69 protein-coding genes, 4 tRNA genes, 1 other RNA gene and 3 pseudogenes (1 of these 77 running past the window's edge) are annotated in these 81,357 nt (G+C 71.6%); 50 read left to right on the top strand and 27 right to left on the bottom strand.

All coding sequences use genetic code 11. The annotated features are described in order from the left end of the window. The coding region (locus ACIQ7D_RS29735; RefSeq protein ID WP_403942751.1) for an IS701 family transposase at window positions 1–873 on the bottom strand (873 nt) is incomplete at its 3' end. A 351-nt stretch (window positions 874–1,224) separates the two neighbouring features. Next, window positions 1,225–1,641 carry a hypothetical protein gene (locus tag ACIQ7D_RS29730; protein ID WP_403942749.1) on the bottom strand — a complete coding sequence of 139 codons (417 nt, stop codon included), beginning with the start codon at window positions 1,639–1,641 and terminating at the stop codon, window positions 1,225–1,227. Between the two features lie 202 nt (window positions 1,642–1,843). Between ACIQ7D_RS29730 and ACIQ7D_RS29725 the strand changes: the two are divergent. From ACIQ7D_RS29725 to ACIQ7D_RS29715, 3 genes and pseudogenes are all read left to right on the top strand, one after another. Then, a pseudogene (locus tag ACIQ7D_RS29725) lies at window positions 1,844–2,035 on the top strand (hypothetical protein); the annotation flags it as partial. A gap of 2 nt (window positions 2,036–2,037) precedes the next feature. Then, window positions 2,038–2,235, top strand: coding sequence for a hypothetical protein (locus ACIQ7D_RS29720; protein ID WP_403942775.1), 198 nt, complete (start codon window positions 2,038–2,040; stop codon window positions 2,233–2,235). 50 nt (window positions 2,236–2,285) lie between these two features. Beyond that, a complete protein-coding gene (locus tag ACIQ7D_RS29715) occupies window positions 2,286–4,094 on the top strand; it encodes an NHL domain-containing thioredoxin family protein (protein WP_403942746.1) in 1,809 nt (602 codons plus the stop codon). Between the two features lie 87 nt (window positions 4,095–4,181). Here ACIQ7D_RS29715 and ACIQ7D_RS29710 read toward each other — a convergent pair whose 3' ends face one another. From ACIQ7D_RS29710 to ACIQ7D_RS29700, 3 genes are all read right to left on the bottom strand, one after another. After that, window positions 4,182–4,400 (bottom strand): DUF6458 family protein, encoded by a 219-nt coding sequence (locus ACIQ7D_RS29710; RefSeq protein WP_384999141.1) that lies wholly within the window; start codon window positions 4,398–4,400, stop codon window positions 4,182–4,184. Window positions 4,401–4,539: 139 nt separating this feature from the next. After that, entirely contained in the window at window positions 4,540–5,838 is a 1,299-nt protein-coding gene (locus tag ACIQ7D_RS29705) for a M18 family aminopeptidase (RefSeq protein ID WP_403942743.1), read from the bottom strand. 400 nt (window positions 5,839–6,238) lie between these two features. Next, window positions 6,239–8,065, bottom strand: a complete 1,827-nt coding sequence (locus ACIQ7D_RS29700) for an acyl-CoA dehydrogenase (RefSeq protein ID WP_403942741.1) — start codon at window positions 8,063–8,065, stop codon at window positions 6,239–6,241. Between the two features lie 204 nt (window positions 8,066–8,269). Here ACIQ7D_RS29700 and ACIQ7D_RS29695 point away from each other — a divergent pair, with 204 nt between their 5' ends. From ACIQ7D_RS29695 to ACIQ7D_RS29685, 3 genes are all read left to right on the top strand, one after another. After that, complete coding sequence (locus ACIQ7D_RS29695) at window positions 8,270–8,746, top strand: SseB family protein (protein WP_365807350.1); 477 nt, start codon at window positions 8,270–8,272, stop codon at window positions 8,744–8,746. A gap of 207 nt (window positions 8,747–8,953) precedes the next feature. Continuing rightward, window positions 8,954–9,913: a pirin family protein gene (locus ACIQ7D_RS29690; protein ID WP_403942737.1), complete on the top strand. Its 960-nt coding sequence runs from the start codon at window positions 8,954–8,956 to the stop codon at window positions 9,911–9,913. A gap of 138 nt (window positions 9,914–10,051) precedes the next feature. Continuing rightward, window positions 10,052–11,158, top strand: coding sequence for an AI-2E family transporter (locus ACIQ7D_RS29685; protein WP_403942734.1), 1,107 nt, complete (start codon window positions 10,052–10,054; stop codon window positions 11,156–11,158). On the opposite strand, the gene ACIQ7D_RS29680 is transcribed toward ACIQ7D_RS29685, so the two are convergent. Next, entirely contained in the window at window positions 11,086–13,551 is a 2,466-nt protein-coding gene (locus ACIQ7D_RS29680; protein WP_403942732.1) for a SpoIIE family protein phosphatase, read from the bottom strand. The two genes, ACIQ7D_RS29685 and ACIQ7D_RS29680, sit on opposite strands and share 73 nt — an antisense overlap. A 230-nt stretch (window positions 13,552–13,781) precedes the next feature. On the opposite strand from ACIQ7D_RS29680, the gene aspS reads away from it, so the two are divergent. The 6 genes and pseudogenes from aspS to ACIQ7D_RS29650 all read left to right on the top strand — a co-directional run bounded on the left by aspS (window position 13,782) and on the right by ACIQ7D_RS29650 (window position 18,632). Next, window positions 13,782–15,563: an aspartate--tRNA ligase gene (gene aspS / locus ACIQ7D_RS29675; RefSeq protein ID WP_403942730.1), complete on the top strand. Its 1,782-nt coding sequence runs from the start codon at window positions 13,782–13,784 to the stop codon at window positions 15,561–15,563. Window positions 15,564–15,683: 120 nt separating this feature from the next. After that, window positions 15,684–15,812: a hypothetical protein gene (locus ACIQ7D_RS29670; protein ID WP_403942728.1), complete on the top strand. Its 129-nt coding sequence runs from the start codon at window positions 15,684–15,686 to the stop codon at window positions 15,810–15,812. Further along, window positions 15,796–16,224: pseudogene (locus ACIQ7D_RS29665) on the top strand (SDR family NAD(P)-dependent oxidoreductase); the annotation flags it as partial. The gene ACIQ7D_RS29670 and the pseudogene ACIQ7D_RS29665, both read left to right, overlap by 17 nt. 23 nt (window positions 16,225–16,247) lie before the next feature. Next, entirely contained in the window at window positions 16,248–16,325 is a 78-nt protein-coding gene (locus tag ACIQ7D_RS29660) for a hypothetical protein (protein WP_403942771.1), read from the top strand. A 194-nt stretch (window positions 16,326–16,519) separates the two neighbouring features. After that, window positions 16,520–17,377 carry a PP2C family protein-serine/threonine phosphatase gene (locus ACIQ7D_RS29655; RefSeq protein ID WP_403942725.1) on the top strand — a complete coding sequence of 286 codons (858 nt, stop codon included), beginning with the start codon at window positions 16,520–16,522 and terminating at the stop codon, window positions 17,375–17,377. A gap of 67 nt (window positions 17,378–17,444) precedes the next feature. Then, complete coding sequence (locus ACIQ7D_RS29650) at window positions 17,445–18,632, top strand: MASE1 domain-containing protein (protein ID WP_403942769.1); 1,188 nt, start codon at window positions 17,445–17,447, stop codon at window positions 18,630–18,632. 28 nt (window positions 18,633–18,660) lie between these two features. Here the strand turns inward: ACIQ7D_RS29650 and ACIQ7D_RS29645 are convergent, their stop codons facing one another. Continuing rightward, the gene (locus ACIQ7D_RS29645; protein ID WP_403942723.1) at window positions 18,661–19,410 is read right to left on the bottom strand and encodes a triphosphoribosyl-dephospho-CoA synthase; all 750 of its coding nucleotides are present in this window, start codon (window positions 19,408–19,410) and stop codon (window positions 18,661–18,663) included. 446 nt (window positions 19,411–19,856) lie between these two features. On the opposite strand from ACIQ7D_RS29645, the gene ACIQ7D_RS29640 reads away from it, so the two are divergent. From ACIQ7D_RS29640 to ACIQ7D_RS29610, 7 genes are all read left to right on the top strand, one after another. Beyond that, window positions 19,857–20,678, top strand: coding sequence for an endo alpha-1,4 polygalactosaminidase (locus ACIQ7D_RS29640; protein WP_403942720.1), 822 nt, complete (start codon window positions 19,857–19,859; stop codon window positions 20,676–20,678). Window positions 20,679–20,913: 235 nt separating this feature from the next. Then, window positions 20,914–22,242, top strand: a complete 1,329-nt coding sequence (locus tag ACIQ7D_RS29635; RefSeq protein ID WP_403942718.1) for an ABC transporter substrate-binding protein — start codon at window positions 20,914–20,916, stop codon at window positions 22,240–22,242. Between the two features lie 229 nt (window positions 22,243–22,471). Further along, complete coding sequence (locus tag ACIQ7D_RS29630; RefSeq protein ID WP_403942715.1) at window positions 22,472–23,503, top strand: carbohydrate ABC transporter permease; 1,032 nt, start codon at window positions 22,472–22,474, stop codon at window positions 23,501–23,503. Next, window positions 23,500–24,405, top strand: coding sequence for a carbohydrate ABC transporter permease (locus ACIQ7D_RS29625; RefSeq protein WP_403942713.1), 906 nt, complete (start codon window positions 23,500–23,502; stop codon window positions 24,403–24,405). Before ACIQ7D_RS29630 ends, ACIQ7D_RS29625 begins: the two co-directional genes overlap by 4 nt. Window positions 24,406–24,499: 94 nt before the next feature. After that, on the top strand, window positions 24,500–25,480 hold the full coding sequence (locus tag ACIQ7D_RS29620) for a carbohydrate kinase family protein (protein ID WP_403942710.1): 981 nt from the start codon (window positions 24,500–24,502) through the stop codon (window positions 25,478–25,480). A 32-nt stretch (window positions 25,481–25,512) separates the two neighbouring features. Beyond that, the gene (locus ACIQ7D_RS29615) at window positions 25,513–26,829 is read left to right on the top strand and encodes an alpha-glucosidase/alpha-galactosidase (protein ID WP_403942707.1); all 1,317 of its coding nucleotides are present in this window, start codon (window positions 25,513–25,515) and stop codon (window positions 26,827–26,829) included. Window positions 26,830–26,934: 105 nt separating this feature from the next. Then, window positions 26,935–27,861, top strand: a complete 927-nt coding sequence (locus tag ACIQ7D_RS29610; RefSeq protein WP_403942705.1) for a ketose-bisphosphate aldolase — start codon at window positions 26,935–26,937, stop codon at window positions 27,859–27,861. Window positions 27,862–27,899: 38 nt separating this feature from the next. On the opposite strand, the gene ACIQ7D_RS29605 is transcribed toward ACIQ7D_RS29610, so the two are convergent. The 5 genes from ACIQ7D_RS29605 to ACIQ7D_RS29585 form a co-directional block, all read right to left on the bottom strand. Beyond that, a complete protein-coding gene (locus tag ACIQ7D_RS29605) occupies window positions 27,900–29,378 on the bottom strand; it encodes a DUF2079 domain-containing protein (protein WP_403942703.1) in 1,479 nt (492 codons plus the stop codon). 274 nt (window positions 29,379–29,652) lie between these two features. Next, window positions 29,653–31,014, bottom strand: coding sequence for a condensation domain-containing protein (locus ACIQ7D_RS29600; protein WP_403942701.1), 1,362 nt, complete (start codon window positions 31,012–31,014; stop codon window positions 29,653–29,655). 4 nt (window positions 31,015–31,018) lie between these two features. Then, window positions 31,019–32,437, bottom strand: coding sequence for a condensation domain-containing protein (locus ACIQ7D_RS29595; RefSeq protein WP_403942766.1), 1,419 nt, complete (start codon window positions 32,435–32,437; stop codon window positions 31,019–31,021). After that, a complete protein-coding gene (locus ACIQ7D_RS29590; RefSeq protein ID WP_403942699.1) occupies window positions 32,437–33,927 on the bottom strand; it encodes a condensation domain-containing protein in 1,491 nt (496 codons plus the stop codon). The genes ACIQ7D_RS29595 and ACIQ7D_RS29590 overlap by 1 nt, the downstream gene beginning before the upstream one ends. A gap of 368 nt (window positions 33,928–34,295) precedes the next feature. After that, a complete protein-coding gene (locus tag ACIQ7D_RS29585; protein ID WP_403942697.1) occupies window positions 34,296–35,252 on the bottom strand; it encodes a MerR family transcriptional regulator in 957 nt (318 codons plus the stop codon). 101 nt (window positions 35,253–35,353) lie between these two features. Between ACIQ7D_RS29585 and ACIQ7D_RS29580 the strand changes: the two genes are divergently transcribed. The 11 genes from ACIQ7D_RS29580 to ACIQ7D_RS29530 all read left to right on the top strand — a co-directional run bounded on the left by ACIQ7D_RS29580 (window position 35,354) and on the right by ACIQ7D_RS29530 (window position 46,485). Further along, entirely contained in the window at window positions 35,354–36,949 is a 1,596-nt protein-coding gene (locus ACIQ7D_RS29580) for an alpha/beta fold hydrolase (protein ID WP_403942694.1), read from the top strand. A gap of 170 nt (window positions 36,950–37,119) precedes the next feature. Further along, window positions 37,120–37,977 (top strand): polyprenyl diphosphate synthase, encoded by an 858-nt coding sequence (uppS, locus tag ACIQ7D_RS29575; protein WP_403942691.1) that lies wholly within the window; start codon window positions 37,120–37,122, stop codon window positions 37,975–37,977. Continuing rightward, complete coding sequence (locus ACIQ7D_RS29570) at window positions 37,974–39,497, top strand: oxygenase MpaB family protein (protein WP_403942689.1); 1,524 nt, start codon at window positions 37,974–37,976, stop codon at window positions 39,495–39,497. Before uppS ends, ACIQ7D_RS29570 begins: the two co-directional genes overlap by 4 nt. 340 nt (window positions 39,498–39,837) lie before the next feature. After that, entirely contained in the window at window positions 39,838–40,293 is a 456-nt protein-coding gene (locus tag ACIQ7D_RS29565) for a helix-turn-helix domain-containing protein (protein ID WP_403942764.1), read from the top strand. Between the two features lie 209 nt (window positions 40,294–40,502). Then, window positions 40,503–41,030 (top strand): regulator component, encoded by a 528-nt coding sequence (locus ACIQ7D_RS29560; RefSeq protein ID WP_403942687.1) that lies wholly within the window; start codon window positions 40,503–40,505, stop codon window positions 41,028–41,030. Next, window positions 41,027–42,250 carry an MAB_1171c family putative transporter gene (locus ACIQ7D_RS29555; protein ID WP_403942685.1) on the top strand — a complete coding sequence of 408 codons (1,224 nt, stop codon included), beginning with the start codon at window positions 41,027–41,029 and terminating at the stop codon, window positions 42,248–42,250. The genes ACIQ7D_RS29560 and ACIQ7D_RS29555 overlap by 4 nt, the downstream gene beginning before the upstream one ends. Beyond that, on the top strand, window positions 42,247–43,425 hold the full coding sequence (locus tag ACIQ7D_RS29550) for a cytochrome P450 (RefSeq protein ID WP_403942682.1): 1,179 nt from the start codon (window positions 42,247–42,249) through the stop codon (window positions 43,423–43,425). Before ACIQ7D_RS29555 ends, ACIQ7D_RS29550 begins: the two co-directional genes overlap by 4 nt. 335 nt (window positions 43,426–43,760) lie before the next feature. Further along, window positions 43,761–44,306, top strand: a complete 546-nt coding sequence (locus ACIQ7D_RS29545) for a nuclear transport factor 2 family protein (RefSeq protein ID WP_403942679.1) — start codon at window positions 43,761–43,763, stop codon at window positions 44,304–44,306. 33 nt (window positions 44,307–44,339) lie between these two features. After that, window positions 44,340–45,089: an SDR family NAD(P)-dependent oxidoreductase gene (locus ACIQ7D_RS29540; protein WP_403942677.1), complete on the top strand. Its 750-nt coding sequence runs from the start codon at window positions 44,340–44,342 to the stop codon at window positions 45,087–45,089. Window positions 45,090–45,208: 119 nt separating this feature from the next. Then, complete coding sequence (locus tag ACIQ7D_RS29535) at window positions 45,209–45,895, top strand: SAM-dependent methyltransferase (protein WP_403942675.1); 687 nt, start codon at window positions 45,209–45,211, stop codon at window positions 45,893–45,895. Then, window positions 45,892–46,485 (top strand): class IV adenylate cyclase, encoded by a 594-nt coding sequence (locus ACIQ7D_RS29530; protein WP_403942673.1) that lies wholly within the window; start codon window positions 45,892–45,894, stop codon window positions 46,483–46,485. The genes ACIQ7D_RS29535 and ACIQ7D_RS29530 overlap by 4 nt, the downstream gene beginning before the upstream one ends. Window positions 46,486–46,929: 444 nt before the next feature. Here ACIQ7D_RS29530 and ACIQ7D_RS29525 read toward each other — a convergent pair whose 3' ends face one another. The 3 genes from ACIQ7D_RS29525 to ACIQ7D_RS29515 form a co-directional block, all read right to left on the bottom strand. Continuing rightward, entirely contained in the window at window positions 46,930–47,127 is a 198-nt protein-coding gene (locus ACIQ7D_RS29525) for a hypothetical protein (protein ID WP_403942670.1), read from the bottom strand. A 43-nt stretch (window positions 47,128–47,170) separates the two neighbouring features. Beyond that, complete coding sequence (locus tag ACIQ7D_RS29520; RefSeq protein ID WP_403942668.1) at window positions 47,171–47,707, bottom strand: hypothetical protein; 537 nt, start codon at window positions 47,705–47,707, stop codon at window positions 47,171–47,173. Between the two features lie 323 nt (window positions 47,708–48,030). Beyond that, window positions 48,031–49,503 (bottom strand): ATP-binding protein, encoded by a 1,473-nt coding sequence (locus ACIQ7D_RS29515; RefSeq protein WP_403942666.1) that lies wholly within the window; start codon window positions 49,501–49,503, stop codon window positions 48,031–48,033. 154 nt (window positions 49,504–49,657) lie between these two features. On the opposite strand from ACIQ7D_RS29515, the gene ACIQ7D_RS29510 reads away from it, so the two are divergent. The 3 genes and pseudogenes from ACIQ7D_RS29510 to ACIQ7D_RS29500 all read left to right on the top strand — a co-directional run. Further along, window positions 49,658–50,245, top strand: a complete 588-nt coding sequence (locus ACIQ7D_RS29510) for a transposase (RefSeq protein ID WP_403942664.1) — start codon at window positions 49,658–49,660, stop codon at window positions 50,243–50,245. Beyond that, window positions 50,242–50,646, top strand: a complete 405-nt coding sequence (locus ACIQ7D_RS29505; RefSeq protein ID WP_403942662.1) for a type IV toxin-antitoxin system AbiEi family antitoxin domain-containing protein — start codon at window positions 50,242–50,244, stop codon at window positions 50,644–50,646. Before ACIQ7D_RS29510 ends, ACIQ7D_RS29505 begins: the two co-directional genes overlap by 4 nt. An 8-nt stretch (window positions 50,647–50,654) precedes the next feature. After that, window positions 50,655–51,131 (top strand): annotated as a pseudogene (locus ACIQ7D_RS29500) (tyrosine-type recombinase/integrase); the annotation flags it as partial. A 126-nt stretch (window positions 51,132–51,257) separates the two neighbouring features. Here the strand turns inward: ACIQ7D_RS29500 and ACIQ7D_RS29495 are convergent. Further along, complete coding sequence (locus ACIQ7D_RS29495) at window positions 51,258–52,196, bottom strand: restriction endonuclease (RefSeq protein WP_403942660.1); 939 nt, start codon at window positions 52,194–52,196, stop codon at window positions 51,258–51,260. A 326-nt stretch (window positions 52,197–52,522) separates the two neighbouring features. After that, window positions 52,523–52,610, bottom strand: a tRNA-Ser gene (locus ACIQ7D_RS29490). 72 nt (window positions 52,611–52,682) lie between these two features. Between ACIQ7D_RS29490 and ffs the strand changes: the two genes are divergently transcribed. The 6 genes from ffs (at window position 52,683) to ACIQ7D_RS29460 (ending at window position 61,701) form a co-directional block, all read left to right on the top strand. Then, window positions 52,683–52,781, top strand: an RNA gene (gene ffs, locus ACIQ7D_RS29485) — signal recognition particle sRNA small type. Window positions 52,782–52,833: 52 nt separating this feature from the next. Then, entirely contained in the window at window positions 52,834–55,089 is a 2,256-nt protein-coding gene (locus ACIQ7D_RS29480; protein WP_403942658.1) for a DNA polymerase III subunit gamma and tau, read from the top strand. A 73-nt stretch (window positions 55,090–55,162) separates the two neighbouring features. Then, complete coding sequence (gene purD, locus ACIQ7D_RS29475) at window positions 55,163–56,434, top strand: phosphoribosylamine--glycine ligase (RefSeq protein WP_403942656.1); 1,272 nt, start codon at window positions 55,163–55,165, stop codon at window positions 56,432–56,434. A gap of 345 nt (window positions 56,435–56,779) precedes the next feature. Beyond that, the gene (locus ACIQ7D_RS29470) at window positions 56,780–58,687 is read left to right on the top strand and encodes a hypothetical protein (RefSeq protein ID WP_403942654.1); all 1,908 of its coding nucleotides are present in this window, start codon (window positions 56,780–56,782) and stop codon (window positions 58,685–58,687) included. A gap of 474 nt (window positions 58,688–59,161) precedes the next feature. Further along, window positions 59,162–60,622 (top strand): N,N-dimethylformamidase beta subunit family domain-containing protein, encoded by a 1,461-nt coding sequence (locus tag ACIQ7D_RS29465; RefSeq protein ID WP_403942652.1) that lies wholly within the window; start codon window positions 59,162–59,164, stop codon window positions 60,620–60,622. A gap of 182 nt (window positions 60,623–60,804) precedes the next feature. After that, complete coding sequence (locus ACIQ7D_RS29460) at window positions 60,805–61,701, top strand: phosphoribosylaminoimidazolesuccinocarboxamide synthase (protein WP_403942650.1); 897 nt, start codon at window positions 60,805–60,807, stop codon at window positions 61,699–61,701. 76 nt (window positions 61,702–61,777) lie between these two features. Here ACIQ7D_RS29460 and ACIQ7D_RS29455 read toward each other — a convergent pair. The 8 genes from ACIQ7D_RS29455 to ACIQ7D_RS29420 form a co-directional block, all read right to left on the bottom strand. After that, window positions 61,778–61,850 (bottom strand) — tRNA-Gly (locus tag ACIQ7D_RS29455). A gap of 48 nt (window positions 61,851–61,898) precedes the next feature. Next, window positions 61,899–62,561, bottom strand: a complete 663-nt coding sequence (locus ACIQ7D_RS29450; protein WP_403942647.1) for a response regulator — start codon at window positions 62,559–62,561, stop codon at window positions 61,899–61,901. After that, a complete protein-coding gene (locus tag ACIQ7D_RS29445; RefSeq protein WP_403942644.1) occupies window positions 62,561–63,994 on the bottom strand; it encodes a sensor histidine kinase in 1,434 nt (477 codons plus the stop codon). Before ACIQ7D_RS29445 ends, ACIQ7D_RS29450 begins: the two co-directional genes overlap by 1 nt. 95 nt (window positions 63,995–64,089) lie before the next feature. Further along, a complete protein-coding gene (locus ACIQ7D_RS29440; protein ID WP_403942761.1) occupies window positions 64,090–64,920 on the bottom strand; it encodes an ABC transporter permease in 831 nt (276 codons plus the stop codon). A gap of 38 nt (window positions 64,921–64,958) precedes the next feature. Beyond that, window positions 64,959–65,936, bottom strand: a complete 978-nt coding sequence (locus tag ACIQ7D_RS29435) for an ABC transporter ATP-binding protein (RefSeq protein ID WP_403942642.1) — start codon at window positions 65,934–65,936, stop codon at window positions 64,959–64,961. 126 nt (window positions 65,937–66,062) lie between these two features. Continuing rightward, window positions 66,063–66,135: transfer RNA gene (locus ACIQ7D_RS29430), tRNA-Gly, on the bottom strand. A 68-nt stretch (window positions 66,136–66,203) separates the two neighbouring features. Beyond that, window positions 66,204–66,275: transfer RNA gene (locus tag ACIQ7D_RS29425), tRNA-Gly, on the bottom strand. Between the two features lie 355 nt (window positions 66,276–66,630). After that, on the bottom strand, window positions 66,631–66,966 hold the full coding sequence (locus ACIQ7D_RS29420; protein ID WP_403942640.1) for an Lsr2 family protein: 336 nt from the start codon (window positions 66,964–66,966) through the stop codon (window positions 66,631–66,633). A gap of 401 nt (window positions 66,967–67,367) precedes the next feature. Here ACIQ7D_RS29420 and purS point away from each other — a divergent pair, with 401 nt between their 5' ends. The 6 genes from purS (at window position 67,368) to ACIQ7D_RS29390 (ending at window position 72,529) form a co-directional block, all read left to right on the top strand. Beyond that, window positions 67,368–67,667, top strand: a complete 300-nt coding sequence (gene purS, locus ACIQ7D_RS29415; protein WP_403942638.1) for a phosphoribosylformylglycinamidine synthase subunit PurS — start codon at window positions 67,368–67,370, stop codon at window positions 67,665–67,667. After that, window positions 67,664–68,344, top strand: a complete 681-nt coding sequence (purQ, locus tag ACIQ7D_RS29410) for a phosphoribosylformylglycinamidine synthase subunit PurQ (RefSeq protein WP_403942636.1) — start codon at window positions 67,664–67,666, stop codon at window positions 68,342–68,344. The genes purS and purQ overlap by 4 nt, the downstream gene beginning before the upstream one ends. Beyond that, window positions 68,344–70,602 (top strand): phosphoribosylformylglycinamidine synthase subunit PurL, encoded by a 2,259-nt coding sequence (gene purL, locus ACIQ7D_RS29405; RefSeq protein WP_403942634.1) that lies wholly within the window; start codon window positions 68,344–68,346, stop codon window positions 70,600–70,602. Before purQ ends, purL begins: the two co-directional genes overlap by 1 nt. A gap of 53 nt (window positions 70,603–70,655) precedes the next feature. Further along, window positions 70,656–70,862, top strand: a complete 207-nt coding sequence (locus ACIQ7D_RS29400; protein ID WP_403942632.1) for a DUF4177 domain-containing protein — start codon at window positions 70,656–70,658, stop codon at window positions 70,860–70,862. Between the two features lie 151 nt (window positions 70,863–71,013). Continuing rightward, window positions 71,014–71,541 (top strand): ArsR/SmtB family transcription factor, encoded by a 528-nt coding sequence (locus ACIQ7D_RS29395; protein ID WP_403942629.1) that lies wholly within the window; start codon window positions 71,014–71,016, stop codon window positions 71,539–71,541. Window positions 71,542–71,587: 46 nt separating this feature from the next. Further along, the gene (locus ACIQ7D_RS29390) at window positions 71,588–72,529 is read left to right on the top strand and encodes a M23 family metallopeptidase (protein WP_403942627.1); all 942 of its coding nucleotides are present in this window, start codon (window positions 71,588–71,590) and stop codon (window positions 72,527–72,529) included. Window positions 72,530–72,597: 68 nt separating this feature from the next. Here the strand turns inward: ACIQ7D_RS29390 and ACIQ7D_RS29385 are convergent, their stop codons facing one another. Together ACIQ7D_RS29385 and ACIQ7D_RS29380 are read right to left on the bottom strand one after the other, a co-directional pair. Further along, a complete protein-coding gene (locus tag ACIQ7D_RS29385) occupies window positions 72,598–73,815 on the bottom strand; it encodes a M20 family metallopeptidase (protein ID WP_403942624.1) in 1,218 nt (405 codons plus the stop codon). Between the two features lie 50 nt (window positions 73,816–73,865). Continuing rightward, window positions 73,866–75,551, bottom strand: coding sequence for an AbgT family transporter (locus ACIQ7D_RS29380; protein ID WP_403942622.1), 1,686 nt, complete (start codon window positions 75,549–75,551; stop codon window positions 73,866–73,868). A gap of 173 nt (window positions 75,552–75,724) precedes the next feature. Between ACIQ7D_RS29380 and ACIQ7D_RS29375 the strand changes: the two genes are divergently transcribed. The 5 genes from ACIQ7D_RS29375 to purM all read left to right on the top strand — a co-directional run. After that, the gene (locus ACIQ7D_RS29375) at window positions 75,725–76,879 is read left to right on the top strand and encodes an Lrp/AsnC family transcriptional regulator (RefSeq protein WP_403942620.1); all 1,155 of its coding nucleotides are present in this window, start codon (window positions 75,725–75,727) and stop codon (window positions 76,877–76,879) included. Window positions 76,880–76,926: 47 nt separating this feature from the next. Continuing rightward, window positions 76,927–77,745, top strand: coding sequence for a sterol carrier family protein (locus tag ACIQ7D_RS29370; RefSeq protein WP_403942618.1), 819 nt, complete (start codon window positions 76,927–76,929; stop codon window positions 77,743–77,745). Between the two features lie 61 nt (window positions 77,746–77,806). Then, entirely contained in the window at window positions 77,807–78,730 is a 924-nt protein-coding gene (locus ACIQ7D_RS29365) for an META domain-containing protein (RefSeq protein WP_403942615.1), read from the top strand. 86 nt (window positions 78,731–78,816) lie between these two features. After that, window positions 78,817–80,343: an amidophosphoribosyltransferase gene (purF, locus tag ACIQ7D_RS29360; protein ID WP_403942612.1), complete on the top strand. Its 1,527-nt coding sequence runs from the start codon at window positions 78,817–78,819 to the stop codon at window positions 80,341–80,343. Between the two features lie 68 nt (window positions 80,344–80,411). Beyond that, window positions 80,412–81,357, top strand: partial view of a phosphoribosylformylglycinamidine cyclo-ligase gene (purM, locus tag ACIQ7D_RS29355; protein ID WP_403942610.1) — the 5' portion only. The gene runs 125 nt beyond the window's last position; the window shows 946 of its 1,071 coding nt (coding positions 1–946); its start codon is at window positions 80,412–80,414; the stop codon falls past the right edge of the window.

Below are 81,357 nucleotides of genomic sequence, written 5' to 3'. Positions count from 1 at the left end.
TGACCAGCACAGGTAGAAGGCGAGTTCGCCGGTGGTGCGGTTGCGGCGGATCAGGAGGTGGCGGTGTTCGTCGGTGCCGGTGTGGATCCAGGCCCAGTCGTAGTGGCGTGGGCCCTTCGCGCCGTTGCCCGCGCTGTGCCGCTGCCAGGTGGTGGCGGGCAGGCGTTCGGCGACGGTGTCCGCGCGGACGAGGGTGTGGCCGTGGTTGATCCGCACCCGCGTCGAGCAGGCGACGGCCATCACGTAGCCGGTGCCGCGGGCTTCCAGGGCGGCACGGAGCCGCGGGTCCTGTCCGTAGGCTTCGTCGCCGGTCACCCACGGTGCCTGCACCCCGGCGTCCAGCGCGTCGGCGATCATCTCCCAGGCCAGGCGGGGTTTGGTCTGGAACTGCACTGTTTCGGGTATCCCGGCAGCGTGGCGGCGCTCGGGATCGCCGCACCAGGAGTGCTCGGGCAGGTAGAGCCTGCGGTCGATCAGTGCCCGGCCCCGGCTGGTGGCGTAGGCGAGGAAGACCCCGACCTGGGAGTTCTCGATGCGCCCGGCGGTGCCGGTGTACTGCCGTTGCACGCCCGCCGAGGCTTGGCCCTTCTTCACGAAGCCGGTCTCGTCCACGATCAGAACGCCACCATCGGCACCGAGGTGTTCGACGGCGTAGGCGCGCAGGTCGTCACGGACGGCATCGGCGTCCCAGCGGGCGTAGCGCAGCAGCCGTTGCATCGGCCCCGGCCGGGCCAGGCCGGCCTGTTCGGCCAGTTGCCAGCAGTTCTTCCGCTCCGCCTTCGACAGCAGCCCGAGGAGATAGGAGCGGGCACTCGCCCGGGGTTCAACTCGGCCGAAGCGGCTCGCGATCCGGGCCATGACCTGGTCGAACATCGCCCGCCAACGGGCAGGGTCTACGCTATGGCCCGCGGCCACCGCACGATCTTCAGGAGTCCACACAACCCCCGATGATCACGCGGTGGCCGTACCCGTTCCCAGCCGGGTCCGCGACAAGATCGCGAAGTCAGACTGGAGTACTAGGTATGAGCAGCGCCGTTCATGTACGGGTTGCTGGGTCCCGAGCCTTCGCTCGTCCCCACAGTTCCTCGCTGTGCTCCGCGAAGCGGTCGAACATCCCTCCGTTGCCCTGCCTGCGAAGATGGAGTAGCGGGGAGTCATGCCCAACGAGCCGGGCAAGGTGAGGCGTTACGAGTGCGTCATGGTCGAACCGGAACACGGAGAGGCTTACGTGGTTGATCGCGTCTTCCGGTGCGCTGAAGCGGGTTTCAAGGCCATCCAGCGGTCCAAGACGGTCAAGTGCTCCAACGTGATTTTGATGCGCGTGGAGACCGTCAGGGCCACGTCTTCGATGATCTCCCGCTGTCGGGTCACTTCGCCTTCGGGGTCGCCCAACAGGAAGCGCACGCGGCACCCTGCCTCTGTCTTCCGGCGCACTGTTTCCAGGAAGGTGGGCACTTGGGTCCACAGGAAGTAGTTCGTGTACCCGGCGAAGAATAGATCTGCACTGGAGTCGCTGATCAACTCGCTCCATACCGTTGACGGGCACGCGGAACGGTACGGATAGCTGTGAACTAGTTCGCGGTCGTGGCCGCTTTTGATGCGTTCCTTCACTGCCTGGGGCCAGATCATTTCCTCGTCCACTCCCAACGCCCGGCAGGCGTCATCGCGGTTCCGTGCATGGGGCGTCAGGTGGTGACACCGGCATTCTCCATAGCTGATCGTAGGGAAGAGTTCAAGGGGTCTCCTGCGGACGTTTGGGCCTTTCTGTGACCGTAGCGGTGTACGGCCCAACTGTCCTCCGTTCGGAGTGGATACGCCCATGAGGGCGCATCACGATCGCGGAATGACCGAACCCACGAGGTACCAGACCGCCCCGGTTGAGTTGCCCTTGCGTACCGAGGTGGAGCCGAACCCGGTTGAGGGGTGTCCGGGCTGCACCGAACTCGCGAACGTGCGGGACCGTGCGCGTACCGGAGGAGACATGACCACCGTGTCCGACTGCAACGTCTACATGAAGCGTCACCCGGAGGGGCACGGATGGTCGCGCGCGAGGATATCGGCGCTCGGGTGGAGGATGCGGCGGGGCGCGTCGGCATCCTGCGCGACGTGATCCCGGACTATGAGGACCCTGCCGAGTCCCCGGGGCTGCGCCGTAAGCGTTCTGCGGCGTTCCTGTGGCCGGTGGGAGGGGGCGCGGAGTGGCTGGTGTCTCCGGAAGACGTGAGGCGGGCGTAGCGGAGCGGGGGCGTCGTGGCCATCGTGGCGGTAGTGGCACCCTTGACGTCATGAGTAAGCGTGCCCGCGTCCGCGCCCCCGAGCTGCAAGGACGTTCCTGGATCAATACCGGCGGTAAGGAACTGTCCCTCGCGGACTTCCGAGGACGCACATTGGTGCTAGATTTCTGGACGTTCTGCTGCATCAACTGCCTGCACGTCCTGGACGAGCTGCGGGAGCTGGAGGAGAAGCACCGGGACACCGTGGTGATCATCGGCGTCCACTCGCCGAAGTTCGTGCACGAGGCCGAGCACCAGGCCGTGGTCGACGCCGTCGAGCGGTACGAGGTGCACCACCCGGTGCTGGACGATCCCGAGCTGGCCACCTGGAAGCAGTACGCCGTACGGGCCTGGCCCACGCTCGTCGTGATCGACCCCGAGGGGTATGTCGTCGCGCAGCACGCCGGTGAGGGACACGCGCACGCGCTGGCGAAGCTCGTGGAGGAGCTGGAGGCCGAACACGCGGCCAAGGGGACGCTGCGGCGCGGGGACGGGCCGTACGTTCCGCCGGAGCCCGTCGCGAGCGATCTGCGCTTCCCGGGCAAGGCGCTGGAGCTGCCCGGCGGCCATCTCCTCGTCTCGGACTCGACCCGGCACCAGCTCGTGGAGCTGGAGGCGGACGCGGAGACCGTCGTCCGGCGGATCGGGAGCGGGCAGCGCGGCTTCGGGCCCGACGCGTTCAGCGAGCCGCAGGGGCTGGCGCTGCTGCCCGACGGGCGGGTGATCGTCGCGGACACCGTGAACCACGCGCTGCGTACGTACGACCCGGTCAGCGGCGCGATCGAGACCGTCGCCGGGACCGGCAGCCAGTGGTGGCAGGGCGCGCCGACCTCGGGCCCCGCACTGGAGGTGGCCCTCTCCTCGCCGTGGGATGTCGCCTGGTGGGCGGACCGGGTGTGGATCGCGATGGCCGGGGTGCACCAGCTCTGGACGTACGACCCGGCCACCGGGACCGTCGAGGCCGCCGCCGGCACGACCAACGAGGGGCTGGTGGACGGGGCCGCCGCCGAGGCGTGGTTCGCGCAGCCGTCCGGGCTCGCGGCGGCCGGGGACCGGCTGTGGATCGCGGACTCCGAGACCAGCGCGCTGCGGTACGTCGAGCGCGGGCCGGACGCCGACAGCGACGGGTTCGTGATCCGGACGGCAGTCGGCACCGGGCTCTTCGACTTCGGGCACCGTGACGGCCCGGCCGCGCAGGCCCTGCTCCAGCACCCGCTGGGGGTCACCGCGCTGCCCGACGGCTCCGTCGCGGTCTGCGACACGTACAACCACGCGCTGCGCCGCTACGACCCGGCGACCGGCGAGGTGACGACGCTCGCCACCGATCTGCGCGAGCCGAGCGACGCGGTCCTGGTGGGGGAGGACATCGTCGTCGTCGAGTCGGCGCGCCACCGGCTGACGCGGCTGCGGCTGCCCGAGGAGGCGGTGCGCGTCGAGTCCGTCGCCCACCGCACGCGACGGGCGGCCACCGAGGTCGCGCCGGGCGCGCTGCGGCTGGACATCGTCTTCACGGCGCCGACCGGGCAGAAGCTCGACACGCGGTACGGCCCGTCCACCCGGCTGCTGGTCTCGGCGACCCCGCCCGAACTGCTGCTGGAGGGCGGCGGCGCCGGTACGGATCTCGGCCGCGACCTGGTGCTGGCCCCGGATGTCACCGAGGGGGTGCTGCACGTGTCGGCGATGGCCGCCTCGTGCGACGACGATCCGCTCAACGAGTACCCGGCCTGCCATGTCCACCAGCAGGACTGGGGTGTTCCGGTCGTGGTGGGTGACGCGGGGACGTCGCGGCTCGGGCTCGTGCTGGCCGGGCTCGACGCGTAGCGACGGCGGAGCCGTCACGCCGGAGGCCGGCGGCGCGGTAAAGGCCGCGCACGTCACGCCGGTGACCGTCACTCCGCAGACGGCGTGTCAGAAGCGCTCGTCCCGGTCCACCACCGTCGGTGCGACCGGGGTGACGACCGCCCTGCGGCGGCGCGCGATGCTGGTCATGACGGCCGTGCCGATGATGCCGACGGCCATCATGATGACGCCGACCAGGTCGAGGTTGACGCTGTCGAGTTCCCAGTCGGTCGCGAACGTCAGGATCGCGCCGACCGCGATGAGGGTGATGCATCCGCCTATGCCCATGGGGCCCGCCTCTTCACAGGAGTCGTGTCGTGCCGGGTGTCGCTCCTGCTTCGGGTACCCCTGACCGGAACAGCCATGCGGGCGGCTGCTGTTCGGCATGCCGGCCCGTATGGCCGCCCCGGTGCGTACGGCCGCCGGCTCAGCCCGCCAGGAAGGCCACCAGCGCGTTCGCCAGCAGATACGGGTCGTCGGCGCCGCACAGTTCGCGCGCGCTGTGCATCGACAGGATGGCCACGCCGATGTCGACGGTCTGGATACCGTGCCGGGCGGCGGTGATCGGGCCGATCGTCGTACCGCACGGCATCGCGTTGTTGGAGACGAACGTCTGCCACGGCACGCCCGCCCTCTCGCAGGCCTCGGCGAACACGGCCCGGCCGCTGCCGTCCGTCGCGTACCGCATGTTCACGTTGACCTTGAGGATCGGGCCGCCGTTGGCGCGCGGGTGGTGCGTCGGGTCGTGGCGCTCGCCGTAGTTGGGGTGGACGGCGTGCCCGGTGTCCGACGACAGGCAGACCGTGCCGGCGAAGGCCCGCGCGCGGTCCTCGTACGTGCCGCCGCGGGCGAGCACCGAGCGTTCCAGCACCGTGCCGAGCAGCGGGCCCTCGGCGCCGGTGTCGGACTGTGAGCCGTTCTCCTCGTGGTCGAAGGCGGCGAGCACCGGGATGTACGGCAGCGGCGTGCCGGAGTCCGTCGCGACGGCGGCGAGCGCCGCCGTACCCGCGTGCACCGACAGCAGGTTGTCCATCCGCGGACCGGCCACCAGCTCGCGGTCCCGGCCGAGGTAGGCGGGCGCCTCGATGGCGTGCGGCATCAGGTCCCAGCCGGTGATCTCCTCGGCCTCGACGCCCAGTTCCTGGGCGACGAAGCGGATCAGATCGCCCTCCTCGGGCTCGCCGAGGCCCCAGATCGGCTGCATATGCCGCTGCCGGTCCAGCTTCAGGCCGTCCGTGTTGACCGAGCGGTCGAGGTGGACGGCGAGCTGCGGGACGCGCAGCAGCGCGCGGTCGACGTTGACCAGCCGGTGCGAACCGTCGCGCAGGGTGACCCGGCCCGCCAGCCCCAGATCGCGGTCGAGCCAGGTGTTGAGCAGCGTCCCGCCGTACACCTCGACGGCGATCTGGCGCCAGCCGTACGAGCCGGTGTCGGGCAGTGGCTTCACCCGCAGGTTCGGCGAGTCCGTGTGCGCGCCGACGATCCGGAACGGGGTGTGCGGCTCGGCGTCCTCCGGCACGAACCAGGCGATGAGCGCGCCGCCGCGTACGACGTACCGGCCGCCTTTCGACCCGTCCCAGGCGTCCGTCTCCCGCACCTGCCGGAAGCCGGCCTTCTCCAGGCGCTCGGCGGCGTTCGCCACGGCGTGGTACGGCGACGGGCTGGCCGCGAGGTAGGACATGAGGTCGTCGGTGTGGCCGCGGTCGAAGCGGGGGGAGGTGCTCATGGGCTCAACCCTAACGACGGGGTCCGGGAACGGCCCTGCCAGTGGTCGTGAACGCCGTGCGCGGGCCGTCTCCCGCACGGCGTGCGGCAGGGCACCTCCCGCGTCCGGTGCGCGGAGAGGTGCCCTGCGGTGGGGCGCGCGGTGGGGTCTGGTGCCCCTGCCGGTACTGGACGAGTCATTCCGAAGTAGCGTCGTCCGCCCCTTGGGGCGGGCGGGGAGGTGTCAGGTGCACTGCACTCGCTGCGCTCGCTCCGTCTCGGCGCATTGAACGGTCCTTCGGATGCCGAGCGCAGCCGCAAGGCGGAGGAGGGAAGCGACGCGGAGCGTCGTTGAGTGACGACAACGCCGCGGATGTGCGTGCATGGCACCTCCCCGCAGACGGGACTTCGGAATGACTCGTCTAGAACGCCGCCTCGTCCAGCTCCATCAGCGTGCTGTCGACGGACTCGGCGAGCGCCCGCTCCGTCGCGACGCCCGGCAGCACGTTCGCGGCGAAGAACTTCGCCGCCGCGATCTTGCCCTGGTAGAACGCCACGTCCTTGGAGGAGGCCGTCTCCAGCTTCTCCGCGGCCACGGCGGCGCCGCGCAGCAGCAGGTAGCCGACGACCACGTCGCCCGAAGCCATCAGCAGGCGGGTGGTGTTGAGGCCGACCTTGTAGATGTTCTTGACGTCCTCGCCGGTGGCCGTGAGGTCGGCCAGCATCACGGCGACGATCGCCTCCAGGTCGGTCGCGGCCCGGGCGAGCGCCTCGCGGGCCGGGGCCAGCTCCGTACCGCCCGTGCCGACCGCGAGGAACGTCTTGATCTCCTCGGAGAGGGTGTTCAGCGCCTGGCCCTGGTCGCGGACGATCTTCCGGAAGAAGTAGTCCTGGCCCTGGATCGCCGTCGTCCCCTCGTAGAGGGTGTCGATCTTGGCGTCCCGGATGTACTGCTCGACCGGGTACTCCTGGAGGTATCCGGAGCCGCCGAAGATCTGGAGGGACTGCGCGAGCTGTTCGTACGACCGCTCGGAGCCGTACCCCTTGACGATCGGCAGCAGCAGGTCGTTGAGGCCGTGCAGCGCCTTCGTGGGCTCGCCCTCGGCTTCCTTGAACGCGATCTCGTCCTGCACCGAAGCCGTGTACATCACGAGGGCGCGCATGCCCTCCGCGTACGCCTTCTGTGTCATCAGGGAGCGGCGTACGTCGGGGTGGTGGGTGATGGTGACCTTGGGGGCGCGCTTGTCCATGAACTGCGCCAGGTCGGGGCCCTGGACGCGCTCCTTGGCGTACTCCAGCGCGTTCAGGTAACCGGTGGAGAGGGTGGCGATCGCCTTCGTGCCGACCATCATCCGCGCGAACTCGATGATGCGGAACATCTGGCGGATGCCCTCGTGCTTGTCGCCGATCAGCCAGCCCTTGGCGGGGTGGCGGTCGCCGAAGGTCAGCTCGCAGGTGTTGGACGCCTTGAGCCCCATCTTGTGTTCGACGTTCGTCGCGTAGACGCCGTTGCGCTCGCCCAGCTCGCCGGTCTCCCAGTCGAACTCGTACTTCGGTACGAGGAAGAGCGACAGGCCCTTGGTGCCCGGTCCCGCGCCCTCGGGGCGGGCGAGGACGTAGTGGAGGATGTTCTCCGACATGTCGTGCTCACCGGAGGTGATGAAGCGCTTCACGCCCTCGATGTGCCAGGTGCCGTCCTCCTGCTCGACGGCCTTCGTGCGGCCCGCGCCGACGTCCGAGCCCGCGTCAGGCTCGGTGAGGACCATCGTGGAGCCCCACTGGCGCTCGACGGCGATCGCGGCGGCCTTCTTCTGCGCCTCGTTGCCCTCGTCGTGCAGGACGCCGGCGAAGGCCGGGCCCGAGGCGTACATCCACACGGCGGGGTTGGCGCCGAGCAGCAGCTCCGCGTAGGCCCAGATCAGGGAGCGCGGGGAGGTGGTGCCGCCGATCTCCTCCGGCAGGCCGAGACGCCAGTACTCGGAGTCCATGTAGGCCTGGTAGCTCTTCTTGAAGGCGGCCGGGACCGGTGCCGTGTTCGTCTCCGGGTCGAACACCGGCGGGGTGCGGTCGGCCTCGGCGAACGACGTGGCGAGCTCGTTCTCCGCGAGGCGGGTGACCTCTTCGAGGATGCTCCTGGCGGTCTCGGCGTCCATCTCGGCGAACGGGCCCGTTCCGTACAGCTTGTCGCGCCCGAGGACCTCGAAGAGGTTGAACTCGATGTCGCGGAGATTCGACTTGTAGTGCCCCATGGCGACGACTCCGTAAGGATCGGGAAGGCGGGATTGCGGAAAGCGGATCAGCGGATCCCGCATGCGTGTGCCAGTACCAGTTGGTAGCTACCGATGATGCTACCCATCGGTAATAAGATGCAACCCCGCACCGGGGCCCATCGGCGAGGTGTGACGTGGTAGACGGGGCTCCCGGCGGCGCCATTCCTCAGTACTCTTGCGTCCATGTACGGCTACGACCAGAACATGGGCGCTCAGCAGCAGTACGCGCACCCGCAGCAGCAGCCGATGGGTGGTGCCGGAGCGGGCGGGTACGGCGAGCAGCCGCTGTATCCGGAACCGTCGCCTCCGTCGCTCGGTGACGCCGTGCGGGCGTTCACGACGGGGTCCCTCCAGGCAGAGGACTTCCAGCAGATCTTCGCGACGTCGAAGGTCTACTGCCCGCGGGGCGACAACCCCGGGTTCCTGGCGCTGCACAACACGCAGCAGCCGGTGATCCCCATGTTCAGCACGCTCAAGGAGCTGCGGCGGTACGCGGGCAAGGAGTCGAAGTACTTCGTGATCACCGGCGCCGAGGTGATCGACCTGCTGCCGACGGGGTACGGCTTCGTGCTCGACATGGAGGGTGAGCACCGGATGGTCTTCGACGCGAAGGCGGTCGAGCAGATGGTGGACTTCGCGATGCGGCGCATGTACGGCTGAGCGCGCCCGTCCCCCCGATCCTGACGAGGACCCGTACCGAACCGGTACGGGTCCTTCTTCGTGGCGTCCTCCGGTGCTTCCGGGTGTCCGGAAAGCATCTGCTTCCGGTGGTTCCGGGGTGTCCGGAAAGCGTCCGGGAATGCGGTACGCCTTGCAGGATGTTCACCGTTCAACTAAATTGGGGCTCAAGAGCCTGAGGAGGCCGTCATGCCCGCAGTGACCGTCGAAAACCCGCTGACCCTGCCCCGTGTGGCAGCTCCGGCCGATGCCGTGGCCCGTCCGGTGCTCGCCGTCACGACCGCGCCCGGCGGCTTCGAGGGCGAGGGATTCCCGGTGCGCCGCGCGTTCGCCGGGATCGACTACAAGCACCTCGACCCGTTCATCATGATGGATCAGATGGGTGAGGTGGAGTACGCGCCGGGAGAGCCGAAAGGGACCCCGTGGCACCCGCACCGCGGCTTCGAGACGGTCACGTACCTGATCGACGGCACGTTCATACACCAGGACAGCAACGGCGGCGGCGGGACCATTCGCAACGGCGACACCCAGTGGATGACGGCGGGCTCCGGCCTGCTGCACATCGAGGCGCCGCCGGAGTCGCTGGTCACCTCCGGCGGACTCTTCCACGGGCTCCAGCTCTGGGTGAACCTGCCGGCCTCCGACAAGATGATGGACCCGCGCTACCAGGACATCCGCGGCGGCCAGGTCCAGCTTCTGACCTCGTCCGACGGCGGCGCGCTGCTGCGGGTCATCGCGGGCGCCCTGGACGGCCACGAGGGCCCCGGCATCACCCACACCCCGATCACGATGATCCACGCCACGCTGCGGCCGGGCGCCGAGGTGACCCTGCCGTGGCGCGAGGACTTCAACGGCCTCGCGTACGTCCTGGCGGGGCGCGGCGCGGTCGGTACGGAGCGCCGTCCGGTCCGCACCGGACAGACCGCGGTCTTCGGCGCGGGCGGCTCGCTCACCGTACGGGCCGACGCGACGCAGGACGCGCACACGCCGGACCTGGAGGTCGTGCTCCTCGGCGGACAGCCGATCCGGGAGCCGATGGCGCACTACGGCCCGTTCGTGATGAACAGTCACGCCGAGCTGAAGCAGGCCTTCGAGGACTTCCAGGCGGGCCGCCTGGGCACCGTTCCCGCGGAACACGGCGCCCGCTGAGGATCCGCTCCTCCGGGAGCCGAGGATCCGCTCCTCAGGCGTCCGCCGGCCCGAGGTGCGGGGGCGGGGAGTGACGGTGCGTCACCCGGGCGGCGGGCAGCGCAGGACAAGGCAGGCCGGGCGTGGTCGGCTGGGGGCGTGCAGACGCCGCCGACCTCCCCCCTCCCCGAGAGCGCCCGGCGCCTCGCCGCGTGGTGCGGGGTCGCGCTGCTGGTCTCCGGGGTCGGGGCTGTCGCGATCTGGCTGTGCGTCACCTTCAAGACGGCCGTCACCCCCGTCCTGCTCGCCCTCCTCGGCACGGCGCTGCTCGGCCCCCTCTACCGCCGGCTGATCGCGCTGCGGCTCAACGCGTCGCTCGCCTCCGCACTGACCTGCGTCGCCATCGTGGGCGTGGTCGGCGGCGCCGCGTACATCGTCGTCAGCGCGCTCGTCGACACCGGGGACCAGATCGTCGCCTCGCTGCGCCAGGCCGGCCGGGAGGTGAGCAAGCACTTCGGCGGGGCCGCCGGGACCTCGCTGGAGGATCTGGCGAAGAACGCCAAGGACCTCGTCGGGAAGTTCGGCGCCACCGCCGCCTCCGGGGTGCTCACCGGCATCAGCGTGGTCGGGGAGCTGATCGCCACCGCCGTCCTCGCCCTGCTGCTCGTCTTCTTCTTCCTGCGGGACTCGTCCCGGGCGGCCCGCGCGCTCCGGGCGTTCGCCCCGGGGCAGGCCGGGCGGGCCGTCGAGGCGATGGCGCGCCGCGCGTTCGGGGCCGTCGAGGGCTTCATGCGCGGGACGACCCTGATCGCGCTCATCGACGCGATCTGCATCACCGTCGGCCTGCTGATCCTGCGGGTGCCCGGCGCGGTCGGGCTGGGGGCGCTGGTCTTCGTCGGCGCGTACATCCCGTACCTCGGCGCCCTGATCTCCGGCGCGGTGGCCGTGCTGGTCGCCCTGGTCGACCGGGGGTGGGTGATCGGGCTCTGGGCGCTCGGGGTGGTGCTCGCCACCCAGGTGCTGGAGGGGCATCTGCTCCAGCCGATGATCCAGAGCCGTACGGTGCAGATGCATCCCGCCGTGGTGATGCTGGCGATCACGGCGGGGGCGAGCGTCGCCGGGATTCTGGGGATGCTGCTCGCCGTACCGGTGACGGCCGCCGCGTTCGGGGTGCTCTCCGAGGTGCGGAAACGTTACGCCGCGGACTCCTCCGCCGGGTCGGACGGTCCGGCCGGTACCGGCGCGCCGCCTCCGCCGTCCTCGTAGAGCTCGAACCAGGTGCACTTCCCCTCGCCCCGCGGATCCACCCCCCACGCGTCCGCCAACAGCTCCAGCAGCACCAGCCCCCGCCCGCTGGACGCCAGCTCACCGGGGCGGCGCCGGTGTGGCAGGTCGTCGCTGGTGTCCGCGACCTCGATCCGCAGCCTGCGCGCTCCGTGCTCGCCCCGCGCCTCCGCGATCAGCAGCGCGTCACCGTCCGTGTGGACGAGCACGTTGGTCAGTATCTCGGAGACCATCAGCTCCGCCGAGTCGACCTGTTCGGGGTCCGCCCAGTCGCGCAGCAGATCGCGGAGCTGGCGCCGGGCGCCCGCGATCCGCTCCGGTTCGGCCTGCGCGATGGTCAGCGCGGTCCTGCGGGCGGGCGTCCTGGCGGTACGGGAGGCCGCGCCGTCCCGGTCCCGGGCGAGCAGCAGGAGCGCGATGTCGTCCTCGCGGCGGTCGGCGAGCGGCCCGGTCGTGTAGTAGGAGGTGGGGCCGTGCACCGCCTGGACCAGGGCGTCGGCGAGCCGTTCCAGCTCCGCGGCGCCGTCCGGCTCCGCGGGGGGCACGGAGTTCAGGGCGTCGACGGCGTTCGCGGCGTTCCCGGACTCCACGGCGTTCTTGCCGTTCCCGGAGTCCACGGCGTTCCTGCCGTTCCCCGTGTCCGGTTCCGTACGGCCGTCCCCGGGCGCGCCGTCGTTCCCCCGTACGCCGTCCCTCAGCGGCGCCTCCAGTACGGGGCGCAGCCGCTCCCAGCCCGTCGCGAGATCGTGGCCGCCCGTCTCGATCAGACCGTCCGTGCAGAGCATCAGCAGCTCGCCGGGGCCGAGCTGGAGCCGGGTCGTCGGGTAGTCGGAGTCCGCCTCGACCCCGAGGGGCAGCCCGCCCGCGGTCTGCCGGATGACCGCCGTGCCGTCGGCCGTGCGGATCACCGGGTCCGGATGGCCGGCGCGGGCGATGTCCAGGGTGCCCGTCTCCGGGTCGACCTCCAGATAGAGGCAGGTCGCGAAGCGTGGCCCGGCCAGGGCGTCGGGACCGCTGCCGGAGCCCGCGATCCCCGGCGGCAGCCCGGCCGGGGCACCGGGCTCGCCGGCCGGGCTGCCGCCGGGGCCGCCGTCCTGCCCCGGGTGGTGGTGGAGCCCCGCGAGGAATCGGGACGCCCGCGAGAGCACCGCGTCCGGGCTGTGCCCCTCGGCGGCGTACGCCCGCAGCGCGATCCTGAGCTGTCCCATCAGCCCCGCGGCATGCACGTCGTGCCCCTGCACATCCCCGATGACCAGCGCGAACCGTCCGCCCGCCCGGTCGCCGCGCCGGCCGTCCGGCAGTGGGATCATGTCGTACCAGTCGCCGCCCACCTGGAGGCCGCCCCCGGTCGGCACATACCGCGCCGCCACCGCCATGCCGGGGATCTCGGGCCCCAGCCGGGGCATCATCGAGCGCTGGAGGCCGATCGACAGCTCCCGCTCGGACTCGGCGACCCCCGCGCGGGCCAGGGCCTGGGCGAGCATCCGCGCGACCGTGGTCAGTACGGACCGCTCGTCGGGCGAGAAGGCGACACGGTGTTTGAAGGCCGCCATCCAGGTGCCGAGCGTGCGGCCCGCCACGACCAGCGGGACGAACGCCCATGAGCCGCGGTCGAAGCGCTGGACGTACTGCCAGGTGGCCGGGTACCGGTTCTCGTACGCCTCCGGCGAGGGCAGATAGACGGCGCGGCCGGTCCTGACGACCTCGGCGGCCGGATAGTCCGTGTCGAGCGACATCTCCTCGAAGGGGGCCACGTCCCCCGCGTCGTGCCCGTGGTGCCCGATGATCCGCAGCCGCTGTCCCGACGGGCCGCCCGTGAGGCCCCCCGAGACGCCGAAGACCGCCAGCCCGTCCGGCGAGAAGCCGGGCATGGAGAGGGACGCGGCGACCCGCAGGACCTCGGTGGTGGAGCGCGCCTCGGCCAGCGCGCGCCCCGCGTCCAGCAGGAACGCCTCACGGGAGCGGCGCCAGTCGCCGGTGATGGAGCTGCCCTCGACGGCGGTGCCGGGGCGCGGCTCGCTGACCTCCTGGACCGTGCCGAACAGTTCGATTTCCTCGTCGCCGTCCGGCCCGTGGGTGACGACGGGCTTGGCCCGGCTCCGTACCGTACGGACGACCCGGCTGTCGCCGTCCATGACGCGCAGCCGGACCTCGGCGAGGGTGGACTCGGCGACGGCGAGGCGTACGACGCCCTCGATCTCGTTCCAGTCGACGGGGTGGAGCCGGGCGCGTACGGCGGCCTTCGTGGTCTCCAGGGGTTCGGCGGGCCAGCCGAAGAGCCGGGCGGCCTCGGCGTCGAGGGTGACCGCCCCGGACAGCAGGTCCCAGCGCCACAGGCCGGTACCGATCGCCGACAGGACATCCTCGGTTCGCATTGTCCCACTTTATGAATATGTGTGGAGCGAACGCCACTGAGGGCGGTGTCGGACCCGGGCGGTAGCCTGTTATGGCCAAACGGGTTTTCCCGAACCGGTTGGGCAACTGGTGGCGCCCGGCGCATCATGCTTCCTCACGCATGCGCCGTACGTGTCACATGTGTCGCGTACGCCCGGGTGTCCCGCCCGCTTCCTGACCACTCCGACTGCCAAGACTGGATGAAACGACGATGCACCGGTACAGGTCCCACACCTGCGGCCAGCTCCGCGCCTCTGACGTCGGCGCCGACGTCCGGCTGAGCGGCTGGCTGCACAATCGCCGAGACCTGGGCGGCATCCTCTTCATCGATCTCCGCGACCACTACGGTCTGGTGCAGCTCGTCGCCCGCCCCGGCACGCCCGCCAACGAGGAGCTGTCCAAGCTCACCAAGGAGACCGTCGTCCGTATCGACGGCAAGGTCTCCGCGCGCGGTGCGGAGAACGTGAACCCGGAGCTGCCGACCGGCGAGATCGAGATCGAGGTCTCCGAGGTCGAGATCCTCGGCGCGGCCGGACCGCTGCCGTTCACGGTCAACGCGGAGGACGGCGTCAACGAGGAGCGGCGTCTGGAGTACCGCTTCCTCGACCTGCGCCGTGAGCGCATGCACCGCAACATCCTGCTGCGTACGGCCGTGGTCTCCGCGATCCGGCACAAGATGACCGCCCTCGGTTTCAACGAGATGGCGACCCCGATCCTCACCGCGACCTCCCCCGAGGGCGCGCGCGACTTCGTCGTCCCCTCGCGGCTGAACCCCGGCAAGTTCTACGCGCTGCCCCAGGCGCCGCAGCAGTTCAAGCAGCTCCTGATGATCTCGGGCTTCGACCGCTACTTCCAGATCGCGCCCTGCTTCCGCGACGAGGACGCGCGCGCGGACCGCTCGCCGGGCGAGTTCTACCAGCTCGACGTCGAGATGAGCTTCGTCGAGCAGGAGGACGTCTTCCGGCCGATCGAGAAGCTGATGACGGAGCTGTTCGAGGAGTTCGGCGGCGGTCGGCACGTCACGTCGCCGTTCCCGCGGATCCCGTTCCGTGAGTCGATGCTGAAGTACGGCAACGACAAGCCCGACCTGCGCGCCCGGCTCGAACTGGTCGACATCTCGGACATCTTCGTGGGCTCCGAGTTCAAGGCGTTCGCGGGCAAGCACGTCCGGGCCCTCCCGGTGCCGGACACGGCCGGACAGTCCCGGAAGTTCTTCGACGGCCTCGGCGCGTACGCGGTCGAGCACGGCGCCAAGGGCCTGGCCTGGGTCCGGGTCGGCGAGGACGGGACGCTGGCGGGACCGATCGCCAAGTTCCTGACGGAGACGGACGTCAAGGTCCTCACGGAGCGGCTGGCGCTGGTCCCGGGGCACGCGGTCTTCTTCGGCGCGGGCGGCTTCGACGAGGTCTCCAAGATCATGAGCGCGGTGCGGGTCGAGGCGGCCAAGCGCGCCGGCCACTTCGACGAGGGCGTCTTCCGGTTCTGCTGGATCGTCGACTTCCCGATGTACGAGAAGGACGAGGAGACGGGCAAGATCGACTTCTCGCACAACCCGTTCTCGATGCCCCAGGGCGGCCTGGAGGACCTGGAGACGAAGGACCCGCTGGACATCCTGGCGTGGCAGTACGACATCGTCTGCAACGGCATCGAGCTGTCGTCCGGCGCGATCCGTAACCACGAACCGGAGCTGATGATCAAGGCGTTCGAGATCGCGGGCTACGACCGGGAGACGGTGGAGCACGAGTTCGCGGGCATGCTCAAGGCGTTCCGCCTCGGCGCCCCGCCGCACGGCGGCATCGCCCCGGGCGTGGACCGGATCGTCATGCTGCTGGCGGACGAGCCGAACATCCGCGAGACGATCGCCTTCCCGCTCAACGGCAACGCGCAGGACCTGATGATGGGCGCGCCGACGGAGCTGGACGAGACGCGGCTGCGCGAGCTGAACATCGCGCTGCGCAAGCCGGTCGCGAAGTCGGCGAAGCCGGCGGAGTAACGCCTCTCGGGGCCGCCCCCGCCCGGTGGTTCCCCGTCCCTGTCCCGCCCTTCGCTATGGCCGAGGGGCGGGACAGGGGTCGGGTAGGTCAGGTAGCCCGCGTCACCGCACTGGTAGTACGTGGCCTCGTCGACCGGGGGCGAGCGCGAGCGGCTCACCACGCATATCGCCGACCTCGTCCGTACCAGGGACACCCTGGACGAACTGACGGCCACGGCCCGCGCCTACCGGGATGACTGCGGTGCTTGACGGCGAAGTGGCCTTCGTGACCGGCGGCAGCCGGGGGATCGGCGAGGCGGTGGCGCTCCGGCTGGCCGAGGACGGTGCCGATGTCGCGCTGACCTATCAGCACAGCGAGGTGCGTGCGGCGGAGGTGGTCGACCGGATCAAGGCGCTGGGCCGCCGGGGCTGGGCGGTGCGGGCCGACAGCGCGGATCCGGTGGCGGTGCGGGCGGCCGTGGACCGGGCCGCCGGGGAGTTCGGGCGGCTCGACATCGTGGTCAACAACGCCGGGATCGGGGTGCTCGGCCCGGTCGAGGACCTGGCGCCGGAGGATGTCGACCGGGTGCTGCACATCAATGTGCGGGCGCCGTTCGTGGTCTGCCAGGCGGCGCTGCGGCACATGGGCGCGGGCGGGCGGATCATCAACATCGGCAGTTGTAGCCCTCGGACGTCGCCGCGACCGTGGCCCATCTCGCGGGGGACGCCGGCCGGTATGTCACCGGGGCGGCCCTCGCCGTGGACGGCGGGTTCGCGGCCTGAGGCGGGCGCGCCCCTCGGGCCGGGCGGCCGGCCCGTGGGGCGGAATCGGTGCGTCGGAAATATGATGAATGAGGTGCTTCGCGCGGGCCGGGTTTCAGGCTGCCCGCGCGGGTCACCGTAGGTACACCGCCGCGTGGAAACCCCGGGGCGGTCCATGACAGACGGTCCATGACGGACGTACCTCGGAGCGGTGGATGAGCCGGCGTCGTCCCACACGGTCCACCCCGGCCACGAGCGCCGACGACCTGCTGACCACCCTCGGCCGGCTCACCGCCCAGGCCCGCCGGGGCGCGGAGCTCCAGCATGCCCGGGTGGAGCTGGCCGAGGCGTTGCAGCGCGAGATGCTGCCCGCCGTGCTGCCCGCACTCCCCGGGCTGCGGACGGCCGCCCGGTACGCACCAGCGCGCGACGGGCTCGACATCGGCGGGGACTGGTACGACGGTTTCACGCTGCCCGACGGGGCGCTCGCCCTCTGCGTCGGGGATGTGCAGGGCCACGATGTCGAGGCCGCCGCGATCATGGGGCAGGTACGGATCGGGCTGCGGGCGGTGGCCGCGACGGCGACGGACCCGGGCCAGGTGCTGAGCCGGGCCAACGACCTGCTGCTCTCGGTGGGCTCCAGCCTCTTCGCGACCTGCTCCTTCCTCCGCTTCGACCCGGGCACCTGGGAGCTCCAGAGCGCACGGGCGGGCCATGTCGCCTCGGTGTGGGCCACCGCCGACGGCCGGTCGGGGGTCGCCGAGGACGCGGGCGGGCTGCCGCTGGGCATCCAGCCGGGCGAGGTGTACCCGGTGACCCGGCGCAGGCTGACCGAGGCGGGCGCCTTCGTCCTGCTGACGGACGGGGTGGTGGAGGGCCCCTCGTTCCCGATCGACGAGGGGCTGGCGACGGTGGCGGGGGTGCTCGCGGAGGGCGTGCGCGCGGGTACGGCCCCGGGGGAACTCGCGGCCGAGGTGATGAGGGTGGCCGAGCTGACCGGCCACTCCGACGACGCCGCCGTCCTCGTCCTGCGCCATGACGCGGCGCCGGAGGGGCGCCGTCCGCCCGTGTGACCGCTTCGGCAGCGTGTCACGGCCGACCTGGGCGGAGCACGGCGGCGGGCACTGTCTGATGGCCGGTGTGGTGCGTACCGATCAACTCCGCCGTCTCACCGTCCGCGCTCTGCCGGCCCTCGGCGTCGCCGTCGCCTATTACGCGTTCGGGCAGCTCGGGCTGGTGAGACAGGTGCGGGTCGAGGGGGCGATCGTCACACCGCTGTGGCCGCCGACAGGTGTCGCCCTGGGCTGTCTGCTCCATCTGGGCCTCGGCGTCTGGCCGGGGATCTCGCTCGGCGCCCTGCTGAGCATCGTCACCATCAGCACCTTCCACCCGGCGGATGTCGTGATCATCGCGGGGAACACCCTCGCCCCGGTCTGCGCGTATCTGATGCTCCGCCGGGCCGGTTTCCGGCTCGAAGTGGACCGGCTGCGCGACGGGGTGGCGCTGGTGTTCCTGGGCGCGCTGGGCGGGATGCTGATCAGCGCGACCGTCGGTACGGGCGTACTGGTGCTCAGCGACCGGCTGCCGCACCACGGGTTCTGGCCGACATGGACCGCGTGGTGGACGGGGGACGCGATGGGCGTCCTGGTGGTCACCCCGCTGCTGCTCCTGCTGCGCCGGGTCCGGCTGCCGGGGACGGGCGACCGGGCGGGCGGCGCCGACCGGGACGGGACCGATCGCAGTGGCGCCGACGGCGACGGCGCCGACCGGGCCCGGCGTCACGGCGGGCGCTGGGCGGAGGCGGCGGCTCTGCTGGTCACGGCCGTCATCGTCACCCTGGTGGCCGCCAGAAGCCCGCTGTGTCTGCTCTTCCTGGTCTTTCCGCTGCTGATCTGGGCCGCCCTGCGCTTCCAACTGGCGGGCAGCGCGCCGTGCGCCCTGCTGGTCTCCGTCGTGGTGATCTGGGCCGCGACCGACCATGTCGGGCCGTTCACCCACCACGACCTCACGGAGACGATGATCAGCATCCAGGCGCTGAACGGGTCGGTCGCGCTGACCGGGCTGCTGCTCGCGGCGATCGTCACCGAGCAGCGGAACATCCGGCGGAAGGTGGAGCAGGCCTGCATGGAGCTGGCCGAGGTGGTCGGCCACCTCGCCCCGGATCCGCCGGGGCGGCGCACCGGCTCCGGCCTCTCCGGCAACGGCGCGGAGGGCAGCACCGCCGAGGGCAGCCCGTCCGAGGGCAGCCCGTCCGAAGGCCGCGCGTCTGAAGGGCGCACGTCCGAGGGCCGTACGGCCGAGGGGCGCGACGACGGGCCCAGGGGTTAGCGCTCGCGGTCATGCCGGTACGGGTGCCTCACCGCGCCGGGCCGCGCGGGTCGTCGTCCGTGGCTGGGGCCGCGCCTGCGTCCGTGCCTGCGTTTCCAGCGTGCCGCCGCGCCACCACAGCCCGTCCACGAAGAGCGCCGCCGCCAGCAGCTGCGCGCTGCCCCTCGGCCGCAGCCCCCGCCGCGCGCAGCCGGGTGTCGAAGGCGGCCGGTTCCGACCGGCCGGCCGCCGTGGCCGTACCGCCCGCGTCGAGGACGTCACGCGCGCTCCGCAGGGCCGCCAACGCCCGTCGTACGTGCGGGAATCCGGCCCGCGCCTCGCCCCGCGCGCCGGCCGCGCCGTAGCGGGAGGCCACCGCGGAGCCGGGGGCGGGGCGGCGCGGGGCCGCCCCGTCGGTGAAGGTGACGATCCGCCGGGCGGCGGCGGGCAGTTCGTCGGGGGCCCGCGCCGGTTCCAGCGCGGCGGCCACCAGCAGGCCCAGCGGCCGGAGCGCGCCGTGGTGCAGTGGCGACCCGGCGTTGGCGCGTGCCATGGAGAGCTCGGTGGCGCGGCCGATCCAGCCCAGCTCCGCCCGGAGCCGGCGGCTCGGCCCCTCCGGCGCCCGGCGGGCCGCCGCGGCCATCGCCGCGAGGCCGGGCACCAGTGACCCGGCCGACCAGCGCGGGGCGCCGAAGTCCGCCTCGCGGGTGTCGGGGAGACCGGGTTCGGGGGTGAGTTCCGCCTCGGCCGGCAGGGCGTCGGCCGAGGCCCGCGCCGGCGCCTCGTCCTCGCGGCGCACGGCTGCGAGTCCGCCTGTTCCACTGTCATGGACGGGACCCCAGGGAGCGATTCCGGGAGTGGGTGGCCTCACGCTGTCAGTCTCCTGTGCGCCCCGCGCGGGCCCGGTCCGCCCGCGCCGGCGACCCGTACCGGAGCTACCAGGGCTTTTGGCCAACGCCGCGAGCGTGCGTGCTGGGCGGCGCGACGGGGCAAAGCCTTCCGGGAGGGGCACTCGTTGCCTCTGGGGCAGAGTTGTACCCCTGTGATCTGTTGACACGGGGTGGGCCCGCTCGCTTTACTCCTCGAAACGCCGGAGCTGAGCGTCTGAGCTGAGTCTGCGGCACCAGAGGTACGCCTAGCCGGTAAGCGCAGGGCCCCCACGGCCCCGCAAGTCCGGACAGAGTCGCCAGGATCACTCCAGGGTCCGAGGCGGGGACGTACCCCCCATTCTTCTGGAGCTCGACAGTGAGCATCAATCGTTCCCGCACCCGCCGGATCTCCGCCGCGGTCGCGGCCCTCACGGCAGCGCTGGTCGCCCCTCTCCTCTCCGCTTCCCCCGCCGGCGCGGCGGCGGCAGCCGTCACCCTTCCCCCGGCCCACGCCGGGTTCGACTACCAGATCGGCGGCGCGTACACCCCGCCGGCCGGCGTGACCGTGGTCAGCCGTGACCGCGAGGCGTCGCCCGCCCCCGGTGCGTACAACATCTGTTACGTCAACGCCTTCCAGGTGCAGCCCTCCGAGCTGGACGAGTGGGACGCGGACCTTCTCCTGCGGGACTCCTCGGGCAACGTCATCATCGACGAGGAGTGGGACGAAGCCATCCTCGACGTGAGCACGGCCGCCAAGCGCGACCGGATCGCGGCCAAGGTGAACGGCTGGATCGACGGCTGCGCGGCCAAGGGCTTCCAGGCGATCGAGCCCGACAACTACGACAGTTACGACCGCAGCCGGGGCAAGTTCGGTACCGCCGCGGCCATGGCGTACATCACCAAGCTGTCCGCCCACGCGCACACGAAGGGCCTGGCGATCGCGCAGAAGAACACCGCCGACCTCGCCGAGTACCGCTCCACCACCGGGCTCGACTTCGCCATCGCGGAAGAGTGCGGCGAGTGGAACGAGTGCGACTCCTTCACCGACCACTTCGGTGACAACGTCATCGTCATCGAGTACACCTCCAAGGGGCTCTCGACCGCCTGCAAGGGCTGGAAGGACAAGCTGTCCATCGTCCGCAGGGACCTGGACGTCTCCCCGATCGGCAGCAGCGGCTACCTCCGCCAGACCTGCTGACGCGCCACCTCCCGTCCGGGGCTCCGGCCGTCCGCAGCTCCGGCAGTCCGGGGCCCCCGACCGTCCGGAACTCCGGTCCCGCCGGCCTTCGGTGACGAAGGCCGGCGGCCCATGGTGATGAGGCCCGCCGATCCTCGGTGATGAGGCCCCGCCGGCCCTCGACGCGCAGGGCCCTTCGGTGAACAGGCTTCGGCGATACGGCACCGTGTGCCGCACGCCTTCCAGGGAGGTAGACATGGCCGCGGACTCCCGCATGCCCCATCTGTCCCGCCGCGGGATGCTCCGCGGGGGCTCCGGACTGGCGCTCGGCGCCGCCGCGTCGGCCGTGCTCTCCGGGTGCGGCACGGACGCGGCGGACGGTGTCGGCGCCGACGGCCGGGTCACGGTGGAACTGTGGCACGGCCAGACCGACTCCGGGCGCGCCACGATCGAGGCGCTGGTCCGGGAGTTCAACCGGAGCCACCCCGGGATCCGCGTCCGCCCCGGCGGCGGTGTCCTCGCCGACGCGATGCTCCAGAAGATCACCGCGGCGCTCGCGTCCGGTTCCTTCCCCGACATCGCGTACGTCTTCGGCTCGGACCTCGCCAGCGTCGCCCGCAGCCCCTCGGTGGTCGATCTGACCGGTACCGTCCGCTCGGGATCCGTCCCGTGGGACGACTACTGGACGCCCGCGCGGGACGCCGTCACCGTCAACGGGCGGGTACGGGCGGCCCCCGCCCTGATCGACTCGCTCGCCGTCGTCTGCAACAAGAAGCTCTTCCGCGACGCCGGAGTGCCGCTGCCCGAGGCCGGCTGGACCTGGCAGGAGTTCACCGACACGGCGGCGCGCCTCACCGACCGGCGGCGCTCCGTCTTCGGCACCGGCTGGCCGGGGGTGGGGGACGAGGACACGGTGTGGCGGCTGTGGCCCATGGTGTGGGACCTCGGTGGTGAGGTCATCGCGCCGGACGGGAAGTCGATCGGCTTCGCGAAGGCCGGCGTTCGGGCGCTGGAGACGGTGGACACGCTCGTCCGGTCGAGGAGCGTGTACGTCGACCCCAAGCCCGGCAGTGAGCAGATGTACCAAGTCTTCCTCTCCGGGCGGATGGGCATGGTCGTCACCGGGCCGTGGCAGCTTCCCGACATCCGGGAGGCGGAGGTGGAGTACCACGTGGTCCCGCTGCCCAGCTACAGCCGTCGTCCGATGACCATCTCAGGGCCCGACACCTGGACGGTCTTCGACAACGGCTCCGCCCGGGTACGGGCCGCCCGTACCTTCCTGAGCTGGCTGATGCAGCCCGCCCAGGACGTGCGCTGGGACATCGAGGCGGGCAGTCTGCCGCTGAGCCGGCCGACCGCGGCGCTGCCCGCCTGGCGGAAGCAGGACGCGGAGACCGAGGGGCTCTCGGTGTTCACCCGGGCGCTGGACTCCGCCCGGGTGCGCCCGGCGCACCCCGCGTATCCGCAGATCTCGCAGGCGCTCGGGCAGGCGATCGCCGCCGTACTCCTCGGCAGGAGCAGTCCGGCCGAGGCGCTGCGCCGGTGCGCGCGGGAGGCCGACGCGGCGCTGCTCATACCGCGTTGACCGCCACCGCCACCGCCACCGCCACGACCCTCGCACCCACCGCCTCCACCGCGACCCGCGCGTCCGCCACGGCCCGCCGCGCCCACCGGCTCGGTCGCGGGCACGGCGCCGGCCGTGACCGGAGGCGACCGGAGTCGACCGGAACCCCGGGCGCCCGCCACGTGAACGGCGCTGCCCGTACCCAGCGTTGACCGCGCAGCCCGCGTCCACCGCGCTCAGGAGAACCGTCATGCCGCGACTGCCCGCCCCGCTCACGCTCCCCGACCCCGACTCCGCCGCCGCCCGGGACCGCCGGACCCGAGGGAAGGATCCCGGCCGGCCCCCGGCCGGTCCCGCCGGTGCCCGCCCGCTCCGTACCGGCGGCTCGCCGCTGCGCCGCGGCGAGTCCGCCACCGCCTGGGCGTTCATCGCGCCCGCCGTCCTGATCATCCTCGGGCTGAGCATCGTCCCCGTAGCCTGGTCGTTCCTGCTCTCCTTCCAGGCGGACGACCTGGTCACCCCCAGCCGCTGGGTGGGCCTCGACAACTACCGTGCGCTGCGCATGGATCCGCACTTCGGCCAGGCCGTGCGGAACACCCTGCTCTACACGGCGCTGTACGTGCCGCTCTCCATCGGGCTCGGGCTGGCGCTCGCCCTCGTACTGAACCGGCGCATCCGGTTCGTGGGCCTCTACCGGACCCTGATCTTCGTGCCGTTCGTCATCTCGGCGACCGCACAGGGCGTGCTGTTCTCCTTCATCCTCGACCCGGAGTTCGGCGTCGCCAACTCCGTACTGCACACGCTCGGCGTCTCCCCCCAGGGCTTTCTCTCCGACCCGGGACAGGCCCTGCTGGTGCTGGTGGCGATCTCGCTCTGGAGCGGTACGGGCTTCTGCGTCGTCGTCTACCTCGCCGCACTCCAGGACGTGGAGCCGTCCCTGATCGAGGCGGCGCGGCTGGACGGCGCCGGGCGGTGGCACCTCCTGCGGCACGTCAAACTCCCCGCGCTGACACCGGTGAGCGCGTTCCTGCTGGTGTGGCAGACCATCAACGCCCTTCAGGTATTCGACCTGGTGTACGTGACGACCAAGGGCGGGCCGCTCGGCTCCACCACCGTGATCGTCTACTTCATCTGGGAGCAGGCGTTCAAGAACTTCACGGCCGGTTACGGCGCGGCGGCGGCCTATGTGCTCGCCGTGGCGCTGGGCGTGGTCACCGTGGGGCTGCGGCTGGTACGGCGCGGTTCCGTACGCCCCGTACCCGTCGAAGGAGCTGCCAAGTGACGGTCACCAGCGCGTCCGCGTCCCCATCCCCTTCCGTCCCCGCCCCCACCCCCGCCGAGCCCGCCGCGCCGCGCCCCCGGGGCCGGTCGTGGCTGCCCTTCAGCGCCTGGCACCTGCTGCTCGCCCCGCTCGCGCTGGTCTTCGCGATCCCGCTGGTCTGGCTGGTGCTCAGCTCGGTGATGAGCAACGCCGAGATCAACCGCTTCCCGCCGGCCCTGTGGCCCTCGGGGATCGATCTCGGCGGCTACCGCTACGTCCTCGGGAACGCGATGTTCCCCCGCTGGTTCGCCAACTCGCTGATCGTCTCGGTCGTGGCCGTCACGTCCAACCTGGTCTTCGGCGCGCTCGGCGGGTACGCGTTCGCCCGGATGCGGTTCGCCGGATCCCGGCTGCTGATGGGGCTGATGCTGGCGACGATGGCGATCCCGTTCCAGCTCACGATGATCCCCACCTTCCTGGTCATGAAGCGCCTCGGGCTGATCGACACCCTCGGCGCGCTGATCGTGCCCTCGCTGGTCACGCCGTTCGCGGTGTTCCTGCTGCGGCAGTTCTTCCTCTCCCTGCCCAGGGAGCTGGAGGAGGCCGCCTGGATGGACGGCTGTTCGCGGCTGCGCGTGCTGTTCCTCATCGTGCTGCCGATGTCGCGGCCCGCGCTGAGCACCGTGGCGGTACTGACCTTCCTGACCACCTGGAACGACCTGACCTGGCCGCTGATCGCCATCAACCACGACACGCGGTACACGCTGCAACTCGGGCTGACGACCTTCCAGGGCCTGCACCACACCCAGTGGGCGGCGGTCATGGCGGGCAATGTGATCACCGTGCTGCCGGTGCTGCTCGCCTTCCTCTTCGCGCAGAAGTCGTTCGTCCAGTCCATCACCTCCTCGGGGCTCAAGGGATGAGCCGGCGATGAGGCCGCACCACCCCGCCGCCCCTCTCTCCGCACTCCAGGGAAGCCGGATGCCGCACACCTCTCCCGTGTCACACACCTCTTCTGTGCCACAGACCTCCCTCTCGCACACCTTCGATCTGCTGGTCGTCGGGGACGCCAACCCCGACATCGTCCTCGGACCGCTCGACGCGCCCCTCGCCTTCGGCCAGCGCGAACAGCTCGTCGACACCGGCCTGCTGACCCTCGGCGGCTCCGCCGCGATCATGGCGTGCGGCGCCGCCCGCCTCGGGCTCAAGGTCGCCTTCGCCGGGCGTGTCGGGGACGACGAGGCGGGCCGGTTCGTCGTGGCGGCGCTCGCCGCGCGGGGCGTCGACACCGGCGCCGTACGGCTCGACCCCACCCTGTCGACCCCGCTGACGGTCGTGGTCACGCGCGGCGACGGCGACCGTACGATCCTCACCGCGCCCGGCACCCTCACCGCCACCAGCGCCGACGACGTACCCGAGGCGCTGCTCGGCGACAGCCGCCACGTGCACGCCGCCTCGTACTTCCTGCTGCCGAAGCTGGCCGGGGCGCTGCCCGCGCTCTTCCGTACGGCGCGCGCCCACGGGGCCACCACCTCACTGGACACCAACGACGATCCGGCCGGCACCTGGGACTCCGACGGTTCCGGAGGGCTCGGGGCGGTGCTCGCCGTCACCGACTTCCTGCTGCCGAACGCCCGCGAGGCCCGGGCGCTGGCCGGGCTGCCCGAGGACGCGCCCGTGGCGGAGGCGGCTCGCCGGCTCGCCTCCCGTGGACCGCTGGTGGCCGTCAAGGACGGGGCCGACGGTGCCCTCGCGCACGACGGCCGCACCGTCTTCCGTACCCCCGGCATCCCCGCCGAGCCGCTGGACACGGTCGGCGCGGGCGACAGCTTCGACGCGGGCTTCGTCGCCGCGATGCTGGCCGCCCGGTCCCTGCCCGACGCCCTCGAACTCGCCGCCGTCTGCGGGGCCCTGTCCACCCGGGCATACGGGGGCACCCCCGCGCAGCCCACCTGGGACGAGGCGTGCGCCGCACTCCCCGCACGCCCCGCCGACTGATCTGTCTCCACCCGCGACCGAAAGAACGTGTCATGACCACCACGAAGATCGCCTTCATCGGCGCCGGAAGCGTCGTCTTCACCCAGGGGCTCCTGACGGACCTCTTCGCCTTCCCCGACCTCCGCGACCTCCACATCGCCCTGCACGACATCGACCCGGAGCGGCTGACCACCGCCGAGGGCGCGGCCCGCCATATCGCCGACCGGGCCGGGGCCGCCCCGTACGTCACCGTCAGCGCGCACGCCGACCGCCGCGAGGCGCTGGCCGGCGCCGACTTCGTCATCAACATCGTCCAGGTCGGCATGGGCGCGTCGACCCGTACCGACTTCGACGTACCCGCCGGCTTCGGTGTGCGGCAGACCATCGGCGACACCCTCGGCGTCGGCGGCATCTTCCGCGCGCTGCGCACCTTCCCCCTGCTGAAGGCGCTCGGCGCGGACATCGCGGAGCTGTGCCCCGACGCCTGGCTGCTCAACTACACCAACCCCATGGCGATGAACGTCCAGTACCTCACCGCCGCCACCGGACTGAACCGTGTCGTGGGCCTGTGCCACTCCGTCTACTGGACGCTGCGCGATCTCTCCGCGCTGCTCGACGTTCCGTACCAGGAGGTCACGTACCGGGCCGCCGGGGTCAACCACCAGGCGTGGATGCTGCGGTTCGAGCACAACGGCACGGACCTCTACCCCCGGCTCGACGAACTCATCGCGTCCGACCCGCAGTTGCGCCGCCGGGTGCGCGTCGACATGTACCGGCGGCTCGGCTACTACCCGACCGAGACGAGCGAGCACTCCTCCGAGTACGTGCCCTGGTACCTCCACCACGACAGCGAGATCGAGCGGCTGCGGCTGCCCGTCGGCGCGTACCTCGGGATCGTCGAGGAGAACGTCGCCCTGTACGAGAAGACCCGCGACGCGCTGGCGGCCGGGACCCCGCTCGACGTCGAGGCCACGATGGAGTACGCGCCCCAGATCATCCACAGCATCACCACCGGCACCCCCCGCACCGTCTACGGCAATGTCCCCAACCACGGGCTGATCGAGAACCTGCCCGCGACCGGCACCGTCGAAGTGCCCTGCCTGGTCGACGCGTCGGGCGTGCAGCCCACCAGGATCGGCGCGCTGCCCGCGCAGTGCGCGGCGCTCAACCGCACCTATCTGAGCATGAACGACCTGGTGGTCAGGGCCGCGCTGGAGGACGACCCGCGCGCGGTGCGGCAGGCCGCCATGGCGGACCCGGCGACCGCCGCCGCGCTGCCCGTGGAGCGCATCTGGGAGCTGTGCGACGCCATGGTGCGGGCCCACGGCGATCTCCTCCAGCCGTCGCTGAGGGCCACGGACCTCCTCTGACCCGGCCGGTCCGATTCCGGTGCGCCTCCCTGCCCGACCCAGCCGCGCCTCCTTGCCTCCCCGCCTCCCCGTATCTCTCTCCCGTATCTCTCAGGAACTGGAACCATGCCTCTGACCCCCACCGGCAAGCTGGTCGCCCGCACCGCGCACGGCGTCGGTGCGTTCAACGTCGCCCTGCTCGAACAGCTCGAAGCCATCCTCGCGGGCGCGGACCGGGCGGCCCTCCCCGTCATCGTCCAGATCAGCGAGAACGCCGTCGCCTACCGGGGCGCCCTCGGCCCGCTCGCCGCCGCCGCGCACGAGGCGATCGCGGACGCCGGTGTGCCCGTGGCACTCCATCTCGACCACGCCACCAGCACCGACCTGGTCAAGGAGGCGGTACGGCGCGGCTTCACCTCCGTCATGTACGACGGCTCCCTGCTGCCCTGGGAGGAGAACGTCTTCCGTACCCGGGAGATCACCCGCTGGTGCCACGACCACGGGGTGTGGGTGGAGGCCGAACTCGGCGCCGTCGGCGGCAAGGACGGATCCGGGGACGGCGCGGGGGAGAGCGCCCACACGCCGGGGGTACGGACCGACCCGGACGAGGCGGCCCGGTTCGTGGCCGACACGGGCGTGGACGCGCTGGCCGTCGCGGTCGGCACCGCGCACCAGATGACCCGGCGCACGGCGGCGCTCGACCTCGCGCTCATCGCGGAGCTGCACGCGGCGGTGGACGTACCGCTGGTGCTGCACGGTTCGTCGGGGGTGGACGACCGCACGCTGGTGGCCGCGGTGGACGCCGGGATGCGCAAGATCAATATCTCGACGCATCTCAACGGCGTCTTCACGGCCGAGGTACGGGACCGGCTCACCGCCCGCCCGGAGACCGTGGACCCGCGCCGCTATCTGGGCCCGGGGCGGGAGGCGATGGCCGGGGAGGTGGCGCGGCTGCTGCGGCTGCTGGCGGAGGGAGCGCGGCAGGAGCCGGGGCAGGGTCAGGACCCGGTTCCGGGGTCGACGGCGTCGGTCCCCGCCGGGGAAGGCGCCTGACGCCGCCGGGCGACGCGGTCAGGTGACGGCCCCCAGCGTCACGACCGTAGCTCCAGCAGGACGAAGCCGCCCGCCTCCCCGGCGATCCGGAACGCCGCCTTCGGATGGAGCTGTCTCGCGTACGCCAGCGAGTCACGGTCCGGGGCGTGCCGGTTGTCGAGCGCGATGAAGTCCGGTGTGAGACCCCGTGTGCTGCCCAGCCAGAAGACCCGGCAGCGGGAGGTGAGACGGCTGATCGGGGCGGTGTTGGCCTCGACGTTCGCCCCGTCGGGGATCCGCTCCAGCAGCGTCTCCACCGCCCTGACCTGGTCGGTCACCCGGTACGCCGCGGGCTCGGTCAGCGCCGAGAGCGGCAGCGACGGTGTGAGGGCCAGCGCGGCGGCGGCGACCGCGGGGGGCAGGTGGTACGCGTACGAACGCACCCAGGGGCGGGCGCGCGAGGCACGGCGCACGCCCGCGCACGCGTCCGCGAGGGCCAGGGTGGCCACGGGCATCAGGACGGCGCTGTAGTGCCAGGCGGTGCCCCAGTAGTGCTCCTCCGAGGAGAGGAACCGCCAGCCGAGGGTGGGCAGGGCGGCGAGCAGCAGCGGGGAGCGCAGCGCCAGGAGCCCGGTGGTGGGCAGCAGCAGCCACAGGAACGTACGGAACTTGATGTCGGCGCCGTCCAGCGGACCGTTCCCGCCGTCCATCTTGGCCCAGTAGTCGTACGTGTCGGCCGTGTTGAAGGCCGGGATGACGACGGTGAAGGTGAGGACCGCGGCGAGCGTCGTCAGCGCCGCGACCCCGAGGGCGTGCCGGACGACGCGGGAGGCCGAGGGCGTGCGCCGGGCGCGTACGGCCACGAGCACCGCGAGGGCGGCGGCGGTAAGCCCCAGATCCTCCTTCACCAGAACCAGTGGGACGGCCCACCACAGGGCGGCCCGCCAGCGGTGCGCGAGCAGCGCTTCGAGGGAGAAGGCGATCAGCGGGACGGCGAAGGCGATCTCGTGGAAGTCGACGGCGATCGCCCGCTGGAGCCCCCACGACATGCCGTACGCGACGCCGAGCGCGAGCCCCGGGCGCCGGCCGAGGAGACGGCTCGCGGCGCGGGTGACGGGGACGGCGGAGAGGGCGAAGAGCGCGGCCTGGGCGATCAGCAGGGTGACGGGGGTCGGGAAGACCCGGTACACGGGCGCGAGGAGCGCGGTCACGGGGCTGAAGTGATCGCCGAGTATGTGCGTGCCGCGGCCCTTGATGTCGGCGATCGGCGCGCGCAGCTCCGAGTAGGCCCGTACGGCCTGTTCGAAGATGCCCAGGTCCCAGGAGGCCGACGCCATCAGGCGGTAGCGGCAGACGGTGAGGGTGGCGTACGCGCAGAACAGGGCGAGGGCGAGGGCGTACGGGGCCGCCGCGCCCGGATCGCGCGCCAGAGCGCGGACGCGCTCGCGCAGGGGCCGGCGCGGGGCCGGCCCGGGTATGGGGTCCGGCGCCCGGCCGGCCCCGCCTGGGTCGGCCGGGGCGAGGCTGGTTCCGTGCATGGGGGTCGGTCCCGTTCTCGCGGTCTCGGTGGGCTGGGGCGGGGCGCGCGCCGTGGCGAGGCGTCACCCTTCCCGTTCAAGAAGACAGCGGCACGCCCTGATCCGTGGCCTGTCCGCCACCGGTTCCTGGGCCCGGCCCCTCCGCCGTGGAGGGGGCACGCCCGCGTACCACGGTCTCCTCCGAACCGTCCGGCAGCCGCCGGACCCCAAGGACTCTACGCTCCGTGACCACGACGGCGACGGCCGCCGCGACGGGCGCCGCGGGCCGCCGTGTTCAGGGCCGGGCCAGCGTCTCCCCGAGGGCGTCGGCGAACTCCGTGACCACCGCCCCGGCGGCCGGGGTCGCCGGGAAGCGGGAGCGCAGGAACAGGCCCTCGTGTGTGCGGGAGAACCAGAACTGCGCGTCGTCGGCCGTGGTCACGCTGCTGATGTGGTGGGCGTTGGCCGCCCGGTGGTGCTCAGATCCTGGCAGCCGCCGGTAGTCGACGTACGACACCATGAACACGTCGTCGCGGGTGCGCCGGAAGACCCCGCCCAACTCCGGCAGGACCTGCGCGAAGGACACCTCGGCCAGCGCCCGCGCGGCCCGGAACGCCTCCCGCGCGCCGCGTACGCCGTCCTCGATCCCGCGTACGCCGGTGATGTCCAGGGTGAGCGGCGCGATCGTCGTGAACCAGCCGACCGCGTGCGTCCACCGCTCCTCGTACCGGGTGTGGAGCGGTGTGCACAGCCGCAGGACGTCCCCGCCGCCGAGCCCGCGCGCGGCCAGGGCGACGGCGGTGAGCACACCGGTGAAGGCGCTGCCCCCGGCCGCCCGGCAGCGCGCCTCGAACGCGTCCGCCCCGGCCGCGTCGAGCAGCGGGCGCGAGTCCGTCCCCTGCGGAGCCCGCGTGCCGGGCGGTACGCCGAGGGGGAGCGGGAAGGCGGGTGTCGTCCCGCCGCAGCCGGCGAAGAACGCCGCCCAGCCGCGCACCCGGGGGTCGTCCGCGTCGACCGTCCGCGCCGACACCCGCTCGGCCTCCTCGGCGCAGTGGTCGACGAAGCTGCCGGCGGCGGGCAGCGCGCCCGTGGCGCCGGCGTAGCTCTCGCGTATCTCCCGCACGGCGACGGCCAGTGAGTAGGCGTCGGCGTTGCAGTGGTCGAACCCGCAGTGGACGGTCGCACCATCGGGGCGCACCACCACGGCGAAGAGGTACGAGGGCCAGTTCAGCGGCCGGCAGGCCGCGCCGAGCCGCCGCGTCAGCCACTCCCGTACGTCCGCGCCGCTCGCGTACGTCCCGGCGTCGCGCGCGACCAGCCCGTACGCCGGGGCGCTCACCACGAATCTCCCCGGGTCGGCGGCCGGGGCGCGGAAACCGCTGCGCAGCGTCTCGTGGCGCCGCCCCCACCCCTCGAACGCGATCCGCAGCGCCTCCAGGTCGACGGGGCCGCCGGGGAGGTCGAAGGCGCAGGCCAGCCAGTGCCCGGAACCCTCCACGACGCTCTCGGCGGTGGCGAGATGGAATCGCTGGTTGACGGACGGCGGTACGGGGACGGGCGGGGCGCCGTCCGCCGCGCGGAGCGCCGCGGGGGACGGTACGAACTCGACCACCCGGCCGGGCGCGGGCTCGTACCGGTCCATCGTCGTGACGCGCACGGAATCAGTCCCCCGTGGCCCGCACCCGGTACTCACCGCTCCGGGCGATCTCGCGCAGCACGTCCCGCAGCCGCTCCAGGAAGCGCGGCACGTTCTCCCGGGCGGCCGCCGTGTCCGGGTAGGTGACCTTGACGTAGGTACGGTCCCAGAGGCGGTTCACCCAGATCGGCACGTCCGTGCTGGTCCCGGGCCCGGCCAGACCGTGGCAGTTCGCCTCCGCCCAGTCCTGCGAACCGGGCGCGTGGCGCAGGTCGACGTACGACACCATGGGCAGCACGGCCCCGGCGCCCGGCTGCACGGCGAGCCCCGGCACCAGCTCGGCGACGCGCATCGGGGAGACCCCGGCCAGCTCGCGCGCCCGCGCGAAGGCGGTCCGCGCGCCCGCCAGAACGTCGGCGAGCCCGAGGTCGGTGCCGACCGGGGCGACCGGGAACTCGACGGGCACCAGATTGATGAACCACCCCTGGGACAGCAGCCAGCGCGGCTCGTCCCTGGTGTGGACGACGGAGAGCGCGCGGTACGTACGGTGCCCGCCCAGCTCGTACCCGCTGATGCCGAGCGCCGCGAGCACCCCGGCGGAGAACCCGGCACCGTGCGTCCGGCAGACCTTGGCGAAGGCGTCCGTCTCGGCGGCGTCGAGCAGGTCCAGGGAGAGCGAGAGCTTGGGGTACGCCGCGCCCGGCTCGGTGCCCAGCTCCAGCGGGAAGGTGGGGGGCGGCCCGGCGAGGAAGAACTCCAGCCAGCGGCGCACCTCCGGCGAGTCGGCCGTCAGCAGCGCGGAGCGCTCGCGCTCCAGGACGCAGAAGTCGACGTAACTGCCGGCCGGGGGCAGCTCCGCGACCGTCCCGGCGACCTCCGCCTCGTACAGCGCGCGCAGTTCGTTGAAGACGAGAAGCGCGGAGAGGCCGTCGCTGTGGCAGTGGTCGACGGCGTAGTAGACGGTCGAGACATCGTCCCGTACGACCGAACCCACAACGAAAGGCGGCCAGTTGAGCGGATCCGTACCGGTGTCGAAGAGGTCCAGCAGCCAGTCGCGGATCGTGTCGGGGGAGTCGTGGGGCCCGAGGGACGCCGCCTCGACCGCGACGGCGGAAGGATCGACGGCATGCCGCACGATCCGCCCGCCACCCTCATCCTCCTGGAGGGAGAACCAGCTGAGCAGGGTCGGATGGCGCAGCACCCACCGGTTCAGCGCGGCGGCCATGGCACCGGTGTCGAGCCGCCCCGGCACGTCGTACATGATCCCGACCCACGCGGACTGGGGCCGGCCCGCGGCGCGGTTCGCCAGCAGCCGCCGTACGTGGTTCTCCTGGACGTACGAGGCGGGTGCGGGCGAGACGAGCGAGGCCGCCGTGTCGGCGCCGGGCACCTGGAAGCCCACCAACTCGCCCGGCGCGGGCGAGAGTTCGAGAAGAGGGGTCATCAACACGGGGCGGGCTCCTGCTGCCGGGCGGGCACGAGGTCCCGCGGAAGGACATCGTTCACGTCGGCCGGTCGGCCGGGCGCACCCTCACCCGCGACACGGTTCATCAGCCGCCCGGTCCCGGCGACGAGGCGGGAGACGGCGAGCCGGGCGTGCTCGGTGGCGGGGTGGCGGAAGCTCACGTAGACGCCCTCGTACGTGCGGTTGATCCACAGATAGACCTCGTCGGGGTCCAGGCAGCGGCTGCGCAGCGCCGCCGCCTTCCACGCGCCCCACTGGCGCGCGCCCGGCGTCCTGCGCATGTCCATGTACGACACGACGAACCGTGGCCGCATCGGCGTCCCGAGCAGTTCGGAGACCCGGGGGAACGGTATCGCCGCCATCTCCCCGGCCCCGTCGAGCGCGGCGGACGCGGCGGGCAGCACCTCGGCGAAGGTGTCGTCGCCGCGTACGGGGATCCGCAGCGGTGCCACCCCGACGTACCAGCCGACGGAGTGCGTCCACCGCGCGTCGCCACGCGTGTGGAACGGGGTGACAGCCCGGAACTCGCCCTGGCCCCGCCCCTGGTCGTCTTCGCGGCTCGCGAGGGCGAGGCACGCGAGGACGCCGGTGAGGACGTTGCCGCCGTGGTCGCGGCAGACGCTCTGGAAGGCCTGGGCGGTGGAGGCGTCCAGGAGCCAGTCGCACCCACCGATCTGCTCCCCCACGGGGTCGGCAGTCAGGCCCGCAGCGCCCCGGTCGCCGTCTGCCGTACCGGGGAACCCGGGCAGCCGGCCGCCCCCGGAGCCGAGGAATTCACGCCACCGGACGACGGCCTCGTGCTTGTCGTGCACGAGCGCCGCATATGCGCGCTCGGTGTCGGCGAAATCGAGATAACTCCCGACCTCGTTGAGCGCGGCCGGTGTTCCCGCGGCGGCCGCCGTATACAGCTCCCGAATTTCATGTGCGATGAGCAGGATGGAATACCCGTCCACATTGGAGTGGTCGAAGCCGAGATACAGTGTGATTCCGTCGGCGTGCTCGACGGTGGCGAACACGAATGACGGCCAGGCGAGCGGATCGGTCTCCGCGTCGAACACATCCTCCATACGGGAGGCGAGCAGCTTCCCGCTTTCGAAGTACCCCTCGACGCCGCGCCGCAGCGCCACACCCCCGGCCGGCAGGGTCATACGCCGCAGCCCGCCAGAAGCCGCCCCGTCCGCAGGTACGAGCCTGCTGCGCAGCGACTCGTGCCGGTCGATCCACCCGAGCAGAGCCCCCTCCAGCGCCCCCGCATCGCCCCCCGGCAACTCAAAAGCGCTGGCCAGCCAGGCCGGAGCCCGCTCCGCACTGCGCCCACCCGCCAACGCCCCCGCGATATGGGCCTCCTGCACATACGAGGCGGCCCGCCCATCGGCCACCCACCCCGCCTCCCCGGCCCCCACCGGCGCACCCCGCGCCACGGCCCGCCAGACGGTGAGCAGCCCCGGCGTCGCATCCAACTCGTCCATCGTCGTGAATTTCACGTGCCTGCCTTGCGCTCAATTCGTGCGTGTGGGGGTGAGCGTGGTGAATGAGCTGTTTCCCCGGTATTCCCTCCGGGTTTCATTCCGCTCCGCGGCCGTGTGCGGCCTTCGCCACTCGGCGTCCGGCGGACAGCAGTGGCCATCGGCGCGTGACGGGATCGCATCCGGATTCCGTCGGTGACGAATGCTACGCAGATTCGAGCCGACGCTGCAACCGCGCAAATGTCAGGTATTCGCAGGTCGTTGGCGGTTGCGGCACACCGGAGGCACATTGTTTTCACTCAGGGGTCATGTGAGTTACCGGATCCACTCCTCGACGGAGTCCGGACCGGTCCTTCGCGGCTCGCGCGCCGTCAGACCCGCGCGCCCGGAAGGCGCGCCTCCGGAAGGCCCCGCTCCGTGTCGAGGGCCGCGCGCAGCCATTCCTGGGCGGCGCCGAGGGTCGGCTCGTGGGGGCCGGACAGTTCGCCGCTGAGGGCCCAGTAGCGGTCGAGTACGGGGTCGGCGGTCACGGTGAGCAGGACGCGCAGCCGCTGCCGGAAGAGAGGGGTGTCCCGCGCGCCGTACGTACGGGCGTGGGCGGCGACGAAGCAGTCGAGCGCGTCGCCCCCGTACGGCCGCCGCCGCGCCCGCAGTTCGGCCGAGGCCAGGTCGAACGCCTCGCCGAGTCCCTCGAAGAGGACGGCGGGACGCACCTCTTCGTCGGTCCGCCCGCACATGGTCCGGCCGGTCGGGGAGCGCCAGTGGTCGACGGGGGGTCTGGCGTCGGTGACGAGTGCGTGCAGCCGGGCGAAGACCAGGACCTGGGCGGGTGTCGGGTCCGCGGGAGGGTGCGGGACCGCCGCGTCCACGATCGAGGCGCGCAGCCGGGCCGGCAGCCGCGCGGGCAGTTCGCGGCGCCAGAAGCGGGCCAGCGCGGTGGTGCTGGGCGGTGTGGTCACGGCGCCGATGAGGCGCAGCCGTTCGGCGCGTTCCCCGGCGGGGCAGTCCCGGAGCGACTGGAGCGCGGCCTCCTGCCAGCGCAGCGCGGTCAGCCGCGAGCCGACCTCCCGCAGCCGTCCGGCGACGATGTCCTCCAGCGCGGATTCCCGTACGAGGACCCGGCCCACGTCGGGCACCGGCAGGTCGAGGGCGCGCAGCGAGCGGATCAGACGGAGCCGGTCGAGCGCCTCGGGCCCGTACCGGCGGTGGCCCCCGGAGCTGCGGGCGGCCTCGGGCAGCAGACCACGGTCGGAGTAGAACCGCACGGTCTTGACGGTGACGCCCGCACGCCGGGCCAGCTCACCGATGCTCCACGTGCCGTCGTCCACGCCTTGAACCTCCCTCAGGGGGAGTTCCTACGGTACCGGCGTACGGGATCCGGCCCACGGGCCGATACGGATCGATACGGACCGACGAAGGAGTGGTGGTCATGGCGGTGTTCGTGCTGGTCTCGGGGAGCCATACCGGCGGCTGGGTGTGGGACGAGGTGGCCGCCCTGCTCCGGGCGGCCGGATCCGAGGTGTACGCGGCGACGCTCACGGGCATGGGCGACCGCCGGCATCTCGCGGGCCCGGACACGGACCTGGAGACGCATGTCCAGGACCTGGTGGACCTGATCGACTCCATCCCCGTGGCAGACGGCCCGGCCGGCCCCGCCGGTCCGGGGGACGTCGTACTCGTGGGGCACTGTTACGGCATCCACCCGGTGCTCGGCGCGGCGGACCGGCGTACGGAGCGGGTCGCCCGGATCGTTCACCTCGACGCGGGGCAGCCCCAGGACGGCGACGTGGCGCTCGCGCTCGTCCCGGACCGGGCGATCCGCGACCGCGCGATCCGCGACCGCGCGGCAGCGGACGGGAGGGAGAGGGACGGCGGGGACGACTGGCGGATCCTCCCGCCGCCGCTCGACGAACCGGAGCGCTGGGGCGGTACGGCAGGCGTCCCCGAGGCGGCGCTCGAACGGCTGGCCCGGAACGCCGCACCCCAGCCGCTGGGCACGCTCACCCGGCCGCTGCGGCTGCCGCACGCGGACGCGCTCGCCGCGCTGCCGACCACCGGGATCTTCTGCACGGCCAACGGGTCGGGCATCGCCCTGGTCGAGATGCTGGTGGAGACCGGACAGCCGCGCTTCCAGGCGCTGGCCCGGCCCTGGGTGGGCTTCTTCGAGCTGGACACCGGTCACTGGCCGATGCTCTCGGTCCCGGACGCGCTGGCCGGCGTACTCCTGCGGGCGGCGGCGGACGAGGGGCGCCGGGTGACGGCGAAGAAGGGCGCACGCCCCGCGCACCTGGGACCCTTCCTCCTCGACGCACCGGAGGACGCACCGGGCGGGGGCCAGGAACGTACGGAACACACCACCCTGTACTTCCCCCGGGCCGAGGGCCCCCGCCCGGCGGTCGTCCTCGTCCACGGCGGCCCGCTGCCCGCCGACACCAGCCCCACCCCGCGCGACTGGCCGGTCTTCACGGGTTACGGGCGGTACGTGGCGAGCCTGGGGGCCGTCGGCGTCACGGTGGACCACCGGCTGTACGGGCTGACCGACTACGCCCGCGCCGCCGGGGATGTCGCCGCGGCGGTCGACCTCGTACGGGCCGATCCGCGCGTCGACGGGGAGCGCGTCGCGCTGTGGTTCTTCTCCGGCGGCGGGCTGCTGCTGGCGGACTGGCTCGCGGCGCCGCCGCCGTGGCTCCGGTGCGTGGCGGCGACGTACCCCGTCCTCGCGCCGATCCCCGGCTGGGGGCTGGTGGAGCCGCGCTTCCGCCCGGCGGCGACGGTCGGCTCGGCCGGGGGCCTGCCGATCGTGCTGACCAGGGTGGGCCGGGAGCGCCCGGAGATCGCGGCGACGGTCGAGGAGTTCCTGTCGGCGGCCGGGGGCGGCGGGGCGCGGGTGGAGGTGATCGACGTACCGCTCGCCCGCCACGGCTTCGAGACCCTCGACGATGCCGAACCGGAGGCGGCCGAGCAGGCGCGGCGCGCGGTGGAACGCGCGGTGCGCTCCGTGCTGACCGAGGTGACCGGAGGGTAGGACGATCGCGCAATCGGACTGACGTACTGCGGGTGAACGAGGCGGGATCGGGATGTGCCCGGGGCCGGGGACCGGCACTCTGCTGAGTGCTGACTGTCGATCCGAGGGGGAGCGTTGTCACGACAAGGGCAACGGCCACGGCTACGGGGACGACAGCCGGGGGCACACGCATGACGGCCGACGGAGCCGACGAGGCCGGCCGGCCCGACGGAGCCGGCCGGCCCGACGGAGCCGGCCGATCCGACGGACCTGACCGATCCGACGGATCCGCCGGAGGCGCCCTCCCGTCGCTGCCACCCGGGGAGCCCCGAGGCGTCCCGCGCCACGTCGCGTGCGTGATGGACGGCAACGGCCGCTGGGCGGCGCGCCGCTCCCTCCCGCGTACGTCGGGCCACCGGGCCGCCGAGAGCACGGTGATCGACATCATCGAGGCGGCCAGGACGGCCGGGGTGGAGTGGCTGAGCCTCTACGCGTTCTCCACCGAGAACTGGCGGCGCCCGAGCAGCGAGATCGACTTCCTCATGGGGCTGGTGCGCCGCGTCGTCCGCAAACACGCCGCGCTGCTGCACGCGCGCGGCATCCGCTGCCGTTTCCTCGGCGTCGCGGACCCGAGGATCCCCGCCCCGCTGGCCCGCGACTTCGCCGACCTGGCGACGCTGACCGGCGCGAACCGGGGCATGACGCTGACCGTGGCGTTCGACCACGGCGGGCGCGGGGACATCGTCGAGGCGGCCCGCTCCCTCATCCGCGGCGGGGTGGAGGCCGACGCGGTCGACGAGCGGTGCTTCGCCGCTCACCTGCCCTTTCCCGATACGCCCGACGTGGACCTCGTCATCAGGACCTCCGGTGAACAGCGCATCTCCAACTTCATGCTCTGGCAGGTGGCCTACGCCGAGTGGGTCTTCCCGCAGGTGCTCTGGCCCGACTTCCGCGCGCCGCACTTCCTGGAGTGCCTGCGCGCCTACCGGCAGCGTGACCGCCGCTTCGGCGGCGTGACGCCGTACACGAACGGAGATCCCCACCCGTGACGGACCCAGGCGGCAGCCCCTCCGAAACCCCCGACGACCACAGCGACGACCACACCCCTGGCCCCGCCCCTGACCCCACTCCGCCGGCGGGCGAGACGCACCTCGGCTCCCTCTTCGGCCCGGACTCGCAGTTCCACCGCTTCTTCAACGACCCGCGCTGGGCGCTGGCCGTGGTCAGGGCCACGGTGCTGGAGGCGGCCCATCCGCAGATCGGCGCGGCCCTGGCCGACAACTCGGCGTTCGTGGCGCATCCGTGGCGGCGGCTGCGCAACACCCTCGTGAGCCTCCAGCGCATGTTCGGCGCCGACGAACACGAACGGCAGCGGGAAGCGGCGCGCCTCAACCGTCTGCACGCCCGGCTGAGCGGTACGGACGAGCAGAACCGGCCCTACGACGCGATGGACCCCGAGGTCCGCGCCTGGGTGGTCGCGACGCTCTTCGAAAGCTCCGTCACCATGTGCCGGCTGAGCGGTCAGCCGCTCGACCGGACGTCCATGGAACGCCTCTACGCCGAATTCCGGGCGTTTCTGGCGGCCTTGGGATCCGAGGCCGGTCATCTGCCGCCCACGCTCAAGGAGTTCTGGCCGTACTACGACCGGGTGGTCGAGGAGGAACTGGAGAACACCGAGGCGCTGCGCATCATCCTCTACCAGCTCTTCGACCATCTCCCGGCGCCGGCGCTGCTGGACGGGCTGCCCACGGTATGGGCGGCGGGCCGTGCGCTCGCGGGCCCGGCCATCGGTACGGTCACGGTGGCGTCCCTCCCCGAGTCCTTCCGGCGCCGCGCGGGCCTGCCCGAAGTCCCGGGCGCCCGGACGCTGATGCAGAGCGCGTACGTGGCCGCGGGCCTGGCACGCTTCCTCCCGGACAACTGGCTCAGGACCGAGAACCTCATCGATCTGCTCCACCTGTCCCCGGACAGCGACACGGCCGGGGCCGCGACACTCACGGCGCTGCGCGATCGGATGGACCGGGCCGGCGCCCTCTTCCGTCTGGTCACCCCGTTCCCCGTACAGCACACCCCCGCCGGGGAGCCCGGGGCGCGGCGGAGCGCCGACGTGTTCTTCACCGAGGTTCTGGACCAGACCGGCAACGGCTATCTGGACTGGCCCGATCTCGCCGCCATGGCGCGCGAGTTGTCCACCCGCCTCGACCTGGACGAGCCGGAGGAGACCAGGCTCTACCAGGCGTTCGCCGACTGGTGGCGGGAACTCCAGGCAGCCCTGGACACCGACGGCGACGGCCGCGTCAGCAAGGAGGAATACGCGGCGGCGGTCCCCTCGATGGCCGGCCCGGCCCTGATCAGGGCCGCCGAAGTGCTCTTCGACGTCACCGATGCGAACGGTGACGGCACCATCGACACCGTCGAATACCGAGCCCTGTTCAGGACGGCCTTCCGCCGCACGATGCCCGACGCCGACGCGCGCTACACACGCGGCGCCTTCGTGAAGGACTTCCTCTCCTTCATGTCCGGCCGCCGCCGCTCAACCGGCTACGACCCCCTCCTCGCCGACGCGTAGGGCGCCCGTCGCCCGTCGCCCCCGCCCAGCGCAGGGTGATGACAGGTCCGATCCTGTTCGGCGATCAGGGTGACCGCGCGGACCGGCCTTCTCCGGTGTTGTCCCCAAGGTGGCCGGGCTCACCCCCGTGAAACCCGGCCCCTGTCGGGGAGTTGACGCGCACCCCCAGGAGCAGAACCGCCTGACCAGCAGATGAACACTCTGGTGTGCGGTGCTCACCAAGAACGTACACCCTGGTTGCGGTGGATTGGCAACTACAGTGGGCAAGATGTCAGGGAACTCCCTGCTCTTCACGCACCGGAGTGGACACAGCGATGATCGTGACAAGGACGTACCGGACGTGACAGACGACGAGCCGCGTACCTTCGCGCAACTACTGGACCACCTGTTCGCGGAGGTCCACCCGGACAATCGCGGCCCCTACACGTACGCCGAGGTCGCCGCGGGCATCCAGGAGGCGTCGGGGGGCCAGGGCAAGGGGCTCACCGCGAGCGCGATCCAGCAACTGCGCACCGGGGCCAAGAAGAACCCGACGCGGCACACCATCAAGGCGCTGGCGGACTTCTTCGGCGTGCCCGCCGGCTACTTCGTCGACGAGGAGGCGGCCCGGCGCACCCGGGCGGAGATCGCCGTTCTCGCCGCCATGCGGGACCGGAACGTCCGTACCGTCGCCCTGCGTGCCAACGGCCTGAGCACCGAGACCCTCCAGATGGTCGCGACGGTGATCGAGCAGGCCCGGATCCTGGAGGGGCTGCCGGGCGAACCCGCCCCGGACAACCTCAACTTGGACGACTGACAGGGCTCCGGGACCCGGTACGGACGCGACCGGGGGCGGCTCCGGATCGTACGTTCGTCAACTCCCGCCAGGGGAACGGTAATCCCTTGGCCGCGCAGAGTTATTCGCCTAAGCTTTCGATCGGTTCGGCGCGGGGGCACCCGGATCACTTCCCGTCGTGCGCGGGCGTGTTCACAGGAGTGCCGACCCGAGCAACGTCAGGACCGATCATGGACCTTGAGCGCCTTCGCGCCGTGTGCGAGGAGCGCGTCGAGGCCCTTCGGCTTCCTCATCGCTTCAGCACCCGCGATCTGTGCGACGCCGTGGCGGCGGAGCGCGGCCGTCCGATCGTCCTCCGGCCGCTGAACACCCTGGGCGCGATCGACGCACCGTGCGGCATCCGGCTGGAGACCTCCGACGCCGACCTCCTCTTCTACGAGGAGGGAACGTCCGCCCTGCACCAGAACCACATCCTCGCGCACGAGGTCAGCCACATCATCTGCGACCACCCCGGCAGTCTGGAGCTGGACGCCGACGCCTTCCGCGCGATCGGCTTCAGCCCCACCCTCGTGCAGCGTATGAACGGACGTACGAGCTACTCCACGGACGACGAGCGCGAGGCCGAGATGATGGCCACCGTCATCCGTCAGCACATGTACCGAGGACGTGAACTTCCCCCCAGCGAGCCCGCGAAGGGCGCCGAGCGCTGGGAGGCCCTGTTCGCCGAACCCACCAGGAAGGGCCATCGGCACCCATGATCAACCTGTTGTTCTCCGGCGTCGCCCTCGTGCTTCTCGTCGCCGCCGGCTACTGGGTACGCGGGCGGGGCGGCCACCGGCCGGCCGGCACATGGCCCATGGCCGCCCTGCTGTTCTCCTTCGCGCTCGCCTTCGCCTCGTACGTACCGGCGGTGGAGAGCGCCGTCGAGAGCGTCGTGCCCCACGTGGGCCGCCTGCTCAGCAACTCGTTCACGCTGGCCGCCGCGACCGCCGTGCTGGCCTTCATGCTCCAGCTCAACCTGGAGCCCGACGAGGCCCGGCGCAGCATCCGGCTGCGGGTGCTCTTCCTCGGGATCTCCGTGGCCGGTATGACGGTCCTGTTCACCGCCGAGCAGATGAACGACCGGTCGCCCCAGCTCTACGCGCTCTACGTGCTCATCTACATCACGTATCTGGGCGTCACCGCGAAGGACTTCTGCGCGCAGACCTGGAAGCAGTCCCACCGTTCACGGCGCGGGAGCCAGCGGGTCGGCCTGCGCATCACCGCCGCCGGCTGTGTCTTCGCGCTGCTGTACGCCGCGTACAAGGTGTTCGGTCTGGTGTCCATCGGGCTCGGTCTCGGCCTCATCCCGGAGGGCGCCCGGTGTTCGACGCCCCTCACTCCTTTCCGCTGCGTGTTCAGTGTGACGGCGCCGGCCCTGGCCGTACTCCTCATCGCCGTGGGGCTCACCCTCCCCGCGGTCGTCTGGCCGTTCAGCCAGTTCCTGCGCCGCCGGTGGGAGTCGCGGTCGCACGCGGCGCTCGGCCCGCTGTGGGAGGCAGTCACCGGTGCGGCGCCGGAAGTCGTCCTGGCCGCGTCGGAGTTCGGGGAGGACAAGCGGGCGGACGACTTCGCCTTCTTCCTCCACCGGCGCGTGATCGAGATCAACGACGGCGGGCTGGCGCTCCGGCCCCACCGCTCCCCGCGTGTCCGGGAGAGCGCCGAGCGGGCCGCCGCGGAACGCGGCCTGGCCGGCAGCCCGGAAGGGGACGCGCTCGTGGAGGCGGCGGTCCTGCGGGCCGCCGTACACGCGAAGAAGGCCGGGAACGACCCGCAGCCGGAAGCCGCGGCCCCGGCCCCCGGCGCGGCCGCCCGGGCGGGCGACCTGCGGGCCGAGACCGAATGGCTGCTCCTGCTCGCCCACGCCTACGGACAGGACGGGACCGCGCGTACCGTCGCCGATGAACCGGCCACCTCGGGAAGGGAGGCGCAGGCGTGACCGATCCGCTGAAGGACCCGGGGTTCTTCGCCGACCCGTACCCGACCTACGCGAAGCTGCGCGGCGCGGCCCCGGTACGGAAGGTGCCCACCGGTTCGGGCGGGCACCACAGCTATCTGGTCACCGGGTACGCGGAGGCCCGGGAGGCCTTCACCGATCCCCGGCTGTCGAAGGACACCGCGCGGTTCTTCGCCGGCAAGCCGTCGCGGCGCGATCTCCACCCCGCCGTCTCGCGGAACATGCTGTCCACGGACCCGCCGCGGCACGCACGGCTCCGTACGCTGGTGACGAAGGCGTTCACCACCGGCGCGGTCGCGCGGATGCGCCCGTACATCGCCGGCCTGGTCGGTGAACTGCTCGACGCCTGGCCGGAACACGGCCCGGTGGACCTCGTCGCGAGCCTCGCGGTCCCGCTGCCGGTCACCGTCATCTGCGAGATGCTGGGGGTGCCGGAATCCGACCGCCCGCTCGTACGCACCTGGTCGGGCGAGCTGTTCGCCGCCGGGGATCCCGGCCGGATCGACGCCGCCTCCCATGCCCTCGCCGGTTATCTGACCGACCTGGTCGCCGCCGCGCGCCGTGCGCCCGGCGAGAGCCTGCTCGACGACCTCATCGCCGTACGGGACGCCGGGGACCGGCTGACGGAGGACGAACTCGTCTCGCTCGGCGTGCTCCTGCTGGTGGCCGGCCATGAGACCACCACCAACTTCATCGGCAACGCGGCCCTGGCGCTCCTCCAGCACCCTCGGTCGCTGAAACGGCTCAGGGAGGAGCCGGGGTTGCTCGGCAGTTCCCTGGACGAGCTGCTGCGCTTCGACTCGCCGGTCGGTATCGCCACGTTCCGCTACAGCACGGAGGCGCTCACGCTCGGGGGGACCGAGATCCCGGCGGGCGTCCCGGTGCTCATCGCCCCCGGCGCCGCCAACCGGGACCCCGCCCGGTTCCCCGCCCCGGACCAGCTCGACCTCGACCGTGACGCCACGGGACACCTCGCCTTCGGCCACGGCATCCACCGCTGCGTGGGGGCCCCCTTGGCGCGGGCGGAGGGTGAACTCGCCCTGGGGGCGGTGCTGTCCCGCTTCCCCGATGTCCGACTGGCGGTTCCGGCCGAGGAGCTGGAGTGGCGGCATACGCGGCTGATGCGGGGCCTCGTGTCCCTGCCGCTCCTGGTGTGAGCCAGGGGGCGGACGCTCCCGACCGCCAATCCGAAGGGCCCCACCGTTCGCGGTGGGGCCCTTCGTCGTGGGGCCCTTCGTCGTGGGGCCCGCGGGCAGGACTGAGCGGTACCCATGGTTAGAGGTTGTCACTAACGTGCTTGACTGTCACGCGCGATGGTTATAACTTCTAACTAACGCGAATTCACCTTCCGGGAAGGGGGCGGGTCCGGGGCGGTGAACGCCTCGTGGCCGACCTCCGCCGGACTCGTCGACCACGACGAAGGCTTCGCGGCACCGACCCGCCCGCACCCCGATCCGCCGTCCCGCGCGCCGTCACCCGGAGGACCGTCACCATGAAGCTCAGCCCGCTCCGCACCATGACCACGCTGATCTGCGCCGCGGTCGCCACCGTCACGCTCACCACCACGACCGCCGGCGCCGCGCCCACTTCCCCCTCCCTCTCGGCCTCCGCCTCCGGGAAGCACGACCTCCGGCACCAGCCGAAGATCGTCACCGACTGGGCCGCCGCCTGGAACGGCACCGAACCCGAGGCGCTCGGCGCCCTGTTCACCGCCGACGCCGACTACACCGACCAGGCCCTCGGTGTCACCCTCCGGGGCCGCGCGGAGATCTCCGGATGGAAGGCCCGTACCAACAGCCTGATCGACAACGCCCGTGCCACCGTGCGCGCCGCCCACCGCGACGGCGACCACATCACCATCGAGGCCGTCTACTCCGGTCACATCAAGGGCGCGGCCAAGCCCTTCGCCGTGCCGATGGCCGTCCTTCTCGACCTCGACGGCCCCCGCCGGATCGCCTCGGACCAGGACTACTACAGCCTCGGCGCCGTCCTCGCCCAGTCCGGCCTGCCCGCCGACTGGACCCCGCCGGCCTCCTGATCCGAACCGGCCCGCCGACGAAGGAGCGCGCGCATGACGACCTCTCAGGCTTCGGCCGAAGACGGTGACCTCACCGGCGTCCGGGCGCTCGTCACGGGCGGCACGTGGGGCGTCGGAGCGGCCACGGTACGACGCTTCCTCGCCGGCGGGGCGCGGGTGGTGGCCGTGGCCCGCCACGCGGCCGCCGTACCGCCCGGCGCTCATCTGGTCATCGCGGACCTGACCACGTCGACCGGCGCCCTCGGCGCGGCCGAGCGGGCGATGCACCTCCTCGGCGGCATCGACGTACTGGTGAACAACGCGGGCGGCGACGAGACACCTTCCGGCGCACCTCCGCGGCAGGCCCACCCCGAGCTGAACCTGATGGCGGCAGCACGGCTCGACCAGCAGGTGGTGCCCCTGATGACCGCTCAGGGCCATGGCAGCGTCATCCATGTCTCCTCCGGCGGCACACACGGTCCGGCGGCCCCCGACGCCCTTCCCCGTACCGACGTGGGAGTCGCCCTCAACGTCTACAGCAAGGGCCTGGCACACGCGGTCGGGCCACTGGGCGTCCGTGTCATGGCGGTGCTCCCGGACGCCCCGGAGCCTTCCCCCGCCACTCCCGCGGCCACGACGGACGAAGCCGCGAACCACCCCGGCCCGACGCTCACCGCCTTCCGCGTCTACCTCCACGCCCACCCGTCCGACCCGCTCGAACACCCCGGAGGAGGCGAGGAAGCCGCGGAACTCATCGCCTTCCTCGCCTCACGAAGGGACCACCGTGGCGCGACGGGTGAATGAGACCAGGACCGGGACCGTGCGAGCGACTACTTGCCCGCCTCCGGGCCGTACGTACCACTGCACGGCTGGGCGGGCCCGCTCGCCGCGGGTGTCTCCGTCGGCTGCTGGAGGTCGAGGCTGTGGGCGAGCAGCAGACGCAGAGCCTCTGGGACCACACCCTCACATTCTTCCCCCAGTTCCTCGCGGCCGTTGAGGAACGAGCCGCTTCCGGAGCCACCATCGCGAACCGCGGCGCGAGCGACGGCGGATTCGTCGTGCCGCTCGCAGCCGTCGGCTACCGCGTCATCGCCGTAGAACGCGATCCGCTCGCCCTGCACGGTGGCAGCGTCCACCTTCCGGGTGACGAGAACGCCCACACGACGGGACTCATCGACCGCCTCAAGCTCCAAGCGCTCCACGATCGTGTGCAGTTCGTGGAGGAGGACTTCCTCCAGGCCGAGCCCCTGGGCGTGCTCTGCGACGCCGTCTGGACAAGCTGCTCCTGGCATAACAGTGCCAACCGCCACAGCCCGCTCGCGGAGTTCGTCACCCGCACGCAGGAGATGGTGCGGCCGGGCGGCCTGTTCGGCGCGGAGTTCATGATGCCCGTCACGCAGCGCCACTACCTGATCGAGCACTACACCTCGCCGGAGAAACTGCGACGCCACCTCATCGGCGACTGGGATGTTCTGCTGACCCTGCGGACCAACGAATTCACCGAGCGGGCCTACGTCGGGCAGCTCCGCGACCACACCCACCGTATGGGCCTGCTCCTCGCGGCTCACACACCCAGCTCCTCCCTGTACCAGGAGAAGAAGGACTCATGAAGCACGAGTACGAGGCCAAGTTCCTGGCCATCGACGTAGCCGACCTTCAGGCCCGGCTGGCCACGCTCGGTGCCGTCCAGGCGTTCCCTCGCACCCTCCTCACCCGCAAGATCTTCGAGAACGACGCTCTCGACAGCGGTGCCTGGGTACGCCTGCGCGACGAGGGCACGCGCTCGACGCTCACGCTCAAGCAGGTCACCGACGCGACCACGATCGACGGCACCACAGAGATCGAGACCGAGGTCACGGACCTGCACGCCATGGCCGAGATTCTCCGGAACGTCGGCATGCGCGAGGTCCGCTACCAGGAGAACTACCGCGAGGAGTGGCGCCTGGGCGAGGTCGCCTTCGACTTCGACACCTGGCCTGCCCTCCCGACGTTCGTCGAGATCGAGGGCCCCGACGAGGCATCCGTCCGGCAGGCCGCCGCACTGCTCGATCTCGACTACTCCGAGGCCAGGTTCGGCAGCGTCGACGAGATCTACAAGAGCGAGGCCGGCCGCGACATCCTGGCCGAACCCACCCTCCTCTTCGCCGACGCGGAGAAGAACAGCGCCGGATCGGCCCCGGCATCCGCCCTGGGCCACTGACCGCGAGGGCTGAGCCGGGCTGACGGAAGCGGGCGTACCGCATCAGGTGAAGCAGGGGATCGCCGAGTTCGGCGCGGCGGCCCGCCCACCCCGGCAGCCATCGATGACGGCAACGCATGGGTGGACAGCTTCCGCCGGCTCTACTGCGGCCTCGAAGTGAGACCACCAACGTCGAAGGGCCCCACCGCGACCGGTGGGGCCCTTCGACGTATTGCCCGGTGAGAGCAATGGTGGAGGATACGAGATTCGAACTCGTGAGAGGTTGCCCCCAACACGCTTTCCAAGTCTTCGTCTGGCCGTCCGGTGGGGGCCGTGTCTATCCTGACCTGCGGTGGAGCGTTCGGCTTAGACACTTCCGAACAGCCTCGAACGGAGGTGAATGAGACCAGAACTGAGACCAGCTGCCCCGGCTGCCGGTAATCACTGCGAGACGGTCGGCGTCCGTCAGGCGAGTGAGGAATCTCGGCCTTGGAGCGCTTGCCCCGCGATGGCGGCGATGCGTTCGACATGTTCTCGCAGTAGGCCAAGCTCCGTGTACTGCTGACGTTTTGCGACGATCTCGGACAGGGCGGCGATGACGGTTTCCTGGTGGTCGCCGGTGCCCAGCACCTGGGCTGCACGGCGGAGCAGAACGGCATTCACGCTGACCGAGTGGCTCGACTCCGGTGTGGATGTGGTGGTGGGCTCAGGGGCCGGCCGGCCGGGCTTTGCGGCGGGGCGCAGACGCTGCTGGAGCAGGCGTGGGTTCGGCCGCCGATGGTGGTTCGGGCGCAACGGTGTCGGGGCTGCCGAGCACCGTGACCACCGGCTTTCGACAGCAGATTCCTCTGCCCGTCTTGGTCGTGTAGACGACGAACTCCATGGTGAGGTCGCAGACGGCCGGGCCGTCGACACGTTCCAGCGCGTCCGTCAGGTCTGAGAGCTGCGCGGCCATCTGCCACGAGCCCGTCATGAAGTGGAACGCGCCGAGTTCGGGCGCCGCGGCGATCTGGAAGGTGATGTCGACGGAAGGCGTCGGGCCGCGCATGGCCTTGGCCGCCAGCTTCCTGTCCTCAAGCAGTGGAGGGCAGCCGCAGGGCCGGCCCTTCTTCTCTGCCGGCGACAGGAACTCCACGCCGTCGCCGTGGTGGATGAGGCCCGCACTGCCCCGGAGGACCATGTGTGCCGCCACCGCGTCGGGCCCGTCCAGGAGAACGCGTACGCTCTCGCGGCTCGTCAGCACCTCGTAGGCAAGGCCACCGCCTCCCCCTTCATTCGGTTGAGGTTCGCCCCCAGGAAGCCGGCGACACGGGCGGCCACATCGGCATCGTCGGTGGTGACACGCCAGGCATCCAGGGCCTGGGGCTGCCCATCGGATCAACGTCCCATGTGGAAGCGGCCGGCTCGGGCGGTTGTGCTCTGCGTCCTTCGGGAACCTTGGTAGAGCGGACAACAGACAAGGCTGACCTCTGTCGTCGAAGGGCTGCAAGTGGTGTGCCGCAGCGCCGACGGCAGGGTGGTGCTCACCACTGTGTTCCTGCCGGCCACGACTGCGTTGGGTATACGTCAGAACCGGTCGTAGAGGTTTGCCAGGTCGATCAGTCGGATGTCCGGGTGCGCCGCTGCAGCGGCGTGCGCCTTGGCGTTGAATCCGGCTCCGCTGAAGCAGATGAGTCGGGTGTTGGTGGTGTCGTAGCGGCTTGCCACGGTGATGAGGTCGCGGATGTGTCGGAGGCGTTCGATGTGTGCGGCGCCCATGGTGTCGTTCCACTTGGCCTCCCCGATGGCGAGGAGTGGCGGCTTGGCGCCGTCTGCGATGCCGATGACCGCCACGTCGACCTCGTGGCCGGTGCGGGCCTTGGGGTCGTGGACGACGCCGTGGCCGACGCGGGCGGGCAGGCCACCGAGCAGATCGGGGTCGGCGTGGTGCAGGGCCCAGTTGCGGCAGACTTGTTCGAAGTGGGGCCCGAGGACGTTGCTGACGAAGCGGCGACGGCTGGCCTGCCAGACCCGTGTCGCGCTGCCGGGGCGCTCCAGCTGGTCCCAGACCGGTCGCATGATCGCGTGGTAGAAGCCGATCAGTGGTTCGGCGATGCGGTAGGTGGGCCGGTTGTCGCGGAAGACGTCGGCGTCCCGGTGGAGGAGGCCCGCGTCTTCGAGGACGTTGATGGGGTGGGCGATGTCGGTGGCCTTGCGTTCCAGGTAGCCGGCCATGCCTCCGCGGGTGGCGTTGCCGTCGGCCACGGCGGCCAGGACGGACAGGTACAAGGCGGTGTCGCGGAGGTCGGGCTCTTCGGCCAGCAGGTAGCGGGCCTCGCGGAAGAGCGGGGTTTCGGGATTGAGGACGGTTCGGACGACCCAGTCGTCGAAGTCCTCCGGACCCTTCGGTGTGTCTCCGCGTGCGAATTCGCGCCGGTAGGCGGGAGTGCCGCCCACGATTGCGTTCACCTTCATGGCGAGGTGGACGTCGGTGATGTCCCAGAACTCGGCGGCAAGACGGTGGTCCAAGGGGCGGACCACCAGTTCCAGCCCCGCCCGTCCGCGCAGTGGGGCGCTGCCCGACAGCAGCCGGCCCATGAAGGACAGAGCCGAGCCGCACAGCAGTAGCCTGGTACGGGAGCCGGTGCGTTGGTCACGGAGTGGCCGCAGCGCCTCTTGGACGATCGAGGGCAGTTCCGGGTTGGCCTTGGCGAGGTACGGAAACTCGTCGATCACCACGGGGACGGGCCGCTCGGCGCCGAGCGCGAGCAGTGCGTCGACGGCCTCCGCCCAGTTGGCGAAGTGGAACGGGCTGGCCGGTCGGACATGCGCGGTCAGCGCGGTACTGATTCGCCGTAGCGACTCGGCATCGGCGGCCTCGGTGGCACCGAAGTAGAACCCTCCGGCGGCACGGCAGGCGGCATCCAGTAGGAACGTCTTGCCCTGGCGGCGACGCCCGGAGACTACGCCCAGGGTCGCGCCTGGCTGAGGATCGGTGATGAACCGGCTCAGCGCCGACCACTCGTACTCCCGATCGAACATCTCGGCAGGCTTGTCCATGGGTATCCTGAAAATAGAAGTACGCTTCCATAAAGCGTACTCCTGGCTTCTGGGCAGCCGCCACTTGCCGGGACATGCTTGGGGAGCGCCAGGATCCGACACCCCCGGCAATGACGGCGTGGTTCGACCGCGCCATGCGGGCATGGCGTCGTGAATGCGGGACAGCGCGAGGTGGAGGACCAGGCTGCCCCAGGGGGCACTGGACTGCGCGTCCCCTGGGGCGGCAGGCGGCGTGCGGCAGGGTTTATCCGCGAAGGCGGGCTTGCCCGACGAGCCGGAATGCGGGAGGGGCGAAATATGCAGGAAGCGGGGACTGGCCGTCGACGTGCTGGGTCTGGTCATCGGCGTGGTGATCCTCGCCGCGAGCGCGCACGACAACGAAGCCGGCATCGCCCTGCTGGACCAGGCGGCCGAGCGGTGCGGGATGCGCCTGGAGAATGTCCTGGTCGACCAGGGCTTCAAGGACGCCGTGATCATCCACGGGGCGGTGAAGGACATCACCGTCGAGGTGGTCCGCCGCAACCCCGGCGACGCAGGCAAGGGCTTCGTCCCGCAACCGAAGCGGTGGGTGGTCGAGCAGGTCAACGGCACCCTCATGCTGCACCGGCGCCTGGCCCGCGACTACGATCACCGGCCCGACAACGCGGCCTCGCGCGTCTACTGGGCCTCCACCGCCGGCATGCTCCGCCGCCTCACCACCCCTACCCCCACCTGGCGCGACGACATGGAGCTGGCCGCGTGAACGTCCACGAACTCCTGCGGCTGCTGCAGACCGAGCACGATGAGACCGCCGCCCGCGCCGACCACCTGCGCGAGCAGATCGAGCGGCTCACCACCACCCTCGCCGAGACCGAAGCCCGCCTGGCCGAGCTCGCGGCGGCCCGCAAGGTCATCGACGGACTCACCCCACCCGACCACGCAACGGCCCCCTCGGAGACCGCCACCGCAACCGTCTACCAGCGCATCGTGACCACGTTCAACGAGCACCCCGGGAAGGTGTTCCGCGTCCGTGATCTGCACGAACACCTCGGCCTGCCCACCGACGAGCCCTCGATCAACGTCACCCGCTTCCGCCTGGGACGACTCGTCCGCCAGGGACTCCTCGAACAACCCGGACGCGGCCGCTACCAGAAACGGACTTAACGCCCTCTCAGGAGGTCAACATCCGCCGTGAGACCAAGGACACCAAGTCCCGCGCCGGACGTCGGCCCATCGGCATTCCCGAGCCCTTGGTGCAGCTTCTGCTTCAGCACCGACGTGCGCAGGAGCGAGAGCGCCGACTGGCCGGCGACCTCTGGACGGAGAAGGGGTACGTCTTCGCCTCCCCAACCGGCGAGCCCCTCAACCCGAACACCGACCACCACGAGTGGAAGGACCTCCTCAAGGCGGCCGGTCTGCGCGCGGGCCGCCTCCACGACGCCCGCCACACGGCCGCGACCGTCCTGCTGATCCTTGGCGTTCCCGACACGGTCGTTGACGCGATCATGGGCTGGGAGCCCGGCAAGTCCGCCCGGATGCGCCGCCGCTACCAGCACCTCACCAACCGGGTGCTCACGGACACCGCTGACAAGATCGGTGGCCTGCTCTGGCCACTGCCGGAGGGGCCGCCTGCCAGTAGGTATCGGTAGCAGCGAGAGGCACCGAGTGCGAGGGGGAGGCCGTGGGGGAAGCTCCTCGGCCTCCCCCTCGCGTGGGTTTCAGGTCACCCGCTGACGCAGCCATCTGCCCGGCGTCGTCGATCTCTCGTGCGCTGGCTACTCGCTCAGAATCAGTGACGCAGGGAAGTAGCAGCTTCCGGTGTCGTTGGCATGTCTCTTCTTACGGCTGAGAAGTTCGTCGAGCGTGATGTGGCCATCCAGCACTACGAAGAGGTCCACTCCCTCCATCGTGATGAAGCAGGTGCCGTCGGCGTAGCGCTCCCTGGCCCCCTTGGTAAAGCCATGGACGCTGATGTACAGCCCGAGCGTGTTCGTGGTCTTGTGCCGCACCTTCTCGACGAAGCTACCGAGGTAGTGGACCTCGACTGGTTCCTTGAGCCACTTCGCTTCTACGACATAGACGTCAGTGTCGTATGTGATGGATCCATCGATCTGCTCGTAGGGCAGGTTGTAGGACAGTCTTGGGTCCAGATCGAACAGGCGGAACAGCCGGTTGAGGAAGGGCTCGAACTCGCGTCCAGCCTTCTGGCGGTTGGGTTCTGCCTCAAGGCGCAGGAACTCGCTCTTCAGCTCGCTCAGCCGCTCGGAGAAGCTGCGCCGGCTGTCCGTGACCGCTTGGTGAGCCGCGAGATCGTTGGCGAACTTGGCATCGTCAGCGATCAGGCCGCGGTGGCGGTCGATGCACTTTTTCAGCTCGAAAACGGCTTCCCGCGCCTCGGCTATGAGTGCGTCGGCGTCCGATAGTCGCCGCAGCTTGGGGAAGCTGGTCATCTCTGAGACTTCAACCATGAGCCGTAGAGCAAGCTCCGTATAGCGCGTCTCATCTGCATGGAGACGATCTACGAAGTCCTCGGCCGTTTGCCACTTGTACCCGGAGAAGTTGATCCCGGCAACCAGCTCCGGGTGGCCCTTAGCCCACCGGCGGATGAAGCCCTCCAGGTCGTTCTTGTACCAGAAGATGTGCTTGAGGGCGGCCCCCAGCGCACCGTACGCAGCCGGACTGATTGGCTTCATGGACACGGGCTCGACTGCCACCTTCCACCCCTATGGCCCTGATGTGCTTGATGACCCGTCATATCGGTCAGATGATGCTACTTGGCGCCGCACCGTCTCGTGGGGTGACTGAGCGCCTCACATCCGTGGAGCGGTCGGACAGATGGCACCAGAGTCCACGGGTGGTGCCTCTCGGCTCGACATGGGGCGTAGCAGGTGATGGCACGCGGGGATCGTCTTCGCAGTGCGTGCAGCGGGCGTCGGATCGGCGGGGACCGTGACGACTGCAACCCAAACTGCAACCCTCAACGTCGAAGGCCCCCGCAGCGAGCTGCGGGGGCCTTCGACGTATTGCCCGGTGAGAGCAATGGCGGAGGATACGAGATTCGAACTCGTGAGGGGTTGCCCCCAACACGCTTTCCAAGCGTGCGCCCTAGGCCACTAGGCGAATCCTCCGCCGCAAACAATACAAGACGCTGGGCCGTGCTCGCGAACTCGTTCGCCGGGGTCTGGATCGGGTACTGTGTGCGGAGCCCCTCACGTGGCGCTATCTGACTGAACTCCCCCAGGGCCGGAAGGCAGCAAGGGTAGGTCGGCTCTGGCGGGTGCGTGGGGGGCGCTTGCGTTGTGGGTGGCGGTGGAGGGGGCTTTGTCGTAGGGGGCCGATATCGTCGTAGGTGTGTCGTCCCTTGCGCTGTACCGCCGTTATCGCCCCGAGTCCTTCGCCGAGGTCATCGGGCAGGAGCATGTCACTGACCCGCTGCAGCAGGCCCTGCGCAACAACCGGGTCAACCACGCCTACCTGTTCAGCGGGCCGCGTGGCTGTGGGAAGACGACCAGTGCGCGCATTCTCGCGCGCTGTCTGAACTGCGAGCAGGGGCCCACGCCCACGCCGTGCGGTACGTGTCAGTCCTGCCGTGACCTGGCCAGGAACGGGCCGGGGTCGATCGATGTCATCGAGATCGACGCCGCTTCGCACGGTGGTGTGGACGACGCGCGTGATCTGCGGGAGAAGGCGTTCTTCGGGCCCGCCGGCAGTCGTTACAAGATCTACATCATCGACGAGGCGCACATGGTCACCTCGGCGGGGTTCAACGCCCTGCTGAAGGTGGTCGAGGAGCCGCCGGAGCATCTCAAGTTCATCTTCGCGACCACCGAGCCCGAGAAGGTCATCGGGACGATCCGGTCGCGTACGCACCACTACCCGTTCCGGCTGGTGCCGCCAGGGACGCTGCGCGACTATCTCGCCGAGGTGTGCGGCAGGGAGGGCGCCGTCGTCGCCGACGGGGTGCTGCCCCTGGTCGTACGGGCCGGTGCCGGGTCCGTGCGTGACTCGATGTCCGTGATGGACCAGTTGCTGGCGGGCGCGGCCGACGACGGTGTGACGTACGCCATGGCCACGGCCCTGCTCGGGTATACGGACGGTTCGCTGCTGGACGCCGTGGTGGACGCGTTCGCCGCGGGGGACGGGGGCGCGGCCTTCGAGGTCGTGGATCAGGTCATCGAGGGCGGCAACGATCCGCGGCGCTTCGTCGCCGATCTGCTGGAGCGCCTTCGTGACCTGGTCATTCTGGCCGCCGTGCCGGACGCGGGGGAGAAGGGGCTGATCGACGCCCCCGCCGATGTCGTCGAACGGATGCAGGCCCAGGCGTCCGTCTTCGGGGCGGCCGAGCTGAGCCGGGCCGCCGATCTCGTCAATACGGGGCTGACGGAGATGCGGGGCGCGACGTCGCCGCGGCTCCAGTTGGAGCTGATCTGCGCACGGGTGCTGCTGCCCGCCGCGTTCGACGACGAGCGGTCGGTCCAGGCCCGCCTCGACCGACTGGAGCGGGGCGCCGCCGCCTCGGCCTCGGTCGCCGGGGCAGCTTTCTCCGGCGGCGGGGCCGGGCCCGCCGCCGGCTACGTTCCCGGTCCGGACAGCCACGCCGCCGTACCGCCGCCCGCGCCGGTGGAGGACCCGGCGGCTGCCGCCGCCCGGGCGGCGGCAGCCGCGCAGGCCGCGCAGGCCGCCGCGCAGGCGGCGCCGGCTCCGCCCGCCCCCACGCCGCCGCCCGCGCCCGCCCCTGCCGCCGAGCCCCAGCGGCCCGGGGCCTGGCCCGGCGCCGGCCCGGGGCCAGGCTCTGGCGCCGCCGAGACCGGGCGGCGTCCCGGCGGCTGGCCCACCGCCTCCACGCCGGGGCAGGGTGTGCGCCAGGCGGCCGCCGAGCCGGCCCCGCCGCCCGCCTCCGCGCCCGTCCCCACCTCCGGCCCCGCCGCGGGCGCGGCGAGCCCGGGGATGGCGCAGGGCGCCGGTCAGGTACGGCACATGTGGCCGGACATCCTGGAGGCCGTCAAGAACCGCCGCCGCTTCACCTGGATCCTGCTCAGCCAGAACGCGCAGGTCGCGGGGTTCGACGGAACAACGCTCCAGGTCGGCTTCATCAACGCGGGCGCCCGCGACAACTTCACGAGCAGCGGCAGCGAGGCCGTGCTCAAGCAGGCCCTCGCCGAGCAGTTCCATGTGCAGTGGAAGATCGAGGCGATCGTCGATCCGTCCGGCGGCACCCCGCCCCCGGCACCCTCCGGCGGCGGTGGCGGGGGGTACGGCGGAGGGGGTTACGGCGCTCCCGGTGGCGGCGCGGGAGCCCCGTCCGGCGGTGGCGGTTACGGCGCCCCCACAAGCCCCGCCCCGGGCCCCGGTCCCGGCGCGGGCCCAGGACCTGGTTCAGGTTCCGGCCCCGCCTCCCAGGCGCCGCGCCCCGCCGCGCCCTCCCGCCCCGAGCCGCCGCGCCCCGACAGCAGACCCGCCTCACCGCCCCCGCAGCACACCGTGGCCCCGGAGGACGACACGGCGGAGGAGGACGATCCGGATCTTGTCGACTCCGCGCTCTCCGGCCACGACCTGATCGTCCGCGAGCTGGGGGCGACGGTGGTGGAGGAATACACGAACGAATGACGGGCCGCCCTTCGGCGTCTCATCCCACGGCCCGCACACGGGCCTGCGCCCCCGCCCGGCTAGGCTGCCTCACGTGAAGGTCCTTGTCATCGGCGGCGGCGCCCGCGAACACGCCCTGTGCCGCTCTCTCTCCCTCGACCCCGAGGTCACCGCTCTCCACTGCGCGCCCGGCAACGCCGGCACCGCCGAGGTGGCCGAGTCGCACCCGGTGGACGCGCTGGACGGCGCGGCCGTGGCCCGTCTCGCCACCGAGCTGGAGGCGGATCTCGTCGTCGTCGGACCCGAGGCGCCGCTGGTGGCCGGGGTCGCCGACGCCGTACGGAAGGCGGGCATCCCCTGCTTCGGCCCGTCGAAGGAGGCCGCCGAGCTGGAGGGCTCCAAGGCGTTCGCCAAGGACGTGATGGCCGCGGCGAACGTCCCGACGGCGCGCAGTTACGTCTGCACCACCGCCCAGCAGATCGACGACGCGCTCGACGCGTTCGGCCCGCCCTACGTCGTCAAGGACGACGGGCTCGCGGCCGGCAAGGGCGTCGTCGTGACCGACGATGTCGCGGTGGCCCGTGAGCACGGGCTGGCCTGCGGCCGTGTCGTCATCGAGGAGTTCCTCGACGGCCCCGAGGTCTCCCTCTTCGCGATCACCGACGGCGAGACGGTGCTGCCGCTCCAGCCCGCGCAGGACTTCAAGCGCGCGCTCGACGGCGACGAGGGCCCCAACACCGGTGGCATGGGCGCGTACTCGCCCCTCCCGTGGGCCGATCCCAAGCTCGTGGACGAGGTCCTGGAGACCGTCCTCCAGCCCACGGTCGACGAACTGCGCCGCCGGGGCACGCCGTTCGCCGGGCTGCTGTACGCGGGCCTGGCGATCACCGGCCGCGGCGTACGGGTCATCGAGTTCAACGCCCGCTTCGGCGACCCCGAGACCCAGGTGGTCCTGGCCCGCCTCAGGACCCCGCTGGCGGGTGTCCTGCTGGCGGCGGCCGAGGGGGACCTCGCGGCGCACCCCCCGCTGGCCTGGCGCGACGACGCGGCGGTCACGGTGGTCGTCGCCTCGCACAACTACCCGGACACCCCGCGCACCGGCGACCCGATCGAAGGGCTCGACGAGGTGGCGGCCCAGGATGGACCCGACGCGTACGTCCTGCACGCCGGAACCCGGCTGGAGAGCGGTGACGGAGGCGACGCGGTGGTCAGCGCAGGCGGGCGCGTGCTGTCCGTGACGGCCACCGGCAAGGACCTGACGCAGGCCCGCGAGCGCGCGTACACGGCGCTGGGCCGGATCCGCCTCGCGGGTTCCCAGCACCGTACGGACATCGCGCGCGCCGCCGCCGGCGCCTCGGAGGGCTGATCCGGCCGCGGCCTCCGTCCCTGCCCTGCTCCGCCCGCCCTCTTCTTCGCTGTGTCGTGTACGTCCGCGAGCCGTAGCCCCGTTGTCCGGGCCACGGCTCGCGGACGTACGGGGGGTACGGGGAGCGCCGAGGGAGCCCCTGGGACCTGCTCGTCAGCAGCTTTGACCAGAGCCATTCCATCGGGTGACGGTTGGGCCATCCGGATGACGGGTCTCCGGGGCCCAACTAGGGTGCGGCGCATGCGTTCCGGCACTTGGCCCACCGGCATTGCGATGTCAGTGGCGGGTGCCACAGTGGGGGAGTGAGCAACGCAGCCGACACGGCAGAGGGGGTGAGGTCCGACCATGTCCGGTTCCGGGATCGGTGACGAGCTGGGCGCTCAGGGCGCCCGTGTCCGCGCGCTCGCCGTGCTGCGGCTGCGCGGCAGGGCGATGGGCGTCGCGCTGCTGCCGGCGGCCGTCGCCGTCGTGCTGCTGGCCGGCGGAGCGACGGGGCATCTCGACGGCGCGGGGTGGAATGTCGCGCGCTGGGTGGTGACGACTCTCGCCGTGGCCGTGCTGGCGCTCGCCGCCGCTGTCGCCGTCGTCGTCGTGCGCGCCAAGCCCGCCCTCAGCCCCACCGTCGCGGTATCGGAGAAGGCCGCGCCCGATCTCTACCGACTGGTCCGCGATCTCGCGGAGCGCCTTGAGGTTCCCGCTCCCTCCGCCATAGCGCTGACCCCGGACTGCGACAGTTGGCTGGAGGACCGTACGCATCCGGGGCACATTCCGACGCGTGAACGGGTGTTCGATCGTGCACTCGGGCGGGCGATTCTTTCCCCGGCCGGAGCGGCCGGTTCCGCCGGCGGACGGGGCGCCGAATCGGCCGCCGGCGCGAGGGCCGGTGAGGCCCGGCGCGAAGCCGTCGCCACCCCTGTCCTCGTGATCGGCTCGCCCTTCCTCTGGTGGATGCGCGTCGCCGAGCTGCGTGCCGTCCTCGCCCCGGTCGTCGCCGGTACGGGGCTCTCGGCGCACCCGGACATAGCCGCCGCCCGCCGCTTCGTACGGGGCCTCGACGCGGCGGTGGCCGTCGCGGCGGCCCCCGGGCTCGGACCGGTCCGCAGAGTGGCCCTCGGCGCCGTCGGGCGCGTCGCCCGCGTGCTGCTGCGCGGCTGCGGCGAGCACGCGGCGCTGATGGAGCGCGGCGTCGCCTCCGCCGCGTCCGAGCGCGCCCAGGCGGTCGACTACGGCCTGCGGATCGTCGCCCAGGAACAGGTGGGCCTGGCGTACGCGGGGTGGGACCGGCTGCTCACGCGCGTCGCACTGCCCGCCTGGCGCATGGGCCGCTGGCCCTCCCGGCTGGACGCCGGTGTGGTCTCGGCCCTGACGGAGCTGTCCCGCCGCGACCGCCTCGCCGAGGGCTTCGCCTCCCGGCTCGGCGAGCGCCCCGCCTGTGACCTGCTCGAAGAGCCGGGCACGGTCGACGAAGCGGCCTCCCTGCTCGCCGCCCGCCTCTTCCACGGCGGCCCGGCCGAGGCGGGCCCCGACTGGTCCCCGGTGGACTGGCAGCAGTACCCGGAGGAGGTCGTCGACCGCAAGTGGCGTACGGAGGCGGCCCGGCTGCACCGCGTCCTGGACAGCATGGAGGGCGGCGCCGGGGCCGGTACGGGCGTGAGCAAGGGGATCGTCAGTACGGGCGTGGGTACGGGCGTCGGTTCGGGTGCGCGCGGCTCCGGCTCCGCGTTCGGCCCTGGTCGCGGCCTTGGTCACGGCCATGACGGCGCCGACCGCCTGGTGGGCTCCGGGAGTTCCCGCGCCGTGCAGGGGCCCACCCTGGCGCGCGTCATGGAACATCTCGCCGGTCCCGGCGGCGCGGGCGGCGAGCCCGGTGAAGCCCTCGCCGCCGGTATCAGCGCCGAGCTGGCCAGGGAGGAGGCGGCGGCCCCCGTCGCCCCCGCAGAGGCCGGGGGCGACGCCCTCGCGCTCTGGGGCACCGACCCGCTGCCCCTCTTCCCGCTCCAGCCGCCCCGCACCGGCCGTGAGCTGCTGGCCGATCACGTCACGGCGATGGTCTGCTGCTCCGCCGTCGACACGGCGGGCGCCGCCCCCGGCCTGGACTGGCTCGACGGCCCGGCCCTGCTGGTCGACGGCGTGCGCAGGGCCGAGCTCGGCGGGCGCGTTCTCAGCCTGGTCGAGGGAGGCGACGCGGAGCCGCTGCGCTCGTGGCTGGCCTCCCTGGGCGTCCGCGCGGAGAAGCCCGTACGCCTGGTGTGAGAGCGGCCGTACGCCTCGCCCTGCCCCCGGTCCTCTGAGAGCGGCCGTACGCCTCGCCCTGCCCCCGGTCCTCACCGCAGCCTCCCGACGCCTCCCTCTCTGCCCCGTACGCGATGAGGCCGCGCCCCGAATCGCGGAACTGTCCCTTCGGGGTGGCCGAATGCGTTCCCCTCTCCCGTCGCCGTGGGTTCCGTTTCGCCCTCCTGCGCGGACATTTGGCCCCCGTGCCGCCAACCACCCACCCCGGCCCGAGTTCCGGAGCGGCGTGTTCCGCTCACATCAATTCGCGACGAACGGTGACGGGCCGCACGCGTTTTGTGATGTGCTGGTGTCCGGAGCCGACCGTCGACCGTGTCACCGACCGGTCAAACGGCCGTATCACCGTCGTCATACCGGCGCGTCGGCGCACGTATCGACGCGTGCATCAATATCCGTGCCCCCCGCGGGCGCGGCGGCACGGAGGAGGGGCGCACCATGGGGGCGGACCAGATCCGGCGGTGGGAATCGGGCGCTCTCGCCCACGCGGTCAGCGACCCGTTCGGCCAGGGCCCACTGCCGTGGCTGCGCGGCAGCGAGAACTATCTCGACGACACCGGCCAGGTCGTCCCCTGGTACGCGGACCCGACGCTGAGCGCGGGCCGCAGCGGCGGCCCCCGTACCGCCGACGACGTACGGGGCCAGATCAAGGGCTTCGTGTCCAACGGAGCCGTGGCCCCGGGCGAGTCGATCGACTTCCATGTCACCGTCGACCCGCCGCAGGACTTCTTCGTCGACATCTACCGGATCGGGCACTACGGAGGCGACGGCGCCTTCAAGATCACCACGAGCCCGCGTCTCGCCGGTATCGTCCAGTCCCCGCCCCTCGCCGCCGACCGCACGGTCTCCTGCCACCACTGGTGGCTCTCCTGGCGGCTCCAGGTGCCGTCGTACTGGTCCCTCGGCGCCTACGTCGCCGTCCTCACCACGGTCGACGGCTACCGCTCCCACGTCCCCTTCACGGTCCGCGACAGCCACCCCGCCGATCTGCTCCTCCTGCTCCCCGACATCACCTGGCAGGCGTACAACCTCTATCCGGAGGACGGCCACACCGGCGCCAGCCTCTACCACGCCTGGGACGAACAGGGCCGGCTCCTCGGCGAGCGGGACGCCGCGACGACCGTCTCCTTCGACCGCCCCTACGCGGGCGCGGGACTGCCCCTCCATGTGGGCCACGCCTACGACTTCATCCGCTGGGCCGAGCGTTACGGGTACGACCTCGCGTACGCCGACGCCCGCGATCTGCACGCGGGCCGCGTCGACCCGACCCGCTACCGGGGCCTGATCTTCCCCGGCCACGACGAGTACTGGTCCGTGCCCATGCGCACCACCGTCGAGGCCGCCCGCGATCACGGCACCTCGCTCGTCTTCCTCTCCGCCAACTCCCTCTACTGGCAGGTGGAGCTGGGCCCTTCGGCCTCCGGCGTTCCCGACCGCCTCCTCACCTGCCGCAAGCGCCGCGGCCCCGGGCGCTCCGCGCTCTGGCGCGAGGTGGACAGGGCGGAGCAGCAACTCCTCGGCATCCAGTACGCCGGCCGGGTCCCCGAGCCGCACCCCCTCGTCGTACGGAACGCCCACCACTGGCTCTGGGAGGCCGTCGGCGCGGTCGAGGGCGATGAGATCGCGGGGCTGGTCGCGGGCGAGGCGGACCGCTATTTCCCGCGTACGGCGCTGCCCGAGCACCAGGACCGGATCCTGCTCGCGCACTCCCCGTACCGCGACAGCGAGAATGCCAAGCGCCACCAGGAGACATCGCTCTACCGTGCCCCGTCCGGCGCGCTCGTCTTCGCCTCGGGCACCTTCGCCTGGTCCCCGGCGCTGGACCGCCCCGGCCATGTCGACGCACGGATCCAGCGCGCGACCGCCAACCTCCTCGACCGGATCTGCAAACGCGACTGACCGGACCGACCACCAGGACCGACCATCAGGACCGACCACCCCGGGGGGCCCGGACGGGCAGGCCCGGACCGGGTGACCCGGCAGGACACGTACACGTCCGGCCACCCCTGCGAGCTGCGGCTTCCGGCATACGGGAGAATCAAGGCGATCTCCTAGATCGGACAGAACCACGGGGAGGAACCGTGTCCGGATTCGTAGAAAAGCCCGAGCCCGTTCAGGTGCCGGGTCTGGTGCACATCCACACCGGCAAGGTGCGCGATCTGTACCGCAACGAGGCGGGCGACCTCGTGATGGTCGCGAGCGACCGCCTGTCCGCGTACGACTGGGTCCTGCCCACCGAGATCCCGGACAAGGGCCGGGTCCTCACCCAGCTCTCGCTCTGGTGGTTCGAGCGGCTGACGGACCTCGTCCCGAACCATGTGATCTCCACCGACCTGCCCGCGGGCGCCCCCGCAGACTGGGCCGGCCGCACGCTCGTCTGCCAGTCGCTCGACATGGTCCCGGTGGAGTGCGTCGCGCGCGGCTACCTCACCGGCTCGGGGCTCGCCGAGTACCGGGGGACCCGCACCGTCTGCGGGCTCGCACTCCCGGAAGGGCTGGTCGACGGGTCCGAGCTGCCCGCCCCGATCTTCACCCCCGCCACGAAGGCGGCCGTCGGGGACCACGACGAGAACGTGGCGTACGACGAGGTGGTCCGCCTGATCGGCGCCGAGAACGCGTCCCTGCTGCGCCGGACGACCCTGGACGTCTACGGCCGGGCCCGCGACATCGCCCGCGACCGGGGCATCATCCTCGCCGACACGAAGTTCGAGTTCGGCTTCGACGGTGAACGCCTGGTGATCGCGGACGAGGTGCTGACGCCCGACTCCTCGCGCTTCTGGCCCGCCGCCACCTGGGAGCCGGGCCGTGCGCAGCCCTCGTACGACAAGCAGTACGTACGCGACTGGCTGACCTCGCCGGCCTCCGGCTGGGACCGTACGAGCGAGCGGCCGCCGCCCCCGCTGCCGCAGGAGATCGTGGACGCGACCCGGGCGAAGTACCTGGAGGCGTACGAACTCCTCACCGGCAAGAGCTGGTAGGGGCCAGGACAGCCGGCAGGGGCCGAGGCAGCGAAAAGCCCCCGGCCGATTCGGCCGGGGGCTTCCCGTTTCTCTGAGCGGACGACCAGGTTCGAACTGGCGACCTCAACCTTGGCAAGGTTGCGCTCTACCAACTGAGCTACGTCCGCATGCGCGCTGCTGTGCTTCCGTACTGCTGCGCGGCGGCGCGAGGCCAACTATACCCAACCGCGCTCGCGTGCGAGACGCACCGCCGTATGCCGGTTCTCCGCCCCCAGCTTGGTGGCCGCGGACGAGAGGTAGTTCCGTACGGTCCCCTGCGAGAGGGAGGCGCGCTCGGCGATCTCCGCGATCGGGGCACCGTCCACCGCCAGCTCCAGGACCTCGGCCTCCCTGGCGGTCAGCGGCGAGTCCCCGGCGGAGATCGCGTCGGCCGCCAACTCCGGGTCGATGAAACGATTACCGGCGTGGACGGCACGGATGATCTCGGCGAGCTGCCGTGCGCTGACCGTCTTGGGCACGAAGCCGCGCACTCCGGCCGCCAGCGCCCGCTTGAGATGGCCGGGCCTGCCGTGGCTCGTCACGATCATCGTCCGGCAGCCGGGCAGTTCGGTGCGGAGTGATGTGGCGACTTTCACACCGTCCGCCCCCGGCATCTGGAGATCCAGTACGGCGACGTCGGGGCGGTGGGCCAGCGCCATAGCCAGCGCCTCGGGTCCGGTGGCCGCCTCGGCGACGACGACCAGATCGTCCTCCAGGGCGAGCAGCGCGGCGACGGCGCCCCGGATCAGATGCTCGTCGTCGGCCAGCAGCACCCGTACGGGAGGGGGAGCCGGTGAAGAAGGCGCGGAAGGCGACGAGGGTCCGGAAGGTACGGACATCAGGCCGCCACCTCCGCGTCCGTGACCGCGTCCGGGCCCGTCGCTCTCGTCGTCGGCCGTGGCTCCGCCCGCTCCTCCGGCAGCGGCACCCGCGCCGTCACCCGGAAGCCGCCGCTCCCCGTGGGGCCCGCCTCCAGGGTGCCGTCCACGGCGGCCAGCCGCTCCCGCAGTCCGGCGAGCCCGGACCCCTTCGCCCGCTGCCCGCCCTCGTTCCCGTCCGTGTCGCCGTCTCCGTCCCTGTCCGGGGCGGAGTCCGGCACGCCGTCGTTCTCCACGGTCAGAACCGCCTCCCAGTCACCGGAACCACTCTTCTCCAACGGCTGCTCCGACAACCGTACGGTGCACCGCCGCGGGTCCCCGTGCCGCAGCACGTTCGTCGTCGCCTCGCGCACCACCCACCCCAGCGCGGACTGCACCCCGGCCGGCAGCCCGACGCCCCTGTGGCCGGTCCCACCGCTCCCACCGCCCGGACCGCTCCGGCCGCCGTTCGGCATTCCGCCCTCGATCGTCTCGATCCCGTCGATCCGGCAGTCGATGCCGGCCGCCTCCAGCACGCCCCGGGCGCCTTCCAGCTCGGTGTGGAGGTTGGCCTCACGGTAGCCGCGTACGACGTCGCGCACCTCCCGCTGCGACTCCCGCGCGATCCGCTGCACCTCGGTCATCTGGGCCATCGCCTCCGGCCGTCCGCGCTCGGCGAGCTGCACCGCCAGTTCGCTCTTCAGCGCGATCACCGCCAGGTTGCGGCCCATGACGTCATGCAGGTCGCGGCCGAAGCGCAGCCGTTCCTCCGCGACCGCGAGCCGTGTTCTCAGCTCGTGCGCCCCGTCCAGCTCCCAGACGACGCCGACCAGCCAGAGAGTGAAGACGCAGGCGGCGGAGAGCAGCCCGCCCATGGCCGTGACCCCGGCGAAGTTCAGGGCGGCCTGGCGCCACCCCATCCCTGCCGGCAGGGTCGCGAGGGCCGTCAACGCCGGTGCGGCGAGCACGGTTTGGACCCGCTGCGCCGTCGTCCGCAGGCCCAGGGTGATGGTCGCCACGCCGAAGCCCGCGAAGGTCATCAGCAGGGAGGCGAACCTTCCGTCCTTGGGCACCGCACCGGTCGCGGTCAGCACGAGCAGCCCGAGCACCGCGGCCGCCGACAGCCCGCCCACGGCCAGCATCAGCGGTACGGGCTGCGGGCGCCGGCCCAGCCGCCAGTCCATGGCGCGGACGGAGAGCAGGCAGCACAGTACGGAGTGCGTGAGGACCAGCAGGGCGGTCCAGAACTGCCCCTCGCCGAGGGTACGCGGGGTGTTCGCCCCGAATTCGAGACCGCCCATCGCGTAGAACGTGTAGCGGGTGTACAGCTCCACCCAGGCGGAGTTGGACCTGGCGGACGTACGGCGCAGGTCCCGCAGGTCCCGCAGCGTCCGCAGACCGGTCGGTCTGGTCATGGCCCCAGGTGTCCTTTCCCCGTTCGGCGGCTCACCGGCGCCTCGTACGAGTCCGCTCGACCGCCGCATCCGCGACCGCCGACATCCGCGACGTCTCAGCGGCGCGGCTCCCAGCGGAACCACCGCTGTACGGCAAGGGCGGCGAGCACGATCCAGACCAGCGCGTTCAGCGCGGCGCCGAGCAGGTCCGACCCGTCCGTACCACCCAGCCAGCCCGCCCTGACCAGGGTCATGACCCCTGTCACGGGCAGCAGTTCGCATACGGAGGCCACCCGGTCGGGCAGCACTTCCAGCGGTACGAACAGACCGGAGCCCACCACCGACACCAGGAAGAGCGGCATGGTGGTGATCTGGGCGCTCTCCACGGTACGGGTGAACGCCGATGTCGCCGCCGCCAGTGCGCTGAGCAGCAGCAGACCGGCCAGCAGCCCGCCGAGCAGCACCAGCGGGCTGTGCGGCGCGGGCACGTCCAGGAACGCCACACCCCCCGCGATCATCAGACAGGACTGGACGAAGGCCAGCACGGCCGCGGGCAGCGCCGTACCGGCCAGGATCTCGCGGTCGGACGCCTCGATCGTACGGAGCCGCTTGAGCACCAGGTCCTCGCGCCGGGCCGTGTAGGCGGCGGAGAGGTTGGCGTACACGCCCATGATCAGCACCATGCCGATGCTGCCGGCCATCGCGACCTCGATACCGCTCAGCCCGACCTTGCCCAGGTCGACCTCCTGGAGCGACATCTTGATCGCGCCGATCATGGCCACCGGCACGATCAGCGCCGAGAAGAGCGCTGTCCTGTTCCGGACGAGCAGGACGTACTCGGCCCGGCCGAGCGCCTTGAGCCGCCCGGCGACCGTCGTCCGCCGCCCGCCGGGCGGCTCGTTCCGCGCGCCCGCCACGGCCGGATCGCCCGCCTCGCCCGCCTTCATCGCCGTGTCCGCTCTGTCCGTGCCGCTGTCCGTCGTGCTCATCGTGTGTCCCCCGTCTCCGTGCGCTGCGACGCGATGTCGAGAAATGCCTCTTCGAGGGAGGCGGAGCGGGCGTCCAGCGCCCCCAGCTCCACGTCCGACTCCTCGGCCCAGCGCAGGAGTTCGCCCAGATCCCGCTGGAGCCGCCGGGTCCGTATCTCCATCTGTCCGTCGCTCTGCCCGGCCGCGCCCAGCGACCGCGGGAGCCGCCCGGGGGCGATGCCGGCGGGCAGGGTGAAGCGGATCCGGGCGGGCCGGGCCGCGGTCACCTCGGCCGGGGTACCGGAGGCCACGATGCGGCCCCTGTGCATGATCGCCAGTCGGTCGGCGAGGGTCTCGGCCTCCTCCAGGTAGTGCGTGGTCAGCAGCACGGTGGTGCCGTCCGCCCGCAGCTCCCGCACCAACTCCCAGGTGTCGTGCCGCCCTTCGGCATCCAGCCCTGTCGTCGGCTCGTCCAGGAAGAGCACCTCGGGCCGGCCGAGCAGCGCCAGCGCCAGATCCAGGCGCCGCTTCTCGCCGCCGGAGAGCTGTTTGACCCGTACGTCCGCCCGGTGGCCCATCCCCACCAGCTCCAGCGCCTCCCCGGTCGGCCGGGCGCCGCTGGTGCAGCCCGCGCACATCCGTACCGTTTCCGTGACCGTCAGATCGGAGGGGAAGCCGCCCTCCTGGAGCATCACGCCCACCCGGGGGCGCACGGTGGCCCGTTCGGTGTACGGATCGTGGCCCAGCACCCGGATCGCGCCGCCGCTGGGCCGGGACAGGCCCTCCAGCAACTCGACGGTGGACGTCTTGCCCGCGCCGTTCGTGCCGAGCAGCGCGAAAAGTTCGCCGCGCGCCACGGAGAAGGAGATCCCGTCGACCGCCGTGAACCCGCCCGTGTACGTACGCCGCAGGTCGGTCACGTCGATCGCCGTGGTGGGGGCGCTGCCGTCGTCCCGGAGCGCCTGAGCCGGGATCCGCGTCGAAGCCTGAGTCATGTCTCCAGGGTTCCGGCGGCGCGGGCTGCCCGGCAGTGTGCGCTGTCACCGTCTCCGATGACATTTGTCATCCCGGTGCCATGCACGAAGAAGGCCCTGGTCCGAGGACCAGGGCCTTCTTTTCCGAGCGGACGACCAGGTTCGAACTGGCGACCTCAACCTTGGCAAGGTTGCGCTCTACCAACTGAGCTACGTCCGCATTGCATCGGGCGAGCGATGCGACCATCACTGTACCTGATCCATTGAGCCGGACCAGAAGTGATGTAGAGCGGGTGACAGGAATTGCACACTGCGCCTCCCCCTTGGAAAGGGGGCGTTCTACTACTGAACTACACCCGCACGCTGCCCGGGTTTCGGCCTTTCGGCCTTGCCCCTCGGCGTGTTCCAAACTCTAGCCGATCAGAGGGGGTGCTGTGCAACTCGGTGCGCGCGCAGGTCACTCGACCGGCTCCGCCCGGCGTGCGACGGCGTGTATGCCGGGGCCGGGCCGGGCGCCGGTGCGGGGCCGGGCGCGCACCGGCGCCCGGAGGCGCCGCGCACCGGCGCCCGGGACCCTGGCGCGCACCCCATGACCCCGTCCGCCCTGTGACCCCGTCCGGCCCCGTCAGCCCTCGGTCCCTCAGCCCTCGGTCCCTCAGCCCTCGGTCCCTCAGCCCTTGGTCCGTCCGCCCTCGGTCCCTCGGTGTCGGGCCGCTCAACTCGCCTCGTGGAACGCCTCGTACACCCGCTTGGGGATCCGGCCGCGCGCCGGCACCTCGACCTTGTGGGACTGCGCCCAGGCGCGCACCGCCGCCGGGTCGGGCGCGAGCGCCGTGTGGCGGTAGGTGGTGCGGGACTTGCCGCGCTTGCTGGCATTTGTCTGCTTTCGGCCGGCCGCCATGAAGGGTGCCAGGGCCTTCCGCAGTTTCTTCGCGTTGACGGGATTGAGGTCGATCTCGTACGACTTCCCGTCCAGGCCGAACGCGACTGTTTCCGCCGCTTCCCCGCCATCGATGTCGTCGGAGAGCGTGACCACTACGCGCTGCGCCACGGATACAGGTCCTTTCTTGCGGTACCGCTTGTGCCTGAACGTGCCCGACATGTGCGGGAAACGTGTTGACGTGCTGCGATACCGGCCTTCCGGCTGTTATGGGGCAATGCTTCTTTCCGCTGTATTCCTTTGTACAGCGAAAGAGGGCGCATTGTGAAGCCCAGCCAATTACATCAGCGTGTCCCTCGGCAATGGGTGGCGTGATTTTTTTTCCGGGATTTTTCCCGGCGTTGTCCCGTGGCGGTCCCATCGGCCCCGGTGTTCACACGGATCCGGGAAACGGACATATCTACCCGCGTAGATTCTCAGGCCGGGTACGCTGAGGTACCTCGGGGGGTCTGGGGGATTCCCCGGAGAACGCAACAGCGAGAACCAGCCGCACCACACCACCGGGAGTGCACGTGGCACGCGTCGTAGTCGACGTCATGCTCAAGCCGGAGATCCTCGACCCGCAGGGCCAGGCGGTGCAGCGCGCACTGCCCCGCCTGGGCTTCGAAGGCATCGCCGACGTCCGTCAGGGAAAGCGCTTCGAGCTGGAGGTGGCGGGGCCGGTCGACGAGGCCGCCCTCGCCCGTATCCACGAGATGGCCGAAACCTTTCTGGCCAACACCGTCATCGAGGACTTCGTCGTGAAGGTCGACGAGTCCGTCTCCGCCGGTGCCGGCGAGGTCGTCGGCGCCGCCGACCAGGGGGCGAAGTGACCTCTCGTATCGGAGTCGTCACCTTCCCCGGCACGCTCGACGACCGGGACAGCCTGCGCGCCGTCCGTATCGCCGGTGCCGAGCCCGTATCGCTCTGGCACCGCGACAAGAATCTCCATCAGGTCGACGCGGTTGTCCTGGCGGGCGGTTTCAGTTACGGCGATTATCTGCGGGCCGGAGCCATCTCCCGGTTCTCGCCGGTGATGGAAACGATCATTGAGCAGGCGAAGGCCGGTATGCCGGTTCTCGGCATCTGCAACGGCTTCCAGATCCTCACGGAGTCGCATCTCCTTCCGGGTGCCATGCTCCGCAACAACCATCTCCACTTCATCTGCCGCGATCAGAAACTGCGGGTGGAGAGCGCGGACACCGCCTGGACCGCCGACTATTCCGCCGGTCAGGAAATCTCCGTACCGCTCAAGAACATCGACGGCCGGTACGTCGCCGACGAGCGCACGCTCGACGAGCTGGAGGCCGAGGGCCGGGTCGCCTTCCGCTACCTGGACGGGAACCCGAACGGTTCGCTGCGCGACATCGCCGGGGTCACCAACGCGGCGGGCAACGTCGTGGGCCTCATGCCGCACCCCGAGCACGCCGTGGAGCCGCTGATCGGTACGGGCCGTACCGACGGCCTCGGATTCTTCACCTCGATCCTGAAGAAGCTGGTAAGCGCCTGATGACCATCAAGAACCTCGACACGGTCAAGCACGCGACCGGTACCCCCGACGCCGAGCAGCCCTGGAAGGAACTCGGCCTCAAGGAGGACGAGTACGCCCGGATCCGCGAGATCCTGGAGCGCCGTCCCACCGGCGCCGAGCTGGCCATGTACTCCGTCATGTGGTCCGAGCACTGCTCGTACAAGAGCAGCAAGGTCCATCTGCGGCAGTTCGGCGAGAAGGCCCCGGCCAGCGACGCGATGCTCGTCGGCATCGGCGAGAACGCGGGCGTCGTGGACGTCGGCCAGGGGTACGCGGTCACCTTCAAGGTCGAGTCGCACAACCACCCCTCGTACATCGAGCCCTACCAGGGCGCGGCCACCGGCGTCGGCGGCATCGTCCGCGACATCCTCGCCATGGGCGCCCGCCCGGTCGCCGTCGTGGACCCGCTGCGCTTCGGCGCGGCCGACCACCCCGACACCAAGCGGGTGCTGCCCGGGGTCGTCGCGGGTATCGGCGGTTACGGCAACTGCCTCGGCCTGCCGAACATCGGCGGCGAGGTCGTCTTCGACGCCTGCTACCAGGGCAACCCGCTCGTCAACGCCGGCTGCATCGGTGTGATGAAGCACGAGGACATCCACCTCGCGAAGGCGTCGGGCACCGGCAACAAGGTGATCCTGTACGGCGCCCGCACGGGCGGCGACGGCATCGGCGGCGTCTCGGTGCTGGCGAGCGAGACCTTCGAGTCCACCGGCCCCGCCAAGCGGCCGGCCGTGCAGGTGGGCGACCCCTTCCAGGAGAAGCTGCTCATCGAGTGCACCCTGGAGATCTTCGCCGAGAAGCTCGTCGCCGGGATCCAGGACCTCGGCGGCGCCGGTCTCTCCTGCGCGACGAGCGAGCTGGCGTCCGCCGGCTCCGGCGGGATGCGGGTCGAGCTGGACACCGTACCGCTGCGTGACGCGACCCTCTCGCCCGAGGAAATCCTCATGAGCGAGTCGCAGGAGCGCATGTGCGCGGTCGTGGAGCCCGGCAAGGTCGACCGCTTCATGGAGATCTGCGAGAAGTGGGACGTCATCGCCACGGTCATCGGTGAGGTGACCGAGGGCGAGCGCCTGGAGATCTTCTGGCACGGCGAGCAGATCGTCGACGTACCGCCGCGCTCCGTCGCCCACGACGGTCCGGTGTACGAGCGGCCCTACGCGCGCCCCGACTGGCAGGACGCCCTCCAGGCGGACGACGCGAACAAGCTGGCCCGCCCGGCCACTTCGGCCGAGCTGCGCGAGCAGGTGCTGAAGCTGGTCGCGTCGCCGAACCAGGCGTCGAAGGCGTGGATCACCGACCAGTACGACCGCTTCGTGCAGGGCAACACGGTGCTCGCGCAGCCCGAGGACGCCGGCATGGTCCGGATCGACGAGGAGTCGAACCTCGGCGTGGCGATGGCCACGGACGGCAACGGCCGCTTCGCCAAGCTCGACCCGTACACGGGCGCGCAGCTCGCGCTGGCGGAGGCGTACCGCAACGTGGCCGCCTCCGGCGCCACCCCGCTCGCGATCTCCGACTGCCTGAACTTCGGCTCACCCGAAGACCCCGCGGTGATGTGGCAGTTCGCCGAGGCGACCCGCGGACTGGCCGACGGCTGCCTCCAGTTGGGCACCCCGGTGACCGGCGGGAACGTCTCGCTCTACAACCAGACGGGCGAGACGGCGATCCACCCGACGCCGGTCGTGGCCGTGCTCGGCGTGATCGACGACGTCAACCGCCGTACGCCGATCGCCTTCGCGGAGCAGGGCCAGCTCCTCTACCTGCTGGGCGACACGCGCGAGGAGTTCGGCGGTTCCGCCTGGTCCCAGGTTGTCCACGACCACCTCGGCGGGCTGCCGCCGGCCGTGGACCTCGACCGCGAGAAGCTGCTCGGCGAGATCCTGATCTCGGCATCCCGCGACGGCATGATCGACGCGGCGCACGACCTGAGCGACGGCGGACTGATCCAGGCGGTGACGGAGTCCTGCCTGCGCGGCGGGCACGGCGCGCGGCTGGTCGTACCGGACGGGCTCGACGCCTTCACGTTCCTGCTCAGCGAGTCGGCGGGCCGCGCGGTCGTCGCCGTACCGCGCAGCGAGGAGCTGCGGTTCACCGACATGTGCGGGGCGCGTGGGCTGCCCGTCACCCGGATCGGTGTGGTGGACGGCGACGAGATCGAGGTCCAGGGCGAGTTCGGTATTCCGCTGGGCGAGCTGAGGGACGCGCACGAGGCGACGATTCCCGCGCTGCTGGCCTGAGCGCCGGGTACCCGCGAGGGACGACAGGGATAACGAGACGAGGGGAACGCGTCATGGCGTACGAGTACAAGGTCGTCACATTCAGGGAATCGCTCATCGGCGATGCCCTGGACGGCGACAAGCTGGAGAGAATCCTCAACAAGCACGCCGAGGACGGCTGGGCGCTGAAGTCGATCACGGCGGCGGACGTCAAGGGCCGGATCGGTCCGGGCGCGGTCGAGGGCCTGCTGCTGACGCTGGAGCGCCCGCGCGAGGCGTGACGGTATGACGGCGTGACCGTGTGATGGCGTGACCGTGTGACGCTCTGAACTGTGCCCCCGTCCTGGGTTCTCCGGGCCGGGGGCACAGCTCTGCCCCCGCTAGGCGCACCCCGGGGTTTCGAGAGATTACGTAATTACGTAGTATCGACGTATGGGACTTGAGGAGCGCGTCGCCGAACTGGAGCGCAGGCTGGTGGCGCTGGAGCGCGGTGACCGCGAAGGCGACGCGGACGGCGCCGGACGGGCGGAGCCGCGGCGGCCCGACGGTGCCTTCTGGGCGCTGGAACTCCTCACCTCGGAGCTGGCGAAGGCCGGTGCACAGGACGGGGGAGTGGTCTACGCCGGCTCGGTGCGCCTCCCGGCGGGGGAGCGGTACGAGTGGCAGTACGGCGCGTACACCGACGGCCTGCTCGACGCCGACTGGTCGCTGACCGCCGAGTGCTTCGCCGCGCTCGGCCATCCGGTACGGCTGCGCCTCCTGCACGCGATCCTGGGCGGCCGGCGTACGACGGCCGAACTGGCGGACCTGGACGAGCTGGGCACCACCGGCCAGATCTACCACCACCTGCGCCAACTGACCGGCGCCGGCTGGCTGCACACACCCGGCCGCGGCCGGTACGAGGTCCCGGCGGCCCGGGTCGTACCGCTGCTGGTGATGATCACCGCCGCGGGCCCGTAGCCACCGCGGCCGTACCCGACCGACCGACCACAGGGGGAACGAAACGATGTCCGCGACCGAAGCGGAAGTACAGGAGAACCGCCGGGGCCGGGGGCCCGCCATGATGGCCTACCGGCTGTCCTGGCTGGTGTTCTGCCTCCTGGTCCTCGCCGGGGCCTTCGTCGAGCTGCCGTTCGGCTACTGGTGGACGTGGCTGCCGGCCGGGATCGGTATCGCGCTGCTGTTCTGGATGGGGCGGACGGCACGGGCCCAGCACGCGGTGCGCCCGCCGGCGGTGGAGGTGGACGCGCCGGTCAGGGGCCGCTGGTCGGCGGTGAACAGCCCGGCGGACAAGGTGCCGAGCCATGGGACGTACGCGTACGGCCAGGCGTACGCGATCGACATCGTGGCGGACCCGGCGCCCGGCTCGGAGTCTGCCCCCGATCCGGCGCCCGGCTCGGAGCCCGGCCCGGACCCGGCGCCCGACGTGTCGTCCGCGCCGGCCTCCTCCCGTCCGGCCTTCGCGTGGCTGTGGCCGATCGCCCGCCGCAACCGCGACTTCCCGGCCTTCGGCGAACCGCTCCTCGCGGTCGCCGACGCGACGGTCGTCCGCGCCTCCGACGTCCAGCGCGACCACCTCAGCAGGAACTCGCTGCCCGCGCTGGTCTATCTGATGCTCATCGAGAGCGCCGTACGGGAGATCGGCGGCGCGCACCGGATCACCGGCAACCAGGTGGTCCTCGACCTGGGGAACGGTGCGTACGCGATGTACGCCCACCTCCAGCGCGGCTCGCTCCAGGTCCGGGCGGGTGACCGCGTCACGGCGGGCCAGCTCCTGGGCCGCTGCGGCAACTCCGGCAACTCCACCGAGCCGCACCTCCACTTCCAGCTCATGGACCACCCGGACCTGAACGTCGCCCGCGGCATCCCGTTCCGCTGGCGGGAGATCGGCGTCCCGTCGAACGGCGAGCCCTTCGTGGCGTACGGCGCGGACACGGCCGCCGGCTGAACCGGAGCGTCAAAAGGGGAGGGCCGGGCAGGTCGTCACGGTCACCGCCCGGCCCTCCTCGTTCGCTCTCAGGCCACCGGGTCTCCCGCCAGCCCCAGCAGCGTGCCCGCCGCGAGCGCGATACGGTCGGGGAGGTCGGCCAGGGTGATGTGCTCGTGGCGGGCGTGCGCGCCGTCGCCCAGCGCGCCCATGCCGCAGAGGACCGGACGGCCCAGCGCGGCCACGAAGTTCGCGTCGCTGCCGCCGCCGACGTACAGCTCGGCCAGCGGCCCCCTGAGGTGCGTCGCGACGCCGTCGACCAGCGCGAAGAGACGGCGGCCCGCGTCGCCCGGCCGCATCGGCGGGCGGTTCCAGCCGCCGCCGAGGGTGACGGTGACCCGGGGGTCCGCGGCGGACAGGCCCGCCAGGACGCCGTCCATCCGCTCGATCTCCTCCTGCGTGCTGACCCGGATGTCCACCAGGCAGGTCGCCTCGCCCGCGATGACGTTCCGCGCCGTACCGCCGCTGATCCGGCCGACGTTGACGGTCGTGCCCTGCTCCGGATCGGCGGCGGCGACCAGGTCCCGGATGACGTCGGCCAGTCCGTGGATGGCGCTGGCGCCCTTGGCCGGGTCCAGGCCGGCGTGGGCCTCCAGCCCCTTCGCGGTGAGGGTGAAGATGCCGACGCCCTTGCGGCCGGCTTTGATCCCCCACGCGCCGCCGGGCTCCATGACCAGTGTGGCCACCGCGTCCTCCGTCGCCCGCTCGATGAGCGGCCGGGAGAGGACGCTGCCGGTCTCCTCGTCACCGTTGAACACGAAACGCACGGTGGGCCGGGGCAGTCCGAGGACGCGCAGCGCGCGCAGCGCCCAGATCCCCTGCGCCAGACCGGACTTCATGTCGAAGATCCCCGGACCCGAGGCGGTCGCGTCGGTGAGGGCGAACGGCCGGTCGGCGAGAGTGCCGGCCGGCCACACGGTGTCGTAGTGGCCGACGACGGTGACCGTACCGCCGGAGTCACCGTCGTACTCGGCCTCGATGACATCGCCGTGCCCGGAGTGGCGGTGACGTACCGTACGGCTCGGCTCGCCCAGCCGCAGGGACAGCAGCTCCAGGATCAGATCGGCGGTGGCGTCCAGGAGGGGCTTGTCCTCGCTGGGCGACTCGTGTTCCACCAGGTGGCGCAGATCGGTGAGGTAGCCGTCCCGTTGCTCCCGCTCGGCGCACCAGGACGCGATACGGGAGAGCGCGGCGCGGTCGGGACCGTGGGGGGAGTGCGGCAGGGGGGCGGGTGCGGGTGCGGGCATGGTGTGCGTGGTTCTCCGTTTCCTCTGGGACATGGGGCGGATGGAGCGGGTCAGTGCGTCGGCGCACCCGGGCCGAACGGAAGGCCGAGCATGTACCAGGTCAGGAAGAGCAGCGTCCAGACGACGAGCATCGACAGGGCGACCGGCAGCGTGAGGGACATCAGGGTGCCGATGCCCGCCTTGGGGCGGTAGCGGCGTACGAAGCCCAGACAGAGCACGAAGTACGGGCTCATCGGGGTGATGGGGTTGGTGCAGGAGTCGGCGATCCGGTACAGCGCCCAGGTGGTCTCCGGCGCGACCTTCAGCAGCATCAGCATGGGGACGAACACCGGACCGATCAGCGCCCACATGGCGGAGCCGCTGGTGAGGACCAGGTTCATCACACTGACGACGAGGATGACGCCGACGAAGACGACCATGATCGGCACGCCGGAGGAGTCCAGCAGCTCCGCCCCGGTGATGGCCATGACCTCGCCGATGGAGGTCCACTTGAAGTAGGCGAGGAACTGCGAGATCGCGAAGAACAGCACCAGGATCGGGGTGAGTTCGCGCAGTCCCAGCGCCATCATGTCCGGGATGTCCTTGGCCGTACGGACGACTCCCACCGCGCGGCCGTACGCGACACCGGTCGCGAAGAAGAGCAGAGACAGGAAGACGGCGATGTTGTGGACGAGCGGCGAGTCGATGACGGCGCCGTGCTCGCCGCGCAGGGGTGAGGCGGTCGGCAGGGCGGCCACGGCGATGGCGGCCAGCAGGGCGAGGGTGGTGATCCCGGCGGCGCGCAGTCCGCGGCGTTCGTCGTCCGTCAGGGACAGGTCGGGCAGCTCCTCGGCCGGCCCGGGACCCCCGGCGGCCCCGCCGGCCTGCGGGCCCTCGGACGCCTCGCCGTCCTTCCCCGCTTCCCCCGCTTCCCGGGCCTCCGCCGCGTCGTCCGCCGCCATCATCGCCACCCGCCGGGTCAGCAGCGTCTCCGCGACCAGCGTGATGACCAGCGCCAGGACGATGGACGAGACCAGCGAGAAGAAGTAGTTGGCGACCGGGGTGACCGCGTACGAAGGGTCGATGGTGTGGGCCGCCGCCGTCGTCAGCGCGGCCAGTGTGGCGTCCGAGGGCGTGACCAGCGGGCTGGCCGCGTGCCCTCCCGAGACCGCGACGAAGGCGACGACCGCGCCCAGGACGGGGTTGCGCCCCACGGAGCGGTAGGCGATCGCGCCCAGCGGGATCATCACCACGAACGCCGCGTCGGAGGCGATGTGGGCCACCATCCCGGTGAACGCGATCATGAAGGTGACGGCCCGGACCGGGACCTTCGCGAGCGCGGCCCGCAACATGGCGGTCAGCAGCCCCGCCCGGTCGGCGACCGACACGCCGAGCATGACGACGAGGACGACCCCGAGCGGCGGGAACGTCGCGTAGTTGTCGATCAGGCCGTCGAGCATCATCGTCACGCCCGCGTCGGAGATCAGACTCCGTACCGCGACCGTCGCGCCGTCCGTGGGCGATTCGGCGGAGACCCCGAGACCGTGCAGCGCCCAGCTCAGGACGACCAGCACCGCGCTGAGGATCACGAACAGCCAGAACGGGTGGGGCAGCCGGTTGCCGACGCGTTCGATCACACCCAGCACCCGCAGCGTGACCGCCACCGAGCCGGACACCGGGGCGGCGGCAACGCCCTCGGCGCCCGCCCGCGGGTCGGCCGAGGGGTCCTTCGGGCGGTCCTCCGTCGTCCTGGTCACCACATCGGTCCCTCTCTTCTCACGGAATGCCTTCTCGCGGAATGGCGCATTGGTTCGCCATGAGACTCCAGAATGAAAGATTGTGTCAATGGGTGTGTGGTGTCCGGCTGTTTCGCTCTTGTAACTTCCTGATGATGAAGTGGCTCGTCAGGGGCAGCGACTAGGATCAGGAGATGCCGTCGCAGCCAGCGCCCTCCTCATCCGCCGTCTCCACCCGGCGCTCGTCGGCGCGTCCGGAGGAACGGCTCCTCGACGACGTCGATCTCGATCTCGTCGCCGCCCTCCAGCTCGCCCCGCGCACCCCGGTCAACGCCCTCGCCGACGTGCTGGACAGCTCGCCGAGCACCATCGCCCGCCGTCTCGCGCGGCTGCGCACCGAGCGGCTGCTGCGTGTGGTGGGACGGCTGGACTGGCCGCTGATCACCACCGAGAACCCCCGGCAGGTGTGGATCACCTGCGAGCCGGGCCGCTCCCAGGAGGTCGCGCGGCGCATCCTGGAACTGGCCGAGGTGCAGACCCTGCTGCTGACGACCGGCAGCGCCGACCTCTACTGCAGCGTCTACCCCCTCCTCGGGACCGACATCTTCGAGCTGCTGACCCACCGGCTGCCCGGCATCCCCGGCATCGTCTCCACCGAGTCCCAACTGGTCCTGCGCGCCTACACCATGGGCCAGAGCTGGCGGCTCCACCGGCTCGACCACGAGCAGACCGGGCGGCTGCGCGAGCACGCCGTACAGATCACCCAGGAGCGCAGGACCTCGCCCGAACAGCTCTCCGAGCTGGAGCGGCGCACGCTGGAGCTGATGGTGGACAACGGCCGGATCCCGGCCGCCGACATCGCCCGTGAGCTGGACGTCAGCCGCTCGACGGCGTACCGCACCTCGCAGGCGCTCCTGGAGTCCGGCGCCCTCTGGCCCCGGGTGGAGATCGAACCGGCCCTGCTGGGCTACCCGCTCACCGCCCTGCTCTCCCTGACGGTGCTCCCGCAGGCCATCCCCCGGCTGCTGGACACCCTGGGCGGGCACCCGTCGGCGCGTTACGTCTCGATGGTGGCCGGGTCCGCGTCGGTGATCCACCACGGGGTCTTCCGGGACGAGGAGGATCTGGCCGACTTCATCACCACGGATCTGGGCGCGTTCCCCGAGGTCACGCGGGTCAACACCTGCGTGGGGGTGCGTGTGCTGCGCCGGCACTGGACAGCGCGGGACGGGGTACGGCTCGGCGACCGGGTCGACGGCTTCCTGCGCAACTCCCCCGCACCGGTCACGAACTCCCCCGAGCGGATCCCGGAGTCCCGCGCGCGGATCCCGAACTCCCCCGCGCAGTAACGTATCCGCGCGTTCACCGGCCCGCGCGCAGGCATTAGCCTCCTGCCATGCCTTCTCCCACGCCTCCCGCCAAGAAGCGCGCCCGCAGCTACGACTCCGGCAAGATCCGGGGGGCCGTCGTGGCCCAGTTCGGACACGTCCGGGCGGCGGTCGCGGGTCTCACGCCCGACCAGCTCTCGCTGGACTGCGGACTCGGGGAGTGGAGCGTACGGGAGCTGGCCGCGCATCTGTGCATGGCCGTCGAATCCGTCAACCGCGCCATCGAGCAGGACGGGCCCGCGGGGCCGGATGCCGACCAGCCCGCCGTCTCCCTCGCCGACTGGCCCTTCGCCACCGCCGCGCGCGCGGGCGCCATCGCGGAGGGCGTCAAGGAGTACGCGGCGTCCGCGCCCCCGGACGAGCTGTTCGCCCGTACCGCCGCGCGGCTCGACACCCTGCTCCCCGGCGCGGACGACGACCGGGTGACGGCGACCCGGCTCGGACCGATGCGGCTCGGGGACTATCTCGTCACCCGGACCGTCGAGCTGATCGTCCACACCGACGACCTCAACCGGGCCACCGGGCTCGCCGTGCCGTTCGACCGGCAGGCGCTCGCCGCCTGCACCCGGGTGCTCGCCGACGCGCTCGCCGTGAAGGCGCCCGGCGCGTCGACCGAGGTACGGGTGCCGCCGTACGCCGTCGTGCAGTGCGTGGCCGGGCCGCGCCACACCCGGGGGACGCCGCCCAACGTCGTGGAGACCGATCCGCTGACCTGGATCCGGCTGGCCACCGGCCGTACGGGCTGGCGCGAGGAGGTCGACGCGGCGCGGGTCAGCGCCGGCGGGGAGCGCGCGGATCTCGGCGGTCTGCTCCCGCTGATGGGGTGAGACACGGCGGGACGCACGGGGGGAGGCGGAACCGTACCGCGCCCGCCCCCGTCCCAGCGGTATGCCGAAACAGAAGATCATCCACTCCACCCGGACCGCTCACGGCGCCCGCGTCACGCACATCGCCGCCGTCACCACCGCCGCGCTGCTCGCGCTGACCGCCTGCGGCACCGAGACCAAGGACGGATCCGGGTCAGGTGCCGGGAGCGGAACCGGTAACCGCGACGGCGGCGGGGCCGTACGCACCGAGCTGCCGCTCACCGGCGTCCACTGGCGCGTCGACAGCGTGACCAGGGACGGCGAGAAGACCGCCGCGCCCCCGGGCGCCGGCGTGGAGATCGGCTCCGACGGCCGGGCCGACGCGTCGAGCGGCTGCAACCGCGTCAGCGCGAAGGTCACCGTCAAGGGCGACACCGTCACCGTCGGCGACAAGGAGTCCACCCTGATCGGGTGCGACAAGGAGATGGACGCCTTCGAGAAGGCGCTCGACGGCGCGTTCTCCGGGAAGCTCACCGCCAGGCTCCAGGACAAGAAACTCACCCTCACCACGGCGGACGGCGACACGATCGCGCTGACCTCGGAGGAGCCCGCGCCCTTCGCCGGGACGAAATGGACGGTCGGCTCGCTCACCGGGAAGGAGACGTCGACGTCCCTGCCGAAGGGCACCGAGGGGAAAGCGTTCTTCACGTTCACCGTGAGTAAGGAAGCACAGGCGGGCAAGGACGGGGAACAGACCGGCACCGTCGAGGGCAGCCTCGGCTGCAACCGCTTCAAGGCCCCCGCCACCGTCTCCGGTACGAGCCTCACCCTCGGCCGGCTCACCGCCACCCGCATGCTCTGCCCGGGACCCGCGATGACCCTGGAACGCCAGGTGCAGAAGGTGCTGGAGGGCGAGGTCACATATGAGCTGCGCCACCGTTCCGTCACGCTCAAGTCCGCCGGAGGAGAGGGGATCGGGGCCAGTGCGACCGCCCCCGCGAAGTAACCGGGAGGCCGCCGGGAGGGCCCGCGAGGGCCCCCGCCCGTATCCCCAATTCGGACCAGTGGTCGATCTCGCCTACACTCGGTGGTGTGCCTCGTGGTGATGGACGACTCAACCACGACCTGCTCCCCGGAGAGAAAGGCCCCCAGGACGCTTGTGGCGTCTTCGGAGTCTGGGCCCCGGGTGAAGAGGTCGCCAAGCTCACCTATTTCGGACTGTATGCCCTACAGCACCGTGGACAGGAGTCCGCGGGCATCGCAGTGAGCAACGGGTCCAAGATCCTGGTTTTCAAGGACATGGGCCTCGTCTCACAGGTCTTCGACGAAACCTCGCTCAGCTCCCTCGTGGGGCATATCGCGGTGGGCCACGCCCGCTACTCCACCACCGGAGCCTCGGTGTGGGAGAACGCGCAGCCGACCTTCCGGGCCACGGCCCACGGCTCCATCGCGCTCGGCCACAACGGCAATCTGGTCAACACCGCCCAGCTCGCCGAGATGGTCGCCGACCTCCCCAAGGAGAACGGCCGGACGACGCGCGTCGCCGCCACCAACGACACCGACCTGGTCACGGCCCTGCTGGCCAGCCAGTCGGACGCCGACGGCAAGCCCCTCACGGTCGAGGAAGCCGCCGCCAGGATCCTGCCCGACGTCCAGGGCGCCTTCTCGTTCGTCTTCATGGACGAGCACACCCTCTACGCCGCCCGTGACCCGCAGGGCATCCGCCCGCTCGTCCTCGGCCGGCTGGAGCGCGGCTGGGTCGTCGCCTCGGAGGGCGCAGCCCTCGACATCTGCGGCGCGTCCTTCGTGCGGGAGATCGAGCCCGGCGAGCTGATCGCCATCGACGAGAACGGACTGCGGACCCAGCGATTCGCGGAAGCGAAGCCCAAGGGCTGCGTTTTCGAGTACGTGTACCTGGCCCGCCCGGATACGGACATCGCCGGTCGGAACGTCTATCTGTCCCGCGTCGAGATGGGCCGGAAACTGGCGAAGGAAGCCCCGGTCGAGGCGGATCTGGTCATAGCCACGCCCGAGTCAGGCACCCCCGCCGCCATCGGCTACGCGGAGGCCAGCGGCATCCCGTACGGATCCGGCCTGGTCAAGAACGCCTACGTCGGCCGGACCTTCATCCAGCCGTCCCAGACCATCCGCCAGCTCGGCATCCGGCTGAAGCTCAATCCGCTCAAGGAAGTCATCCGCGGCAAGCGCCTGGTGGTCGTCGACGACTCGATCGTCCGCGGCAACACCCAGCGCGCCCTCGTCAAGATGCTCCGCGAGGCGGGCGCCGCCGAGGTCCACATCCGGATCTCGTCCCCGCCGGTCAAGTGGCCCTGCTTCTTCGGCATCGACTTCGCCACCCGCGCGGAGCTGATCGCCAACGGCATGACGGTCGAGGAGATCGGCGTGTCCATGGGCGCCGACTCGCTCTCGTACATCTCCATCGACGGGATGATCGAGGCGACCACGATCGCCAAGCCCAACCTCTGCCGCGCGTGCTTCGACGGCGAGTACCCGATGGCCCTCCCCGACCCCGAACTGCTCGGCAAGCAGCTCCTGGAGACCGAGCTGGCGGCGGGACCGGCCGGTACCGCCGCGTCGGAAGCGCTGCGCAGGCCGTAGCGCCACCGCTCGCCCAGGCCCCGCCGATGACGTTCGACGACCTCACGACGACAGGAAAGTACCCAGCCATGTCCGAAACGACTACTGGTGCCAGCTATGCCGCCGCGGGCGTCGACATCGAAGCCGGTGACCGCGCGGTCGAGCTGATGAAGGAGTGGGTGAGGAAGACCCGGCGCCCCGAGGTCCTCGGCGGCCTCGGCGGCTTCGCCGGCCTCTTCGACGCCTCCGCCCTCAAGCGCTACGAACGCCCGCTCCTCGCCTCCGCCACCGACGGCGTCGGCACGAAGGTCGACCTCGCCCGCAAGATGGGCGTGTACGACACGATCGGCCGCGACCTCGTCGGCATGGTCGTCGACGACCTCGTCGTCTGCGGCGCCGAGCCGCTGTTCATGACCGACTACATCTGTGTCGGCAAGGTCCACCCCGAGCGGGTCGCCGCCATCGTCAAGGGCATCGCCGAAGGCTGTGTGCTGGCCGGCTGCGCCCTGGTCGGCGGCGAGACCGCCGAGCACCCCGGACTTCTCGGCGAGGACGACTTCGACGTCGCCGGCGCCGGTACGGGCGTGGTCGAGGCGGACCGGCTGCTCGGCGCGGATCGTATCCGTACGGGGGACGCGGTCATCGCGATGGCGTCCTCCGGACTTCACTCGAACGGGTACTCGCTCGTCCGCCACGTGGTCTTCGACCGGGCCGGCTGGTCGCTGGAGCGCGAGGTCCCCGAGTTCGGCCGGACGCTCGGCGAGGAGCTGCTGGAGCCCACCAAGATCTACTCGCTGGACTGCCTGGCCCTCACCAGGACGACCGAGGTGCACGCGTTCAGCCACATCACCGGCGGCGGCCTGGCGGCCAACCTCGCCCGGGTGATCCCGGACGGGCTGCACGCCACGGTGGACCGCTCGACGTGGACACCCGGCGCGGTCTTCGACGTGATCGGCACGGCGGGCCGGGTGGAGCGCCTGGAGCTGGAGAAGACGCTGAACATGGGCGTCGGCATGATGGCCGTCGTCCCGGCGG

This window comes from Streptomyces sp. NPDC096310 (assembly GCF_044763125.1).
Taxonomy (GTDB): Bacteria; Actinomycetota; Actinomycetes; order Streptomycetales; family Streptomycetaceae; genus Streptomyces.
The sequence above is the reverse complement of the archived record's forward strand: the minus strand, read 5'-3'. Positions and strand labels throughout refer to the sequence as shown.

Coding starts and splice junctions, on each gene's coding strand:
- ACIQ7D_RS29720 (WP_403942775.1), top strand. CDS start 2,038: ATGGTCGCGCGCGAGGATATCGGCGCTCGGGTGGAGGATGCGGCGGGG.
- ACIQ7D_RS29715 (WP_403942746.1), top strand. CDS start 2,286: ATGAGTAAGCGTGCCCGCGTCCGCGCCCCCGAGCTGCAAGGACGTTCC.
- ACIQ7D_RS29710 (WP_384999141.1), bottom strand. CDS start 4,400: ATGGGCATAGGCGGATGCATCACCCTCATCGCGGTCGGCGCGATCCTG.
- ACIQ7D_RS29705 (WP_403942743.1), bottom strand. CDS start 5,838: ATGAGCACCTCCCCCCGCTTCGACCGCGGCCACACCGACGACCTCATG.
- ACIQ7D_RS29700 (WP_403942741.1), bottom strand. CDS start 8,065: ATGGGGCACTACAAGTCGAATCTCCGCGACATCGAGTTCAACCTCTTC.
- ACIQ7D_RS29695 (WP_365807350.1), top strand. CDS start 8,270: ATGTACGGCTACGACCAGAACATGGGCGCTCAGCAGCAGTACGCGCAC.
- ACIQ7D_RS29690 (WP_403942737.1), top strand. CDS start 8,954: ATGCCCGCAGTGACCGTCGAAAACCCGCTGACCCTGCCCCGTGTGGCA.
- ACIQ7D_RS29680 (WP_403942732.1), bottom strand. CDS start 13,551: ATGCGAACCGAGGATGTCCTGTCGGCGATCGGTACCGGCCTGTGGCGC.
- aspS (WP_403942730.1), top strand. CDS start 13,782: ATGCACCGGTACAGGTCCCACACCTGCGGCCAGCTCCGCGCCTCTGAC.
- ACIQ7D_RS29655 (WP_403942725.1), top strand. CDS start 16,520: ATGAGCCGGCGTCGTCCCACACGGTCCACCCCGGCCACGAGCGCCGAC.
- ACIQ7D_RS29635 (WP_403942718.1), top strand. CDS start 20,914: ATGGCCGCGGACTCCCGCATGCCCCATCTGTCCCGCCGCGGGATGCTC.
- ACIQ7D_RS29630 (WP_403942715.1), top strand. CDS start 22,472: ATGCCGCGACTGCCCGCCCCGCTCACGCTCCCCGACCCCGACTCCGCC.
- ACIQ7D_RS29615 (WP_403942707.1), top strand. CDS start 25,513: ATGACCACCACGAAGATCGCCTTCATCGGCGCCGGAAGCGTCGTCTTC.
- ACIQ7D_RS29610 (WP_403942705.1), top strand. CDS start 26,935: ATGCCTCTGACCCCCACCGGCAAGCTGGTCGCCCGCACCGCGCACGGC.
- ACIQ7D_RS29605 (WP_403942703.1), bottom strand. CDS start 29,378: ATGCACGGAACCAGCCTCGCCCCGGCCGACCCAGGCGGGGCCGGCCGG.
- ACIQ7D_RS29595 (WP_403942766.1), bottom strand. CDS start 32,437: ATGACCCCTCTTCTCGAACTCTCGCCCGCGCCGGGCGAGTTGGTGGGC.
- ACIQ7D_RS29590 (WP_403942699.1), bottom strand. CDS start 33,927: ATGGACGAGTTGGATGCGACGCCGGGGCTGCTCACCGTCTGGCGGGCC.
- ACIQ7D_RS29580 (WP_403942694.1), top strand. CDS start 35,354: ATGGCGGTGTTCGTGCTGGTCTCGGGGAGCCATACCGGCGGCTGGGTG.
- uppS (WP_403942691.1), top strand. CDS start 37,120: ATGACGGCCGACGGAGCCGACGAGGCCGGCCGGCCCGACGGAGCCGGC.
- ACIQ7D_RS29560 (WP_403942687.1), top strand. CDS start 40,503: ATGGACCTTGAGCGCCTTCGCGCCGTGTGCGAGGAGCGCGTCGAGGCC.
- ACIQ7D_RS29555 (WP_403942685.1), top strand. CDS start 41,027: ATGATCAACCTGTTGTTCTCCGGCGTCGCCCTCGTGCTTCTCGTCGCC.
- ACIQ7D_RS29545 (WP_403942679.1), top strand. CDS start 43,761: ATGAAGCTCAGCCCGCTCCGCACCATGACCACGCTGATCTGCGCCGCG.
- ACIQ7D_RS29540 (WP_403942677.1), top strand. CDS start 44,340: ATGACGACCTCTCAGGCTTCGGCCGAAGACGGTGACCTCACCGGCGTC.
- ACIQ7D_RS29530 (WP_403942673.1), top strand. CDS start 45,892: ATGAAGCACGAGTACGAGGCCAAGTTCCTGGCCATCGACGTAGCCGAC.
- ACIQ7D_RS29515 (WP_403942666.1), bottom strand. CDS start 49,503: ATGGACAAGCCTGCCGAGATGTTCGATCGGGAGTACGAGTGGTCGGCG.
- ACIQ7D_RS29510 (WP_403942664.1), top strand. CDS start 49,658: ATGCGGGACAGCGCGAGGTGGAGGACCAGGCTGCCCCAGGGGGCACTG.
- ACIQ7D_RS29470 (WP_403942654.1), top strand. CDS start 56,780: ATGTCCGGTTCCGGGATCGGTGACGAGCTGGGCGCTCAGGGCGCCCGT.
- ACIQ7D_RS29465 (WP_403942652.1), top strand. CDS start 59,162: ATGGGGGCGGACCAGATCCGGCGGTGGGAATCGGGCGCTCTCGCCCAC.
- ACIQ7D_RS29450 (WP_403942647.1), bottom strand. CDS start 62,561: ATGTCCGTACCTTCCGGACCCTCGTCGCCTTCCGCGCCTTCTTCACCG.
- ACIQ7D_RS29445 (WP_403942644.1), bottom strand. CDS start 63,994: ATGACCAGACCGACCGGTCTGCGGACGCTGCGGGACCTGCGGGACCTG.
- ACIQ7D_RS29440 (WP_403942761.1), bottom strand. CDS start 64,920: ATGAAGGCGGGCGAGGCGGGCGATCCGGCCGTGGCGGGCGCGCGGAAC.
- ACIQ7D_RS29435 (WP_403942642.1), bottom strand. CDS start 65,936: ATGACTCAGGCTTCGACGCGGATCCCGGCTCAGGCGCTCCGGGACGAC.
- purL (WP_403942634.1), top strand. CDS start 68,344: ATGACCATCAAGAACCTCGACACGGTCAAGCACGCGACCGGTACCCCC.
- ACIQ7D_RS29400 (WP_403942632.1), top strand. CDS start 70,656: ATGGCGTACGAGTACAAGGTCGTCACATTCAGGGAATCGCTCATCGGC.
- ACIQ7D_RS29395 (WP_403942629.1), top strand. CDS start 71,014: ATGGGACTTGAGGAGCGCGTCGCCGAACTGGAGCGCAGGCTGGTGGCG.
- ACIQ7D_RS29390 (WP_403942627.1), top strand. CDS start 71,588: ATGTCCGCGACCGAAGCGGAAGTACAGGAGAACCGCCGGGGCCGGGGG.
- ACIQ7D_RS29385 (WP_403942624.1), bottom strand. CDS start 73,815: ATGCCCGCACCCGCACCCGCCCCCCTGCCGCACTCCCCCCACGGTCCC.
- ACIQ7D_RS29375 (WP_403942620.1), top strand. CDS start 75,725: ATGCCGTCGCAGCCAGCGCCCTCCTCATCCGCCGTCTCCACCCGGCGC.
- ACIQ7D_RS29370 (WP_403942618.1), top strand. CDS start 76,927: ATGCCTTCTCCCACGCCTCCCGCCAAGAAGCGCGCCCGCAGCTACGAC.
- ACIQ7D_RS29365 (WP_403942615.1), top strand. CDS start 77,807: ATGCCGAAACAGAAGATCATCCACTCCACCCGGACCGCTCACGGCGCC.